The 115,343-nt window shown below is 60.6% G+C and carries 83 protein-coding genes, 2 pseudogenes and 2 riboswitches (1 of these 87 running past the window's edge); of the genes and pseudogenes, 44 read left to right on the top strand and 41 right to left on the bottom strand.

The window, feature by feature from the left end; all coding sequences use genetic code 11:
• The 3 genes from E1573_RS08555 to E1573_RS08545 form a co-directional block, all read right to left on the bottom strand.
• Nucleotides 1–864, bottom strand: partial view of an arylsulfatase gene (locus E1573_RS08555; protein ID WP_133212572.1) — the 5' portion only. It extends 720 nt beyond the left edge of the window; the window shows 864 of its 1,584 coding nt (coding positions 1–864); its start codon is at nt 862–864; the stop codon falls past the left edge of the window.
• A gap of 150 nt (nt 865–1,014) precedes the next feature.
• Nucleotides 1,015–2,100, bottom strand: a complete 1,086-nt coding sequence (locus tag E1573_RS08550) for a Zn-dependent alcohol dehydrogenase (protein ID WP_133212570.1) — start codon at nt 2,098–2,100, stop codon at nt 1,015–1,017.
• A gap of 36 nt (nt 2,101–2,136) precedes the next feature.
• Nucleotides 2,137–3,549, bottom strand: a complete 1,413-nt coding sequence (locus E1573_RS08545) for a coniferyl aldehyde dehydrogenase (protein WP_133212568.1) — start codon at nt 3,547–3,549, stop codon at nt 2,137–2,139.
• Nucleotides 3,550–4,136: 587 nt separating this feature from the next.
• Between E1573_RS08545 and E1573_RS08540 the strand changes: the two genes are divergently transcribed.
• From E1573_RS08540 to E1573_RS08520, 5 genes are all read left to right on the top strand, one after another.
• On the top strand, nt 4,137–5,744 hold the full coding sequence (locus tag E1573_RS08540; RefSeq protein ID WP_133212566.1) for an ABC transporter transmembrane domain-containing protein: 1,608 nt from the start codon (nt 4,137–4,139) through the stop codon (nt 5,742–5,744).
• Entirely contained in the window at nt 5,737–7,938 is a 2,202-nt protein-coding gene (locus E1573_RS08535; RefSeq protein ID WP_133212564.1) for an ATP-binding cassette domain-containing protein, read from the top strand. The genes E1573_RS08540 and E1573_RS08535 overlap by 8 nt, the downstream gene beginning before the upstream one ends.
• Nucleotides 7,935–9,281: an HlyD family type I secretion periplasmic adaptor subunit gene (locus E1573_RS08530; protein ID WP_133212562.1), complete on the top strand. Its 1,347-nt coding sequence runs from the start codon at nt 7,935–7,937 to the stop codon at nt 9,279–9,281. Before E1573_RS08535 ends, E1573_RS08530 begins: the two co-directional genes overlap by 4 nt.
• 64 nt (nt 9,282–9,345) lie before the next feature.
• Entirely contained in the window at nt 9,346–18,858 is a 9,513-nt protein-coding gene (locus E1573_RS08525) for a VCBS domain-containing protein (RefSeq protein ID WP_133212560.1), read from the top strand.
• A gap of 58 nt (nt 18,859–18,916) precedes the next feature.
• Nucleotides 18,917–19,201 (top strand): hypothetical protein, encoded by a 285-nt coding sequence (locus E1573_RS08520; protein WP_133212558.1) that lies wholly within the window; start codon nt 18,917–18,919, stop codon nt 19,199–19,201.
• On the opposite strand, the gene E1573_RS08515 is transcribed toward E1573_RS08520, so the two are convergent.
• Complete coding sequence (locus E1573_RS08515) at nt 19,195–20,904, bottom strand: response regulator (RefSeq protein ID WP_165957308.1); 1,710 nt, start codon at nt 20,902–20,904, stop codon at nt 19,195–19,197. The two genes, E1573_RS08520 and E1573_RS08515, sit on opposite strands and share 7 nt — an antisense overlap.
• 217 nt (nt 20,905–21,121) lie before the next feature.
• Here E1573_RS08515 and E1573_RS08510 point away from each other — a divergent pair, with 217 nt between their 5' ends.
• The gene (locus E1573_RS08510; protein ID WP_133212554.1) at nt 21,122–21,367 is read left to right on the top strand and encodes a hypothetical protein; all 246 of its coding nucleotides are present in this window, start codon (nt 21,122–21,124) and stop codon (nt 21,365–21,367) included.
• A 40-nt stretch (nt 21,368–21,407) separates the two neighbouring features.
• Here the strand turns inward: E1573_RS08510 and E1573_RS08505 are convergent, their stop codons facing one another.
• Complete coding sequence (locus E1573_RS08505; protein WP_218568369.1) at nt 21,408–23,174, bottom strand: hypothetical protein; 1,767 nt, start codon at nt 23,172–23,174, stop codon at nt 21,408–21,410.
• 213 nt (nt 23,175–23,387) lie between these two features.
• Between E1573_RS08505 and E1573_RS08500 the strand changes: the two genes are divergently transcribed.
• From E1573_RS08500 to E1573_RS08490, 3 genes are all read left to right on the top strand, one after another.
• Nucleotides 23,388–24,293: a LysR family transcriptional regulator gene (locus E1573_RS08500; protein ID WP_133212552.1), complete on the top strand. Its 906-nt coding sequence runs from the start codon at nt 23,388–23,390 to the stop codon at nt 24,291–24,293.
• Nucleotides 24,294–24,506: 213 nt separating this feature from the next.
• Nucleotides 24,507–25,694, top strand: a complete 1,188-nt coding sequence (locus E1573_RS08495) for a lipid-transfer protein (protein WP_133212550.1) — start codon at nt 24,507–24,509, stop codon at nt 25,692–25,694.
• A gap of 273 nt (nt 25,695–25,967) precedes the next feature.
• Entirely contained in the window at nt 25,968–27,107 is a 1,140-nt protein-coding gene (locus E1573_RS08490) for an acyl-CoA dehydrogenase family protein (RefSeq protein WP_133212548.1), read from the top strand.
• 84 nt (nt 27,108–27,191) lie between these two features.
• Here the strand turns inward: E1573_RS08490 and E1573_RS08485 are convergent, their stop codons facing one another.
• Nucleotides 27,192–28,613, bottom strand: coding sequence for an aldehyde dehydrogenase family protein (locus E1573_RS08485; protein WP_133212546.1), 1,422 nt, complete (start codon nt 28,611–28,613; stop codon nt 27,192–27,194).
• A 120-nt stretch (nt 28,614–28,733) separates the two neighbouring features.
• On the bottom strand, nt 28,734–30,449 hold the full coding sequence (locus E1573_RS08480; protein WP_133212544.1) for a GMC family oxidoreductase: 1,716 nt from the start codon (nt 30,447–30,449) through the stop codon (nt 28,734–28,736).
• A 463-nt stretch (nt 30,450–30,912) separates the two neighbouring features.
• Between E1573_RS08480 and E1573_RS08475 the strand changes: the two genes are divergently transcribed.
• The 6 genes from E1573_RS08475 to E1573_RS26970 all read left to right on the top strand — a co-directional run bounded on the left by E1573_RS08475 (nt 30,913) and on the right by E1573_RS26970 (nt 38,877).
• The gene (locus E1573_RS08475) at nt 30,913–32,748 is read left to right on the top strand and encodes a DUF1302 domain-containing protein (protein WP_133212542.1); all 1,836 of its coding nucleotides are present in this window, start codon (nt 30,913–30,915) and stop codon (nt 32,746–32,748) included.
• A 14-nt stretch (nt 32,749–32,762) separates the two neighbouring features.
• A complete protein-coding gene (locus tag E1573_RS08470) occupies nt 32,763–34,094 on the top strand; it encodes a DUF1329 domain-containing protein (protein WP_256659501.1) in 1,332 nt (443 codons plus the stop codon).
• A gap of 169 nt (nt 34,095–34,263) precedes the next feature.
• The gene (locus E1573_RS08465; RefSeq protein WP_133212538.1) at nt 34,264–35,832 is read left to right on the top strand and encodes a long-chain-fatty-acid--CoA ligase; all 1,569 of its coding nucleotides are present in this window, start codon (nt 34,264–34,266) and stop codon (nt 35,830–35,832) included.
• Between the two features lie 93 nt (nt 35,833–35,925).
• Nucleotides 35,926–37,110, top strand: a complete 1,185-nt coding sequence (locus tag E1573_RS08460; RefSeq protein WP_133212536.1) for a lipid-transfer protein — start codon at nt 35,926–35,928, stop codon at nt 37,108–37,110.
• 265 nt (nt 37,111–37,375) lie between these two features.
• The gene (locus E1573_RS26975) at nt 37,376–38,041 is read left to right on the top strand and encodes a sulfatase-like hydrolase/transferase (RefSeq protein ID WP_256659500.1); all 666 of its coding nucleotides are present in this window, start codon (nt 37,376–37,378) and stop codon (nt 38,039–38,041) included.
• Nucleotides 37,942–38,877 carry a sulfatase-like hydrolase/transferase gene (locus E1573_RS26970; protein ID WP_256659499.1) on the top strand — a complete coding sequence of 312 codons (936 nt, stop codon included), beginning with the start codon at nt 37,942–37,944 and terminating at the stop codon, nt 38,875–38,877. The genes E1573_RS26975 and E1573_RS26970 overlap by 100 nt, the downstream gene beginning before the upstream one ends.
• A 176-nt stretch (nt 38,878–39,053) precedes the next feature.
• Here the strand turns inward: E1573_RS26970 and E1573_RS08450 are convergent, their stop codons facing one another.
• Entirely contained in the window at nt 39,054–41,807 is a 2,754-nt protein-coding gene (locus tag E1573_RS08450; protein ID WP_218568368.1) for a LuxR C-terminal-related transcriptional regulator, read from the bottom strand.
• A gap of 434 nt (nt 41,808–42,241) precedes the next feature.
• Between E1573_RS08450 and E1573_RS08445 the strand changes: the two genes are divergently transcribed.
• Nucleotides 42,242–43,090 carry an enoyl-CoA hydratase/isomerase family protein gene (locus tag E1573_RS08445; protein WP_218568367.1) on the top strand — a complete coding sequence of 283 codons (849 nt, stop codon included), beginning with the start codon at nt 42,242–42,244 and terminating at the stop codon, nt 43,088–43,090.
• 101 nt (nt 43,091–43,191) lie between these two features.
• On the opposite strand, the gene E1573_RS08440 is transcribed toward E1573_RS08445, so the two are convergent.
• From E1573_RS08440 to E1573_RS08400, 9 genes are all read right to left on the bottom strand, one after another.
• Nucleotides 43,192–43,683 (bottom strand): MaoC family dehydratase N-terminal domain-containing protein, encoded by a 492-nt coding sequence (locus E1573_RS08440; protein ID WP_133212534.1) that lies wholly within the window; start codon nt 43,681–43,683, stop codon nt 43,192–43,194.
• Between the two features lie 10 nt (nt 43,684–43,693).
• A complete protein-coding gene (locus E1573_RS08435) occupies nt 43,694–44,878 on the bottom strand; it encodes an acyl-CoA dehydrogenase family protein (protein ID WP_133212532.1) in 1,185 nt (394 codons plus the stop codon).
• Between the two features lie 53 nt (nt 44,879–44,931).
• Entirely contained in the window at nt 44,932–46,632 is a 1,701-nt protein-coding gene (locus E1573_RS08430) for an AMP-binding protein (protein ID WP_133212530.1), read from the bottom strand.
• A gap of 133 nt (nt 46,633–46,765) precedes the next feature.
• Nucleotides 46,766–47,599, bottom strand: coding sequence for an SDR family NAD(P)-dependent oxidoreductase (locus E1573_RS08425; RefSeq protein ID WP_133212528.1), 834 nt, complete (start codon nt 47,597–47,599; stop codon nt 46,766–46,768).
• A gap of 109 nt (nt 47,600–47,708) precedes the next feature.
• Nucleotides 47,709–48,539, bottom strand: a complete 831-nt coding sequence (locus E1573_RS08420; RefSeq protein ID WP_133212526.1) for an SDR family NAD(P)-dependent oxidoreductase — start codon at nt 48,537–48,539, stop codon at nt 47,709–47,711.
• 32 nt (nt 48,540–48,571) lie between these two features.
• Nucleotides 48,572–48,991 (bottom strand): MaoC family dehydratase, encoded by a 420-nt coding sequence (locus E1573_RS08415; protein WP_133212524.1) that lies wholly within the window; start codon nt 48,989–48,991, stop codon nt 48,572–48,574.
• A gap of 10 nt (nt 48,992–49,001) precedes the next feature.
• Complete coding sequence (locus E1573_RS08410; protein WP_133212522.1) at nt 49,002–49,439, bottom strand: MaoC family dehydratase N-terminal domain-containing protein; 438 nt, start codon at nt 49,437–49,439, stop codon at nt 49,002–49,004.
• A 299-nt stretch (nt 49,440–49,738) separates the two neighbouring features.
• Nucleotides 49,739–51,247, bottom strand: a complete 1,509-nt coding sequence (locus E1573_RS08405) for a methyl-accepting chemotaxis protein (RefSeq protein ID WP_371925142.1) — start codon at nt 51,245–51,247, stop codon at nt 49,739–49,741.
• A gap of 417 nt (nt 51,248–51,664) precedes the next feature.
• Complete coding sequence (locus E1573_RS08400) at nt 51,665–52,447, bottom strand: AraC family transcriptional regulator (RefSeq protein WP_133212518.1); 783 nt, start codon at nt 52,445–52,447, stop codon at nt 51,665–51,667.
• Between the two features lie 222 nt (nt 52,448–52,669).
• On the opposite strand from E1573_RS08400, the gene E1573_RS08395 reads away from it, so the two are divergent.
• Nucleotides 52,670–53,956 (top strand): flavohemoglobin expression-modulating QEGLA motif protein, encoded by a 1,287-nt coding sequence (locus tag E1573_RS08395; RefSeq protein ID WP_133212516.1) that lies wholly within the window; start codon nt 52,670–52,672, stop codon nt 53,954–53,956.
• On the opposite strand, the gene E1573_RS08390 is transcribed toward E1573_RS08395, so the two are convergent.
• Nucleotides 53,901–54,557, bottom strand: coding sequence for a dTMP kinase (locus E1573_RS08390; RefSeq protein WP_133212514.1), 657 nt, complete (start codon nt 54,555–54,557; stop codon nt 53,901–53,903). The two genes, E1573_RS08395 and E1573_RS08390, sit on opposite strands and share 56 nt — an antisense overlap.
• A 122-nt stretch (nt 54,558–54,679) precedes the next feature.
• Complete coding sequence (gene gltS / locus E1573_RS08385; RefSeq protein ID WP_133212512.1) at nt 54,680–55,891, bottom strand: sodium/glutamate symporter; 1,212 nt, start codon at nt 55,889–55,891, stop codon at nt 54,680–54,682.
• A 391-nt stretch (nt 55,892–56,282) separates the two neighbouring features.
• Between gltS and E1573_RS08380 the strand changes: the two genes are divergently transcribed.
• Nucleotides 56,283–57,314, top strand: coding sequence for a hypothetical protein (locus E1573_RS08380; RefSeq protein ID WP_133212510.1), 1,032 nt, complete (start codon nt 56,283–56,285; stop codon nt 57,312–57,314).
• A gap of 21 nt (nt 57,315–57,335) precedes the next feature.
• On the opposite strand, the gene E1573_RS08375 is transcribed toward E1573_RS08380, so the two are convergent.
• From E1573_RS08375 to E1573_RS08330, 10 genes are all read right to left on the bottom strand, one after another.
• Nucleotides 57,336–57,758: a hypothetical protein gene (locus tag E1573_RS08375; protein WP_133212508.1), complete on the bottom strand. Its 423-nt coding sequence runs from the start codon at nt 57,756–57,758 to the stop codon at nt 57,336–57,338.
• Nucleotides 57,759–57,833: 75 nt separating this feature from the next.
• Nucleotides 57,834–59,417, bottom strand: coding sequence for a methyl-accepting chemotaxis protein (locus tag E1573_RS08370; protein ID WP_133212506.1), 1,584 nt, complete (start codon nt 59,415–59,417; stop codon nt 57,834–57,836).
• Nucleotides 59,418–59,855: 438 nt separating this feature from the next.
• A complete protein-coding gene (locus E1573_RS08365) occupies nt 59,856–62,504 on the bottom strand; it encodes a LuxR C-terminal-related transcriptional regulator (RefSeq protein ID WP_133212504.1) in 2,649 nt (882 codons plus the stop codon).
• 12 nt (nt 62,505–62,516) lie between these two features.
• The gene (locus E1573_RS08360) at nt 62,517–64,085 is read right to left on the bottom strand and encodes a long-chain-fatty-acid--CoA ligase (RefSeq protein ID WP_133212502.1); all 1,569 of its coding nucleotides are present in this window, start codon (nt 64,083–64,085) and stop codon (nt 62,517–62,519) included.
• 123 nt (nt 64,086–64,208) lie between these two features.
• Nucleotides 64,209–65,360, bottom strand: coding sequence for an acyl-CoA dehydrogenase family protein (locus E1573_RS08355; RefSeq protein ID WP_133212500.1), 1,152 nt, complete (start codon nt 65,358–65,360; stop codon nt 64,209–64,211).
• 18 nt (nt 65,361–65,378) lie between these two features.
• On the bottom strand, nt 65,379–66,209 hold the full coding sequence (locus tag E1573_RS08350) for an SDR family NAD(P)-dependent oxidoreductase (RefSeq protein WP_133212498.1): 831 nt from the start codon (nt 66,207–66,209) through the stop codon (nt 65,379–65,381).
• A 44-nt stretch (nt 66,210–66,253) separates the two neighbouring features.
• Nucleotides 66,254–66,688 carry a MaoC/PaaZ C-terminal domain-containing protein gene (locus E1573_RS08345; protein ID WP_218568366.1) on the bottom strand — a complete coding sequence of 145 codons (435 nt, stop codon included), beginning with the start codon at nt 66,686–66,688 and terminating at the stop codon, nt 66,254–66,256.
• 9 nt (nt 66,689–66,697) lie between these two features.
• Nucleotides 66,698–67,138 carry a MaoC family dehydratase N-terminal domain-containing protein gene (locus E1573_RS08340; protein WP_133212496.1) on the bottom strand — a complete coding sequence of 147 codons (441 nt, stop codon included), beginning with the start codon at nt 67,136–67,138 and terminating at the stop codon, nt 66,698–66,700.
• A 31-nt stretch (nt 67,139–67,169) separates the two neighbouring features.
• Entirely contained in the window at nt 67,170–68,357 is a 1,188-nt protein-coding gene (locus tag E1573_RS08335; RefSeq protein ID WP_133212494.1) for a lipid-transfer protein, read from the bottom strand.
• A gap of 146 nt (nt 68,358–68,503) precedes the next feature.
• Nucleotides 68,504–69,631, bottom strand: coding sequence for a CaiB/BaiF CoA-transferase family protein (locus tag E1573_RS08330; RefSeq protein ID WP_133212492.1), 1,128 nt, complete (start codon nt 69,629–69,631; stop codon nt 68,504–68,506).
• Between the two features lie 191 nt (nt 69,632–69,822).
• On the opposite strand from E1573_RS08330, the gene E1573_RS08325 reads away from it, so the two are divergent.
• Nucleotides 69,823–72,537 (top strand): LuxR C-terminal-related transcriptional regulator, encoded by a 2,715-nt coding sequence (locus tag E1573_RS08325; RefSeq protein ID WP_133212490.1) that lies wholly within the window; start codon nt 69,823–69,825, stop codon nt 72,535–72,537.
• Here E1573_RS08325 and E1573_RS08320 read toward each other — a convergent pair whose 3' ends face one another.
• Nucleotides 72,538–75,003, bottom strand: a complete 2,466-nt coding sequence (locus tag E1573_RS08320) for a LuxR C-terminal-related transcriptional regulator (RefSeq protein WP_133212488.1) — start codon at nt 75,001–75,003, stop codon at nt 72,538–72,540.
• 618 nt (nt 75,004–75,621) lie between these two features.
• On the opposite strand from E1573_RS08320, the gene E1573_RS08315 reads away from it, so the two are divergent.
• On the top strand, nt 75,622–77,454 hold the full coding sequence (locus E1573_RS08315; RefSeq protein ID WP_133212486.1) for a DUF1302 domain-containing protein: 1,833 nt from the start codon (nt 75,622–75,624) through the stop codon (nt 77,452–77,454).
• Nucleotides 77,455–77,475: 21 nt separating this feature from the next.
• Nucleotides 77,476–78,846, top strand: a complete 1,371-nt coding sequence (locus tag E1573_RS08310) for a DUF1329 domain-containing protein (protein WP_133212484.1) — start codon at nt 77,476–77,478, stop codon at nt 78,844–78,846.
• 253 nt (nt 78,847–79,099) lie between these two features.
• On the opposite strand, the gene E1573_RS08305 is transcribed toward E1573_RS08310, so the two are convergent.
• Both E1573_RS08305 and E1573_RS08300 read right to left on the bottom strand, forming a co-directional pair.
• Nucleotides 79,100–79,519, bottom strand: coding sequence for a DUF1294 domain-containing protein (locus E1573_RS08305; protein WP_133212482.1), 420 nt, complete (start codon nt 79,517–79,519; stop codon nt 79,100–79,102).
• A 4-nt stretch (nt 79,520–79,523) separates the two neighbouring features.
• Entirely contained in the window at nt 79,524–80,354 is an 831-nt protein-coding gene (locus E1573_RS08300; RefSeq protein ID WP_133212480.1) for an undecaprenyl-diphosphate phosphatase, read from the bottom strand.
• A gap of 260 nt (nt 80,355–80,614) precedes the next feature.
• On the opposite strand from E1573_RS08300, the pseudogene E1573_RS27230 reads away from it, so the two are divergent.
• The 3 genes and pseudogenes from E1573_RS27230 to E1573_RS08290 form a co-directional block, all read left to right on the top strand.
• Nucleotides 80,615–81,430 (top strand): annotated as a pseudogene (locus tag E1573_RS27230) (cache domain-containing protein); the annotation flags it as partial.
• A gap of 123 nt (nt 81,431–81,553) precedes the next feature.
• Nucleotides 81,554–82,288 (top strand): methyl-accepting chemotaxis protein, encoded by a 735-nt coding sequence (locus tag E1573_RS27225; RefSeq protein WP_371925150.1) that lies wholly within the window; start codon nt 81,554–81,556, stop codon nt 82,286–82,288.
• Between the two features lie 82 nt (nt 82,289–82,370).
• Nucleotides 82,371–83,705, top strand: a complete 1,335-nt coding sequence (locus E1573_RS08290; RefSeq protein WP_133212476.1) for a DUF2599 domain-containing protein — start codon at nt 82,371–82,373, stop codon at nt 83,703–83,705.
• Between the two features lie 51 nt (nt 83,706–83,756).
• Here E1573_RS08290 and E1573_RS08285 read toward each other — a convergent pair whose 3' ends face one another.
• Nucleotides 83,757–84,992 carry a DUF2599 domain-containing protein gene (locus tag E1573_RS08285; RefSeq protein ID WP_133213310.1) on the bottom strand — a complete coding sequence of 412 codons (1,236 nt, stop codon included), beginning with the start codon at nt 84,990–84,992 and terminating at the stop codon, nt 83,757–83,759.
• A 160-nt stretch (nt 84,993–85,152) separates the two neighbouring features.
• On the opposite strand from E1573_RS08285, the gene pnuC reads away from it, so the two are divergent.
• From pnuC to E1573_RS08245, 8 genes are all read left to right on the top strand, one after another.
• Complete coding sequence (gene pnuC, locus E1573_RS08280) at nt 85,153–85,719, top strand: nicotinamide riboside transporter PnuC (protein WP_133212474.1); 567 nt, start codon at nt 85,153–85,155, stop codon at nt 85,717–85,719.
• Nucleotides 85,716–86,261, top strand: coding sequence for an AAA family ATPase (locus tag E1573_RS08275; RefSeq protein ID WP_133212472.1), 546 nt, complete (start codon nt 85,716–85,718; stop codon nt 86,259–86,261). Before pnuC ends, E1573_RS08275 begins: the two co-directional genes overlap by 4 nt.
• 296 nt (nt 86,262–86,557) lie before the next feature.
• Complete coding sequence (locus E1573_RS08270) at nt 86,558–86,995, top strand: hypothetical protein (RefSeq protein WP_133212470.1); 438 nt, start codon at nt 86,558–86,560, stop codon at nt 86,993–86,995.
• A 1-nt stretch (nt 86,996) separates the two neighbouring features.
• A complete protein-coding gene (locus tag E1573_RS08265) occupies nt 86,997–87,587 on the top strand; it encodes an adhesin (RefSeq protein ID WP_133212468.1) in 591 nt (196 codons plus the stop codon).
• 51 nt (nt 87,588–87,638) lie between these two features.
• Nucleotides 87,639–88,940 carry a heme utilization protein gene (locus tag E1573_RS08260; RefSeq protein WP_133212466.1) on the top strand — a complete coding sequence of 434 codons (1,302 nt, stop codon included), beginning with the start codon at nt 87,639–87,641 and terminating at the stop codon, nt 88,938–88,940.
• Nucleotides 88,941–89,005: 65 nt separating this feature from the next.
• A complete protein-coding gene (locus tag E1573_RS08255; RefSeq protein ID WP_133212464.1) occupies nt 89,006–89,686 on the top strand; it encodes a C39 family peptidase in 681 nt (226 codons plus the stop codon).
• Nucleotides 89,687–89,718: 32 nt separating this feature from the next.
• A complete protein-coding gene (locus tag E1573_RS08250; RefSeq protein ID WP_133212462.1) occupies nt 89,719–90,465 on the top strand; it encodes a hypothetical protein in 747 nt (248 codons plus the stop codon).
• A gap of 46 nt (nt 90,466–90,511) precedes the next feature.
• Nucleotides 90,512–91,792 carry a hypothetical protein gene (locus tag E1573_RS08245; RefSeq protein WP_133212460.1) on the top strand — a complete coding sequence of 427 codons (1,281 nt, stop codon included), beginning with the start codon at nt 90,512–90,514 and terminating at the stop codon, nt 91,790–91,792.
• 66 nt (nt 91,793–91,858) lie between these two features.
• Here the strand turns inward: E1573_RS08245 and E1573_RS08240 are convergent, their stop codons facing one another.
• On the bottom strand, nt 91,859–93,184 hold the full coding sequence (locus E1573_RS08240) for a sigma-54 dependent transcriptional regulator (RefSeq protein ID WP_133212458.1): 1,326 nt from the start codon (nt 93,182–93,184) through the stop codon (nt 91,859–91,861).
• A gap of 314 nt (nt 93,185–93,498) precedes the next feature.
• Here E1573_RS08240 and E1573_RS08235 point away from each other — a divergent pair, with 314 nt between their 5' ends.
• Complete coding sequence (locus tag E1573_RS08235) at nt 93,499–93,765, top strand: hypothetical protein (protein WP_133212456.1); 267 nt, start codon at nt 93,499–93,501, stop codon at nt 93,763–93,765.
• A gap of 132 nt (nt 93,766–93,897) precedes the next feature.
• On the opposite strand, the gene E1573_RS08230 is transcribed toward E1573_RS08235, so the two are convergent.
• The 4 genes from E1573_RS08230 to cobW are packed head-to-tail and all read right to left on the bottom strand — an operon-like array spanning nt 93,898 to nt 100,398.
• Nucleotides 93,898–94,500 carry a VWA domain-containing protein gene (locus E1573_RS08230; protein WP_256659510.1) on the bottom strand — a complete coding sequence of 201 codons (603 nt, stop codon included), beginning with the start codon at nt 94,498–94,500 and terminating at the stop codon, nt 93,898–93,900.
• A gap of 59 nt (nt 94,501–94,559) precedes the next feature.
• On the bottom strand, nt 94,560–95,564 hold the full coding sequence (locus E1573_RS08225) for an ATP-binding protein (protein WP_133212454.1): 1,005 nt from the start codon (nt 95,562–95,564) through the stop codon (nt 94,560–94,562).
• Nucleotide 95,565: 1 nt separating this feature from the next.
• On the bottom strand, nt 95,566–99,327 hold the full coding sequence (cobN, locus tag E1573_RS08220; RefSeq protein WP_133212452.1) for a cobaltochelatase subunit CobN: 3,762 nt from the start codon (nt 99,325–99,327) through the stop codon (nt 95,566–95,568).
• 3 nt (nt 99,328–99,330) lie between these two features.
• Nucleotides 99,331–100,398: a cobalamin biosynthesis protein CobW gene (cobW, locus tag E1573_RS08215; RefSeq protein WP_133212450.1), complete on the bottom strand. Its 1,068-nt coding sequence runs from the start codon at nt 100,396–100,398 to the stop codon at nt 99,331–99,333.
• 94 nt (nt 100,399–100,492) lie between these two features.
• Nucleotides 100,493–100,690, bottom strand: a riboswitch (cobalamin riboswitch).
• A gap of 476 nt (nt 100,691–101,166) precedes the next feature.
• On the opposite strand from cobW, the gene E1573_RS08210 reads away from it, so the two are divergent.
• The 11 genes from E1573_RS08210 (at nt 101,167) to E1573_RS08160 (ending at nt 110,167) form a co-directional block, all read left to right on the top strand.
• Complete coding sequence (locus E1573_RS08210; RefSeq protein WP_165957307.1) at nt 101,167–101,877, top strand: 2OG-Fe dioxygenase family protein; 711 nt, start codon at nt 101,167–101,169, stop codon at nt 101,875–101,877.
• Nucleotides 101,874–103,157 (top strand): hypothetical protein, encoded by a 1,284-nt coding sequence (locus tag E1573_RS08205; RefSeq protein WP_133212446.1) that lies wholly within the window; start codon nt 101,874–101,876, stop codon nt 103,155–103,157. Before E1573_RS08210 ends, E1573_RS08205 begins: the two co-directional genes overlap by 4 nt.
• Complete coding sequence (locus E1573_RS08200) at nt 103,154–105,574, top strand: ATP-grasp domain-containing protein (RefSeq protein ID WP_133212444.1); 2,421 nt, start codon at nt 103,154–103,156, stop codon at nt 105,572–105,574. The genes E1573_RS08205 and E1573_RS08200 overlap by 4 nt, the downstream gene beginning before the upstream one ends.
• On the top strand, nt 105,571–106,476 hold the full coding sequence (locus E1573_RS08195) for a sugar phosphate isomerase/epimerase family protein (protein ID WP_133212442.1): 906 nt from the start codon (nt 105,571–105,573) through the stop codon (nt 106,474–106,476). Before E1573_RS08200 ends, E1573_RS08195 begins: the two co-directional genes overlap by 4 nt.
• The gene (locus tag E1573_RS08190) at nt 106,466–107,164 is read left to right on the top strand and encodes an AzlC family ABC transporter permease (protein ID WP_165957306.1); all 699 of its coding nucleotides are present in this window, start codon (nt 106,466–106,468) and stop codon (nt 107,162–107,164) included. The genes E1573_RS08195 and E1573_RS08190 overlap by 11 nt, the downstream gene beginning before the upstream one ends.
• Nucleotides 107,151–107,477 (top strand): AzlD domain-containing protein, encoded by a 327-nt coding sequence (locus E1573_RS08185; RefSeq protein ID WP_133212438.1) that lies wholly within the window; start codon nt 107,151–107,153, stop codon nt 107,475–107,477. The genes E1573_RS08190 and E1573_RS08185 overlap by 14 nt, the downstream gene beginning before the upstream one ends.
• Nucleotides 107,478–107,499: 22 nt before the next feature.
• A riboswitch (cobalamin riboswitch) is annotated at nt 107,500–107,720 on the top strand.
• A 117-nt stretch (nt 107,721–107,837) separates the two neighbouring features.
• Nucleotides 107,838–108,035 (top strand): CbtB domain-containing protein, encoded by a 198-nt coding sequence (locus E1573_RS08180; RefSeq protein ID WP_133212436.1) that lies wholly within the window; start codon nt 107,838–107,840, stop codon nt 108,033–108,035.
• Between the two features lie 10 nt (nt 108,036–108,045).
• Nucleotides 108,046–108,738: a CbtA family protein gene (locus E1573_RS08175; protein ID WP_133212434.1), complete on the top strand. Its 693-nt coding sequence runs from the start codon at nt 108,046–108,048 to the stop codon at nt 108,736–108,738.
• Nucleotides 108,739–108,743: 5 nt separating this feature from the next.
• Nucleotides 108,744–109,145 (top strand): cobalamin biosynthesis protein, encoded by a 402-nt coding sequence (locus E1573_RS08170; RefSeq protein ID WP_133212432.1) that lies wholly within the window; start codon nt 108,744–108,746, stop codon nt 109,143–109,145.
• Nucleotides 109,146–109,172: 27 nt separating this feature from the next.
• The gene (gene cobM / locus E1573_RS08165) at nt 109,173–109,919 is read left to right on the top strand and encodes a precorrin-4 C(11)-methyltransferase (RefSeq protein WP_133212430.1); all 747 of its coding nucleotides are present in this window, start codon (nt 109,173–109,175) and stop codon (nt 109,917–109,919) included.
• 14 nt (nt 109,920–109,933) lie between these two features.
• Nucleotides 109,934–110,167, top strand: a complete 234-nt coding sequence (locus E1573_RS08160) for a DUF1272 domain-containing protein (RefSeq protein ID WP_133212428.1) — start codon at nt 109,934–109,936, stop codon at nt 110,165–110,167.
• A 71-nt stretch (nt 110,168–110,238) separates the two neighbouring features.
• On the opposite strand, the pseudogene E1573_RS08155 reads toward E1573_RS08160, so the two are convergent.
• The 3 genes and pseudogenes from E1573_RS08155 to E1573_RS08145 form a co-directional block, all read right to left on the bottom strand.
• A pseudogene (locus E1573_RS08155) lies at nt 110,239–110,690 on the bottom strand (hypothetical protein); the annotation flags it as partial.
• A 193-nt stretch (nt 110,691–110,883) separates the two neighbouring features.
• Complete coding sequence (locus tag E1573_RS08150) at nt 110,884–111,486, bottom strand: SMI1/KNR4 family protein (protein WP_133212426.1); 603 nt, start codon at nt 111,484–111,486, stop codon at nt 110,884–110,886.
• Nucleotides 111,470–115,343: RHS repeat-associated core domain-containing protein (locus E1573_RS08145; RefSeq protein WP_133212424.1), on the bottom strand; the 3,874-nt coding region annotated here is incomplete at its 5' end. The genes E1573_RS08150 and E1573_RS08145, both read right to left, overlap by 17 nt.

Here is a 115,343-nt window from a genome sequence, read left to right as displayed (position 1 = left end):
CGTGTTGTCGGCGATCCCCAGATCATCGAGCTTTTTCAATAACTGGCCCACCTGGCCGTCATGCTCAACCATACCGTCGGGGTACAGGCCGATGCCGGTCTTGCCCTCGGATTCCTTCTTCAGGTGAGTCCAGATGTGCATGCGGGTCGCGTTGAACCAGACAAAAAAGGGTTTGTCAGCCTTGTGCGCCTTGTCGATGAAATTCTCGGTGGCCTGCACCAGTTCATCATCGATAGTCTCCATGCGCTTGCGCGTCAGGGGGCCTGTGTCTTCGATCCTGCCGTCGGCGTATGAGTGAATCACACCGCGCGGACCGTACTTTTTGCGGAACTCCGGGTCTTTGGGGTAGTAGTACGTCTCCGGTTCCTCTTCGGCGTTCATGTGATACAGATTGCCGAAAAACTCATCGAAGCCATGGTTGGTTGGCAGGTGTTTGTCGCGGTCGCCCAGGTGATTCTTGCCAAACTGGCCGGTGGTATAGCCTTGCTGCTTCATGACGTCGCCGATGGTCGGCGCCCAATCCGGTATGCCGTGTTCGGAGCCCGGCATGCCAACGGTCAACAGACCGGTACGGAACGGGTGCTGGCCCAGGGCAAACGCCGAGCGACCTGCGGTGCACGACTGTTCTCCATAGGCGTGGGTAAACAGCACGCCTTCTTTGGCAATGCGGTCAATGCTTGGCGTTTCATAGCCCATCATGCCCTGGTTGTAAGCACTGATATTGAACATGCCAATGTCATCACCAAAGATGACCAGCACGTTGGGTTTGTCTGCGGCAGAACTGCCTAGTGATACGACCAGCAGCACGCTTGCGAGGGTGAAATTGCGTAGTCGCTTGAAAGGTACTCCCCATGATGAGGTCATGACGTTCTCTCCCTTATTCTTATTTGAAGCGCTGCGGCGCACCTGGCCGTCCTGAACGATGTCGCTGCAGGCCTGCACCCGCCGCGCAAGCGGCGAGCCGGGTCAATGAGGTGCTGCAACACCTGGAATTTGCCGATAACCTGACCGCGCTTATTGGTCGAAGATAATGACCGAGCGTGCCAGCTCGCCCCGGCGCAGTTCGTCGAAGGCATCGTTGATTTGTTCCAGCTTGATGCGCTGCGAGATCATTTCGTCGAGCTTGAGTCGGCCCTGCAGGTAGAAGTCGGTCAGGCGCGGCAGGTCTACCGGGAAGCGGTTGGAGCCCATGAACGAACCCTGTATGCGTCGTTCGTGAAGCATCGCCAGTGGGTCGAGCTCAAGCTTTACACCGGGCTTGATCATGCCGATCACGGTGGCGGTACCGCCGCGTGCAAGCATGCCGAAGGCCTGTTCAGCGGTTTGCTTGAGGCCGATGCATTCGAACGCGTGATGCACGCCTCCACGGGTCAACTCCAGCACTTGCGCCACGGCACTGCCATCTTTGGCATTGACCACATCGGTCGCGCCGAACTGTTTGGCAAGCTCCAGTTTCGAATCGAGCATGTCGATGGCGATGATTCGCCCGGCACCGGCCAGTGCCGCGCCGTTGATGGTGGCCAGGCCAATACCACCGCAGCCGATCACCGCCACGGTTTCACCCGGACGCACCTTGGCCGTGTTGAACACCGCACCGGTGCCGGTGGTGACTGCACAACCGAGCAGAGCCGCCCGGTCGAGCGGCATGTCGCGACGAATCGAGACCAGGGCGTTCTCGTGCACCAGCATCTGTTCGGCATAGGCCGACAAATTGATGAACTGCGTCATCGGCTTTTGTACGTAGGTCAGGCGTGACTCTTCATCGACACGGCGCTTGGTGTCGGGGGACACGCACAACGACAGGTGCCCGGTAACGCAATGCTCGCAGTGGCCGCAATAAGCTGACAGGCAGGTCACCACATGATCGCCCGGCTTGACCGTGCGTACGTCGGCACCTACCTGCTCGACGATGCCGGACGCTTCGTGCCCGAGCACCACTGGCAACGGGTGCGGGTAGGCGCCATCGACAAAGTGCAGATCAGAGTGGCAAACGCCCACCGCAACGGTGCGCACCAGCACTTCTCTTGGCCCAGGCTTGCTGATGCCGACTTCTTCGATGGTCAGCGGCGATCCAGGGGCGTGCAAAACGGCAGCTTTCATAGTGTTACTCTCTTCATAAGGAATACGTTGCGGGTCTCAGCGTTTGATCATCGATCCGACAAACTGGCGCGCCTGTTCGCTGTACGGAGGGCGCATCGCGTCTGGCCCATCGGCAGCGCGCAGTACCGATTTGCCGTGGCTGAAGGTGCGGAAACCGTCAATGCCGTGGTAGCAGCCCATACCACTGTTGCCGACGCCACCGAATGGCAGGGTCTCGACTCCACCGTGGCGCAACACGTCATTGAGCGTCACGCCGCCAGAGGTGGTGCGATTGAGTACGAAGGACTCTTCATCGGCATCGCTGCCGAAGTAGTACAGGCCCAGCGGACGCGGGCGCGAATTGATGTAGCTGACCACTTCGGCAAAGGATTTGTAGGTTTTGAACGGCAACAGCGGGCCGAAGATTTCATCCTGCATGACCTGCAACTCATCACCGGGATTGCGCAACAAGGTCGGCACCATTTTGTGGTGCGGCTGGCCATCGAAATTCTCGCCAGCTGGGTTCAACTCGATCAACTCGATGCCTGCATCGCGGGCCTCATTCAGGTACCCGTGCAAGCGCTCAAAGTGGCGGCTGTTGATTACCGAGGTGTAATCCGGGTTGTCGAGCAAGGTCGGGAACAGCGTGGCAACCACCTCCCGGGCCGCCGCGACGAACGCTTCTTGCTGCTCTTCGGGCACGAGCACATAGTCCGGTGCCAGGCAAATCTGCCCGGCATTGTGCAGCTTGCCGGTCATGATTTTGCTGACGGCAGCCTTCATGTCCGCCGTGCGCGAAATGATGGTTGGCGACTTGCCCCCAAGCTCCAGGGTAACCGGCACCAGGTTCTCGGCCGCAGCCCGCATGACCTGTTTGCCGATGCTGCTGGAACCGGTAAACAACAGATGGTCGAACGGTTGCTGGCAGAATGCGTGGCCGATATCCGCACCGCCGGTGATGATCGCGACTTCGTCCTCGGCATACACTTCGCGGAACATCCGCGCCAGCAACGCGGAGGTTTTCGGGTTGTATTCCGAGACTTTGATCATCACCCGGTTGCCCGCGGCCAAGGCACCCGCCAGGCCGTTAAAGACCATGTTGCCCGGAAAGTTCCAGGCTGTGAGAATGCCTACTACGCCCAGCGGCTGATACTGCACCCAAGCCTCTCCACGCTCGCTGGCCCTCAGCTCCGGCTGCATCCATTCGGCGATTTTGGCCTTGGTGTACTTCAAGGATGCCAATGGCCCCAGCACATCCAGCATGCGCGTGAAGTCTTGGCTGCGATGCCCGAAGTCTGCCGACAGGGCTTCGATGATTTCATCCTGGTAATCGACCAGCAGACCGATGGCCCGGTCAATCAATTCACAGCGTTGCTCGGCCGTCCAGGGCTCACCGCTCAGGCAGGCGGCACGTTGCTTGTCCAGGATCACACGAATATTGGCGACATTGAGGTTTTCGTTGGCACTCATGGTGTTTGGCCTTCCATGCAGGGGTGGGCGGTCGGAGCGCTGCCAATCCGCTGTCGGCCCTAAGCACTGAAAGTGCTCGAAGCATGAGTCGGATGGCGCTCATGACAGGCGATACTAGGAAGCGCCGCACCAGCGCGACGACCGCCAAAGGTAGGATGCATGGAGGGTTTTGAAGGTAGTTCCAACGAACCAGCCCAGGGAGCAGTTGTCCAGGATGTATCGTCAAGGGTGCATGAGGGCCATAAAACCGCGCAGTAAACTAAAAACCCTTCTTGGGCGCCGGTAGCCAGTTCTGCTTTTGCTGCTGTGTGCGTGGGTACGAGGCCCAGCACCGCGATCAAGCCTGCGCGGGCGCGGCGCAGCCAATCGGTGTCCCGGTAGCCGATGTCGGTGGCCAGCGACCAGCCGTTCATTGGCACACCCATACCCTTAGCCATCCACCGCCTTACTTCATGTTTTCCTACAAGCAACTCACCTCCGACCTACAGCCTGAATTTGCCGGGTAGCGCTACCTTTGCTCCATACCGAAGTACCTCCACGAACGTCGAGCCAAGGCTTTGCGGTCGTGATTCAGGAGAGGACTCATTGTGAGTAGCCAAACCGCCCCCAGCATTAGCATTCGGCGCTGGGACATCATTACCGTGTCGCTGGTCATTCATCTGCTGGCACTGGCCCTGCCGCTGGCCCTGCTGCAAATTTACGACCGTATTCTGCCGAGCCAGTCGAGTGGCACCGCGCTGTGGCTGTTGCTCGGCGTTGGTGTTGCCATCGCCCTGGAGGCACTCCTGCGCTATGGCCGTACGGCACTCTTTGCCTACATTGGCGCTCGCTACGAACATGAGGCCAGCTCGCGCATCTTCGAGCGCCTGCTGCAAGCTGACATCGTTGAAATCGAACACCGCGGTGTTGCCCGCGTGGTTGAGGGGCTGCGCGCCGTAAGCCAACTGCGCGATCTGCGGTCGGGCAACGCCGCAGTCGCGCTCTACGAGATTCCCTTCGTTTTCGTCTACCTGGCGCTGATCGCCTACATCGGTGGCTGGCTGGCAGTGATTCCCTGCGTGCTGTTCGCCGTCGCACTGGGGCTGGCGCTGCTGGTCAAGCGTTCGACCGAAACCAACCTGACACGGGTGGAGGCCGCAGACCACGCACGCCGTGAATTGCTCTGGGCGTCCTTCGCCGGGCTGGCCGAGGTTAAGTCACGCGCCGCAGAACCAGGCCTTGGGCGGCTTTACGCGAGCCTCAACGGGCGCTACATGGCCGCCAGCGCACAGCTCGAACACTGCAACGCCTGGGTTCGCGAGAACGCGGCCCTGCTGGGGCAACTGTCCACGGTACTGGTGGTGATCTTCGGTGCCCTGCAGGTGCTCGATGGCCACCTCAGTACCGGCGCGCTGTCCGCCTGCACCCTCCTTGCAGGCCGCTCGATTGCTCCGGTCATGGCGGGCTTGGGTTACTTGTCACAGTTGGCCCAAGCGCAGGAGGCACAACGCAAGGTGCGTGACCTGCTGAGCCTGCCCGCGCTGGGCGCGCCGCAGCCACAGTTTCCCGTTACCCAAAGCATTAAACATCCGCGCATCGAGGTGAACTTCGTTGGCGCCAGTGAAGAGAGAATTGTCATTGAACCCGGCGAGTTGGTCTGGCTGGACTGTGCCGACGCCACCAACGCGTCCGACCTGTTGGCGCAGATCGCTGGCAACAGCCAGAGCGCTGGTTTGCGGGTACAAATTGATGGGCAACCGATCGGCCAATACCCGCACACCGAAGTACGCGCAGCCATCAGCCTTGTGCCACGCCACCCGGCAGTGGTGCCGGGCTCGATTCTTAACAACCTGACCTTCTTCGACCCCCGTTTCAGCGCACCGGCCCGCGAGCTTAGCGAGGCGTTGGGCCTGATGCCGCACCTGGGCCGCTTGCGTAATGGGGTACTCAGCGAAATTGGCAGCCTCGGCGCCGAGCCGCTGGATGAAGGGATCTATCAACGCATCGCGCTGATCCGGGCGCTGGTTCGTAAACCCAAGGTGTTGTTGCTTGATTATGCCGACAGCGGCCTGGATCTGGATGGCCAAAAGCGCCTGGCCGCGGTGCTGCAAAGCTTGCGCGGGCACACCACCGTACTGGTCGCCAGTGCCAAGCGCCCGCTGATCGAAGCCTGCGACCGGCACATCGCCATTGACCGGAGTGTGTCCCATGAATAGCCCATTCGATCCACGCTCGGCCTTGTCACCGGTACAACGCTACTGGTCAGAAGACGCCAGGATGCAGCGCATTGCCGACAGCCTGGGCAACGCCAGGCTGCAGGCCTCTCCCCTTGCGCGCAGCCTACCGACGCTGCTGGTCGCGCTGGACTGGTTTGGCGCGCCGCGCCTGCTGGCACCCAGCCTGCCGCCGGAAGGTGAAGCGTTTACTGAAAACGACCTGCGCGCCTTACTTGATGACATCGGTTTTCATCTGGTACGCATTTCTTCCAAGGAACGCGAGCGTGCCCTGGATCAACTGCCCAGCGGCAGCCTGGCACTGAATGGCGAACGCTGCTCGGTTTACCTCGGCCGCCACGATGGCCTGGACTGGTGGCACGACGGCGTGCAGCCGCGCAGCGACTGGCAACCGCCTGCAACCGATGATTTGTTGCGTGTACAGCGCGACCTCGACCACAGCCATATCGATGCGCCACAACCAGACTGGCTCCCCCGCCTGTTTGGTAAAGCACACCGCGAACTGGCCGGGGTGCTGCTGATCAGCCTGATCGTCAACCTGCTGGCCTTGGCCGTCTCCCTGTTCACCATGGTGGTCTACAACACGGTGATCCCCAGCGGTGCCACCGACACCCTGTGGGCGCTGGCGTGCGCTGCGGGTATTGCGGTTGTCGCCGGTTGGCTGCTACGGGTGGGCCGCAGCGTCGCGCTAGCCCGGCTCGGCGCCTGGGCCGGTGCCAACATTGGCCCTGCGGTGCTGCGCAAGACCCTGGGGCTGCCGGTCGAGGTGTCGGGGCGTCTGGGCGTCAACAACAACCTCAACCGCATGCGTTCACTGGAAAGCCTGCGCCAGTATGTCGGTGGTGCCGGCACGGCCGCGCTGATCGACTACCCGTTCGTGGTGATCTTTCTTGCCACTATCGCCCTACTCGGTGGCTGGATCGTTCTGGTGCCAATTGCCGGGCTACTGCTGTATCTACTCGCAGCCAAACTGCTGCGGCCCATCGCCCAACGTCAAACCAGCGCGTCGGCGCGCGCCGCCAATCAGCTGACAGAGGCATTTGCCAGTGGTGTGCGCCGCCTGCGCGCCCTGCAGGGCGTCAATGGCAGTCATCACTGGTTGCAACGGCTGCGCGACTTGTCGGTACAAGCGGCCAAGACCAATCGCGACCTGGTACTGACCCAGGCACTGACACACAGCGTCGGCCACGCATTGGGCATGCTCACGGTGCTGGCCACCATGGCCGGAGGTATCGCCTTGGTGATCGGCGGCGGCATGAGCACCGGCGGGTTGATCGCCGCGATGATGCTGATCTGGCGGGTAACCGGTCCGGCCCAGCAGTTTTTCGCTTTCAGCCTGCGTTTGCAGCAACTGCAAGACGCCCGGTTGCAACTGGACCGTTTGATGTTGTCGACCGGTGAGTTGCAAGACCCTCAGGTCACCTTGCCAGTCGAACCCCTGCCTCCCCGCATCGGTGCCGAGCGCCTGTTCTATCGGCATGCCAGCGACCGGGAACCTGCACTGAACAACATCAGCTTCCAGGCCGAACCCGGCCAGCTCATCGCTGTGGTCGGCCCGAACGGGGCAGGCAAAAGTACCCTGCTGCAGTGCCTGGCCGGTATACGCTGCGCCCAGAGTGGTCGGGTATCGCTCGACGGTCGTGACATCCGTCAGTTCAATCCCTGCGATTACCGGACCTGGGTTGGCTTTCAGATGCAGTCCGAAGACAACCTGCCGCTGAGCATCCGCCAGTCATTGCTTCTGAGCCATCCCTTCGCCAGTCAGAGCCAGATCTACCAGACCCTGACACGGGTGGCAGGTGAAAACTGGTGGCGCTTGCTCGGCTGCGAAAGTGTCGCCCAGGCGCTGGACCTGCGGCTTGACCCCTGGCGCGATGATCCGCGCTCACTGCGGATACGCCACATTGTCGGCCTCACTGATGCATTGCTCGGCACCCCTGCGCTGGTACTGCTCGACGATCCTCTGCGCGATGGCGACCCGCTGCTGGACGGCTCGCTCAAGCAGGTAATTGGCGAACTGCATGGCAAATCCACCGTGCTGATCGCCACCCATCGCCCATCGCTGATCCGGATGGCAGACGCCATTCTCGTCCTCGACCAAGGCAACCTGGTGCATTTCGGCCCGGTGGTACGGCCCGAAGAGTGCCCGGCAGCCATTCAGGAGCCACAGTCATGAACACGAGCAAACCGCTCGACATCGTCTCCATCACCGGCGCAGCCGACAGCCGTGGCAGCGCCAACATCGCCAGCCTGTTGCAGGAGGGACACACCTCGCACTACCTGCGCCGGTTGTTGCTGGGCATTGTGGCGCTGGTGCTACTGCTCTTGCTCTGGTCGTTGATCGCGCAAGTCGACGAATTGGCCAAGGCACGGGGTGATCTGCAGCCGGTGGGCCGGGTACAGTCGGTGCAATCCGAGGAAGGCGGTACGCTGAGCGAGCTTTATGTCCGCACCTACCAGCATGTCAACGTCGGGCAGCCAATCGCCCGCTTTACCGCGCCTGACCTTACCAAGCAGCGCGCTCAGGCCCAGGTCAAGCGCGCCGCACTGCAAATCGACCTGGAACGCTGGGGGGCGATTGTCGACAGCCGCGAACCTGACTTCTCGGCCTATTCCCAATACCCGGAATTGATCGAGGCGGCAAAAAAACTGCATCAACAGCAGTCGACGCTGTTCCAGGCCAAAGTCAATACCAAGCAGACCGCACTGGAGCAGCAAAAAGCCGCACTGGCGGGGGCGCGCAGCGAATTGTCCGGTGCCCGCCAACAGGCCAACTTAGCGCAGGACGTGTTGAAACGTTACCGCGAAGGCCTGGCACGCCACGTGATTTCTGCGGTTAGAGTGGCCGAAGTCGAGGAGCATGCAACCGAAGTCAGTCGTAACCTGACCCAACTACAGACCCGCATCCAGGCCCTGGAAAAGGCCGTTGACCAAGCTTCGGCTGAACTGGTCGCAGCGCGCAGCGAACCGCTTGAGACGGCACGCGCACAGCGCAGTGAAATCCTGTTGAAAGTGCACGAACTGGATGCCGAACTGCAGGCCCTGCAAACCCGCCATGGCCAGAGCGAGCTGCGTGCGCCAATCGCCGGCTTCATTCACAGCCTGCCCGATACGCGAGTGGGCGCGGTTATCCCACCCGGCGGTACGGTTGCCGAAATCGTGCCCAGCGCCGGTGGGGTGTTGATGGAAGCCAGGGTTTCACCACGCGACATCGGCTACGTCCATTCAGGCCAGCTGGCCCGGGTGAAAATCGATGCCTACGACTACAGCCGCTTCGGCTCGGTCGAGGCGAAAGTCACCCACGTCTCGCCTTCCGCCTTCCGTGAAGAGCGCAGTGGTGAGGCCTACTACAAAGTCGACCTGCAACTCGCCCAGGCTCATGTCGGCGATAACGAAAAACGCTTGTTGATCCCTGGCATGACCGGCGAAGTGGACATTGTCACCGGGCAGAAATCTGTCTTCCAGTACCTGGCCAAACCGGTCTTTACCAGCACCGAATCCGCTTTCCACGAACGCTGACAGCGCGCCACCACAGCCCTCCTACTTCCCCTGTGACAGAAAGCGCGTTCAAAAGGTGAGCAAAATGACTGACCACACACTTCCTCCTCGCGGCGCCCCCAAAGACGCCGCGCAGTCGGCCCAAGGCGCAGAAGCGGCCGCCGAGAACCTGCGCGCCCGCGAACATAACTTTGGCCACGATCCGCTGCCCGACGAACAATCTCCGTTGGGTTGGACTTCGCCACTGGAAGGTTCAAGGTTGGCCCCCATTGATCAGGGTGAGGCACACGGCCATGGCCCAGCCCACCAGAGCGGCCCACTGGCCGCCGGCCAGGGTGCATCCGCTGCGCTGCCTGTGAATACGGACACCGGCCCTGTGCCGGTCGAGGCTGCCGCCCCTGGCGCACCAGGCTTTTTTCGGGACGAAGCCAGCGGTCACTGGGTGCCGCCGGACTCACTGCGTGACATGCTGCTGGTTGACGCCGCGCGCTTGCATTTCACGCCGTCCGCCACGGCCATCACCGGTAGCGCCCGCGCCCATGGCGCAGGTAACGCCATCGGTATCAGCACCAGCGCAGCCAAGCCTGAGTATGTAGTGCCCACCCTGCAAGTGGTTGGCGATGAACTTGGAATCACCCTTGAAGACCGCGCGCTGGAGGCCAGTGGCCAGTTACTTGCCAGCGGCGGCCTGCCCGGTGCGGCGTTGATCTGGGAGGTGCAATCGCCGGACTCCCCGCTCGGGATGATGCGCGTGGACGGCCAGGGGCACTGGCACTACCAGCTCGACAACGCCAGCAGCGCCGTTCAATCACTGGCCGCGGGTCAGCAGGTGGTCGAGCAGTTCCTCGTGCGCATCAGCGACGGCGTCAATGTCCCGACCCATGCAGTGATTCGTGTCGTGGTGGTCGGCACCAACGACCAACCGCAAATCTGCGCCACCTCCGTGCTTGACGGTACGGTCAGTGAAGACCTGATCAATACCGTGTCTGGCACGCTGCAGGCCAGCGACGTCGACCAAGGGGCGCAATTGAGCTGGGCTGGCGACGCTCTGCAAGGGCTCTATGGTCACCTGGAGCTGGATAGCGCAAGCGGCAGTTGGCGCTATCACCTGAACAATGCCCTGCCCGCCGTTCAAGCTCTGGGCGTCGGCCAGTCACTGCAGGAAACCTTCAACGTACGCGTTACCGACGAACATGGCGCCAGTGCCATTAGCCAAATCACGATTACCCTCCAAGGCACCAATGACGTGCCGGTGATTAGCCAGGCCAGTGCGTTGCACGCCAGCGAAGATGGCGCCGTGGTCCACGGCCAGCTCAACGCCAGCGACGTCGATCAGGGCGACCGCCTGACGTTCGCCACCCAAGCCACCCTGCCCGGTTTCATCCTCAATGCCGATGGCAGTTACAGGTTTGACCCGAGCCAAGCTGACTTCCAGCACCTGGCCGAGGGGGCAACGCAGCAATGGAGCGTGCCAATTACCGTCAGCGACAACCACGGCGGCAGCGCGACCCTCGATTTGACCATTATCCTCACCGGCACCAACGATCTGCCGGTGATGAGCGTACTCACCCCGCGTGAAGTCCACGAGGGCGATGCGCCAATCAGTGCCATCGCCATGGCCAGCGATATAGACGACGGCGACGTGCTGACCTTCAGCAGCGCAAGCGTTGTCGAGGGTTTTAGCATCGACCCGGACGGCACCTACCACTTCGACCCGACAAACCCGGCTTATCAGCATTTGGCCGAGGGGGCCAGGCAGACGCTGACCATCACCCTGATCGTGACCGACAATCACGGTGCCAGCGCAACCCAAAACCTGATCATCACCCTGATTGGCACTAACCAAGGAGCAATCATCACCGGCGTTGACAGCGGCAGCGTCACTGAAGACCACATCAGCGCCGCTACCCGCTTGTTGGAAACCGCTGGCCGCTTGAGCATCAGCGATGTGGACGACAACCAATCCAGTTTCGTCGCCCATGACGCCGGCAATCCCCTGCAGGGCCGTTACGGCGCACTGACCCTCGATGCCGACGGAAACTGGCAGTACCACGCCGACAACGACCAGCTGGCTATCCAGCAACTGGCCCAGGGCAGCAGTGTCACCGACAGCTTCACCGTGACCAGTCTGGATGGCACCAGTCATCAGATAGTCATCACCCTGCACGGTATCAATGATGCCCCGCTGATCAGTGCAGTGTCGGTTATCGCGGGCGGCGTGATCGAAGATGCGCCGCTGCAGTTCACCAGCGGCCAACTGCTGGCCAGCGACATCGACCTCGGTGCCAGCCTGAGCTGGAGCCTGGGATCGACGCTTGGCCTCTACGGTACGCTTGCCATAGACGCGGCCAGCGGTGCCTGGATCTATCGCCTGGACAACGCCCTTGCCACCACTCAGTCGCTTGCGGCTGGGCAACAGGTAACGGAGCAGTTCGTTGCCACCGTCTCCGACGGTCTGGGCGGTACCGCTCAGCAATGGATCACCATCACCATCACCGGCAGCAACGACCTGCCGGTGATCAGTGGCAGCAACAGCGGCGCGGTCGTCGAAGACACGTTGCTGACGGCCAGCGGCACGCTGACAGCAAGCGATGTGGACACCGGCGACACCCTGGGCTGGTCGGTGGTCAACGGCAGTGGTGCTTACGGCACGCTGGTTATCGATGCCAGCAGCGGCCTGTGGACCTACAGCCTGGACAATGCCCGGGCGGCCACCCAGGCCCTGGCCGCCGGGCAACAAGCCGAGGAACGCTTTGTCGTACAAGCCATCGACTCATCCGGGCAGCCGGTCACGCACACCGTGACCATCAGCGTCAGCGGCACCAATGACCTGCCAATGATCAGCGGTACCCGCACTGGCACGGTCAGTGAGGATGCGCCAGTCAACAGCGTGAGTGGCACCCTGATCGCCAGCGATGTCGACCATGCCGACTTCAGCCGCTGGACCATCGACGGCAACGTCGCCGGCACCTACGGCGTTATCAGCCTCGACCCCAACAGTGGTCGCTGGGTCTATACCCTGGACAACAGCCTGCAGAGCACCAACAGCCTGCGCGCCGGGCAAACCGTCACCGAGACGTTTACGGTCCGCGCCACCGATCTGGCGGGAGGCTTCAGCACGCAAACACTCACGCTCACCATCATCGGCAGCAATGACCTGCCGGTGATCAGTGGCAGCAACAGCGGCGCGGTCGTCGAAGACACGCTGCTGACGGCCAGCGGCACGCTGACAGCAAGCGATGTGGACACCGGCGACACCCTGGGCTGGTCGGTGGTCAACGGCAGTGGTGCTTACGGCGCGCTGGTCATCGATGCCAGCAGCGGCCTGTGGACCTACAGCCTGGACAATGCTCGGGCGGCCACCCAGGCCCTGGCCGCCGGGCAACAAGCCGAGGAGCGCTTTGTCGTACAAGCCACCGATTCGTCCGGGCAGCCGGTAACGCACACCGTGACCATCAGCGTCAGCGGCACCAACGACCTGCCGGTGATCAGCGGCACCCGCACTGGCACGGTCAGTGAGGATGCGCCAGTCAACAGCGTGAGTGGCACCCTGGTCGCCAGCGATGTCGACCATGCCGACTTCGCCACGTGGGCAATCACTGGTAATGCCATTGGCAATTATGGTGCGATCAGCCTCGACCCCAGCAGTGGTCGCTGGGTCTACACCCTGGACAATAACCTGCAGAGCACTGACGGTTTGCTCGCCGGGCAAACTGTTACCGAGACGTTTACGGTCCGCGCCATCGACCGAGCGGGAGGCAGCAGCACCAGCTCGATTACCATTACTCTCGTCGGCAGCAACGATCTGCCGGTTATCAGCGGCACTACAACCGGCGCGGTGACTGAGGATGCGCCTCTTAACACAGCGCAGGGCGATCTGCTGGCGCACGATGTCGACCAGGGCGACAGCCTCGTCTGGTCGGTGGGTACATCCCTTGGCACTTACGGCTCGCTCAGCATCAACCCAGCGTCCGGGCATTGGGTCTACACCCTGGACAATACCCGCACGGCCACCAACGCGCTGCCCTCCGGCGCCAAGGTCTTTGACAGTTTTATCGTCCGCGCTACCGACAGCTCTGGCCAACCCGTCTCGCAGGTGGTCACCCTTCAGATCACTGGCAGTAACGACCTACCGGTCATCAGCGGCACCAAAACCGGCACGCTGACCGAAGACGCCAGTACCACCCAGATCAGCGCCACCCTGACAGCCACAGACCCAGACACCGGCGACACCTTGAAATGGGCTGAATCAGGCGACAACACCAGCGTGTACGGCAACTTTGCGTTCAACACCACGACCGGTAGGTGGACCTACACGCTGGACAGCACGCGCGAGGCCACTAACGCCTTGGCCAAAGGCGAAAAAGTCACCGAAGTGTTCCGGGTCTCGGCCACCGACTCTTCCGGTACGCCGGTGTCCTATACCATCACTATTACCATCAATGGCGCCAACGACCTGCCCGTGATCAGCGGCAGCCACACCGGTGAAGTGATCGAGGATGCGCTGGCCAACACCATTGGTGGCAGCCTCAGCCACAGTGACGTCGACCGTGGCGACAGTTTCAACTGGTCGCTGGACAGCGGCGCTGGCACCTACGGCACGCTGAGCTTCAACACCAGCACCGGCATCTGGCTCTACAGCCTGGACAACAGCCGCGCCAGCACCCAGGCGTTGGCCGAAGGCAAGCGACACGTTGAGCAGTTTACTGTTCGGGCCAAAGACAGCTCCGGCATTGCTGTGCTGCAGACCATCAGCATCGACGTGCTTGGCAGCAATGACAACCCGCGCATCAGCGGCACCGTTCAGGGCAGTGTGGTTGAAGATCGCAACTTGTATGCCAGTGGTTCACTGACGTTCAACGACATCGACAAGGGCGATACCTTGGGCAGTTGGAGCGTGTTGGCCCCACAAGGTGTGTACGGCACCCTCAGCATCAACCAGAACGGCGTGTGGAGCTATAACCTCGACCCGTTGCTGTCACAGTCAATCCGGGCCGGTGACACGCAGCTCGATACCTTCATTGTGCGCGTCAGCGACAACCATGGCGGTTATGCCGAACAACTGATCACCCTGCGCGTCGTTGGTAGTAACGACGGCCCGGCGATAGACCCCGGCTCCCCTGCCCTGAGCGGAAACGTGATCGAGGACAACGCCGGCTTCACCCAGTGTGAAGGCCACATCGCCAGTGGCGACCCAGACATCGGCGACGTACTGAGCTGGCGCATCTACAATGCGCTCGGCAGTGAGTATGACGGCCTCTACGGTAGCCTCAGCCTCGATCAGGACGGGCACTGGGTCTACACCCTGGACCACAGCAAAGCCGACGCGCTGGCCGAAGGTGCGCTCGCCACGGATGAGTTTCTCATCAGCGTCACTGACGCTGCCGGCGCACGCAGCAATGCCACAATCGTCGTGCGCATCACCGGCACCAACGACGGCCCGCACATTGGCGGTACCAGCACCGGTACCGTCACCGAAGACAGCGCCACTCGCACGGGCGGCCAGTTAAACCCTGGCGATGTCGACGTAGGCGACACCGCCACCTGGGAATACGTCGGCAATGAGGCGGGCCAATACGGCACCTTCACCCTCAACGCCAACGGCAGTTGGAGTTACCAGCTGGACGTCGGCACGGCGAAAGTCGATGCATTGGGCATCGGTGATACTGCGATCGAAACGTTCCGGGTCAAGGTGACTGACGGCCAGGGGGTGACCGACTTCAAAGACATCAGCGTCATCATCAAGGGGCAGAACGACGCACCACTGATCAAGGGCAACATCATCGGCACGGTGCAAGAAGACCAACTGACCAGCGTCACCGGCAAGCTGGTGGCCTACGACGCTGACACAGGTGACCACCCCACCTTTCAAAGCCACCATTACATCGGTGCCTACGGTGACCTGGTACTGGATGAAAACGGTAACTGGACCTACAGCCTGGACAATACCAGTGCCCGAGTACAGGCCCTTACACCGGACGACAAAATCACCGAGACGTTCGTTGTAGCTGCCGTCGATCAGCATGGCGCCAGGGTGTACCAAGAGGTCACCATCACCGTTTTCGGTACCAACGATGCGCCGGTAATCAGTGGCGTCACTGCCGACACCGTCATCCATCACGTGGCCGAAACAGCCAGTGGTCGTTTGGTAGGGGCCGACCTCGACCGCCTCGATTCTACATTCTGGAGCTTGCCCGAAGGCCAAGGTCGCTATGGCGAGCTGACCCTGGACGACTACGGCAACTGGACATACACACTCAACACCAGCGACCCGGACACCCAAGCGCTGAGAATCGGCGACCAGGCTATCGACAGTTTTCTGGTACAACTGACCGACAAGTACGGCGCCACCGTGTCCAGTTACATCAATATCACGGTAATCGGCACCCAGGACCGCCCACTACCGGGCCCCGGCGATGGCGATACCGTGCTCGACCCACTGGCCATTGCCGTGATCGAGGACAACCAGCCCAGCCTCAGCGGACAACTCGACAACCTGCCAGGCGGCGTTGCGTTCACCTGGACCATCACCCCCGGTGCAGATCCGTTCGGCACATTGGCCCTCGGAGCCGACGGCAGTTGGACCTACACCCTGCTCAACGATGCAGCCCATGTACAGGGGCTCAACCAAGGCCAGACGGTCGACGAGTACTTCGACGTGGTGGGTATTGGCGCCAACGGCCAACACGTGTACACCCGTGTCACCGTCAATATCACCGGTACCAATGATGAACCGACGATAGAGGGCGTGTTCAGCGACACCGTGGTCGAAGACCAGGACAGTCAAGCCAATGGTCACCTGTCTGTGAGGGATGCGGATATCAACGATACCCACCTCTGGACACTGCAGAACCCGGCAGGCGAACTGGGAACATTGTTCCTGGACGCCAATGGCGACTGGACCTACACCCTGGACAACAGCAAGGCCCAGTACCTCAACGTCGACGAGCACAAGGACGAGGTATTCACTGTCGTCGTTACCGATAGCCACGGTGCCACCGCGACGCATACCATCACCATTACCATTCACGGCACTGCAGACGGCCCGCGCATTGACCCGGTGGCCGTTGGCACCGCCATTCCCGGCGCCCAGGAGACCCTGGGTGGAAATGTTCCGGTGCAGGACGCGGACGCGGATGACACGGCCGCCTTTTCGCTGCTGTCCGATTCCCATGGGCGCTACGGCACGTTGAGCATCGATGCCGACGGCAACTGGAGCTACCTGCTCGACCCGAGCAGCACCAATGCCGCGCTCAAAGCACTTGCCCAGGGTATGCAAGCACAGGACATCTTCATCATCCAGGTACGCGACAGCACTGGCGCCCTGTGCGAGCAACAGATCACGGTCACGGTGCAAGGCATCAACGACACCCCTGTGCTCGCGGGCATTACCAGTGGCAGCGTCACCGACCGTAGCATGATCGTTGTTGCCGGGCGTGCGCTGGCCTCCGACCCTGACCAGAGCGACCTCGTCAATATCGCGCCCTATAACGAAACCGGGCGTTACGGGCAGTTCTCCATCGACGCCAATGGCAACTGGCGCTATATGCTCGACCGTTCACTGGAACATTACGACGAAGTGATGTCACTGAACCCCAACGAAAGCCTGAAGGAAACCTTCCGGATCGTCGCGACCGACAGCAACGGTGCCCAGGTGATGCGCGATGTCGTGGTCACCGTGAACGGTGCCAACTATTTGCCGGAGGTCGATGGCGATGTACTGGGCGTCATCAAGGAAGACGGCCCCAACACCATCCAGGGACAGTTGACCAGCACTGACATCGACCACAACGACACAACAGTCTGGTCCCCCATGTACGTTGCGGGTACTTATGGCCAATTCCAGATGAGCGCCGACGGAACCTGGCGTTATCAGCTCAAGGGCGATGCCCCTCAGGTTCAGGCGCTGCGTGAAGGCCAGGTGATGAGCGGCAACTTTATCGCCTATGGTGTCGACCACAACGGAGGTGAGGTGGTTCGTTCGATCACCATTCAGGTGGTCGGTACAGACGATCCGGCCATCATCACCGGTCAAGTGAGCGGCGAAGCCACAGAAGACAGTGACGTACTGGCCGGGCAGCTGCAAGTCACCGGAAAACTGCACATCAGCGATGTGGACACCGGTGAAGGTATCGTTGTCGCGCAGACTGTCGTCGGCCTCTACGGCACATTGAACCTGTTCAGCGACGGCAACTGGCGCTATCTTGCCGACAACACTCAGGCGGCCATCCAACAGCTCAGCGAAGGCGACAGCCTGTACGACGTGTTCAGCCTGAGCACCGTGGGCGGCACGGCCTATCAGATCAGCATTACCCTCAATGGCAGCAACGACCTTCCGCAGTTGGCCGCTATCACCGCACAGAACGCCAAAGAAGGCGACGGCCTGTTGGTCGGCCAATTGATCGGCAGCGACATCGACGCCAGTGACACACTGACCTTCAGCAGTAACACCGTTGCCGGCTTCACCCTCAGCAACGACGGCAGCTACAGTTTCGATCCCAACAATACTGCCTACCAGTACCTGGCAGCCGGGCAAACCCTGAAGCTGACCATTCCGATCACCGCCAATGACGGTCATGGCGGCACTGCCAGCCAGAATCTGGTGATCACCCTCACCGGCACCAACGACGTACCGCTGTTCAGCGCTATCGCCGAACGCTTCGCCACCGAAGGCGCGGCGCCGCTGACCGGGCAGTTGATTGCCAGCGACATCGACACCAGCGACAGCCTGACCTTCAGCACTGCCAGCAACATCGCGGGGTTCAACCTCAACGGCAATGGTAGTTACAGCTTCGACCCGAGCAACGCGGCCTATCAGTACCTGGCTCAGGACGAAACCTTGGTGCTGACCATTCCTGTCATCGTGAATGACGGCCATGGAGGCACAGCCTCGCAGAACCTGGTAATCACCCTCACCGGCACCAACGACCTGCCATTGTTCAGCGCCATCACCGAACAGGTCGTCAGCGAGGGCGGTGCCCCACTGATTGGCCAATTGAATGCCAGCGATGTCGATAGCAGTGACAGCCTGACCTTCAGTACCACTGCCAGCATCGCAGGCTTCTTCCTCGACAGTGACGGCCGTTATAGCTTCGACCCAGGCGACGACGCCTATCAGCACCTGGCCGAGGGTGAGAGCACGACCTTGACCATCCCCATCACCGTGTCCGACAACCAGGGTGGCAGTACTACTCAGGATCTGCTGATCACCCTGATGGGCAGCGAAACGGCAGGACGTATGGCTCTGTCGGAAGATCCACACACCCTGGAGTCGATGGCCATCGGCGAATCGTCGAGTGACTCAGCGTTATCACCCTACCTGGCGTTCACCACGTTTGAGGGAAGTGCTGGCAGTGAGCCCGCCGAGCACAACCCGGTACCGGCACACGACTACTTGCTCAGTGCCGGCCTGGACCCTGCGCAGCTGGACTTCGGTGCGCTGGCGTCGGCGCCGATCGAGCCGCCGGATATCGCCACGCCGTCATCCTTGGAACCTGACCCGGTGCATAACCCGGACCAGGCGCTTGCTGCCGCCATCGACGCCGGCATTGAGTTCGCCCAGATCGTCCCGGAACAGCACCACCCGCTCGCCAGTTGAGCGGCAACCTGACTTGCCGGGCGGATCGGCGCCCGGCCCCTAGTGGGAGCACTTACACATGACAAGCTATGGACCCATGCACCTGATGCGCCTGATACGCAGCTCTTCATTCAACGACGAACTGGCGGCCGAGCTACTGCGAGAGCTGAGCTACTTGGCTCCTACTGCCGAGTTGACCCTGCGTATACTCGATATTGCCGAGCACATGGACGACGACTCCAGATCGCTGGAGCAACTTTATCAGGCGCTGGCCAGCGGGCAGTTGATTGTCCGCCATGCCTCTGATGCGTTCGATGCCCATTGCGCCCCCCATGAACGCAGCGCAACCGGTGAACGTCATTGATCCGCTACGGCCAGTAGCACGACGATCTGCAACTGGGCCAGCGTCGGCCCAATCCCGGTGATGACTTCCAGCGAGCCATTCATCAGCAAGGCCAGTTGCTCGCAGCGGGACAGGTGCAGCGTCCTGGCTGAAGTGCTGCGCCACGCCGCCTCGGCCTGCGCTGTGTCCAACTCGGGTTCCAGGCACCACTGCAGTTCGTCTGCTGCAGTTTCCAGGGCCGTCACCCGCAGGGTCAGTGCCCCATAGTGATCGAAATGAATCAACAGGTCGTCGAGCATCTGCTGATAGCGCAGCGGGTCGACCCACACCTGACAGCGCTCAGGAACAGCGCCGACATCCAGGGTGTAGCGTGTGGTGCTGCGTTCATTGAAGGCATTCACCACGAACGCCGTCAATTGCAGCAGATCCACGCGCTCGACGGCCAGTTGCACATTCCGGTTCTCAAGTTGCAATACATCGAGCAGCAACTCCACGCGCTCAGTCATGTCATTCGTGGCGCGAATCGCTGCCTGACGGGCCCTGGGGGCGACCTTTTCCTCCAGCGCTGAACGCACCTGCGTCAACGCCTGCAGAAACAGCTGGCCAGCGTCTTGCAGGTAGCGCACACGGGTTCGACGAAGCGACTCACTCTTGCGCAGCCGATCATGAAGGGTGTTGAGTGCCTGATCCGCAGGCTGCACTTCTCGACTGGAGCCGATCATCGCGACCATGCGTTGCTGGCTGTCGCGGTAGGGCACGCCCCAGTAGCGCACTCGACGCTCATGACCGTGGAGGTGAATAACGATTTCACCCGTGAAAGGCTCCTCTCTGGTGTACGCCTCGCGGTACAGCGCGTCCACACGCTTACGTTCCTGAGCGCTGAGCACCTCACTGTCGAGCAAGCGTTTGCCGATAACCTGTTCACGGTCCACGCCATAAAGGTCGAGAAAGCACTGATTGGCTGCCAACAGTTGCCCCTGCGCATTGCGTAACGTAATAGGCTCGGGGGCACTGGAAAACGTTTGCATAAACGCGGCCCACGGCTCTTGCGCACCGAGGGGTGAATCACTCGGCTCTTTGGGCTCGGTCGATATAACCTGCAACAGGCCGTTGCGCCAGGCGATTTCCATCAACCCGGCCAACGAATCGGTTTTCAGTTTTTCCAGCAGCCGCGTCTTGTAAGTGCTGACCGTACGATTACTGATCGCCAGTTCGTCAGCAATCGACTTGTTGCTGCGACCGTTCACCAGATAGCGCAGCACCGTCACCTCACGCGGTGACAAGCGTTTAAGCAACTCGCGCTCTTCACCCTGACCGCTACCTGAAATGACGCCCGGCAGGCTCTCTGCCGGGAAGTAGCTGCGACCGTCAAGGACACTGGCCAGTGCGAGGGAAAGCGCGGCAAGGTCCTGCTCTTTACCAATAAACCCGGTGGCCCCCGCCTGCAGGCAGAGCGAGGCAAAATGCTCGTTGCTCTGGCTGGTCAATACCAGGACAGCCACACTGCTGCCGCGTTGACGCAGGCGCTGAATGACTTCCAGGCCTCCCAGTCGCGGCAGATCCAGGCCGAGCACGAGCAAATGTGGACGCAACGCCAGCGTTTCGTGCAAGGCACTGGCGCCATCGGCAAGTGCCGCCACAATCTGGTGGCCCTGCGACGCTAGAAACTGGCTCAGCGCATAGCGAATCAACGGATGGGGATCAGCGATGATGATGCGGCTCATGGCAGGCATCCAATGTGCGATGCATTGATCTTAGTCGCTGCACAAGACCCGTCGGTTCACCGCACGATGCGCCTGTACGGCACGGAGAGCTTCGCCGCTGAAGCGCATACCGGCAGGCAACGCACATCAGTTCTTCTCCCCCACCTCTCATGGGTGGGGAGCCCGGCAAGGGCCGCCCGGTATGGTTGAGACGAAAACAACTGTATAGAGCAGCAAGATGCCAATGCCATTCACCGCAGAGCCCCGCCGGCCACGCTCGTTCACGCCATCGAGCTACGGCCCCTTGTTACCGCTGCCCCAGGGGCTGGCCCTTGTTGCGGTGTTCTTTTTGCTGGCTACGGGCGCCATCGATCAATTGACCACACCGGCTGCGCAGCAGGTGGCCCCTGCTCGCCTGTTGCCGTTGGCGCCTGCCCACATCACCGGGCAGCAACTGAGGTGCCAGGTGGGACTGGCGGGCTGACTTGTCAGCAGGCCCCGCCAGTGCCTCATTACTGGATCGATTAGCGGTTGGCAGCAGTGTTCAGCGCCGCGTCAGGCGCCTCTACCTTTTCCATTTTGTCGGTGTCCAGCCGGGCCAGGCCAAAGGCATTGCCGTGCATGATGCGCCCTTTGGTATCTACCTTTACCACCGCATAGAACCCGTTGTAGCTCGGATCGCTGCCTTTACGGATGGTCAGCACCGACTTACCGGTGTCCAGGTCCATACCGATGGTATAACGGTCGTTCCATTTATTGGCGAAGTAACCATCGATGATCGCCATGTGGCTGGGGCCGCTGATCAGTGGCACCACAGAGACCGACGAGACATCATCACGCGACCATTTCTGCTGCCAGGAATGGCTGTCTTGCTGCCACTGGAATGCAGCCGCCCCGCGCGGGCCGGGACGCGTAGCACCGTTGGTGAGGTTAGCGAAGGCCAATGAGTGGTCCAGTGGCGTGACCTGCTTGTTCGGGATGTTGTTCACCACGAAGGCGTAGTTGCCCGACGTGGCCACCCCCTGCTCTGACTGCACCGTCTCGATGCCCTCGCCCATGTCGACTACATGCTGGTCGGCGATGCGCGGCGACAGGGTACCCGGGCGCTGCTTCCAGCCCTGGGGAATCTGGTCACGCCAGAAAGCCACAAGGCGCATCTTTTTCGCGCCATCGGTGATGACGACCAATTTGTCATCATTCGCGCCGAAGCCCATCAGCGCGGGTGTGGAGCCAGTGCCATCGGCGATCTTCGGCGCCCCCATCATCACCCCGCGGTCATACGGTGCCTTCCAGGCGCCACTGGCCTCGTCGCTGTGAATCTTGCCGTCCTTGTCCACCACCAAGCGGTACATGTTGCTGTTGGAGGCTACGTAGACAGCACCGTTATTGGCTTCTGGGCCAGTGGCGAAGCTGTTCAGGAACAGTTCCTGGTCACCGGCAACGGAGAAGGTGTCAATGATCTCCAGAGTGTCGCGGTTCAGCGTGATCACCTTGCCGCCCAGGGTATTGGCGACCACATAGCCGTTGTACGACATGCCCATGCCAAAGATCATGTCGCCTTTGAAACGGGTTCCCCGCGCCACCTTCTCATTGTCGAACAACGACTCCGGGAAGATGACCGTGTGCATCTGGGTCATCGTCGATTTTGGGTCTTGCGGGTCCTTCTGGGCGATGCGGAAGAAGCGTCGGCCACTGCCGCTGTAGAAGGTGTCGTCTCGTCCCAGCAAGGTATACAGCGCGCCAGCGGCGACCTGGTCTTCGGCCATGGAGATCAGCCGGTTCGGCTGGGCTTTGAGGTAGGTGAGCAACCCTTTCTCATCACCGGCATCGAGGAATTTCTGCACCGCCAATGCCTGTTCGCGCCGCTGCTGTGGAGTGACTGTCTGGTAGTTCGGCAGTGTGACCGGTGCCTGGGTATGAGCGACTTCGACCAACTTGCCCTGCTCATCAACCAGCTTGCGCAAGCCGAAGCCGGACCACCACCAATAGACGTCTTTGCCACCGACCTTGTCCATTACCAGTGGGCCGCTGAACGACTCATTAGGGATGACCTCGGCGCTTTGCGGGGTCAATGCATAGTGGCCCCGTTGCACCGCGAAATCGACGCTGTTGGTGGCGCCATCATTGAGGTGGCTCTGGTTATTGTATGACTGGGCCAGGTAAGGGTTCAGCGCCGGGCTGTCAGCGCTTGCCCCCTGTGCGGCAAGCGCCAGTGCCAACGCCAGCAAGGTACGACGGTCAGTGACGCTACGGCTCAGATGCACAGCGTTTTTCGGACGGAGCGTATTCATTGTTGTTATCGGTTTCATTTCCGGCTTTCCAATTTCCGAACGGTGATTGAACGATGCAAACGCTCAGCAACAAGTACCCAGCGATGCATGCAGACGGCACTTCGCCCCTGGGCGTAGCCACACGGCGGATAGCATCCGTGGAAAAAATCTTCGACTTGTCCGGTAAATGAGTCCAATGCATTATGAAGTCAAAACCAATAACAAAGTGTAATCATGGACCTGCGAAAACTACGGCACATGTTGGTGCTATCCGAAGAACTTAACTTCGTCCGGGCAGCAGCCCGATTGCACCTGACACAACCGGCCCTGAGCCGCAGCATTGTTGCGCTGGAACACGAGCTGAACTGCCAGCTTTTCGACCGTACGCCACAGGGCGTGCGGGTTACACCGGTAGGCCAGCAAGTGGTCGTCAGAGCTCGCCAACTGCTGCTCGACGCCCGCAGCCTGCAGCAGGAAGTGGACATGCTGCTGCGACGCGAAGTGGGCAACGTCAAACTCGGTGCAGGCCCCCTGCCACTGGCCACCCTGCTACCACCGTTGTTGGCCGAGATGATGCGCGAGCAGCCGCGCGTGCGCGTTGAGGTCGAGAGCCAAAGCGCACCGATCCTGCTAGAGATGCTGCTGGACGGCAGCATCGAGTTCTTTGTCGCCGACGTCAGCGCGCTGCCCGTCGATCGACGCATCAGCATCCAGCGCCTTACCCGCCAAAGTGCACGCGCCTATTGCCGAGCAGGCCATCCGCTGCTTGGCACAATGCCCCTTAGCCCCTCTGAGCTGATCCATTACCAATTGATTTCCGGTCGGCGCTCGCCCAGTGCCGAAGCGGCGCTGGCGCGATTCTTCGAACTGCCCGACGACCAGCCCTTCGCTACCCACCTGGTTAGCGATTCGGTCTCGGTGCTGATCCGTGTGGCGCTCGACAGTGACGCCATTTTGCTCGCCACCCCCGCAGCCGTGCACGGCGAACTGCAGCGCGGCACCTTGCAGGAGCTGGCGATTTCGCCAGCACTCGATCGCCAGGCCGACATCGCCATTGTCCACCTCGCTGGCTGGACGCTCTCACCCGCCGCTCAATGGATGATCGAACGCCTGTTGAGCAACGCCACGCCAACGCACTGATCTGGCGGGCATTTGCCCCGGCCATGCCGTCCGCTAGCGGTCATCCCTGACGCCCATGGCCCTCCCCACTGTTGGTAGGTCTGCGCCTCCCACAATTTGCAAGCATTGAATTGAAGCCATGCGGACGATGCTGCGATGGCGTACTGCGGTATTCGATCTGCGCTGGTATCGGCAGTTGAACCCGACTGAATCATCTGCAAACGAGGAGTACACATGAGCATAAAGGTAGTGGTTGCCGGCGTCGGCATGATCCAGTTCACCAAACCAGGCGCCAGCCCGAGCTACGTCGAAATGGGTGCTGAGGCGGTGCGTCTGGCTCTCAAGGACGCCGATATCGAATACGACAAAGTGCAAATGGCGTTCGCTGGCTACGCAATCGGCGACACCACCTGCGGCCAGGCCGCACTCTATCGGGTGGGGCGCACCGCGATCCCAGTGTTCAACGTCAACAACGCCTGTGCCAGTGGCTCCAGTGCCCTGTACCTGGCGCGCGCCGCAGTGGAAAGCGGGCAGGTCGAGTGTGCCCTGGCCGTCGGATTCGAGCAGATGTATGCCGGCCCTACTCGTTCAGCCTTCCCGGATCGCCCGTTCCCCCGCGCTGATGTCCAGCCGATCCAGGACGCGCTATGCGCCGACGCCGGTGATATTCCGCGCAACCTGATCACCTTTGGCGGCGCCGGCCGTGAACACATGCAAAAGTACGGCACCAGGATGGAAACCTTTGCCGCCATCCGCGCCAAAGCCAGCCGCCACGCTGCAAACAACCCACTGGCGCTGTTCAAGAAAGTTGTCAGTACTGAAGACGTCATGAACGACACGCTGATGTGGCCGGGTGTGATGACCCGCCTGATGGCCTGCCCGCCGACCTGCGGCGCGGCGGCGGCGATCATCTGCACCGAAGCCTTCGCCAAACGCCACGGGCTGCGCAGCGATGTGGCGATCCTCGCCCAGGCAATGACCACCGACCCGGTGGAATCGTTCGAGCCCAAGTCCATGATCAGCCTGGTCGGCTTCCACATGGCCAAGGCGGCTGCCGAACGTGTCTACGAGAAAGCCGGTATCGGCCCGGATGATATCCGCGTGGTGGAACTGCACGACTGCTTCGCCCACAACGAACTGCTGACCTATGAGTCGCTCGGGCTGTGCCCGGTCGGCGCTGGTGAGCGCTTTGTGCTCGACGGCGACAACACCTACGGCGGCCGTGTAGTCACCAACCCATCCGGCGGATTGCTGTGCAAAGGGCACCCACTGGGCGCTACAGGCCTTGCCCAGTGCTACGAGCTGACCCAGCAGTTGCGTGGCCTTGCCGACAAACGCCAGGTCGAAGGCGTACAGGTTGCCCTGCAGCACAACCTCGGCCTGGGCGGCGCCTGCGTCGTCACCCTGTACGGCAGAAACTGAGCGGCCCCGCTGGCCCCTTGCGCCTTTACTTTTACGTGCATACCGGTTCAGACGCCGCAGCCTGCGGCGAGCTTATCTCGGTAGGAGCGGGCTTGCCCCGCGAAGCGGTGTGACTGACAGATCGCTATCGCGGGGCAAGCCCGCTCCCACAGCAAGCCCCCCCACCCTGGGTAGGACTTCCGTGCGCCTCGCGTTGCACGATGCCTCAGTCCACTGGCACACACCACCATTGCGTGGCACGCGCCCTCTCTGCCACACGTATTGGAGCTTCCTATGCAAGTCAAACGAACGATCTTTCGCGAAGATCACGAAATACTACGTGTTACTGCCCGCCGCTTCTTCGAGCGCGAATGCTTGCCACGTCAGGCTGAATGGGACAAGGCCGGTAAGGTTGACCGTGAGACCTGGCTGAAGGCCGGCCGCGAAGGCCTGTTGTGCACCATGATTGCAGAAGAGTATGGCGGTGGCGGTGGCGACTTCGGCCATGCTGCGGTGCTCACCGAAGAGGTGCACCGCGCCGGTGTCTCCGGCGTTGGTTTCGGCCTGCATTCCGACATCATCGCCATGTACATCAACCGCTTGGGCACCGAAGAGCAGAAGCACCTCTGGCTGCCGAGCATTTGCAAGGGTGAAACCATCCTTGCCATTGCCATGAGCGAACCCGGTGGTGGCTCCGACCTCAAGTCTCTGCGTACCACGGCGGTGCGTGACGGCAATGAATACGTCATCAACGGCAGTAAGACCTTTATCAGCAATGCCATGAACTGCGACATGGTCGTGCTGGCGTGCAAGACCGACCCGTCTGCGGGTGCCAAGGGCGTTAGCCTGATCGTGGTTGAAGCAGATCGTCTCGGCTTCAGTCGTGGCCGCAAGCTGGAGAAAGTCGGCCAACCCGCCTCTGATACCGGCGAGCTGTTCTTCGACAACGTCCGCGTGCCGGTGAGCAACCTGCTCGGCGAAGAAGGCAAGGGCTTCATCTACATGATGGAAGAACTGCCGACCGAGCGCCTCTACATCGCCTTGTACGCCGCTGTACAACTTGAGCGCCTGCTTGAACTGACCCTTGCATACGTCAAGGACCGCAAGGCCTTCGGTCAGACGATCTGGGACTTCCAGAACACCAAGTTCAAGCTCGCCGATGCCAAGGCCGCCTCGGTCGCCGTGCGTACCATGGTCGATTACTACATCAGCGAACGGATGCAGCGCAGGCTGACGGTCGAAGAAGCCGCCATTGCCAAACTCTACGCCACCGAAACCCTGTGGAAACACCTGGATGACATGGTCCAGCTGCACGGCGGCTACGGCTATATGCTCGAATACCCGGTTGCCCGTGCCTTCGTTGACCTGCGGGTGTCCCGCGTGGTCGGTGGCGCGAACGAAGTTCAGCGCGACCTGATCGCCCGCAAGTTGTAATCCAGCCGCCTTGATGTAACACACGCCGCTCCCTGCTCTAGGGAAGCGGCGTGCTTCTTCTTTATCCGCGTATTTCGCCCGACGTCAGAGAGCGATGGACTTGTACTCCAGGTACTCGTGCAGGCCATAGACGCCCAGTTCACGGCCATTGCCCGACTGTTTGTAGCCGCCGAACGGAGCACGTGGATCGCTCATGGCACCGTTGATGCGCACCACGCCTGCGCGCAGGCGCCCAGCCACACGGCGTGCGCGCTCCGGGTTGCCTGACCAGACATACGCCGCCAGGCCGTACGGCGAGTCATTCGCCATGGCGATGGCCTCTTCCTCGGTGTCATAGGGAATCATGGTCAGCACCGGCCCGAAGATCTCCTCACGGGCGACGACGGCGTCGTTGGTGACGTTGGCGAACACCGTCGGGCGCACGAAATAGCCCTGTTCGACACCTTCCGGCAGACCACTGCCACCGACGACCACCTCCGCGCCGTGCTCGATGCCGATACCAATCATCTTCTGCACTTTCTCAAATTGTGGGCGATTAGCCATCGGACCGACTTTGTACCGGGCATCGCTCGGATCGCCCGCAGGCATTGCTGCGACTACGGTTGCGGCAATCGCTTTGGCCTGGTCTTGCAGCGCGCGCGGTACCAGCATGCGGCTCGGCGCCACGCAGGTCTGCCCGGAGTTGACCATGACGTTGATCACGCCGTCCTTGACCGCTGCAGCCAGGTCAGCGTCATCCAGAATCAGCATCGGCGACTTACCGCCCAGTTCCAGCAGTACGCGCTTGACCGTTTTCGCCGCAGCGCTCGACACTTCGACGCCAGCGCGGGTCGAACCGGTCAACGAGATCACATCGACGTCGGGGTGGCTTGCCAACGCAGCCCCCACCACCGGCCCGGCCCCGAACACCATGTTGAACACGCCTTGCGGAACGCCGGCTTCATGCATGATTTCGGCGAAAACCTTCGCGTCCAGCGGTGCGAACTCAGACGGTTTGAGTACCACGGTGCAACCGGAGGCCAGCGCGAAGGCGACCTTGGCAGCCAGGGTGAAGATCGGCCAGTTCCAGGGCGTAATCAGCGCTGCCACGCCCATGGGTTCGCTGACCACCTCGGTGTTGCCAAGGCGCTTGCTGAATTCAATGTCCTGCAGCGCGGTCATCGCACTTTGCAGGGCGAGCAGCCCCAATGGCGCCTGGCGCTCGGTGGCCAGCCACTGGGGAGCGCCGATCTCTTCATGAATGGCCTGGGCTATGTCGCCCAGGCGCGTCTGGTAAACCTCTATTACCCGGCCAAGCAGCGCCAGGCGCTCTTCGCGGTGGGTTGCCGACCAGGCCGGAAACGCTGCGCGTGCAGCCGCCACGGCGCGCTCCACGTCGGCCTCAGTGCCCATTGCCAATGTACCGATCACCGCTTCGGTCGCGGGGTTGACGATATCGATGGCCTCGGCGCCGGATGCCGGAACAACCCATTGGCCGTCAATGTAGAACTGGTTCAGTTGATGCACTTGAATGTCTCCAGGGGCAGATAGATCGCGGAGCGTGTAGCGTCCTCAACATTGCGCTATCAGTTCCCACCCCATAACGGGTAGTGGGTCGGGCGCACGCCAACAGGTCCGGTGCGCGTATCAGGATGGGGTGTGCTCGCTCGGCGTTCGCACCACTGCTTGCGTAGCGTTGGGCACGCCAGCAGCAGTATCCGAGAGGATCAAGTCTGCAGCCTTCTCGGCAATCATGATGGTCGGGGCATTGGTATTGCCGCCTACCAGCCTGGGCATGATCGAGGCGTCCACGATTCGCAGCCCCTCGACACCACGCACACGCAGTTGTGGATCGACTACCGAGTCTTCGTCACAACCCATGCGGCAGGTACCGACTGGGTGGAAAACCGCGTCGGTGTAGCTGCGGATCACCTTACGGATACCTTCGTCATCGGCCTCGCTGTCATCAAATTTCAGGTGATCGAAATGCAGGAACGAGCCACCAAACCGCGCCAGCGCTTGTTGGTCAAGAATCTTTTTGACCAGTTTCACGCCCTTGAGCATGACTTCCATGTCACGCGGATCGGCAAGCAGGCGCAGATCGATGAGCGGTGCGTCACGCATGTCGGCCGAGGCCAGACGGACTTCGCCGCGACTGTGCGGCCGCAGCACGCAGACATGGATGGCATAGCCGTGTTTCAAACGACGTGTACGGCGATCTTCCTCAGTGGCGGAAGCCATCAGAAAATGCAATTGCACGTCCGGGTCGGCCAGATTCGGGTCGGTCTTGAGGAACGCACCGGCTTCGGTGAACGCACGGGTAAACATGCCACTGCGCTCACGTTTGTAGCGGCGTGCCTCCCACAGGTAGCGCAGCACGCCGCGCAGTGAAAGGCCGACCAGATCCGTACTGAATGGCCGCCTGTGCAGCATGATATCGGCGTGCTCCTGCAGGTTACGCCCGACCTGCGGCGCGTCGTGGATCAGGGCGATACCTTTCTCGGCCAGGTGAGCAGCCGGACCGATACCGGAGACCATCAACAGTTGCGGTGAGGCAAATGCACCGGCACTGAGGATGACCTCGCGGCGCGCACGCACGATACATTCCCGCCCCTCTTTGACCACCAGAACGCCAACCGCCCGTTTACCTTCGAAGAGAATGCGCAGCACCTGGGTATCGGTCAGCACACTGAGGTTGCGGCGGCCACCGCCAAGCCCCTGCTCCTGGGCCTGGCCACGATGCAGGTAAGCGCGTGCCGCCCCCCAACGCTCGCCATTGCGCTGGGTGACCTGGTAGTACCCGGCGCCTTCTTGCCGGGCCCCATTGAAATCCGGGTTGTAAGGGTGGCCCGCGGCCGAAGCAGCCTCGACGAAGTAGCGGGCAAAGGAACATGGCGAACGTGGGTCGGTCACGTGCAGCGGGCCACTGCCGCCATGCAACGGGTCATCATCACGCCCGGCCACCCGTTCGTTGTTCTCTGCGCGACGAAAGTACGGCAGCACGTCTTCCCAGCTCCAGCCGCTGCAACCCTGCGCGGCCCAACCGTTGTAGTCCGAAGGGGTACCACGGATATACACCATGCCGTTGATCGAAGAGCTGCCGCCCAGACCACGCCCGCGCGGAATGGAATTGGTGCGCCCGGCAAGCGCCACTTGCGGCTGCCCTTCGAAGGCGTAGTTGTACTTACCGGAGCCAGTCACTAACAGAGCACAGCCGATCGGTACGTTCACCAGTGACGTCAGGTTGCTTCCACCACTCTCAAGCAGCGCAACACTGTGCGGGCCACCGTCAGCCAGGCGACCGGCCAGGGCACAGCCGGCCGAGCCGCCACCGATGACAATGAAGTCGTAGTTGTTTTGCATTCGATCCTCCGATTTTTCCTTGTTAGTACGTCGCAGGCATCACCCGCCGAGCGCACGCCTGTCGCGAACACCCCAACGGCCCCGCCCCGGCGCACGTTCGAGCCCCGAAGCAGAGGTGGCGCATGCAGCCATGCCTGACTGAACAAACGCCCATGTGCAGGAGGCTAGCGGTGCTCAGTGCAGCAAACCCTACTCATCATGGGGAGGTGAATGACGCTCGTCGGTGCGTTCATCACGCCCCCCTATTGTTGGGGGTCAGCCCCCCTTCCTGAGCGCGCATAACTTCGCTGCACGGTCAATGCGACCGACGCGAGGCGAGACGCCGACGACATTTGCTGAACCAACGGGAAGGAAAACCTGCACCAGGGAGTTGATCGACCGAGGTGACCGCGAGCAGGTCATTCCGGCGCTCGCAGATATCGTCGATGTTCACCAGAACAAGAACAAAAGGTGACTTGAAAGCATGAAAGATTCCGCCGTTCTGAACACCACGACCCCACACTTCCTGCGCCCCAGCATGTTGGCCGTGGGCATAACCCTGGCCGCCAATGGCATACCGGCCCAGGCCGCTTCATTCCAGTTCGACGAAGACTGGAACCTGAACGTCAACACGACCTTGAGCCTGGGCACCAGCTGGTCACTGGAGGGTGCCGACAAGAAGCTAATGACCAAGTCCGACGCGGCCCGTATCGGTAAGGACGGGCGCGGCAGCAACCTCAATGGCGATGACGGCAAGCTCAACTTTGACAAGGGCGACACCATCTCCACCGTGTTCAAGGGCATTACCGACCTCGACCTGAACGATGGCAGCCAGGGAGCTTTCGTTCGATTCAAGTATTGGTACGACGACTATCTGGAGAACAACGAGGGTGATTGGGGCAAGGTCGGATTGTCTGGTCAGTTCAACGACGACGGCTGGCAAGACCTGGCCAAGTTCAAAGGCTTCGAAGCCCTCGACGCCTATGTGTGGAAAGACTTTGACATCGGTGGCCACCGCCTCAACGCCAAACTTGGCAAACAGGTGATCAGCTGGGGTGAAGCACTGTTCCTGCAGAACGGTGTGAATGCCATCAACCCGTTGGACGTGTCCGCCTTCAACCGCCCCGGTGTTGAGCTCAAGGAAGGCCAGTTGCCAGTGGAAATGCTCAGTATGAACTTCGACGTTACCGACGCCATGAGCATCGAAGGTTTCTGGCAATACAACTTCCGCCCTTCAGTATTCGACGGTTGCGGCACCTTCTTCAGCGCCGCCGACAGCCTCCAGGAAGGCTGTCAGTTCGACAAGATCCTCAGTGGCGGCAGCACCGAGTCGGCCTTGAACGCCGGAACCTTCATTCCGCGTGCTTCTACCGATTGGGCCAGGGATACCGGCCAGTACGGCCTGGCCCTGCACTATGTGTTCGAAGAGCTGAATAACACCGACCTGGGCATTTACTACGCCAATTATCACAGCCGTAGCCCCGTTGGAAACGGCATTGCCACCACCGGCTCGGGCACCGCAGCCAGCCTGCTCAACAACGCGAGCTACTTCACCTCATACCCGGAAGACATCCGCATGTTCGGCGCCAGCCTGAGCACCGTGCTGGGGTCTACTGCGGTTTTCGGTGAACTGAGCTACCGGCCGAACCAGCCGGTGGGGCTGAACTCCAACGACCTGGTGGCCTATTTCGCGACCCGCGCTACCAACACGCCCATCGCCTCGGTCGCACCGGCACCGGGTAGCCGCGTCAATGGCTACGAGCGCCTGCCGGTCTGGCAGTTCAGCCTCGGCGCAACCGACACCGTGTCCAACGTCCTCGGTGCCCAGCGTTTCGCGTGGGCCACGGAGGCCGGCGCTAACTGGGTGGACGATATCGATGGTCAGCGTTTCGGTCGCGCTGGCGGCTTCGGCCGCACCGCCCCCACCAACGCAAGCACCTGCACGGCGGTGCCTGCGCCCGGCGCAACCGGCAGTGGTGGCCTGAGCCGCGACGAAATCATCGCCTTCAATGCCGACAACTGTAATACCAAGGGGCTGGTCAACCACTTCTCCTGGGGTTATCGCGCCCGCTTTTCTCTGGCCTACGAAGGCTTGCTGCCAGCCACCACCCTCACTCCGGCAATCACCTGGCGGCATGACGTCGAAGGTAATGGGCCGAACTTTCAGGAAGGCCAGCAAGCCGTCGGCCTCAGCCTGACCGTTGATTACCGCAACAACTATTCGTTGGAGCTGGCTTACAACGAATTCTTCGGCACCAACGAGTTCTCCACCATCGACGACCGCGATTTTGCCTCTGTCACCGTCAAAGCGAGCTTCTGATCATGACTGGAATAATGAAAAAACTGCCCCTCACCATCGCCCTCCTCGCAGCCTGCTCCCTGGTGCAGGCCAAGGACACCGACATCAGCAAACTGGGCACCACGCTTAACCCCATGGGCGGCGAGATGGCCGCGAACGCCGACGGCACTATCCCGGCCTGGACCGGTGGCATGAAACCGGGCGCCGCGCCTATCGAAGCGAACGGCAACTACGTTAACCCGTTTGCCAACGAGAAGCCGTTGTACACCATCACCAAGGACAACCTGGAACAGCACAAAGCATTTCTCAGCGCGGGGCAGCAAGCGATGTTCTCACGCTTCCCTGATTACAAGATGAATGTCTACCCAACTCACCGTACGGCGCGAATTCCGCAAAAGTACCTGGATCAGAGCCGCGAGAACGTCGCCAAGACCGAGCTTGCCGACGGCGGTAACGGGCTGCAGCACTTCACCTTTGGTATTCCCTTCCCGATGCCGACCGAGGCACTGGAAGTGGTGTGGAACCATATTGCCCGCTACCGTGGTGGCTCAGTGAAACGGCAGCTGTCGTCTGCCACCGTCCAGGAAAACGGCACCTACACCATCGTCGATTACGACAGTCTGGTGGCGTTCCGCGAGAACATTACCGATCTGGAGCCAAGCTCCAACGTGCTGTTCATGACCTACACACGCACCCTTAATCCCTCACGCTATTCCGGCGAGGTCACGCTGGTGCACGAACCGATCAACCAAGTCGCCCAGACGCGCGATGCCTGGCAGTACATTCCAGGCCAACGCCGCGTGCGCCGGGCACCGACGGTTTCCTATGACAGCAGCGCCCGCTATACCTTCGGACAGGTGGTGCAGGACAGCGTCGACGGTTTCAACGGTGCTCCAGACCGCTACAACTGGAAGTTGATTGGCAAGAAAGAAATGCTGGTGCCCTATAACGCCTACAAAATCATGGACAAGAACCTGGGCTATGACGATTTGCTCAAAGTGGGTCACTTAAACACTGACCTGCCCCGCTACGAGAAGCACCGTGTGTGGGTAATCGAGGCTGACCTCAAGCCCGGTATGCGTAACGTCTATGCCAAGCGCCGGTTCTATATCGATGAGGACTCCTGGTCGATTCTTGCCACTGACCTCTACGATAGCCGCGGCCTGCTGTGGCGTACCCAGGAGAATCACCTGGCCCAGTACCACGACATCGAGTTGCCCTTCTACGCGACCGACGTGACCTACGACCTGATTTCCGGTCGCTATGCCTCGGGCATGATCACCATCAAAGACCCGAAGTGGGACTGGGGAAAACCCATGTCCAAGGCTGAGTTCACGCCAGCGCAACTCAAACGTCTCGGCAAGTAAAGCCGCCCCTCCACTGGACTGAGCGCATGCAGCGAAGCGCTTTGGGTTCCGACCTGAAGCTGTTTCGCTGCGTCAGCGTCATCACCCTCTATGCCGCAGTTGATTCCAGGCACCCTCATCACGGGCATGCCTTGCCGACCAACGAACAACAAGAAGACAGGAGGCTTTCATGTACATCACCCAAGGATTGCACCGCCATCTGCAACGCCGTTCCAATGCCACTGCAATCAGGAGTGCGCAGCGGAACTTAACCTTTGCCCAGCTGGGGTCGCGAGTTGCCCGCCTGGCCGCAGGCCTGCGCAAACTTGGCGTGCAGAGCGGCGATCGCGTTGCCATGCTGTCGCTCAACTCGCAGCAGTACATTGAGTACTACCTTGCCGTTCCCTGGGCCGACGCCGTGCTCAACCCAGTCAATGTCCGCTGGAGCGCGGCGGAGATCATCTATTCACTGGACGACTCGCAAACCACGGTATTAATTGTCAGCGATACCTTCAAGGAACTGGGGGCCAGAATCGCCGCCGAGTCCAAGACCCTGCGCACATTGATCTATGTCGGCGACGACCAAGCACCGGCGGGCATGTATCACTACGAGACGCTGATCGAAGGCAGCGAACCGATAGAGGACGCCCGCCGTAGCGGCGACGCCCTGCTCGGGATCTTCTATACCGGCGGTACCACCGGTTTCCCGAAGGGGGTCATGCTGAGTCACAACAACCTCGCCTTTTGTGCATTGAGTATGTTGAGCACTGGCGTACTCGGCAACGACGCGACCTATTTGCATGTCATGCCGATGTTCCACCTGGCTGACTTCGCCACCATGGCCAGCCTGTTCTTCAGCGGTGGCTGCCATGCTGTGCTGCCCTCCTTCGCCCCGGCCCAGACGCTACGGTGCATCGCCAATGAGCAGGTCACCGATATCAACCTGGCGCCGACCATGATCCAGATGCTGCTCGATGCCCGCGACAGCGACCCGGAACTCGCCCGGCTCGACCTCGGCTCGATACGCAACGTCATCTACGGCGCCTCACCGATCACCCCGACGCAGCTCGACCGCGCCTACCAGGCCTTCCCTTGCGCCAGCTTCACCCAGGCCTACGGCATGACCGAGCTGGCGCCCTTGGCCAGCACACTCACGAGCGATTACCACTGCGCCGAGCACCAGGCCAGCGGCAAGATGTATTCGGCCGGGTTGCCACAGATCTGCGTCGAGGTGCGCATCGTCGATGGCAACGACATCGAAGTGCCACGCGGCACTACTGGCGAGATCGTGGTCAAGGGACCGAACGTCATGCTCGGCTACTGGAACAAACCGCAAGCCACCGCCGAAGCCCTGCGCAACGGCTGGATGCACACCGGCGACGGCGGCTACATGGATGAAGACGGCTTCATCTACGTCTGCGACCGCATCAAGGACATGATCGTCAGCGGTGGCGAGAACGTGTACTCGGCCGAGGTCGAGGGCGCCATCGCCAGCCATTTCGCCGTGGCTCAGTGCGCGGTGATCGGCATCCCCTGCGATAAGTGGGGTGAGCGCGTCCACGCCGTGATCATTCTCAAGCCCGACGCCTGCGCATCTGCCGAGGAGATCGTCGCTTACTGCCGCGAACGCATTGCCGGCTACAAGCTGCCGCGCAGTGTCGAGTTCCGTGATGCGCTGCCGCTGTCGAGCATGGGCAAAGTCGTCAAGACAGCCTTGCGTGAGCCGTTCTGGCGAGACCACAAGCGCGGCATAGCCTGAGCACAACTTTCCGTGCGGCACCCGTTGCGGTTTGCCGGGTGTTGCCTTTTACCTGCTCCGTGCGGAGCAGAATCACACGTCCTGGAGTAACAGATGACTCAAAAAACCTATGTTGCCGGTGTCGGCATGATCCAGTTCAGCAAACCGGGGGCGAGCCCAAGCTACATCGACATGGGCGCCGAAGCCACCCGTATGGCGCTCAAGGACGCCGACCTGGACTACAACCTGGTCCAGCAGGCCTATGTTGGCTATGTCTACGGCGACTCCACCTGCGGTCAATCGGCGCTGTACGAAGTCGGTCTGTCGGGTATCCCGGTGGTCAACGTCAACAACAACTGCTCTACCGGCTCCAGCGCCTTGTTCCTGGCGCGTCAGGCGGTTGAAAGCGGCATGGTCGAGTGCGCCCTGGCCCTGGGTTTTGAGCAGATGCAGGCGGGTGCGTTGAAGGCGCACTGGGATGACCGTCCGATGACTCAGCCCAAAGCCTGGTCGGTGGCAGACGCCCTGGTCGGCGATGTCGAGGTGCCGCCGGCACTGAAGAAGTTCGGAGGCGCTGGCCGCGAGCACATGCAAAAGTACGGCACGCGTATGGAAACCTTCGCCGCTATTCGTGCCAAGGCCAGCCGCCACGCCGCCAACAACCCGTTGGCCTTGTTCAAGAACATTGTCACCACCGAAGACGTGATGAACGACAAGGTCATGTGGCCAGGCGTTATGACCCGCCTGATGGCCTGCCCGCCGACCTGCGGCGCTGCTGCTGCAATCGTCTGCTCAGAAGCCTTCGCGCGTAAGCACGGCCTGCGCACAGACGTGGTGATCCTCGCTCAGTCGATGACCACCGACCGTCCGGTGGCGTTCGAGCCGCCATCGATGATCGAGCTGGTCGGTTTCGATATGTCCCGACGCGCTGCCCGCGAAGTCTACGAAAAGGCGGGGATCGACCCGCGCGAGATCCGCGTTGCCGAACTGCACGACTGCTTTGCCCATAACGAATTGCTGACCTATGAAGCGCTGGGCTTCTGTGGCATCGGCGAGGCGGAGCGCTTTGTACTTGATGGTGACAATACCTACGGCGGCCAAGTGGTCACCAATCCATCCGGTGGCCTGCTGTCTAAAGGCCACCCGCTGGGCGCTACCGGCCTGGCTCAGTGCTATGAGCTGACTCACCAGCTGCGCGGCACTGCCAATGCCCGCCAGGTCGACGGCCTGCACCATGCCCTGCAGCACAATATCGGGCTGGGCGGTGCCTGCGTCGTCACCCTGTACGGTCGCGGCTGATCGTTCAAGGGAGCTCGTGGGTTCCCACGGGCGCTTCGGCGTGGGAACCCTTGAGGATGCCCCTTTTGGGGCCTCCCCCCCTACTGTGGGTAGGGGATAGATCAACGTCTTTGGCCACCTTAAGGGGGGAACGACAGTCGAGCAAATGCCTTGCCAGCAAGCGTCTTGCGATTGTCTCAACGCCTGCCCAAGACCAATACAACAAGAGGGTTCACGTACAATGAGACGTACAGGGAAATGGCTATCAGCAGCGGCTGGTGCGGCCATGCTGCTCGCGGGCGGCACCGCCAGTGCCGCCGAAAAGCCAAACATCCTGGTGATCTTCGGTGACGATATTGGCTACTTCAATATCAGCGCCTACAACCAGGGCATGATGGGTTACGAAACCCCCAACATCGACCGTATCGCCAAAGAAGGCGCACTGTTCACCCACGCCTATGGCGAACAGTCCTGCACCGCCGGGCGCTCCGCCTTTGCCCTCGGCCAGCACCCGTTCCGTACCGGCCTGCTGACGGTCGGCCTGCCAGGCTCCGAGCATGGCATTCCCGATTGGGCGCCAACCATCGGTGACGTGATGAAGCAGCAGGGTTATGCCACCGGCCAGTTTGGCAAGAACCATCTGGGCGACCGCGACAAGCACCTGCCGACCAAGCACGGCTTCGACGAGTTTTTCGGCAACCTCTATCACATGAACGCCGAAGAAGAGCCTGAAACCTACCACTATCCGAAGGATCCGGAATTCAGGAAAAAGTATGGACCGCGTGGGGTCATCCACTCCTACGCCGACGGCCGCATCGAAGACACCGGCCGGAAACCATCGATGACGAACTGGTGCAGGCCACCGAGAACTTCATCGACAAGGCGCACAAGGCCGATAAGCCCTTCTTTGTCTGGTTCAACAGCACACGCATGCACGTCTGGACCCACCTGAAGAAGGAAACCGAAGGCAGGACCGGCATTGGCCTGTATGCCGACGGCATGGCCGAGCACGACGACCACATCGGTGCCTTGCTCAAGAAGCTCGATGACCTCGGTATCGCCGACAACACCATCATCGTCTACACCACCGATAATGGCGCGCAGAAATTCAGTTGGCCCGATGGCGGTACCTCGCCGTTCCACGGCCAGAAAGGCACCTCCAACGAGGGTGGGCACCGTGTGCCGCTGCTGGTCAAATGGCCAGGCGTGCTCAAGCCGGGCAGCCACTACAACAACCTGATCGCCCACAACGACTGGATGCCGACGCTGGCCGCCGCCACTGGCAATCCGGACCTGGTGGCGCAACTGGCCAAAGGGGGTGAATTGAACGGCAAGCAATGGCGCGTGCACCTGGATGGCTACAACTTCCTGCCATTCTTCAAGGGCGAGGTCAAAGACAGCCCGCGCGAGGAGTACTTGTACTTCAGTATGAGTGGCGACCTCGATGCGATCCGCTGGAAAGACTGGCGCCTGGCCTTCGCGACCATGGAAGGTGACTTCAGCAGCGCCGCACGCAAGGTCAGTAATGTGCCGGAAGTCACCAACCTGAAGTCCGACCCCTTCCAGACCGTGCGCCAGGAATCACCGGCGTCTCGCCGCTGGTCGACTGATCAGGCGTGGCTGGTGGTGCCGATTCAGGCCAAGATCAAGAGCTTTCTCGCTACGCTGGGGGAGTACCCGTTCCAGGAAGGCATCAGCCTGAACGTCGCCGGTATCAACTACCAGAGCCTGGGATTGAAAAAGGCCCTTATGGACCTGAAGCAGAGCAAGGAAACTGCTGCTCAATGAGTATGGCAACGGCCGTGATCAAGGCATCGCTGCTGACGCGGTGCACCTGACAGCCGGTGCAAACACAGCCATGCCCCGAGTGGATCGGGGCATGGCTGACAGCATCGGCGTCCAGGTTGCGATAAAGCTGTTTGGTGGCAATCGGGCTGATGGATTGGGCGACAGGTGCAAAGCGACTATGCGGGGCCTTCGATGTTCATCTCACGCCACCAGGAAATCGCTTCATCGCGGCTGGCGACCCCAAGCTTCCCGAACACGTTCTTCAGATGCCACTTCACGGTTTCCGGCGACACATTCAGCACGCGGGCAATCTTCTTGTTGGTCATGGCCTGCGCCATCAGGCGCAGCACGTCGATTTCCCGTTCGCTGAGCGTCTCGACCTGGTGCGTTTCGCTCTTGCGCGCCACTGCTTGCGGAAGCTTCACCGCCACCGCCGCCAACAGCCGCTGTGCATAGAAGGCAAGTATCTGATCCAGCGATGGGTCTTGCAGCAACGCCCGCAGCATGTCTGGGACCTGAGGCGAGATGTCGAGCAAGCTGCGTATCAATTCGAGCCTGTGCCCTAGGCGCAGAGCTTCGAGGAACTGCTCTTGCGCTTTACCTTGATGACCGCGACCGCGCTCGGCGATTGCCAATTGCACACGCAGGGTCGCCACCCGCTGCCAACGCCGCTCCTGCTCCGACTCGGCGATCAACGGCCGCAACAGGTCAGCAGCTTTGTCGAACTCGCTGCGGTGCAGGTGCAGTACGATACGCGCTGTGCGCGCCAGCACACAGACCTTGCGCGGCGCGCCCCGCCTAACACCAGGGTACTTGTTAGCCAGGCTTTCGATCTCTGCCAGCGCCTCTTCGGCCTGCGCCCCGCGGTTCTTTTCCAGGTGCCATTGCAAACGCGTGCGCAACGCCCACGCCAGCAAACGGTCCATGCCATAGCGGCGAGCGTGTTCCTCCAGACGGTCCAGATTGGCCTGCGCCTCCAGATGGCGCCCCGTCAGCCAGTAGGTATTGCACAGCGCCAGTAGCGCTCGCAGCACTGCGCCCGGCAAGGCAATACGTTCCAGCATGTCGACCCAGGGATCAAGTAACTGCGGGACTTCGTTGTAATCGTTGCGTTCGTACAACGCGCTGGAGAGCAGCGCAGCAGCAGAGGTCGCCGCGACAATGGCGGAATTGTCCTCATGCTGCTCGACCTCAGCCTGAACGAAGCGGAAAATATGCTCCGCCTCACTGAAGCGCCCCTCCATGGTCAGCGTATGGGCATAGATGCAACGACCGACCAAAGTGCGCCGTGGCGAGGTACCAAGGCGGTCGCTGGACTCGATGAGCTGGCGCGCGAGCTGGTGCTCGGAGAGTGACATGTACAGGATAGAGAGCACGTTGGCCCGGCCTGTGAGGGTGAAATCGTCGGCATCGTCGGGAATATCCTGCAACTCCGGCATCAGGCAGAACGCGGCCTCGGTGTCATCCAGTTGCAGCGCCAGCAGCCCCTTGAGCAGGGTCAGGTCATAGCGTTGCTGAGAGGTCAGTCGCTCGCGGTTGTGCTGCAGGGAGGCAACGATGTTACCCGTCTCGGCGAAATCATGGGCGTACAGATGCAGGTGCGCCATCACCAGTTGCAGGCCGAAACGCTCGCGGATCTTGTCCAGCGGCAACTTGCGCATCAGGCTTGGCAACTGGCTGATGGTGCCTCGTGACAGCAGATAATTGGCGCAGGTCTCGACGATATCCGCGGCGGCTTCAACATTGCCGGCCCTCACGGCATGGCGCACCGCTTCGTCGATGTGCCCATGGGCGAAGAACCAGTCCCTGGCCACGGCATCCAGGTTTTGCTGCTCTTCCTGCGGCTGGGCCGCCAGGCGCGTGCGCAGCACTTCGCGCAGCAGCGGATGCAAACGGTACCAGGTTTCCCGGTCGTGGCTTTTCACTTGGGTGATGAACAGGTTGTTGCTGTCCAACCGGGTCAGTTGATTGATGACACGCGGGAGAGCCTGCGGTTTGTTCAGTAGCTTGGCACACAACGAGGCACAGAAACGGTTGCAGATCGAGGCACGCATCAGCAACTGCAGGTCATCAGGCTCCAGGCTTACCAACACTTCCTGCTCAAAGTACTGGGCGAAGGCACCGGCATCGCGGATCTGCATACGGTTGAAGGCTTTGCCCTTCTTCGACTTCATATCTACCGCAAACAACTGCAAGGCAACCACCCAGCCGTTGGTCAGCTCGTGCAGGACTTCGGCGTCCCGCTTGTCGATCTGCCCAAGCTGTTCGCGCAGGAAGCGCTCGGATTCTTCTGCACTGAAACGCAAATCCCGCAGGTCGAACTCTGCAACCTGCCCCTGCGCCTGCAAGCGCGCAAGCGGCACGGCCGCTGGCAGGGCAACCCGGGAGCTGAGCACCAGATGAAAACGCGCCGGGGCGTACTCCAGGAGCCAACGCAGCACCTGGAAAATCTGCGGATCGTCCAGATACTGCAGGTCGTCGAGCATCATGACCAGATCGCGCTGGCGCAGGGAGATGCCCTGGATCAAGGCGATCAGCCAATGTTCGAGCGCCAGCTCGTCGCGCTCCCGGCCGAGCAATAAGGTCGCTTCACGAATAATGGCGCCATCGATTTCGGCAAAGCTGGCCAGCAGGCAGTTGAAAAAGCGCACCGGATCATTGTCCTCCGCGCTCAGCGACAGCCAGGCCACATCGAAATTGAGCATCGTCAGCTCGCGGCGCCACGCCAACAGTGTACTGGTCTTGCCGCTTCCCGCCGGCCCCTGGAATACCACGCATCGATGTCGGCGCGCCTCCAGCAACCTAGATATCAGCGCATCGCGGGGCATCAACTGCCTTGCGCCGCGGGGTGGAACGACCTTGGTATCAGGAATGAGCTGCAACTCGCGGTTGGCAGGCAACTGCAACACGCCGGAAGATGATTTGTGCATGGGGACGCTTCCTGGACCATCAATTCTTATCGTTATTGCCAGTTTACCCCTTTGTCCCGGGGTTCCCTTTGTGCTTTTTGTTTTAGTGGTTTTTTCTCAAAAGGTCATCTGTCCTGCGGTTTTCACGGTTCGCGAGTACGGCGCAGGCCTGACCTTCGCCGGTGGTAGTCGACATGCTGCAAGCCGGCAATGGCGCGCACCCTCCCCAGGTTGGGGAGGTGACGGTCTGGCGATGTGTCTGCGCCTGCCCTCTTGAGCGTGTGCAGACGCGCCTCCCCACCCTTGGGGGGGCTCATTCGGCCTCGCGCTCTGCAACCTTCTAGCCCATGCCGCGCCATGGCGCCAAAGCAGCGCAGGCACCTCCCTTTCAGCGCGCCAGCGGACCGACACACAGCAAAAGCCCAACACATTGGCTTTCAGCCAGGAGGTAAACCTTGAGTGGATCGACTATCCAGGACATTGCCCTGCGGGAGTCCCGTCTAACCATCGCCAACGGCATCGCCGAATTCAGCCACCAGCGCCCCAAGGCCCGCAATGCGATTTCCACCGACCTGATCGAAGACTACGGCGAGCTGATTGACCGCATCCATGCCGACCGCTCGATTCTCGGGCTGATCATTACCGGGTCTGGCGGCAGCTTCTGTGCAGGTGGCGATATCGGTAGCATGCGTGACCGGCAAGCCTGCACTGATCCTGACATTATCGGGGCCGATTTCGTTCGGCGCCGACTGGATCGCGCCCATCGCATGCTCAAACAACTGCGCGAACTGGATGTGCCGGTCATTGCAGCGGTCGATGGCCCGGCCTACGGTGCCGGCTTTGGCCTGGCGTTACAGGCCGATTTTATCCTCGCCTCGGAGCGTGCCTCGTTCTGCTTGTCATTCGCCCGTATAGGCGCAGTACCTGATTGGGGAACTGCTTATACACTGCCGCGTATTGTCGGCATGGCCAGGGCCAAGGAGTTAGTCCTGACAGCGCGCCGGGTCGACGCAAAAGAGGCGCTTGCGCTGGGCATCGCCCTCTCGGTTCACCCGACCGATGAACTGTCGGCGCAAGCACACGCCATGGCGCGACGTCTGGCTGCAGGTCCGCGCGAGGCCTTTGGCCTTGCCAAGCGCATGCTCAATAGCAGCTTCGAGACCGAGTACGCAACGCTGGCGGCGCTGGAGGGTACTGCTCAGGCAGTCTGCTTGAGTTCGGACTATCACCAGCGCGCCGTTGCCCGCTTCATGCAGGGTGAACCATCACTCTACGACTGGGATCACCCTGCTAACGCCGAGTGATCATTGCGCCCAGACGTGCCCCGCGATTGCGGTGTATCACATACATCGCATCGCGGGGCACGTCCCGCACGCACCGCGAGATGGCCTCAAGGCCAGCTTTTTTAACCTTGCAGCGCAGCCGTCTCACGCACGCTCATCAGCCGCAGTGGGCAGTAGGTCAGCACCGTCTGACCACGTTGGTTGACCACTTCGTTGCGGGTACGCACCAGGCCACGTGAGGGATTGGAGGTCAGGCGATGCTCGATCACCTCGCTCTTTACATACAGGGTATCGCCGACCACCGTTGGCCCCTGGATTTCCAGGGTGGTGCCAAGGAACGCCAGGCCAGCGACCTGGAACGACGGCGTGGTCAACCCTTCGGCGAAGGTGTAGACCAGCGCGCCCGGCACCACGCGCCCGGTGATCGACATGTTGGCGCGATCATCGGGATCGGCGTTGGCGAACAGCTCCTCGCCCAGCCAGGCCAGATTGACGAAGTTGACCAGGTCTGTTTCGGTCACCGTGCGCTTGCGCGAATGAAAGCGCGTGCCTATGGGCAGATCGTCCCAGTAGATATCCACTTCAAGGGACAGCAATTGCGGGTGCAGGCTCATTACAGATACCTCAATAGGACTTGGGCAGGCCGAGGACCTTCTCGGCGATGAAACACATGATCATTTCGCGGCTGACCGGCGCGATGCGTGCCATCATCGCTTCGCGCAGGTAGCGCTCGACGTGGTATTCCTTCGCGTAGCCATAGCCGCCATGGGTCAGCACGGCAGTCTCGCAGGCCTTGAAACAGGCTTCGGCAGCCAGGTACTTGGCCGCGCCAGCCTCGACACCGCACTCTTCGCCGCGGTCGAACTTGGCAGCCGCCTGGAAGGTCATCAGATTGGCCGCTTCCAGCTCCATCCAGGCTTTGGCCAACGGGTGCTGGATGCCCTGGTTTTTGCCGATCGGACGGTCGAAGACGATGCGCTCCTTGGCGTATTGTGTGGCGCGGGCCAGTGCCGCACGCCCCAGGCCGACCGATTCGGCGGCGGCGAGGATGCGCTCGGCATTCATACCGTGAAGGATGTACTTGAAGCCCTTGCCCTCTTCACCGATGCGATCCTCAACCGGGACGCGCAGGTTGTCGATGAACAGCTGATTGGTGTCCACCGCCTTGCGCCCCATCTTGTCGATTTCGTGCACTTCAATACAACTGCGATCGAAGTCGGTGTAGAACAGACTCAGGCCTTCAACCTTGCTCTTCACCTCCTCCAGCGGCGTGGTACGCGCCAGTATCAGCATCTTCTCGGCGACTTGGGCGGTCGAGATGAAGGTCTTCTGGCCATTGACGATGTAGTGATCGCCGTCACGCACCGCTCGGGTTTTCAACTGGGTGGTGTTAAGGCCGGTGTTTGGCTCGGTAACCACGAAACAGGTTCGGTCCTTGCCAGCAATCAGCGGCGCCAGCATGCGGTGCTTCTGTTCCTCGGTGCCAAATACCACCACCGGGTTGAGGCCAAAGATATTCATGTGTACTGCCGAACCACCGCTAAACCCAGCGCCGGACTCGACCACGGCTTGCATCATCACCGCCGCTTCGGTGATGCCCAAGCCGGAGCCGCCATACGCTTCGGGAATGCAGATACCCAGCCAGCCCTCTTGGGCCAGGGCAAGGTGGAAATCTGTCGGAAACCCACCTTCGCGGTCTTTTTCCAGCCAGTATTCAGCGTCGAACCGTTCGCAGATTTTCAGCACGGCATCGCGGATTTCGCGGTGTTCGGGCGACAGGTTGGAGGTGCTCGATTCTAGGTAGATCATACTGAAGTCTCGTCTCGCAAAAGACCGGGTATCACGCCCGGCAAATGGATGGTTCAGACCACTACACCGCGCAGCGCGCGATCGCGCTCGTCCTGCTGCTGTTGCAGATCACGCCAGAGGGTCTTGCCGGTGGCTGTTTTGGGCAGGCTGTCGACGAATTCGACGATGCGCGGCACCTTGTAGGCCGACAGACGCCCACGTGCCCACTCGCTTAGTTCGTCTTCCTTGAGCGTGCCGCGTGCTGTCGGACGCAAGATGACGAAGGCTTTCACGGTCTCGCCGCGCTTGGCGTCGTAAGCAGAGATCACGCAGGCTTCCTGTACCGCCGGGTGCGCATACAGGGCGTTCTCGACTTCAGCGGGCCATACCTTGTGGCCTGAAGCGTTGATCATTCGCTTGAGACGGTCAGAGATGTAGAAGTAACCGTCTTCGTCGTAGTAGCCAATGTCTCCGCTACGCAGGAATGGCTTGCCGTCAATCTCAATGAACGATTCACGGGTTGCCTCGGGTTTGTTCCAGTAACCGGCGAACACGATGGGTGAGTTCATGACGATCTCACCCGGTTGGTTCGCCCCAAGTTCTTCACCGCTGTGTGGGTCGATAACCCGCGCATCGGTGTTGATGTAAGGAACGCCACCGCACTGCAGCCGCGCCGAATGCGGCGGATTGACATGGGTCGCTCCGCAGGTCTCGGACATCCCGTAGCTTTCGATCGGCGTCAGCTTCAGTCGCTCCTTGATGCGCTGTGCCAGGGCCTCGGGCATGGCCGTCGCGCCGACGTACAGACGCTCGAGCGAAGCCAGGTTGCGCTGCTCGATATCTGGCCGGGCCATCAGTTCTGCCAGCATCGGCGTCACGGCGGCCCAGCTGTTCACGCCGCAGCGTTCAATGAGTTCCAGAGCAGTGTCGACATTCCAGCGCGACAGAATGGCCAGCGTCTGGCCGTTGCACATGGCCAGGTTCATGACGAACATTCCGCCCATATGGTTGACCGGCATCACCAGCATCGCGGTGAAATGTGACCCTTCTTTCAACCAAAGCGCGCGCTGGCGAATGTTGTAGTTGAAATTGCGATGCGTGAGCATCGCGCCCTTGGGCTTGCCGGTGGTGCCCGAGGTGTAGGCGATCACCGCCAGGTCTGAGGCACTGCCGTGCAGCGGCAAAGGAGCGATGCCGGCAGCGAGCGCTGCGCTGAACTCGTGCAGCTTGGCATGCGATTGCACCCGGCGCGGCTCACGCACGAAATCAGGAATGTCCAGGTACGGGGTGTTCTGTTGGCAGCCAGCGAACTCGGAAGTGGCCCCGATGATGCAACCGCGCAGAAAATCTTCGTTCAGCAGCGGTTGCACCCGCTCGAAGATCTCCTGAGTGGTGACCAGCACGCGCGCACCGGAGTCTTCGAAGTAATAGGAAATCTCTTCAGTCGTGCTCATCGCGTTGATCGCCACCACGATGGCACCACAGCGCAGGGCAGCGTAGTAGGCAATGACGAACTGCGGGCAGTTCTGCATCAGCAGCACGATGCGGTCGCCGTGTTGCACTTCGAAGTGCTGTTGCAGATAGCCGGCAAGCATCAGGCTGGCGTTGTACAACTGCTGGTAGCTGATCTCGCGGCCATAGTAGTAAAGCGCCGTCTTGGCAGGGGACGCTTTGGCACTGTCCTCGAGCAGGCTGAACAAGTGGCGATCCTGGACTTCCAGGGTGTGGGGAACGCCTTCCGGCCAATGGGCATAGTGCCGAGTCAGTCGTGGCATGACAACGCGTCTCCGAATCAGAGTCCGTCAGGCAATCGCCTTGCACTGGGCGGATCCGCCGGACGAAAAGAACTAAGGCTTATTGTTGTATTGAGGTACATGCCGGAAGCCCGGCATGTACGCAGCGCTGCCGTCAGAAACCGCCGCGACCACCGCCGCAGATGATGGTCTGACCAGTGACGTAGTTGGACTCGGGAATGCAGAACATGTACACCGAGCCGGCCGCCTCTTCGATAGTGCCCATGCGCCCCATCGGAATCTGCGCCGCCGCAGCCGCTGCCTTTTCCTCCGGAATGCCGACACGCAGTTCGCGCCCCTCGACGGTTACCGTCTTCACCTCGCCAGCCGGGACGAATTGGGTCAAACGGGTCTCAATGGCGGCGAACGCCACACAGTTGACGTTGACCAGCATGCGCCCCCACTCCTTGGACAAGGTCTTGGTCATGCCGATGACGCCCGCCTTGGCCGACGAGTAGTTGGCCTGGCCGACGTTGCCCTGGGTACCGGCAATGGAAGAGATATTGACCACCTTGCGGAACACTTCCTGACCGGCTTCGGCTTCTTGCTTGTGAGCTTCCTTGAAGTACGGGTAAGCGGCGCGCAACAGCAGGAAAGGCGCCTTCAGGTGGCAGTCGATGATGGCATCCCACTGCTCGTCGGACATCCGCTGGATCACGTTGTCCCAGGTGTAGCCGGCGTTGTTGACGATGATGTCGATGCGGCCGAACGCATCCAGCGCAGTCTTCACGCAGCGCTCGCCGAAGTCGGCTGCGGCAACGTTACCGCAGCAAGCGACGGCGTCGGTGCCCAGGGCGCGAATTTCAGCGATCACTTCTTCAGCCGGATCGACGTCCAGGTCGTTGACCACGACCTTCGCGCCCTGACTCGCCAGTTTGAGCGCCACGGCGCGACCGATGCCTCGGCCGGAACCGGTGACGATGGCAACTTTACCTTCGAGAGTACCCATTGATTTTCTCCCAGACATTTATACAGGCGGCCTACGCCGCACTCGGTAGGTCGGCTGGCGGGGCCTGCGAAAGCCGTTGACGGCTAAAGCGACAGCCACGCCGCTGCAATCAGAGGTGACCGAAGCCACCACCACAAACGATGGTTTGGCCGGAAACGTAGTTGGCTTCCGGCAGGCAGAGCATGACCACCGAACCGGCAGCTTCTTGCGGGGTGCCTGGGCGGCCCAGTGGGATCATCTGGCTTGCACCTGCGAGCCGGTCCTGCTGAATACCGACCTTGATCTCGCGGCCTTCAATGTTCACGGTTTTGCTGTCGTCGCCAGCCAGGGCCTGGGTCAGGCGGGTTTCGATCAGGCCGAAGGCAACGGCGTTGACGTTGACCTTCATCCGGCCCCATTCCTTGGAAAGGGTCTTGGTCATGCCGAGGATGCCGGCTTTAGCGGAGGAGTAGTTGGTCTGCCCGGCATTGCCGCCGGAGGCAGTGGAAGAAATGTTGACGATCTTGCGGAAGATTTCTTTGCCTTCAGCGGCTTCACGCTTGGCGGCGGCGCTGATGAAGGGCTGGGCAGCACGCAGGATGCGAAATGGTGCGGTCAGATGACAGTCGATGATCGCGTACCACTGCTCGTCGGTCATCTTCTGGATGACGTTGTCCCAGGTGAAACCAGCGTTATTGACGATGATGTCGATGCCACCGAAGTTCTGCACGGCGGTACCCACAAAGCGCTCGGCGAAATCAGGTGCGGTCACACTGCCTACGCAGGCAACAGCCTCGCCACCGAGACCACGGATCTCGGCAACCACTTCCTCAGCCGGCGAGGCGTCCAGATCATTGACGACAATTCTGGCGCCATAAGCGGCCAGTTGCAGCGCGACTTCGCGACCGATTCCGCGGCCAGAGCCCGTAACCAGGGCGACTTTACCTTCGAGCTTTCTCATTGTTCTGCTCCTATCCATCTAAATAACTGCTATCAGGCCAGTGCGACCACGGCTTCGCCGGCAAGCTTCTCTACGCCGAATTGATTACCGCAGCGGATCTGCAGGCGCACACGCTTCTCGCCGTTCTCTTCGAACTTTTCGACGATCCTGCCGGTGCAGGTCGGGATGTTGTACAGGTGAGTGATACCGGTGAAGCGCATCGAAAGGCTGCGCAACTGCGACTGTGGAACCCAGTTGGTCAGCAAACGGCCGAGGTAGGCAGCAGACAGCATGCCGTGGGCAAACACGTCGGGCTGGCGCGCCTTGCGGGCGAAGTCGACATCGATATGGATCGGGTTGTGGTCGGCGGAAGCGCCGGCATACAACGCCAGGGTGGTACGATTGATCGCGCCCACAGTCAGCATGGGGATTTCATCGCCGACCTGGACGTCGGAAAACAGTACGTTGCTCATCGTGTGCTCCTTAGCGCTGAACGAGAGAGGCACGGACGTCAGCGATATGCTCCCCGTCCTGGTTAGTCACGCGGTAGTTGAAGACCACGAACTGCAGGGCACCGCCCTTCTTTTCGTACACGTCTGCGATTTCCCCGTCGAACGTCAGGGTGTCACCGGCGTAGGCCATCTTGTGGTAAGCGAAACTCTGCTCGGCGTGGAGGATGCGGGCCAGGTCGAAATTGAGCATCTGCAGGCTGGCGCTCAGGTCACGCAGTTCGCTTTCAAGGCACTTGAGGAAGGTCGGAGCAACCGGTAGCGACTTGTGCCCTGCGGCTTTGGCTGCAGCTTCGTCGGTGTAGATCGGATCGGTTTCGCCGATGGCCTTTGCAAAGAAGCGCAAGCGACCTTTTTCAATCTCGATGCTCTTGGCACCAAGCTTGTGCCCTATCAGACTCTTGTCTGCCATTTCTCTACTGTCCTCTTCTGGAGACATGCGCGATCAGCGCGCGGGGTGTGGCGACCACATGCGTCGTCATTGAGCAGAAGCTTGCAATGCGCTAAACAGCAATTGCCCCCCAAGGGTGGGGAGGTGGCCGGCTACGGGGCGCTCTCGCGCCCAGCGTCACCACTGCAACCGAGTGAGAAGCGAGCCCGTGAAAAGAAGGTCATGAGCATGAACAGGTTGCTGGTTTCTCCGGGACCGATCCCGGAGAACTAGCGCAGTGAATGGCTGACGAAGGTCAAACATCACCTACCGCACTGGGGTCACGTACGAAAACGTGCCACCAGGCCGTCCAGGTCAACGGCAAGGCGAGAGAGTTCCTGGCTGGCAGCGCTGGTCTGATTCGCACCCGCTGACGTCTTATGGGACAGGTCCCTGATGTTGACCAGGTTGCGATCTACATCCCTTGCGACTTGGGCCTGTTCTTCGGTAGCACTGGCAATCACCAGGTTACGTTCGTTGATTTGCGCAATGGCCTGGGCAATTTCGTTCAGTGCCTCGCCAGCAGCCTGGGCAAGCACAAGCGTCGATTGCGCGCGGGTCTTGCTGCCCTGCATGGCGCTGACAGTCTGCTCAGTTCCGTTCTCGATCTTGCTGATCATCTGCTCGATCTGCTCTGTCGATTGCTGGGTGCGATGTGCCAACGCACGCACTTCATCGGCGACGACGGCAAAGCCTCTGCCTTGTTCACCCGCGCGAGCGGCCTCAATCGCAGCATTGAGCGCCAACAGGTTGGTTTGCTCGGCCACCGCGCGAATCACCCCCAGTACCTGGCCAATCTCACGGACATTGGTCGCCAGGTGCTCGACTTCGGCGGCTGTCGAGGCCACGTCCAGCGTCAGGTGAGTGATGGACTCGACGGTCTGACGTACCTGCCCTTGCCCATCCTGAGCGATGCTATCGGTCTGCTTGGACGCCTCAGAAGTGCTCACCGCATTACGCGCAACCTCTTCCACGGCGCTGGTCATTTCGGTGACGGCGGTGGCCGCAAGTTCAACCTCGTTGTATTGCTGCTCAAGGCCTCTGGTTGCATCCGCCGTCACCGAATGCAGCTCTTCTGAAGCAGAGGCAAGCTGGCGGGACGACTGTGCAATGTGGCGGATGGTCTCGCGCAAATGGTGCTGCATGTCTTTGAGTGAACGTAGCAAGCTGGCCGGTTCGTCCCGGCCCTGTACATCAATGGCCTGAGTCAAATCTCCTGAAGCCACTGTCCTTGCCACCTCGACGGCCTGCGTCAGTGGTCGGACGATACTGCGTGTCAACACAATCGCCAGCCCCACCGTCAGTGCAAGCGAGGCCAGCAACAATGCAAACACTATGCGCGTTGCCTGATCGAACACCTGATCACTGCGCTCCGAAGCTGCCGCGGCGCCACGTTTGTTGAGGGTAATCAGCCCCATCAATTGCGCGGTCATGCGGTCTGCGTGTTCGCTCAATGGCCCTTCGGTGATCTGTGCGGCTTCGTCTTTTTTGCCGTTCAAGGTAAGGTTTTCCACCGACAACTGCGCCTGCAGGTACAGCGCTTTACTGGCCAGAAACGCTTGGTAGGCCGCCCGCTCCGAGTCGGAGGTCAACAGTGACGTGTAGGTTTTTTCGGCGGCCTGAAGGTCACGCTTGGCACTGGCGATGCGCTGACGGGTATCTTCGCGTGCCGAGGCACTTTGCATGAGTTGCAGCCGCAGCGTCAGCGCCCTGACCCGGGAAACCGCAACAGCCATATCGTTGACCGCCACCAGCGAAGGTAACCAGTCGCGGTCAATTTCTTCGGACATCATATCCATCCGTTTCATCTGGGCGAGGCTGAGCCCCCCAAGGTGATGGTAAGTAACGCCAGCAAGGTAAATCCCATGGCCAGCCGCAACCCGATCCCCATGTTTCTTATCAGCATCGTTGTCTCCGAGATTTATTGTTATTTGCGAAGCACCGTCGCATCGGTCCACTCAAAGGCATCCCTGCTCTCCTGAACTTATTCAGGGCGATGCCGTAAGGGCACCCCCTGTGAGAGGTGGGTAATGTGAGTGAGGGGCCTTTTTGTGCTGGCACGGATGCTCAGCGCTTAGCGTTGAATCGCGAAGTACAGCAGGCATTGCAGGCGGGCTGCCAAGAGCGGTGGTTTGATTGCAGAGGCTCCCTGCCTCTGCAATCTGGCCTGCTACCACTGATGTGTGTAGGTAGCGGTCAGCAGCTATCTATGCGCCAGACATCGAGCGATAGCTCGCCGGTGAAGCACCCATCACTTTACGGAACGCATTGCTCAGGTGGGCCTGGTCGAAGAAACCCAGTTCGGCAGCGATGTGTGCCGGCGCATCGCCAAGGCGCAGACGCCGACGTGCTTCGATCAGGCGCAGCTGCTTGAGGTATTGCATAGGAGGAAGGCTTTTCAGGGCCTTGAAGCTTCGCACCAGATGGAACCTGGACAGGTTGGCTTCGCTACACAAGTCTTCAAGCGTGATCGTTTCGTACAGGTTGGCCTTCATGAAATGGATCAAGTGCGCCACCCGCAATGGCTCCTTTGCAGTGTGTGGCACGGTGCGAACACGCGACAGCTCGCTGAGCAACACCAGCAATGCCTCGTCACGGTCGCCAGAGCCTAGTTGCGCATACAGGTCGAGGATCGAGCGGAACAGTGCACTGTTCTGGATCACCCCCTCCTGAAATGTGGGCAGGCCATTGGCGCTCGTGGTCGGGTCGAGAATGCTGCGTACCTGCTGCCCATCCAGGTGCACGCTGATGAACTGTGCGCCCTTCTCGCAAAACGCCGACGCCTGCACGGTCATTGGGTTGTAAAGCGTGACTTCGCCCGCGTGCACCTCTTGCTGTTTGCCGTTGTACCAGATGCGCTCAACCCCGCTGAGGTTCGCGCTGATTACATACTCTTCATGGGTATGCTTGGGGTAGCGGGTCGCACGGGCATTGACCTTGGCGCATTCGATACGCTCGAAGCAGGTCAGGTTTTCCATTACCAACGTCATCGGGCTGCCTTCTTGCAGGAAAATAAGGTGCCTGTCACACCCTCATATGCCAACCGATGCATCACGGCATGACATCAAAGCGCTGAGTTTGTAGGCAGGAAGTATGCCAAGGATTGCTCAACCGTTGCGCGAGGTGATCCAAGCTCTGCCTCAGCGACTTCACGAGGGTGAGTAACGGACTACGCTGAGGTGAATGGCCTTTCGACTTTCAAGGTAACTGTCATGCGTGGCCTGTCGCTACCTGAACTTGATGCCGCGTTACCCGCCTTAACGCGCAAGATCCGTGTGCTCGACGCGCTGGCATGGCCCGACGGTGTCGAGGAGGTTTTCCTCGCCCAATGGCGCAGCGGCAAGGCGCAACTCCCCAAGGTCACATTCACCCCGCGCGAACACGGCGCCGACATCGCAGCGCTGGATAGCTTTGTCGAACAGTGCGACTTGGGCCATCCGGCAGGTCGTTTCCTCGCCAGGACTGCGCAGAGTTATGCCACAGCCGGGCGCATGTTGGGCGCTATGGGCACCCCCGCGTTCACCCGCTACTCGTCGGCGCTATACCGCCGCCCGGACTTTTATTACCCCAAGCAAAAGCTGAGCATGCTCGACGCTGCGCATTTCTTTCTGAAAACCACCGATGCCCTGCTGGGTGGCAACTGTATTGCGCCCAGCCCGGCTGAAATACCGGCCGATGTGTTCGCCGCCTGGCTGCAACCGGAGCTGGACCGTTTTTTTGGTGCAGGCAAGATCAGCATCAAGCTTGACCCTGACCTGGCCGCCAAGGCCATAGCCGGGACAAGCCGGATTCGCCTGCGTGCCAGCGCCTTGTTCAGCGAGCTGGACAAGCAGCAGTTGCTGCAGCATGAGGCGTTTGTGCATGTGGCCACCGCGCAGAACGGTACACAACAACCCAACCTCAAGTGCCTGGCTTTAGGGGCGCCGCGCACCACCCAGACGCAAGAAGGCATTGCCACCCTGGCCGAGCTGCTTACCGGCAGTATGGATATCAACCGCCTGCGGCGTCTTGCCTTGCGCGTGCTTGCTGTGCAGCAGGCGCTCGATGGTGCCGACTTCATTCAGGTGTTTGAGGGGTTTCTCAACGCGGGCCAGTCTGCGGAAGAATCCTTTCGCTCGACCCAACGCATTTTCCGCGGTGCCGACGTGCGTGGGGGTACAGCGTTCACCAAGGATGCCGCCTACCTGACCGGGTTGCTCGGTGTGCACACGTTGTTGCGTGTTGCGATCCGCGACAACCGCCCGCAACTGGTCGGGCATTTGTTTGCCGGGCGCCTGAGCCTGGGCGACACCCTGCATCTGGCGCCGCTGTTCGAGTCGGGTTGGCTGGTGGGGCCGACCTATATTCCGGCCTGGGCCAGCGACCTGCGGCGGCTCGCCGCCAACCTTGCGTTTTCTGCGTTTATCGCCAGGGTCAAACTGGATGTGCTCGATCTGCAGCAGTTCATGGCGTTTGAAGACGAGCACGAAATGGATAGCAGTTCCCTGGGCGCCGAATGACGTCTTGGATTTGGGCAACCACCTGCGCTGTTGCCGCTTCAATCGTGCCTTCATTACGACACAACGCCCAGCCGTGCGCTGTCACTGCCTGCTCGAACGCCTGGGTGCAGGCGACATGCTCGTCATGTTTGTGCATCACCGTACTGCCCAGCCCACGTGATCGTGCTGCCGCCCTCGCCCATGAAATATCAGGGTTGGTTACAACGCCAACGTGCAGGTCTGGTACGCGCACGTTTCGATCCATGTTCAGTTGAAGAATCTCAGTAAACGGCAGTATCCGGCGAAACGCGGCGTCAGACGGGTACCAGCGATCAATCAAGATGATGCTGTCTGCTGGTTGCGCAGTCAGCACATTTTCGCAAATCCAGGCGCGGCTATCGGCCAGACGCTGACACACCTCCAGTTCCAGCGCCCGGGAGGGGTTTCTGACGAGTTGGTTGACGAGGCCCATTGTTTCACCTCGAAACGGATCGCTTTTCTTCTCGCAAAGGCGGATCACCTTCTTGTTATCGGCCCGCAGTGCTTTGGTAACCGCCTCCAACAAAGTGGTTTTACCAGTGCCCTTGGGCCCATCCAGAGAAACGAACAGCGGACGATTCATGCTTCAACATCTCGGGTTACAGCCGCCTATACACCGCGGTCATTGCCCCTATGTTAATCAAACACGGCGTTCAGTGCTTGCGGGTCTACAAGCACTGAACCAACCCTACCCGCCCGTGGCCGTTAAACCGCTCCAGTCAGCAACGGCAACGCCAGATACAGCTTGATAACAATCGCATTGGCAATGTCGATAAAGAACGCGCCCACCATTGGCACCACCAGAAAGGCGATATGCGAAGGTCCGAAGCGCTGGGTGACCGCCTGCATATTGGCAATCGCTGTTGGTGTGGCACCTAAGCCAAAGCCGCAATGCCCGGTCGCCAGCACCACCGCGTCATAGTTGCGCCCCATTACGCGGAAGGTGATGAACATGGCAAACATCGCCATCAGCACTGCCTGGGCGGTCAGCAGAATGAAGATCGGCAGCGCCAACGCCGCCAGATCCCACAGTTTCAACGACATCAACGCAATGGCCAGGAACAGTGACAAGCTGACATTGCCCAACACCGACACTTCATGCTCGAACACCTTGTGCGCGCCAAGCGCTGCCAGGCCGTTGCGCAGCACCACACCTACAAACAGCACGCAGACAAAGGTTGGCAGTTCAAAGGCTGTGCCCTTGAGCCATTCACTCAGGGAGTTACCCGCCAACAGGCTGATGGCGATCAGTGCCAGGGTCTCGATGAAAGTGCCCGGTGTGATCATCCGTCGACGGTTAGGCTGTTCAAAACCCTTTGGGGTGCTGGGCAGTTCACCGCTCACGCCTGGGGTGTCGACGCGTTTGAGCAAGTATTTCGCCACCGGCCCGCCGAGCACTCCGCCCAACACCAGGCCGAAGGTGGCCGAGGCCATCGCCAGTTCAGATGCAGAAGCAACGCCGTATTGCTCAGTGAACACGGAACTCCAGGCAGCGCCGGTGCCGTGACCACCCGACAAGGTGATAGAGCCTGCCAACAAGCCCATCAAGGGGTCGAGGCCCAGCATCATCGCAAGGGATACCCCTAGCGCGTTTTGTACGACCAGTAGCCCGAGCACCACCAGCAGGAAAATGCTCAGCATCCGTCCACCTTTTTTCAGGCTGGCAACGTCAGCGTTCAAGCCAATGGTGGCGAAAAAGGCCAGCATCAGCGGTGTTTGCAAGGAGGTGTCAAAACTCAGGTTGAAGTCGGCAAACACACGCAGCGCAAGCAGTGACACGGCGACCACCAGGCCTCCTGCAACGGGCTCGGGAATATTGTAAGTCCGCAGAAAGCCGACCCGGCGACTCAGTCCACGACCCAGCAAAAGCACCAGGGACGCGGCGACCAAGGTGCCGTAGAAGTCGAGTTGAACCATTGAAATAAGCCTCTGTAGTTATTGTTGCCTGACAATGTTGCGGGCAAGGTCGATCCACCCCGACAAGAGGACACTTGAGGGTTGGGCAACGGTGTTCAGGTTGGCGACCCACTCAACGGCTGGTCAAAGAAACGGCAGATCGTTTGCCCGCGTGAAGGCATGAGCCTTGTCTGGCGCCAGTGCTGCCCGCCAAACCCGGCCATTATTGCTGCACTGCCTGGCCGTCGATGTAGGAACTATTCCCACTCAACAATGGATAACTCTGAAAGCCTTGTGAACGGATAAACAACGGCGCATCAACACGCGCACGCCCCACCCGAGGTTGTCATTCCGATGGCCTTGCACTTCGGCTAGGATGACGCTCCTTCAGACAACTGGACGTCCGATCTTCATGCTCAAACCCTTGGTGGCCTTGACACTCACTTGCGCGGCTGGCTACGCCTGCGCCACAACCACCGAGCTGGCCGGTGTCTGGAAAGGTACCGTCGCAAAGGCCGCGATCACTGCCTGTTTCAATGCCAGCCCCGACAGCAACGGCAGCTACTACTACCAGCGTTTCCTCACCCCTATCCAACTGACCCAGGATAAGGCAAGCGAACCTTGGGTCGAGGACGGCAACACCGGGCTCTGGCAACTGGACGCCCCTCAGGGCAATACGCTGACCGGCACCTGGCGCAAGGCTACAGGCGCCACGCCATTGCCATTGGCGCTGACACGTTCGAGTGCCGAAGGCTGTGGCGGCGACGATTACAACGCGCCAATGGAGGCGGCTCCGCTGCCTGTCAAAGTAGCCAAACACCACTTCGGCGAGCACGCCTATCAGGTCAGAACCCAAGGCGCCCAAGTCACATTGAAGCTGGAGGGCGACAGCCCGGCGATTCGCAAGATCAATCAACAGTTGGCACGCCTGGCTGTCAGCCCCGAGGGCCAGGCAACGTTCTTCACTGAGCGACGCGAATACCTGGGGCGCGACGGCTCCGGCTACACCAGCGAGATCAGCGTTGAGCCCAGCTACTGGTCGTCGGAGTGGATCACCGTGCGGTTTTACCGCTGGGCTGCAGGTTTCGGTCGCAATGGCATCAGTTGGGGGTTTCACACCTGGAACCTGAAAACCGGGGAAAGCGTCGACCCCTGGCGCTGGATCGGTACCCGGTTTGAGTGGTACAGCCCCTACTCCGGGCATGTCAGCCTGCCGAAACATTTCGCCAGCTGGCTGCAGATGCAGGCCCCGGAGGACAGTGAATGCCCCGGCGTGGCGAGCTACGACCTCTACGACCTGACGTTCGACACCCAGGGCATGAAACTGGCCAACCAGGCCACTGGCGATGGTTGTGACGTAGACCTGACCTTCAGTTGGAAGCAACTGGAGCCAGTGCTTTCGGCACAGGGACGGGCAGCCTTGCCAAGCTTGAGGGTGCCGTGATTCGCTCGCTGGGCCGGTGCTTCACATCAAGCAATAGTAGTCACTGACTTCGGCGACAATTTCGCGCTTGGCGTTGTACAGCCGCGCTTCAGGGGTGAGGGCCATCGAGCGGCCCTCCAGCACATAGCGTTGTCCTGCGGTGAAATGTGCGTAGTTGAGCGTCAGGTAGCAGGTACGCACCGTGGTGCCGCCCATGATGCTGATGCCCCCACCGCCTGTTACTTCGTAGTCGAATCTCACCAGCAGCTCATGACTGCCGGGGGTCACCTGGAAAAAACGCCCGTCGCTCAGGCGCTGTTTATCCAGGCGCTCGGCCATCAGTAAGCGGTCGTTGGGAAACGGCGTATAGAGATCAACCCAGGCCATCTGGGGATTTGCGGCGGGTATCGGTGTCTGACAACCCGCCACAACACTGGCGGCAAGCAACAGCGTTATGCAGCGCATGATAAGTATCCCAGGGGGACCATGCCATCAGCATAACGCCGCCGTGGGCCGTTGACCAACGGTGCGGTTAACGGCTCACAGCTTGAATTTGCCTACCAGCGATTGCAGGTGTACGCCCAGACGGGCCAGCTCGACACTCGACGCCGCCGTTTCCTCGCTGGCCGCTGCGGTTTGCTCGGACACGTCACGCACGTTGAGCACGCTGCGGTTGATGTCTTCGGCCACCGCGCTTTGCTGCTCCGACGCGGTTGCGATCTGCAGGTTCATCGACTCGATGGTGGCCACCGAGCGGGTGATGTTCAGCAACGATGTACCCGCGCGACGCGTCAACTCAACGCTGTTGCTGGTCAGGGCGCGGCTGCGTTCAAGAATGTCGCCAACCTGCTGGGTGCCACGGTGCAAACCACCAATCAGCTCTTCGATTTCTTCGGTGGAGGTCTGGGTGCGTTGCGCCAGGCTGCGCACTTCATCGGCGACCACGGCAAAACCGCGCCCTGCTTCACCGGCGCGTGCCGCTTCGATAGCGGCGTTCAACGCCAGCAGGTTGGTTTGCTGAGCAACCGACTTGATCACGTCCAGCACGGTGCCGATCTTGTCGCTTTCACGCTTGAGCTCGGCCATGGCGTTGGTCGAATGCCCTACTTCGCTGTCCAGGTGGGTAATCTGCTCAATGGCCTGATTGACCACGGTGTCACTTTCGCGGGCTTCAAGGCCGGCATTGACGGCAGCATTGGAGGCCTGCTCAGCACTGCGCGCCACTTCCTGGACAGTAGCGGCCATTTCGTTCATCGCGGTCGCGACCTGGTCGGTTTCGACCTTCTGACTGTTGACTCCCGCGCTGGTTTGCTCGGTTACCGCCGACAGTTGTTCGGCAGCGGTGGCGAGCTGCACCACGCCGTCGCGCAAACTGCCGATCAGGTCACGCAGGTTCAAGGTCATGCGCTGCATGCTGGCTTGTAGCGCGCCCAACTCATCACGCCGCGACACCTGGATATCCAGACTCAGGTCGCCATTGGCCACCCGCTCGGCACTTTGCAGCGCAGTCTGCAGCGGCTGGACGATCAGGCGGGTGATCAGCCAGGCCGCCAGGAAGCCAAGCACCAGGGCCAACACCGCAGTGAAGATCAAACGCTGCAGCGACGATTGAACTTCATGATCACGTTTTTTCGTCTGGTTGTTCGACAGCTGTCCGGAGGCGTCCAGCAGGCTTTTGATCTGGGTATCGAGATGCTCCAGGGCCTGATCAGCCTGGGTGTCGTTGCCTGCCCCGATGGCACGGGCATAGTCCTGGAAATAACTACGGTAGCGTTCCACCGCGCTGTCGGCCTGTTCGACGAAGCGCAGATCCTCCGGGTCGGTGAATTGCGTGGCCAGCGCCTCGACCTGAACGCTGAGGTCATCCGTGACGCTGGCCATCTGGGTGGCCTGCTCTGCAGCGGGCGACACGGTGTAATTCAGACGCGCGATGCGCATGTCACGAACCGCTTCATTGATCTGGGCGATATGGCTGAGCTTGGCACTGCGCTCGCCCAGGCTGCTCAACCCTCCCCAGCCGATCCCCGCGACCACAACCGTCAGCAGTAAAACCAGCGCAAAGCCCAGGGTCAGTTTCGATCTCACGCTGATATCAGCCAAGACCTTTGCCATTGCATCGAACATCCGTATTGCCCTTCTATTGCCCTTGCTTGAGAGTGATGGCATTGAGCCATCCGCGGCGCGGGACTATACAACCGGGCAATTGCTACGACAACAAAAGCAGCACGAATTTGAGTACAGTTTCAGCTAACGATTGTAAACAAGCGCATTTACTGTGAGAGCGGTCTTGCCCCGCAATGCAATGTGACTGACGAACCGCAGTCGCGGGGCAAGCCCGCTCCTGGCGGTTGGGTTTGGCTCAGCCAACTGAAATGATTCGCCGCGAGCGGGACGCTGGCAGGCGCCTGCGCCCGAGCCAACCAGGATGTAGTCAACAAAACCAGCGCGACCAGCAGCAGAACGACTTGATAAGACATAATGCCCCCCTTGGATGTGGGTTTATCCTAAGCGCACTGCCGCTGGAGTAACCCCCCTCAAGCGGGGGGCAGTCCAACTACCCGCTTAATCGCGCTGCCTGCGCATGGCCACAATCGCGTCGTAACGGCTAGACACGCCTAACTTGGCGAAGATGTTCTTCAGGTTCCACTTCACCGTCTGCAGGCTCAGGTTCAGGGCCAAGGCGATGTGTTTATTGGACATCGACTGTTCCAGCAGGTCGAGAATCTGCTGTTCGCGGCGGGTCATCAGTGGGCTGGGGCCGCGGGTAACCGCAGGCACGGCCTCTGCAGGCGGTGCAACGTTGAGCAGGCTCTGGCGAAAATCGGCCAGCACCGAGCCTTGCTCCAGGGTGAGGTCGGTCAGCATCGACTGGAACGTCGCCCCCTCGTCCAGCAAGGTGCGCACTAACCCCAGGCGATAGGCGCAGGCCATGGCCGCCTTGAGGTTGTCTTGCGCTTCGCTGTCGCGGTTCAGGGCGTGCAGAGCAAAGGCCCGCAACAGATCAACCTGCACGCGCCAGCGGCCGCGGTTGAGTTCGTCGGCATAACGGTGGGCGATGTCCAACGCCTGCAGCGCGGCTTCGTATTGGTGCCGGGCCAGAGACAAGCGCGCTCTCGACAATGCCGCCAGGCTCATGACCTCGGCATCGCAGGGTGTCGCCCCACGGTGATTGCGCGCCAGATCATCCAGCCGGCCTTGCAGCACCTCGGCGTGGCTGCAATCGCCACACACCAGCGCCAGGCGCAGTTGTTCGGCCAACATGCAGCCCAGCCCGCGGTCCAGCCCCAGGCTGGCAAAGTGATCCTCCTTTTCCGCCAGGTAGTCCAGCGCCGCACGTGGCGATGTCTGCTGGGTGATCAACCGGGCATTGCAGTGCGCGGCACTGACCATGAACAGCGGCGCCGAAAAGCGCAGGATGTCCAGACGGTTGGCCAGGGCTTCATGGGCGCGATCGAGCTGATCAAGTTCGTACCACACCTCGGCCATCACCACGGCGGCACTGCAAGCACTTACGGAACGCCGACCATGCAGTTTTTCGGCCTGTTCCAGCACCGGTGCGCACACGCGTTCGGCCTCCAGCACCTTGCCTTCGAGCAGGCTTGCCACGGCCATGGTCACCTGCCCCATCAAGGCCATTTCATCATCCGAGCGCAGGCACCGCGCCGCCGGCTGCCTGAGCAGGTTACGGGCCTGGCCGTGGTCGCCGCGCAAGGTCAGGCAACTGATGGTCAGGGCCAGGCGTACCTGCTCGGCGAACAGCCCGGGTAGCGCCTTGCCCTCCAACGATTCAAGCAATGCCATGCAGCGGGTGTCGTCGTCCATGTGCATTGCCAGGGACGCTTTCACCAGCGTCAGTTGCATCGCCTGTTCCTCGTCGAGCGGCACCTGTTCCAGCAGGCTTATCCACGCTTGCGCCTGACGTGTGAGCACGGTCAGCACGGCCCCCCAAATCCCTAGCAACAAGAGATTGGGGTGGCTGCTCAGCACACCCGAAGGCACCTGTTCCAGCCAACGCATGAACTGGCTCAAGTGGCTCACCCGGCGGGTAGAAGGCTGCACGCGCTCCAGCAATCCAACAACCAGGCTGATGTCCTCGCACAGCAAACCGTGGCGGAACGCTTCCTGAACTTGCCCGGCACGCTCGAACCACTGCGCGGCACGCCGATGCAGGCGCCGGACATCGACGTCGGCGCCGTGCAGGTGCTGAGCGAGAAACTCGACAAACAGCGGGTGCATGCGAAACCACTGCTGATCGGCATGAATCAGCGGCTGGATGAACAGATTGCGCTCTTCGAGCGAGGCAATCAGCCGTGCGGCGTCCGGTTGTTCCAGCACATACGCGGCCACTTCAGCGTTGAAGCGGCCCAGAATCGAGAGTTTTTGCAGAAACAGGAACAGCTCGTCCGGCAGGTCGGCCATGACATCCTGCGTCAGGTAGTCGGCCAATGCCGCATTGTTATGGGTAAAGGCCGTGCTTTGCAGCGGTACCCGTGGATTGCTTTTACGTGCAATGGCCAACAGTTGCAGACCAATCGGCCAACCGTCGGTCAGCGCGTGGGCAGCATGCGCAGCCTCAAGGGGTAGCTGCTCATCCACATGCCCCCTGAGAAATGCCAGTGATTCACGAAACTCAAAGGCCAACTGCGCACTTTGCACGTCGCACACTTGCCCCAGCGCGCGCAGACGGCCCAGGCGCAACGGCGATGCGATGCGTGAAGCCAGTACCAGATGCACATCTTGCGGCAGGTGCTCACACAGCCGTTGCATCAGATCGATCGCATAGGGGTCTGTCACGTACTGGACGTCATCGACCATCAAGTAAAACTGGCCGCCCAAGCGCGCCAGGCCATTGATCAGCTCTGCTGACACCGCCTGCACCGCAGCATCACCGGACTCCAGGCGTTGCAGCAGATCCTCGTCAAACGCTATGCCCGTCTGCCGTAACGCACCAAACAGCCCGGCGCAGAACGACGCAAACCTGCCCTCATCCGCCGACAGCGACAACCACGCCACCTGCGCGCCGGTCATGATCAACGCCTGTCGCCATTGGGCAAGCAGGGTTGTCTTGCCAAACCCGGCACTTGCCGTCACCAGCAAGAGTCGGCAATGACGCTCCTGCTGGAGCAGTGCCAGCAACGGCTCCCTGGGCACGGTTTGCGTGCTCAGACGAGGTGGCGCGAACTGGGTAGTCATCAACTGAATGCAAGACATAGCATTTTCCGGTCAGCCAACATTACGGGTACGGTTTTCCCAAAAGGTCTTACGCAGCTCGTTCTTGAGGATCTTGCCAACGCCCGAAAGCGGCATGGCCGTGCGGAACTCAATGCTGCGCGGGCATTTGTAACCGGCAATCCGTTCACGGCAATGGGCGATGAGCGTGTCGGTATCCACCTGGTTTTCAGGCTTGAGCACAATGACCGCATGCACGGCTTCGCCCCACTTGTCGGACGGAATTCCGATCACCGCGCACTGAGCGACTGCCGGATGGCTGCTGAGTGCGTTCTCCACCTCCGCCGAATAGACGTTCTCGCCTCCGCTGACGATCATGTCTTTGAGGCGATCGACGATGAAGACGAAACCTTCTGCATCCATGTACCCGCCGTCACCGGTATGCATCCAGCCGTTTTTGAGTACCTGGTCGGTGTCTTGCGGGCGGTTCCAGTAACCAAGCATGACGTTCGGGCCACTGACGATGATCTCGCCGACCGTGCCGCGTGGCACTTCAACGCCCTCGCTGTCGATGATCTTCACTTCCACACAGTTCACCGCACGCCCGGCTGAATACATCTTGCCGCTGGCCTGGTGCTCTGCGCAGTGGTACTCGGCGTCGAGCATGGTGCCGCCAGTGGTCAGCTCGGTCATGCCGTAGCCTTGAAAAAAGCCGGCTGCCGGGAAGGCTTCGCAGGCGCGATCAAGCAAGGCTGGAGTGATTGGTGAGGCGCCGTAGACGATGTGGCGAATAGAACCCATAGCCAGGGCGCTGGTGGCAGCGTTGGCCTGACGCGCATCGAGCATCATCTGGATCATGGTCGGCGCCAGCATCAGGTCGGTGACCTGTTCGCTGATGATGGTCGAAAGCGCGGCCTCACCACTGAATGCCGGCAGTACCACATGGGTGCCACCACTGACGGTCAGGCAGTACAGCGCCGAGAAGTCAGCCAGGTGAAACATCGGCATGGCATGCAGAAACACCGCTTGCGGGCCGAAAAAGCCGCGGGTCATCGCCGCCAGCCCGGCGAATGCCAGGTTGGTGTGGCTGATCATCACGCCTTTGGGAAAGCCGGTAGTGCCGCCGGTATAGAAAATTCCCAGCAGAGCATCGCCGCCCCGGCGTGCATCCTCCACCGGGCAGGCTTGAGTCAGCAGGGTTTCGTAATTGAGCATGCCCTCCGGTGTTTCACCATCACCGGCATAAATCACGTGGCGAATGCACGGCGACTGCGAGGCAATGGTCGCACCGACATCCTTGAAGGTGTCGTCGACGATCAACACCCTGGAATCTGAGTCAATCAGCGAGAAGACGATCTCCGCCACACTCCAACGGGTATTGACCGGGTTGAGCACGCAATCGGCCCATGGCACGCCCAAGGCGTATTCGATGTAGCGTTGTGAGTTGCGCGAGAGCATGGCAATGCAGTCGTCGCTGGCCATGCCCAGTGCTTTCAGTGCACCGGCCAGCCGTGCAACACGCTCGCCCAGGCGGGCAAAGGTCAGGCTGCGGCCCATTTCACGAATGGCCACGGCATCTGGGCGCTGCTGCAGATGGCGGTGCAGCCCTTGGGTAATGTACATCGGAGCCTCCTGACTTATTATTTTTGGAAGAAATCTGAGGGAACGTTAGCGATTGAATCTGTGCCTGTCATTGCAGGCGGGCCGGGCGGCACTCTCGTGGATGACCGCCGCCCGGCCCTTTCCTTACAGGGAACGCCCTACCAGCTCGCGCTGGATTTCGTTGGCACCGCCATAGATACGGGCAACCCGGGCATCGGCGAACATCCGCGCGATCGGGTACTCGTTCATGTAGCCGAAGCCGCCGAAGAACTGCAGGCAATCATCGATCACTTCGCCCTGGCGGTCAGTCAGCCAGAACTTGCCCATCGAGGCCAGCGTAGTGTCCAGGGTGCCGTCTACCCAGCGCTGCACGATCAGGTCGGCGAACAGGCGCGAAGCCAATACAGTGGCTTTAACTTCAGCCAGCGTGAAGCGGGTGTTCTGGAAGTCGAGGATCGACTTGCCGAACGCCTTGCGTTCACGGGTGTATTCAACGGTCAGGGCCAATGCACGCTCCAGCGAGGCGGCCGCCTGGATGGCGATCTCGGCGCGCTCGAAGGGCAATTGCTGCATCAACTGAATGAAGCCCTGCCCTTCGACGCCGCCGATCAGGCAATCGGCAGGCACTTCGCAGCCCTCGAAAAACATTTCCGAGGTGTCCTGGCCCGGCAGGCCGATCTTGTCCAGGCATTTGCCGCGCTGGAAGCCCGGTGTACGGGTATCGACGATGAACAACGAGATGCCGCGCGAACCCTTGGCTTCGAGGTCGGTCTTGGCGATCACCACCACCATATCGGCGTTCTGGCCATTACTGATGAAGGTTTTCGAGCCGCTGATCACATACTTGTCACCCTGTTTGATCGCCCGGGTGCGTACGCCCTGCAAGTCGGAGCCTGTGCCAGGCTCGGTCATGGCGATGGCGCAGATGCACTCGCCGGAGGCGATCTTCGGCAGCCACTGCTGCTTTTGCGCCTCGGTGCCGCTGGCCAGGATGTAGTGGCCGACAATGTGGTTGATGCTCAACGCAACGCTCATCGCACCGGCGTAGGTCAGCTCTTCCATGGCCACGGCATAGTGTGCCGGCGTGCCATCAGCACCACCGTATTCGGAAGGCATGTCCGGCAGGATCATGCCCATCTCGCCGCAGGCTAGCCAGGCGGCGCGGTCAGAACGCTTCTGCTCACGCCACTTGTCTTCGTGCGGCAGCAGTTGCTCACGCACAAAACGCCGGATGCTGTCACGGAAGGCAACCAGGTCGCTGTCTTCCCACGGGGACACATAGTTCTCTACACGCATGATAGGTTCCTCAGGCCGTTAGACGTTGCCGAAGCCGCCGCCGCAGACCAGCACCTGGCCCGAGACGAAGTTGGATTCAGGGATGCAGAACAGGTAAACCGAGCCCGCCGCTTCTTCCGGGGTGCCAGGGCGGCCCAGCGGGCACATCTGGTTGCTGGCGGCGATGGCGGCAGGCTGGATGCCAACCTTGATTTCGCGACCTTCGATGTTGACGGTCTTGCTCGCTTCACCGGCCAGTGCCTGGGTCATGCGGGTATCGATATGACCGAAGGCTACGGCGTTAACGTTGACGTTGTAGCGCCCCCACTCTTTCGACAGGGTCTTGGTCATGCCCAGGATGCCCGCCTTGCCGGCCGAGTAGTTGGCCTGGCCAGCGTTGCCACCGGCAGCAATGGAGGAAATGTTGACGACTTTACGGTTGACCACACGGCCTTCGGCCGCTTCTTGCTTGGCCAGGGCGCTGATGACCGGCTGCGCGGCACGCAGAATGCGGAACGGCGCGGTCAGGTGGCAGTCGATGATGGCGTACCACTGCTCGTCGCTCATCTTCTGGATCACGCTGTCCCAGGTGTACCCGGCGTTGTTGACGATGATGTCGATGCCACCGTAGTTGTCGACCGCGGTCTTGATGAAGCGGTCAGCGAAGTCGACGGCAGTGACGCTGCCTACACAGGCAACGGCTTGGCCACCGGCGGCGCGGATTTCCGCGACCACTTCTTCGGCAGGGCCGGCGTCCAGATCGTTGACCACCACGCGGGCACCATCGCCAGCCAGTTTGAGGGCGACACTGCGACCGATACCGCGACCGGAACCGGTGACCAGGGCGACTTTGCCTTCGAGTTTTTTCATTGCGGTTACCTTCTTTAACTGTTTTCTAATTGTTGTGGGGTGCATCAGGCCAGCGCGATAACGGCCTCACCGACGACCTTGGCTTCGCCGTACTGGTTGGCACACTGGATCTGCAGGCGCACACGCTTCTCGCCGTCGGCCTCGAACTTTTCCGTGATGTGCCCGGTCAGGTGCGGGATGTGGCCGATCTGGGTGATGCCGACAAACCGCATGGAAAAACTGCGGATCTGTGATTGCGGCACCCAAATGGTCAACAACCGGCCCAGGTAGGCAGCCGACAGCATGCCGTGGGCAAACACGTCCGGAACGCGGGCTTTGCGGGCAAAATCGATGTCGATGTGGATCTGGTTGTGGTCACCGGACGCACCGGCGTACAACGCCAGCATGGTGCGGTTGACCGGACGCAACCTGAGCAACGGCAACACGGTGCCGACCTGCACATCGCTGTACTGTGGAGCACGAATTGGGGTATGGGTCATGGCAATACCTCAGCGCTGCACGAGCGAGGAGCGAAGGTCGGCGATGTGCACGCCGTCCTGGTTGGTGATACGGGTTTGCTGGACTACGAACTGCAAGGCCCCGCCCTTCTTCTCGTAAACATCGACAATGCGGGTGTCGAAGGTCAGCACATCACCGGCAAAGGCCATGTGGTGGTAGCTGAACTCCTGTTCGGCATGCAGGATGCGACCCAGGTCAAAGCCCATGATGTCTTCGACAATCGCTTGCGGGTTGCGGCCCTCACTTTCCAGGCACAGCAGGAAAGTGGGCGGTACCGGCAGCGCGGGATAGCCCTCGGCCTTGGCCGCTTGTTCATCGGTGTAGACCGGGTCGGTTTCACCAATGGCCTTGGCGAAGAAGCACAGACGGCCCTTTTCCACTGCACTGGTGGTGACGCCGAGGGCCCGGCCAATCAGACTTTTATCTGCCATCTGGATGGATTCCTGGTAGTTGACGGAGGCTTTAGCCGCGACCGTAGAGGGTCACGACACCGGCGCCACCCAGGCCCAGGTTGTGCTGCAGGGCATGCTGCAAGCCTTCCACCTGACGCGCTTCGGCGCTGCCGCGCAGCTGATGAGTCAGCTCGTAGCATTGCGCAAGGCCGGTCGCTCCCAGCGGGTGGCCTTTGGACAGCAGGCCGCCCGACGGGTTGACCACCACCTGGCCGCCGTAGGTGTTTTCGCCATCGAGGACGAACTTCTCACCGCCGCCGACCGGGCAGAAGCCCAGGCCTTCGTAGGTCAGCAACTCGTTGTGGGCGAAGCAGTCGTGCAGTTCGCACACGCGGATGTCTTCAGGCCCTACACCGGCTTTGTCGTATACCTGCCAGGCGGCCGATCGGGTCATGCCACTGCCGACGATCTCGATCATCGACGGAGGCTCGAAAGCATCCGGGGTGTCGGTAGTCATGGCCTGAGCCAGAATCGACACATCGGTACGCAGGCCATGACGCTTGGCAAAGCGCTCGGAAACGATGATCGCGGCAGCACCACCACAGGTTGGCGGGCAAGCCATCAGGCGGGTCATGACCCCTTCCCAGACCACCTGATCAGCCATCACCTCTTCGGTGGTCACAACTTTCTTGAACACCGCCAGTGGGTTGTTGGCGGCGTGACGGCTGGCCTTGGCGCGAATCGCTGCGAAGGTTTCCATCTTGGTGCCGTATTTTTCCATATGCTCGCGACCGGCACCGCCGAAGAACATCAGCGCGCCGGGCATGCCAACACCTTCCGGGAAGGCTACGGCGGCGCTGTCAAAGCCTTTGCCCATGGTGAGCGGACGGTCAGTCCAGAAGTTTTTCAGGGCACCCGGTTGCATCTGCTCGAAACCGAACGCCAGGGCGCAATCCACCGCACCGCTTTCGACCGCCTGGCGCGCCATGAACAGCGCTGTGGAGCCGCTGGCGCAGTTGTTGTTGACGTTGATGACCGGGATCCCGGTCATGCCCACTTCATAGAGTGCCGACTGACCGCAGGTGGAGTCGCCATACACGTAGCCGGCATACGCCTGCTGCACCAGCGCATAATCGATACCGGCATCTTGCAGGGCCTGACGCACAGCCTGGGCACCCATCTCGACGTAGCTGCCACTGGCACCGGGTTTGGCGAACTGGATCATGCCGACACCGGCAACGTAGGTTTTCTGGGACATCTTATTCTCCACGCTCAGTTGACTGGACTGGCTCACCGGTCAATCCGGGGCCCTGGCACCATGGTTGCGCAACGCTTTTCTGCTGTACCCCGCTCCCCGGGAGTAGAAAGGAGTGGGTATGGAGTGGGGTACCCCACTCCACGCGCTCAAGCGATTGCGCCGCTGTCGCGCAACGCGGCGATGGCTGCCTCGTCCAGCCCCAGTTCACGGAGGATTGCCAGGCTGTGCTGGCCATTGTTTGCTTTCGCACCCACCTGCGCCGGGGTGCGGCTCAGGCGCGGCGCCGGTGCCGGGTGGATGACCCCGTCACTGCTGATGAAGGTACCGCGCGCCTGGTGGTGGGCATGCTTTGGTGCCTCGCTGAAATCCAGCACCGGGGCGAAACACACATCGGTACCTTCCAGCAGTGCACACCACTGGTCGCGGGTACGCGTGGCAAACAGGGCTTCAAGCTTTTCACGCTGTGCGGGCCACAGGCTGCGGTCCCACTGCGCTTTCAGCAGCGGGTCATCGATTTCGCACAGTGTCATCAATTGCTGGTAGAACTGCGGCTCGATCGAACCGATAGAAATGAACTGGCCATCGGCGCAGGTGTAGCAGCCATAAAACGGCGCACCACCATCGAAAATGTTTTCGCCCCGCCCAGCCCACTGCCCGTTTTGTTTGAACTCGTAGAACATGGTGCTGAGCAGCGCTGAACCGTCGGAGATGGCGGCATCGACCACTTGGCCCTGGCCTGATCGGCGGGCCTCGAACAAGGCGCAGACCACACCGAAGGCCAAGAACATAGCGCCGCCCCCCATGTCGCCGGCCAGGTGCAGCGGTGGCGTTGGCTCACGGTCGGCGTGGCCCATGGCATGCAGGGCGCCGGTGATGGCCAGGTAGTTGAGGTCATGGCCGGCGCTGTGCGCCAACGGGCCGGTCTGGCCCCAGCCGGTCATGCGTCCGTAGACCAGCTTGGGGTTGCGCACGGTGCACACCTCAGGCCCTAGCCCCAGACGCTCCATAACCCCGGGGCGGAAGCCTTCGATCAGCACGTCAGCTTCGTCAATCAAGCGCAACAGCACATCGGTCGCACCCGGTTTGCGCGGGTCAATGGTCAGGCTACGGCGGCCCCGGCCGATCACGCTGTCATCGCCATTGAGAAAGCCCGACTGCTGACGATCGATGCGAATCACCTCGGCACCCATGTCCGCCAACAGCATGGTGGCGAACGGCGCCGGGCCGATCGCATTCATTTCGACAACCTTAACCCCGGCCAATGGTCCTGCCATGCGCGTTCTCTCTTGTAGTTAGTGGCATTGAAGTCGGCGTACCGACCTGCAACAGGCTAGCCAGAGCGCTTGGGCTAACCCATCGCTCAAAAGAGTGAAGTTGACGCAGGGTTTGATGGTCGTGGCATTATCCGCACTGAAGAACAATCAGAGCCGCCCGCCACAGGCGGCCCCTTTGGCCAGAGAGATCCATGCCCAATCGCCCGGACCAGAGCAGCCGACTGAGCCTTGTGCCCAGCCGAATCCTGCCGTCGCCGCAACAGCCGCAAGCGCCTGCCCACGTCATCCAGGTGGAAAAGCTTGCGGTGCCCGGCAGCGCCCGTGTCGCCTTGCTTGCGCGCGACAACCTGATACAGCGCCTGGACGCAGCGGGAGAGACGCGCCTGATGCTTGTCTGTGCCGCCGCCGGTTACGGCAAGACCACCCTGCTACGCCAGCTACGCCAGCATTGTCTGAGCCAAGGGCGTCGCGTGCTCTGGCTGACCCTCGATCCCGCCGATAACGACCCCGAGCGCCTCGCCGCGCACCTGTACGCCGGGCTACAGCTCCTCGATGGCCAGGCGCTGGGAGAAGCTATCGACAGCCCGCAGCTTTTGCTGCAACGGCTGCCGACATTGGAGCCGGGTTTCACCCTTATGCTCGATGATTTCGAAGCCCTTGAATCGCCCCAGAGCCTGGCCTTCATCCAGCAACTGCTGCTGGCACTGGCCCCCGGTGTACGCCTGGCCATCGCTTCGCGCATCAGCCCTGAGCTGGCCCTGGGGCGCTTACGCTCTCAAGGCCAGGTCGTGGATATCGGCAGCGATGCGTTGCGCCTTAGCGCAGAGCAAACCGCGCATTTTCTGCGCATCTGCTGCCAAACGACCCTCAGTGACGAGCACCTCGCCCGCTTGCAGGAATTGACGGAGGGCTGGATCACCGGCCTGTTCCTCGCCAGCCTGTCGCTCAACGGCCGTACTGACCTTGGCGAAGGCGTCGGCGCGTTCAGCGGCAACAACCAGCAATTGGCCGAGTACCTGACCGAGGACATTCTCGCCAGGCAGCCCGATGAGGTGCGCCAGTTTCTGTTGCAGACCAGCGTATTGGAGCGCTTTTGTGCGCCGCTGTGCGACACCCTCACCCGGCGCAGCAATAGCGCCGAGCTGATTGAGCAGCTACAACGCGCCAACCTGTTCATCCAGGCGGCCGACCCGCAGCGCCAGTGGTTCCGCTATCACCGCCTGTTTCACGGTTTTTTGCGCAATGCCATGGCGCGTCAATCGGTGCACCAGGTTCGTGACCTGCACCGGGTTGCTGCGCAGTGGTACCTGGAACAGGGCTACCCTGCCGCCGCCATCGACCATCTGATGCAGGCAGGTGAAATCGATCAGGTTGCGGCGGCGCTGGAACGCCACCTCGATGAACTCGTCGACGCCGGACGTTTGCGCATGCTGCTGCGCTGGCTCGACCAACTGCCCGCCAGTATCTTGCAAGATCGCCCACGGCTGGTGCTCGCCCATGCCTGGTTGCTGATCCTCGACCGCCGCTACCGCGATGCCATGCAAGTGGTCGAGCGCAATCCAGCGACGCTGGAGACCGAAACCATCCGCTGCTTGTTGTTGGCCTTCACCGACCAGCTTGAGGCCGCCATGACTGCCTCCCGCGCCCAACTGGCGCGGTTATCGCCCAGCGACATGCTGCAATACGGCATGGTCGCTACACCGCTGGCCTTCTGCCTGGTTGCCACCGGTCATTATGATGAAGCGCGTACGCTGCTGATTCACATGGCCCGCCAGGCACCACAAGAGCGTTCTGTGCTGATCGACAGCATTGTCGTGTTTATCGAAAGTTCGCTGGAGCTGACCCTGGGCCAGCGACGCGCCGCCCTCGCCCGCCTGCAAGCGGCCACCACCGACCTTATCGGTAACGCGCGAACCAAGCGCGGTGCGCCCGGCACCACACTGGAGATTCTGCATGCCCTGGTGCTGTACGAAGGCGACGCTCTGGATCAGGCCAAGGCGATGCTCGACCTGATCCCGGCACATGCGCTCGACCTCGGGGGCCCCGATGTACTCATCGCCCACCGCATGGTGCTGGCACGCATCGCCTTGCAGCACGACGACCGCCCCACGTGGATGCGCCACCTGGCCGACCTGGAGCAACTGGGCCGACGCAGCGGCTCTGAACGCATCCTCTGCGCAGCCTGGCTGGAACGGGCACGGGTCGCCACCCTGGAGGGGCGTCTGGACAGCGCAGCACAGGCGTTGGCGACGGCCGAACTGGCCGGCCAGTGGGATGTGCCCGAGGTCCTGACAATTGGCTGCGACACCGATACACCGTTCATTGCCCGCCAACGTCTATTGATTGCCCGTGGCGAGCATGCGCTGGCCGCCAGCGCGCTGAGTGCCGCGCTCGACACGGCCGAACAACGCCAGCATCGACGCCGCGCGCTCAAGCTACGCGTGCTGCTGGCCATGGCACAGGCAGGTAAAGGCAGGCAAAAACAGGCCCTGGAAACCCTCACCCCGGCCTTGCGCCTGGCCAGTCAGGAAGGCTTTGTGCGTACCTTTGTGGAGGAAGGCCCGGCGCTGCTCAAACTGCTGGAACGCTGGGCGGTCGCCTGCCAGGCCTTGTCCAGCAGCCTGGACATCGCCCCCGAATTCCTCGCCAACCTGCTCAAGCGCAGTGGTACCAAGGGCGAGGCCAACGAAGGTGTCGAGACCGCAGACGACTTGCAACTCACCTCACGCGAGTTGCAAGTCATTCGCCTGCTGGCGGCGGGCAACCGCAACCGTGCCATTGCCGATCAGATGCATCTGTCTGAACACACAGTGAAGACCCACCTGCGCAACATCAGCGCCAAACTCGGTGCCCAGGGGCGTACCGAAGCCGTGGCCATCGCCCGGGCCCGTGGCCTGCTGGACTGATCAGGCTAGCATCCCCAGGGATTTGGCACGCATCACCGCCTGGGTGCGGCGCTTGACCCCCAGTTTGTGGTTGATCTTCACCGTGTGGGCTTTGACTGTATTCAACGAGATGAACAACTGCTCGCTGATTTCCTGGTTGGACAACCCGTGGGCCACCAGTTGCAGCACCGAGAACTCCCGTGACGTCAGGCCGTCCTGAGCACCGGGAGTCGCTGACAGTGATGCGCCCGCCAGGCCGGTCAAGCCTGCCAGCAAGCTGGTACGCACCAGGGCAGGCGCCTGCCCCGGGTGCCGGACACCGCGCTGTTGATCGACATGCACCAGGGCAACCTGTGCTTCCGGCAACAGGCTGAAAAAGCCCATCTGCTCACAGGTCTCCAGCAATGCCTGCAAACGTGTGGCCGCGTGATCGCGCTTACCAAGACCGCATTCAGCCAGGGCCAGAATCAATTGCAAGCGCTGTGGCAGGGATGGCGCATGCAACGGTGGCAGTCGCCCAACACCCTCGGCGATCGCCTTGCGGGCCAGCAGCACGATGGCCTGCCAGTCTTGCTGGCGAACCATCAGGCGCATGTGCTGGTAGTCAATCAACCCCTTGTAGCACCCTTCACTGACCCGGCAGCGCTGCATATGCCGTTCGGCACTGCGCAAATGCAGGTGCGCCTGCTCCAGCTCACCTTTGCATGCCGCCGCTTCCGATAAGCCAACCAGGGCATGCAGGACATAGGGGTCGCTGCTGTCGATGCCGCGTTGCAGCCCGGCGCGCAACAGGTTCTCGCATTCAGGCAAGTTGCCACGCAACAAGTGCAACTCGCCGCGCAGCAACATCAGGCGACTGAGTAACAGATCGTGGTGACCGCCGTCGTCGGCAACCAGCTCAAAGCATTCCTGCAGCACCGACTCGGCCAGCTCCCATTCGTTGCACAGGATAAGCATACGAATACGGTCGGCGTTGATCAGCACCTCGCTGGCAATACATCCGTGGCGTCGCGCCAGTTGCAGCGACGAATCCAGCAGTGCTTTCGCCTCTTCAGGTTCACCGGCCGCCATCGCTACCCGCGCCAGGGTCGAGTAACACAGAAACGATGAAGGCCAGTCACGCAGCTCCAGGTGTTGCAAGGCTTGCTGGCAATGCTCACGGGCGCCCTGCGCATCCCCGCTGAGCCCCAGCAGCGTACCTTGCAAAGCCTGCCAGTTCGCCAGCAAGCGGTTGTTATTGCGCGCCTTGGGCTGTGGGGTCGCCCAGGCGAGCCTGGCGAGGTAGGTCTGCGCATCGTCCAGGCGCCAGACACTGAGCAGCGCCCGAACATTCAAGTAAATCAGGTTCGGCGAGCTGTCCAGCGCGCGCAGTGGCAGCCGCGTCAGCCAGTCGAGCCAGGTGTGCAGGTGACGTTCACTGAACATCCAGTCCAGGGTCAGACGCTCCATCAGGCTGGCCGCCATCTCTGGCTGCTGGGTGCATAGCGCCAGTTCGATGGCTTCATCGATGAAGCCGTCTTCACACAACAGCCGGCAGGTATCCAGGCGCAGTCGGTTAAGCGACGCGGTGCACAGTTCTCCTTGCAGGGCCAGTGCTACGGCGGGCAGCAGTCGATACCACTGGCCATCGCTGCCCACCGGCATGAAGAACGACTCCGATTGCACCAGGCCACGCAGCAGTGCCCCCGCATTACCGTGCGGCCACAGGCGCTGGCAGAAATCCACGGACAGCCGCGGCAGGTAAGCGGCCGCCAGCAACAAGTCACGCTCTTCCCCGGACAAAGGCGCGAGCAACTCTCCACCCAGGTACTCGCGCAACCAACTCGCCCCTGCCCGTTCATTACGGACCTGAGCGCTCAGCTGCAGCTTGACCCCGGCGCACCAACCTTGGGTTTGCTGCCACAGACGCGCGGTGGTTGCCGCAGAGGCCAAGGGATCCAGGCGCCCGACCAGTGTTTCAAGCTCGTCTCGGGTAAAGGCAAGCTCGTTGGCGCCAAGCTCCAGCAATTGGCCTTCGAGCAGCAGGCGCGCGAGCTTCCAGGTTGGCCGCTGACGGCAACTGACCCACAGCTGGACCGGGGCCTGCGAACGCAACAAGTGGTCGATCCAGGCATTGAGTTCGACGCTGGCATCGGTCGGAAAATCGTCAAAGGCCAACCACCAGTGATCTTTGCTGCACTGCAGATGAGCAAGCAACGCATCCGCATCGTCCGCCACCTGGGCAGGTAAGCCCAGGCCATCGGCCAGGCGCCGGCAGAACTGCGCAAGCGTCGGCGCGTGGCCACCAAGATCGAGCCACAGACAACGTACATCGGCATCGCTGCGGCGCATGCAATCGTTAAGCAATACCGTTTTGCCATAGCCCGCCGGGGCGCAGAACAAGCGCAGTCGATAGGTTGGGCCGAGCAGTGCGTCGTGCAGCCGTTCGCGCAGAAGATGTGCTGACGGTGCCCTGGGCAGCGCCGTCGGGGTAAGGGGCTGAGACATGGCACCTCCTGAAGCGGTTCAAGTCATGCGCCATGTTCGCGCGCGAGGGGTAAATACCCCATCCGCCAATCGAGGTATTTTCACGCAGCAGACACCCCTCCCGGTGGGAGCTGGCTTGCCCTGCGATCTGGCGCGAAGCGGCAGCAATTCAGTCGCCTCGGTATATCAGTTGCCTTGCTAACAGCTGTGTTTACGGCCGCTGCGCAGCCGATCGCGGGGCAAGCCCGCTCCCACCAGAGGTACCCTGCTGCTAGCGAAGCACATTCAAGCCAGCTGCTTTTGAGCATCGCATTCAAGCGCACAATCAGTACCCGCATGCAGGCAATCAACGCCACCTTGGCGCATTTTCCTTGCGCTCGCAGCCCACGAGTGAGAGTGCTTTGGCTTGGCCCACGCTTGTGATTCGAGATTCTATGCCTTCCTGTGGGAGCGGGCTTGCCCCGCGAAGCGGTGTGACTGACAGATCGCTATCGCGGGGCAAGCCCACAGCAAGCCCGCCCCCACCGGCAGCGACTAATGCTTTCGGGTAATACGCAGAATCATCCAATCAGGCAATTCATCACCCCGGTTCGGCCACCTAGGATGGCAGCGCTACTTCATCCGAACCTGGAGAACCGCATGACAACAACAAAAAAGCGCGGAGTATTTCAGCCAAGTCTGCTGGCTGCTGCCGTGGCTATCGGTGCAAGCCAATCGGCTTCTGCTGTTGACTTCACCATCGGCGAGATCGAGGGGCAGTTCGACTCATCGCTGTCCATCGGTGCCAGTTGGGCCGTGCGCAGTGCCGACCCGTCTCTGATTTCCAACTTCAACTCCATGGGCAAGCGCGGCACCTCCTCCTCGCGGACTGTCGACGACGGTCGCCTGAACTTCAAGAAAGGCGAAACCTTCTCGAAGATTTTCAAAGGCGTGCATGACCTGGAGCTCAAGTACGGCGACAGCGGCGTGTTCGTCAGGGGCAAGTACTGGTACGACTTCGAACTCAAGGACGAGCACCGGCTGTTCTACGACATCGACGACAGCGGCCGTGACGACATGGCCAAGTCGTCGGGTGCTGAGTTCCTCGACGCCTTCATCTACCACAACTACACCGTGGCCGACCTGGCCGGCAACGTGCGCCTGGGTAAGCAAGTGGTCAGTTGGGGTGAAAGTACCTTCATTGGTAACTCCATCAACAGCATCAACCCCATCGACGTCGCCGCCTTGCGCCGCCCGGGTGCCGAGATCAAGGAAGGCTTGATTCCGGTGAACATGCTCTACGTGTCGCAAGGGCTGACCGACAACATTACCGCCGAGGCGTTCTACCAGTTGGAGTGGGACAACTCGGTCGTCGATAACTGCGGCACCTTCTTCGGTAACGACGGCGTGCCTCGCGGCTGTAACGACCGCCTGGTGGTTGCCGGCCTGGACTTGCCGCCGGGAGTGTCCGACAACGTTGGCCCACCGAACGCCAACACCAACGTCTACATCCCGCGCCTGGAGGACAACGAGCCCGGCGACAGTGGCCAGTACGGGATCGCCTTGCGCTGGTACGTGCCTGAGCTGAACGACACCGAGTTCGGTGCCTATGCGATGAACTACCACAGCCGTTCACCGTACCTCAGCACCGTGCGCACCACCGGGGCCGGCAATCCGCCCAGCGCATTGAACGTGCCACGCAACGGCCGTTACTTCATCGACTACCCGGAAGACATCCGCCTGTACGGTTTGAGCTTCCAGACCACCCTGAGCGGTGTGTCGCTGGGTGGCGAAGTCAGCTACCGCCCCAACATGCCGCTGCAACTCAACACTGCCGACCTGCTCAACGGCACCCTCAACAACCCGACCTCGCCACTGATCACCAGCGGCTTCATTGCACCGCCATCGGCCGCCGTGGCCGGCACCGATATCAATGGCTACAAGCGTATGCCGGTGCTTCAGGCGCAGATGACGGCCACGCAGTTCTTCGAACAGGTGATGGGTGCGAGCCGCCTGACCCTGATCGGCGAAGTGGGTTACAACCGTATCAACGGCCTGGGTGACAGCGACGGCAGCGACCTGCGTTTTGGCCGCAGCCCCGCCTACGGCTCCGGCATTCTGCCAGGCAACACCGGCCTTGCCGCCTGTCAGGGCACCGGCGTGGGCACGCCGGGCGCCAGCAACCCGGCGCAGCAATGCAACGACAAGGGCTTTTACACCACCAACTCCTGGGGTTACCGCCTGCGCGCCAAGCTCGACTACCCCAACGTGATCGCCGGGATCAACCTGTCGCCTAACCTGGCCTGGTCCCACGACGTCGACGGCTACGGGCCGAACTTCGAAGAAGGCAGCAAGGCCATCAGCATCGGCCTGGATGCCGACTACCTCAACACCTACACCACCAGCCTCAGTTACACCGACTACTTCGGTGGCGACTTCAACACCAACGTCGACCGCGACTACGTCGCGCTTAGCTTCGGTGTGAACTTCTGACAACAGAGCGGAGATAACAACATGAATACTCGCATCATGATGCGCACCGGCGCTTTGGCATTGTCGTTGTTGACCACCAGCGTGATCGCCGCCGTCTCACCCCAGGAGGCCCAGCAACTGGGCACCACCCTCACGCCTTTGGGCGCACAAAAGGAAGGCAATGCCGACGGCAGTATTCCGGCCTGGACCGGCGGCCTCAAACCGGGCGCTGCCGCCGTGGACGCCAAAGGTTTTCTCGGCAACCCGTTTGCCGACGAAAAACCGCTGTTCGTCATTACCGCTGCCAATGCCGAGCAATACAAAGACAAGCTGACCCCAGGCCAGCTGGCGTTGTTCAAGCGCTACCCGGACAGCTACAAAATCCCGGTGTACAAAACCCAACGCACCGCCGCCGTACCGGAAAACATCTACGTTCTGGCGAAGAAAAGCGCGCTGGCGACCGAGCTGACCGACGATGGCAACGGTTTGCGTAACTTTGCCGAGACCCGCTACTACCCCTTCCCCATCCCCAAAAATGGCGTAGAGGTCTACTGGAACCACAACAACCGCTACCGTGGCGGCAACATGTTCCGCCAGGCTGCGCAGGCGGCGCCGCAAGTCAATGGTTCCTACTCGATTGTCGAATACAGTGATGAGCTGAGCTATCCGCAGTACATGGACGGGATCGACAGCAAGCAGGCGGAAAACATCTTCTACTTCTATAAACAAAGCATCACCGCACCGTCGCGCCTGGCCGGCAACGTGGTGCTGATCCATGAAACCATCGACCAGGTCAAGGAACCGCGCCTGGCCTGGGTCTACAACGCTGGCCAGCGCCGGGTACGACGTGCACCGCAGATCGCCTACGACGGCCCGGGCTCGGGTGCCGATGGCCTGCGTACCGCTGACAACACCGACTTGATGAACGGCGCGCCAGATCGCTACGACTGGAAACTGGTCGGCAAGAAGGAACTGTACATCCCGTACAACAACTACAAACTGTGGTCGCCAAGCCTTAAATATGACGACATCATCAAGCCTGGGCACATCAACCAGGACCTGACCCGCTACGAGTTGCACCGGGTCTGGCATGTGCAGGCCACACTCAAGCCTGGCCAGCGCCATGTTTACGCCAAGCGTGACATGTACTTCGATGAAGACACCTGGCAACTGGCCGAAGTCGATCACTACGACGGCCGTGGCCAACTCTGGCGCGTCGCTGAAGGCTATGCCGTCAACGACTTCGAGCGCAGCGCGCCCGGTTATGCCATGCAGGGTATCTACGACCTGATCGCTGGCCGCTACAACGTGCTGGCCATGACCAATGAGTCCAAGCATGCGACGCTGTATGGAAAACAAGCACGCATGAACGACTACACCCCGGCCGCCCTGCGCAACGCAGGCGTTCGCTGAAACCGAGCGCGGCGGTCAATTGACCGCCGCGCTTTATTCGCTAAGCACTATACCCCCAGGGCAAATCGGTCGCCGCACCGCCGCCCCCACTGTTAGGCTCTGTGTGAAAAGTTTTGAGACGAAGGTCAGGCAAGGCGAAAACAGCCGAGGAACGGTCGGAGTCGCGCTCGACTTTACGGGTTGTAAATGAGCATTCCGAGGCTGTTTTCAACGCAGCATCACCGAGTATCAAGGCTTTTCATACAGAGCCTAGTCAAAACCAGTGCCCGCCAAACCATAGGTAATCGAGCCAGAACACCTGATGCAGGCCGACAATGACCCAGAAGCTCAGTTGGAACGACAGCTTGCGCGTTTTGTGCCGGAACATCTGCTGGGCCAGCAACGCCCCCGGCCAGCCGCCACACAGTTCGATGCCATGCAGGACCTTCTCCGGGGTACGCCAGCCTTGGCTGCGCGCCTGCTGCTTGTCACGCCAATACAGCGCAATACTCACCAGGCTGGCCAGCGGATAGGCCACAGCAGGCAGCCAGGACTGCCCGCTGAGCAGCATGTGCAGCGCCCCGCCCAGTGGCATCAAACACAGGCCAATGAACAGCAACAGCTTGCTGCGCAGATGCTGGACCGTGCCAGCAGCACCCGTGGTGCGGCGCGTGGAAGTCTGTGGACGGCTCATGGGCTTAACCGTGTGCCGTGGCCCAGTCGACAATGCCGAACTGCCAGGTCGCCAGGATGATCAGGCCAAACACAATGCGATACCAGGCGAACATGGCATAGCTATGGTTGGCGATAAAACGCAGCAAGCCACGTACTGCAATCATCGCGAAGATGAACGACACCACAAAGCCGATGGCGAACACCGGAAAATCGCCAGGCTGGAACAGCTCGCGGTACTTGTAGCCCGAATACACCGCCGCACCGACCATCGTCGGCATGGCCAGGAAGAACGAGAATTCGGTCGCGGCCTTGCGCGACAAGCCAAACAGCAAGCCGCCAATGATGGTCGAGCCTGAACGCGACGTCCCCGGCACCATGGCCAGGCACTGGGCGAAGCCGATTTTCAGGGCATCGGTCCAGCGCATGTCATCGACCTGTTCAACGGTGATGGCATGCTCGCGGCGTTCGGCCCACAGCATGATCAGGCCACCGACCACCAGGGCCACGGCCACGGTCACCGGGTTAAACAGGTACTCATGGATCAGGTCGGCAAACAACACCCCCAATACCACCGCCGGCATAAAAGCGATCAGCAGGTTAATGGTGAAACGTTGTGCCTGACGCTGCTTGGGCAGGCCCAGCACCACGTCGAAGATCTTTCGGCGAAATTCCCAGACCACCGCCAGAATCGCACCCAGCTGAATGATGATGTTGAAGGCCATCGCCCGCTCACCACCAAAGTTGATCAGATCCGCGACAACGATCTGGTGACCGGTGCTGGAAATCGGCAAGAACTCGGTCAAGCCTTCGACAATACCCAAAATGACGGCCTGCAGGCCGGTCCAAAGATCCATTATTCCCCCACGGAGCGATGCCAGCGCATGCTCCCGTTATAGTTTTCATCAGCCAGAGCAGATACGAATGTCCGGTCGTCAACCGCGACAGTTGGTCGTAATGCCAACAGAAAAGTTCAGTCACCCTTCAGGTTTGTCCCGACCGGGCCGAAATCCTAACAGACCTCTCGATTAAACGCTGCTGCTTGGCACTGCACACCTGGGGCGTGTGAAGCACTTAGGCCTTGGTCGAGTAGGTGGAGGGGAAAAACCATGTTGGGATGCGTAAGACAATAAAAAGAATGCGGGGTGACCGTTCCATGAAGACTCTACGCAATATGTCGATCAGCCGCCGCTTGTGGCTGATTCTGGTGGTGGCCGTGATGATGTTGTTGGCCTTGGGGGTGTTGATGCTCAGGCAGATCCACGGGGACCTGTACCTGGCCAAGGCTGAAAAGACCCGCCACGTGGTGGAAGCAGCCGCTGGCGTGCTCGCTTACTACCAGGGCCTGGAAGCCACCGGCAACCTCAGTCGCGAAGCGGCTCAACAGCAAGCCTTGAGCGTGATACGCGGCTTGCGCTACGACCAGGACGACTACTTCTGGATCAACGACCTGGGGCCGAAGATGATCATGCATCCGGCCAACCCCAAGCTCGACGGCCAAGACCTCTCGGCGATACGCGACCCAGACGGCTTTGCCCTGTTCAATGAAATGGTGGTGCTGGCCAAGGCGCAAGGCGCGGGCAGCATTGACTACCGCTGGCCCAAACCCGGTGCCAGCGAGCCGGTGGAAAAGACCTCCTACATCCAATTGTTCAAACCCTGGGGCTGGGTCATCGGCTCCGGCATTTATATCGATGACATGCAGCAGGAGTTTATGCGTCAAGTCCGTGACGCCTCACTGCTGGGGCTAGGCATCGCCCTGGTCATGACCTTGCTGGTGGTGCTGATCGCCCGCAGTATCGCCCGCCCCTTGCAGGAAGCGGTGGACGCCATGGCCATGATCGCCAGCGGCGAAAGCGACCTGACCCGTCGCCTTGACACCCATGGCCGCGATGAGGTGACGCAACTGGGCGAACACTTCAACCGCTTTACCGGAAAATTGCAGGGCGTGATCGGGCAATTGCAGGGTGCAGCTCACGCCTTGGGCCAGTCAGCTGTGGATGTCGGCAGTAACGCCAACCAGGCCCAGCAGCACAGCGAGCAACAATCGGCGCAAATGGAACAAGTGGCCACGGCTATCAATGAAGTGAGCTACGCAGTGCAGGATGTCGCAAAAAATGCCGAGCAGGCCTCCAGCGAAATGCGCGATGCACAGCAGCGCGCCGAACAGGGGCAACAGAGCATCCACGGCAGTCTGCAGCAGATCGATCAACTGTCGGCCACCATCGACGAAGCGGTCAGCGTGATCCAGACCCTGGCCAGCCAAAGCACGCGCATCGGCAGCGTACTGGAGGTGATCCGTTCGATTGCCGAACAAACCAACCTGCTGGCCCTGAACGCCGCCATCGAAGCTGCCCGTGCCGGTGAGCAAGGCCGCGGCTTTGCCGTGGTCGCCGATGAAGTGCGGCTGTTGGCCCAGCGCACCCAGCAATCGACTGCCGAAATCCAGAGCATGATCGAGCATTTGCAGGGGCAATCCGAGGCGGCGGTCAAAGCGATCGATGCCAGCAGCACCGCTTCGCGTCAAACCATCGAACAGGCCAACCAAGCCGGCGTCAGCCTCGACGCCATCAGCCAGGCCCTGCACAACCTCACCGCACTCAACGCCTCAATCGCCAGTGCCACCCTGCAACAGTCTCATGTGGTTGAAGAAATCAACCGCAGTGTCACCGAAACGGCAGACTTGTCGCAGCACACGGCGTTGGCCGCCCAGCACTCGAGCAAGGCAGGCAAAGCGCTCAATCAGCTGAGCACGCAATTGGAGCAATTGCTGCGGCAGTTCCGGGTGTAGGCCAGTACCTGATATTTCTGCCAGTAGCCCTGCACCAGTGTTGGTAACAAGGTAAAGCCTCCCCATCAACGGAGGCTTTACCATGCAAGGACGTACCCTACTTAGCGCAGTGTTACTGTGCGCATCATCAGCCCATGCAGCTCAACAGATCACCAGTGCCCTTGACCCGCAACAAACACTGGAGCGGATCAATCGCAACTACAACACCCTGATCACCGCGAACCATCCGTGCACCGAACCGGATACCGGAGCGGTGCGCGGCCACCATTACTGCAGTGGCGTGACCTTGCGGATGGTCGACGACGGCCCTTTCAATTTCTGGGACTACAGCGAGTTTGCAAAAAAACTGGGCGCCTCGTCATTCAGCTGGATACGCAGCGATTTAAGCATCAGTAAGCTGGTGCGCCCCGCAGGGTTCATCCTGCGAACGCCGGCAGACGCCCGGCGTCTGAACCTGCCGGTGATGGAAACCGGTTACCTGTGCATCTTCAGCTTTGATGGCTTCACCGGTACTGAACGCCAATGGTACGGCTGCGGCCTGTACAACCAACCCTTGCCGACAGGCGCCGCGCCCACGCCCAGCGCGACCCCGGCCAACCGTAACCGCGACCTCGCCTTCGGCAGTTGCGATATCAGCGACGTCGATACTGGCGCACAGTGGCGGGCGAAATACCGCAGCGGCATTCAAAAGGGCCAGTGCTCATGGAATGCCGAGCAACCCGCTGACTGGGACGCCATGATCGATGTACACCAGAACCCCGGCAAGCAGGGGGAATCCTGGATTGGCAAAGAATGGCTTAACGAGTTTCTGATTCGCACCGCTACCGATACCGGCGATGGCAGCGCGCGCAAGCAGCACATCGACGCGCTGGTCTATGACCCCAATACCACTTTCGTCGGCCGCACCCGTGGCGACACTAAAGCGCCGGTGCCTGCCAACGGTTTGGCCGTTGCACGCAGCCTGCAACGCAAACTGTTTGCGCAGGGTTATGCGGTGCCTGTGCTGCGAATGGATTTCCAGCAACCAGCACAACGCCGTTTCGCCTATTTGGCCGAGGATCAAGCGGTGAGCCTGGGAGTAACTGGTGAAATCGCGCAGACGTATATCCAGTCGGCGAACTGGACGCTACGGCAAGACCCTGGCAGTCGCCGTCAGGAGTGGACCTTGGTCGTAGTCCCGAGTGCCTGGGGCAAAGGCCGACAGGCCACTGACCAGCAGGCAATCTATGAGGAATTGTATGCGCTACGCGGTGCTGACTCACAATGGCGGATCACTGAATCCAGTAACGCAAGCATGCGCCAACAGTTGGGCTGCCTGATCAAAAACTACCCGGCCAAGACACAATGGAACATTGAGCCGTTCCGGCCGGTGGTCAGCGACAGTCAAGCGGCAAAGGCCGGTTGCAACCCTTACTGACGGCCTGACAGGCGCCCCATTGCTATCGTGGCATTGGGGCGCCCTGCGAGGTCAATAAGGATTGCACTTCATGTCAATCGACGTTTTGAAGTCGACATAAGGACGAGCAGGTTCCAGGTTCCATTCGGGTTTGTCTCTAACCGGTTTGCCATCGAATACCGCCGCGAGATGACATACCAGCTGCCGCCGTAGGGAGCCGCCATTGATGCTGTAATCGCGCCATTGCTTGTCGTCTTTGTGCTTGTTGTACAATTCGGCGAACATCCGGTCGGTTTCGTCGTCTTGGATCGCGCGGCCACACGCGGTGGGCACGACTTCAAGCGTCCAGGTACCTTTCCCCAGTTTCGGGTCGTCGCGCTGTACCCAGGTGCTGGAGGCTATGTACTTGTCACAGAACTGCTTGCCGGGCGTGGTGGAGGGTGGGCTGGAGCAGGAAAAGGTCGCCTTGCCATTCGGGGTTTTCGGGAAGTTGATCTTGACGATATTGCGGTGGTTACCCGTTTTATTTAGATAGTCTTGCTGGTTAAGCTGCGCGTCTTTCAAGCCACGAGAATCGCTGTAGAAGAAAGCCAGAATGGGCAGTTTGTCTTTTTCAGGGTTGCCCAGGCGCAACTCTGTCTGGGTTTGAAACTCTCGCGTGTTGATTGCCCTGCGAGCTTCGATGAAGTGACGGAACGCATCAACTCGCCCCTGATCGCCGACCGAGCGCCGCATGTTGAAGCCACACTGGCGCTGATCTTGTGCTCTGTCGTTATTGTATTGAGTGAATTTCGCCACCCATTTTTGTGCATTATCGATGGGCGGTTTCATACTTTGACAGACCGGCTCATTCGTCGAAGTGGTGTTTTTATTGTCACCGCAGCCATTGTCATCCCGGTAATCCGTCCAAGCGTCGTTTGGAAAGGCACAGTACACATGGACGGGGGCTTCCGGCTTTTTGACCAGATCGAACGGCGCGATGATGTAGCCGTTTTGCGTGTTCATGCCAGGGTCTTCGTAGCTGATGCCATCAGCACGCATCCAGGAGGCGGCGATGGTTCCCAATTTCTCTGCTGTCGGGCTCGGGTTCCAGACATCGTATTCGCCGTTCTTGGCACGGTGCGTACCCCGTATTAACAAGCCTGAGCAGTTCGATGCCGGGCCACTTTTACACTCATTGACCTGGTTATTGTATAAACGCTCAACTTTTTCCAGTGTTTGTTCACAGGTTTCAGCCGCTGCAACCGTTGTTTGCATTAGCAGGAACATAAAGGCTACTGACAATTGTTTATGAGGGCGCAGTTCCATAGCGGGCATCTCCAGGCTATTACGCGTCCTAATTTGCCAGTAACCCTGCTGGTCAGAAACTGACAAAAATAACAGTTGGATCAGCTTGTTATCCGTGCTGGCAGAAACCACTCCAACAGGTACAATCGCCGCCCGCCCCTGAATGCGCCAAGGAACGCCGATGTCCGGCCTCGAACTCATCGCCGCCCTGCTCGGCGTTACTGCCGTGTGGCTTACCGTCAAACAGAATGCCTGGTGCTGGCCAATCGGCCTGGTGATGGTGCTGATCTACGCCTGGCTGTTCTACACCGTGAAGCTGTACTCGGGCATGCTCCTGCAGTTCGCCTACGCCGTGTTGCAGCTGTACGGCTGGTGGCAGTGGAAGCGCCCGGACCGTGTCGAGGATGCGCGTCAGGTTTCACGCCTAAGTACACCAACGGTGCTCATCGGGCTGGCGGCAGGTTTAGGGCTGAGCATCACCCTCGGTGCCCCCATGGCTTACTGGACGGATGCCGCCCTGCCCTGGCTGGACGCCACGTTGACCGGCTTCAGCCTGATTGCGCAACTGTGGATGGCGCAGAAGCGCTTGCAATGCTGGCTGCTGTGGATGGTGGTCGATGTGGTTTACGTCGGCCAATACCTGCATCAGCAGTTGTACTTCACCGCTGCCTTCTTCGCCGTGCTGACGCTGATCGCTGTGCGGGGCTGGTTCGAGTGGCGCCGCGACCCGGCGTTGGCCAGCGTATGAAAGTCCTGGTGTTGACCGGCCCGGAGTCCAGCGGCAAGAGCTGGCTCGGCAGCCAGATCCAGGCGCACTTCGGTGGCGAGCTGGTGGGCGAATATGTGCGTCACTTTATCGATGAGCAAGGCCGGGATACCTGTTACGCCGATATTCCGGCCATTGCCCGCGGCCAACTGGCTTGGGAGGACGCCGCGCGAGCCCGCCAGCCCGCGCTGTTGATCCTTGATACTCACCTGTTGAGCAACCTGCTCTGGAGCCGTGTGCTGTTCGGCGATTGCCCGGCCTGGATCGAACAGGCACTGCTGCAACGCCACTATCACCTGCACCTGTTGCTCGACCCCAACGGGGTCGACTGGGTTGGCGATGGTCAGCGATGCCAGCCCGCACTGCAGCAGCGTCAGGCTTTTTTCACTGACAGCCTTGATTGGTTACAACGCCATCAGCAACCGGTTAAAGTCATCAGTGGTGACTGGGCAGAGCGCAGTGTGGCGGCCTTGAGTGCGGTACAGCATCTGATCGACGACCAACGCTCGCCCACCGATTGTTAATTCGCTGAAACACCTCACCCCGTTAAAGCCCCCTGATTTGGGCCTCCATCCCCAAAGTCGGGGGCGCTGTTAAGACCGTGATACACCCTGCGCAAATGCCTTTCGAGCAAGGCTAGCGGCACACGGCGCGCGAAATGGGCAAAAAACTGTCTCAACGCTGATACAACAAAACCACTCGACGCTGAACTTTATTCGCCAAGCCTTTGATCTATTGGCAATAACCAAAAGCGGCACAGCTTCTGCTCTTCTCCTCGCAACGCTGACAAGGCCAGCGAACCGAAGAAGGAAGCGCCACCGTGAGGAAATTTGATAAAGGCATTTATCGCCTCCTGCTGGTCGGATGTGCTTTAGGAACGAGCGCCATCTTGCCTGTTCAGGCCGAGAACGGGATCGTCGTGATCACCCGCGACGTGCAACCGCGCAACGCCATGCGCCCGCCGCTCATGCCAGACCCCAATCCGGTCACCGTCAATACCAACCCGTCCGCGCAAATCCTCAAACAGACCAACGAATTGAGCGATGGCGACTTCGCCGGTATCAGCAGCGGCTCCGGTATCAGTTCCATGGTCACCCAACAGACCAACAACCTCGGCGCCAACATCAGTAACCAGACCCAATTGCCCAACCTTGCCGGTGGACGCGGCAGCGGCGGCGACAACGGCATCTCCAACATGGTCAACTCCAGTGTGCAGAAAGGCCTGGCGCCGCTGCAGATCCTGACCGGAGGCAAGTGAGATGAGGCACACACTGCTGATTCTGGCGATGTTTTGCAGTGCACCGAGCTTCGCCCAGCCCCCCGTGACCAGTTCCGTTCCCGTCATCAATAACGCCAACATCGACAGTTCCGGTAGGCAGTACCAAGGCAATATGGCGGTCAATCAGGCCGCCGGCGACCTGCAGCAACAGGTCAACGCCCGCGCCATCGCCGTTGGGCATAACGCCAGCGCAACGACGCACATTCGCCAACGCCTGCACACCGTCGTCGATCCCAATATGGCAGCCAAGTCCGGCATCCAGGGCGACGCCTTCAGCAACGGCAGTGGTGCATTGGGCGTAAACCAGAGTGCAGGCGCCGCCAACCAGCAAGCCAATGCACTGCGCATCACCCTCAGTGCGCAACCACAAAGTATCGACGACAGCGTCCTCATGCAGCAGAACGTGGCGCTGCTCAACAGCTCCGATCCAACTGACTCTACTCCCGGCTATCGCCAGGTCACTACCAGTGACCGGGCCTTCACCGGTAGCCGTGGGGTGATCCAGTTGAATCAGAGCGCCGGGGTGGGAAACCGAACGGCCAACACCCTGAGCGTACGGGTCGCGGATTGACCCAAAAAACAGAAACAACACTTAACCTAAAATAAAGTACGGAGAATCACCATGAAACCCTCGATGGCACTCAAGCCTCTGGTTTTCGCAATTGCTGCGATCATGGCTGTTGCTGTACAAGCTGAAAACAACGACCGGCGTGGTAATGGCCATCACCATGGCAACCACACTCCTCCACCTAAAGCGTTCTATGTCGACGCCACTGCTAAGGCTCACGACAAGCAAAGCAGCACCAACAACAAAATCGTCAACAACGGCACAATAAACGAAGCCGAAATGAACGAATCTGCCACCGGCACCAGCGGTAACGTGGGTGTCAACGTGGCGGCAGGTGCTGGCAACCAACAAGACAACGCGGCGGCCATTGCCAACGCGGGCTCTGACTCCAGCGCGATCGACAACAGCTTCGTCTTCGGCACTTCCGAAGCCACCGCTAAAGTCACGCAATACAGTAACAACAACAAAGTCTACAACAACGGCAGCACCAACTCTGCGATCATGAACGGATCGGGCAGTGAAGGCAGCGGCAACATGGGCATCAACATTGCTGGTGGCGACCTGAACCAGCAGAAAAACACCATGGCCATTGCCAACACCAATGCACCACTGGGCAACGCCACCGCCACCGCCAGCGCCGACCAGGACGGCCCAGGCCTGACGGTGATCAACGATGCTGACCGGACCTATCGTGTAGATACTCTGACCGTGACCAAAACTGCCACCGGCAGTACCCGGTACCAGAAAGACACCGAAGCCAGCGGCAGCCAGAGCAAGTCCTCGCAATTTGAGATCAATGGCAACAGCAGCTGGACGGCAAACGGCAATAGCCACTTTGATGCCAACGGCAGCAAAAACCATGAATCCGGCGGCTCCAAAGGCGCCACTCTGTTTGCCACGCTGGAAGCTCATGTGGATGGTGACAAGAGCGCTGAGTGGGACTATGGTCGTCGCCACGAAGGCTCTAGCAGCAGTGAGTTCGAGGCCAACCTGAACGCAACGCTGAACGTCGAAGTCGAAAAAACCTGGAACAAAGAGTCGCACTCTTCGTGGGATAAAGAGTTCAACTCCAACTTCGAGAAATCCTTCGAAACCACGTTCCATAAAGACGGCAACAAATCGTCTGAGTCTGAGTACGAAAACGAGAAACACTTCCTCGAAACCAGCTCCTATGATTTGAGTAACTCCTACTCTTATCAAGTGCTGACCCCAACCGGCTGGGCCAACCCTGTGACCAACACCGCAACCCTCAATGGTTCGGTCAACGGCAACAGTGGCAACCTGGGCGTGAACGTGGCTGCTGGTGTAGGCAACCAGCAAAGCAACTCGCTGGCCATTTCCAACCAATCGTTCTGATTGTTGTTGCCTGGAGGCCCCCTTCGGGGGGCCTTTTCTCAACCAAACCAGTAGGCGTTCCGACTATGCGCATTATCGCCTTGGCGTTTCTCCTTTGCGTAGCCAGTGTGAGCGAGGCGGCCCAGATGCCGCTTTCCGTCTTGCCGGGGGGTGCGGTGATTTTCAAACCCATCCAGAGCGTACGCGAGCGCAAGTTTGTCGACCTGGTGCAACAGAAAACCGATTTCAGTTGCGGCGCCGCAGCGCTGGCAACCATCTTGCGCCAGGCCTATTGGCTGGACGTGGATGAAGCACAGATCATCGAAGGCATGCTCGCCCACTCCGACCAGGACCTGGTCCGTGTCCAGGGCTTCTCGATGCTCGACATGAAACGCTATGTAGAAAGCCTGGGCATGCGCGCCCGCGGTTACCGGGTACAACCCGACACCTTGAAGAGCATCCAGATTCCAGTGGTAGTGCTCATGGATATCCGTGGCTACAAGCATTTTGTTGTCTTGCAGAAAGTGCACAACGGCTGGGTGTACATCGGCGACCCGGTGCTGGGCCATAAACGCTACACCGTCGACGATTTCGTCAAAGGCTGGAACGGCATCATCTTCGCCGTGATCGGCAAGGGGTACGACAAGACCAACGCCTTGCTCGACCCACCGATGCCACTGACGGCCAAAGACCGCATCAACAACTTCACCCCGGTGCAGGACGCACAGCTGATGGATTTCGGTTTCATTCAAAGCGACTTCTTCTAATGACAAGGAGCACGACGCTCCGGGAGCATCCCATGAAGACTCCAACCTGGCTGGTCATCGCTTGCCTGACCGTCAGCCTGCCGACCCAGGCAGAAATATTCAAACCCATCGAATTGAAAGACCATGAAATGGCGAATTTGCGCGGGCGCTTCGTCATGCCGGGACGCATCATCAGTTTTGGCGTGGTAATGACCAGCACCTGGCAGAACGCCAACGGTGATGTGATCGGCGCGAGGTCGTCGATGCAGATCCAGCAATCGACCATCAAACCGCAATTCTATGTGTCGATGATCAACGAGAAAGGCAACGGCTCGTCGCGGCCACAAGGCCCCGGCACCGGTACCGTCACCGGCGGCAGTGGTCTCAACAGCACCGAAGGTGTCACGCAGATCGTGCGGGCGGCCGGTGATAACAACACCGCTTACAACAAGGTCGATATCAGCGTTACCAAGGCCAACCAGGCGCCGGCCACGCAACAGCAGGGTAAACCGTTAACCGCAGGCACAGCGATGACAGGCACCAATGGTGCAGGCGCGCTGAGTGTGTCTTCGACCGGCAATGGCGTGCAGCTCAACATCATCGCCAACAACAACCAGGGTGCAACCATGCAGCGCCTGGCTCAAGGTGGCTTGATGCAGAACACCACATTGCTCGGCGGTGGCAACCAGGTCAGAAACTTCACGTCGCTTAACGTCGTCCTGCGTGACAACGTAGCGAGCGCCGGAGCTGTGAGCGGAAACCTTGACCAGCTCAAAGGTCTTCGCACTCTCGGATTCTGATCTACGCTCAGTCTCATCAAATGCAGTTAGAAGGGACGGCTAACCCATGCACGGTTTGTTATCGCTCAGAGCTATTGTCTGTTTGACTAGCCTGGCCCCGGCGACAATGCTCTACGCAGCACCGGACCCCCAGGTCGAGGCACTAAAACAAGAACTGATGGAGTTGAAACAGCGTTACCAGGCACAACAGCAAGCGCTGATGGTGCTTGAGCAACGTGTACGCCAAGTCGAGGAATCACCCGCTGCACCGCCTCCCAAACGCCTGACCCGATCCCCTGCAGACCAGACCAGGGGGGCTCAGACCGTGGCTGCCGGTGCACCTGGCACTTCAGGCAGCTCCTATGGCCAGTCGCTCAAGGAAGATTCAGAGCCAGCGCAAAGCGTGTCCAACCTGTATGACGAGGCCAGTGGGTTCTTTGGCGGCGGCAAGTTCAGCGTCGAGACTGGCCTGACCTACACCCACTATGACACCCGCGCCCTGGTCCTCAACGGTTTCCTGGCGCTGGACTCGATTTTCCTCGGCAACATCAACCTTGACCGGATCAAGGCTGACAACTGGACCCTGGACCTGACTGCCCGCTATAACCTCGACCAGCGTTGGCAGTTCGACATCAACGTTCCAGTGGTGTACCGCGAGTCGACCTACTCGTCTGGCGGCGCTGGCGGTGCCGGCCCGGTGACCTCTGACGCCACCGTCACCCGCGACCCGACCATCGGCGACGTCAACGTCGGCGTGGCGTACAAATTCCTCGATGAATCGGAAAACTGGCCAGATGCGGTGTTCACACTGCGGGTCAAAGCGCCTACCGGCGATGATCCGTATGGCATCAAACTGGTCAACGACCCCACCAACGACAACCTCTCGGTGCCTGAAGACCTCCCGACCGGCAACGGCGTCTGGGCCATCACACCGGGTGTTTCGCTGGTCAAGACTTATGACCCTGCCGTGTTGTTCGGCAGCCTGTCGTACACCTACAACATGGAAGATTCGTTCAGCGACATCAGCCCGACCATCAACACCAAGGTGCCGGGTGACGTGAAACTCGGTGACTCCTGGCAGATCGGCGTAGGTATCGCCTTCGCCCTGAATGAGAAGATGAGTATGTCGTTCTCGTTCTCCGACCAGTTTGCCAGCAAGAGCAAGATCAAGCCGGACGGTGGCGACTGGCAAGATGTGCCCAGCAGCGACTACAACGCGGCCAACTTCAACATTGGCATGACCCTGGCGGCCACCGACAACCTGACCATCGTGCCGAACCTGGCGATTGGCCTGACCGACGACGCGCCCGACTTCTCCTTTAGCCTGAAATTCCCGTACTACTTCTGACCGTACGATCGCGGGGCAAGCCCGCTCCCACAGTGGATTACTGTGGGAGCGGGCTTGCCCCGCGAACTAACGAATCTGATGCTTATGTAACAGCCGATAGAACGTAGGCCGGGAGATCCCCAACACCTTGGCGGCAATACTCAGGTTGTCACTGTGCCGGGTGAGGACATCACACAACGCCTGACGCTCCGCGAGGTGTTTGTAGTCTTCAAGGGTGCCCATGCTCGCCGCAAAGGCATGCTGGGGCAGCAAGCCCAGATCCTGCGCCTCGATCTGGCGCCCTTCAGCCAACACCAGGCCGCGCCTCACCCGGTTGGCCAGTTCACGCACATTACCGGGCCAGTCGTGCTTGCCCATCGCTACCAGCGCATCTTCACTGAAACTGCGCGGACGCCGCCCGGTTTCCAGGCTGTAGAAGTGCGCAAAATGGTTAGCCAGCATCGACAGATCGCCATGCCGGTCACGCAACGGCGCAGTCACCACTTGCAAAACGTTGAGCCGGTAATACAAGTCTTCACGAAAACGCCCGTCGCCAATAGCCTTTTCCAGGTCGACATGGGTCGCCGCCAGCACCCGCACATCAACGTCGATCGGCTGGCTGCCACCGACCCGCTCGATGTGCTTCTCCTGAAGAAAACGCAGCAGGTTGGCTTGCAACTCCAGGGGCAGGTCGCCAATTTCGTCAAGAAACAGTGTTCCGCCATTGGCCGCTTCGATACGGCCGATCTTGCGCTGATGAGCCCCGGTGAACGCGCCCTTTTCATGGCCGAACAACTCGGACTGAATCAAGTGTTCAGGAATCGCCCCGCAGTTGATCGCCACAAAAGGCTTGTCGTGGCGCTGTGACTGGCGATGCAGGGTGCGCGCGACCAGCTCTTTACCGGTGCCGCTTTCGCCGCGGATCAGCACCGGCGATTCAGTGGGTGCCAGTTTGCTGAGCAATTTGCGCAACTCGCGAATGGGCCGGCTGTCGCCCAGTAGCTCGTGCTCGAGTTCTTCGACGTGAACATTGCCTTTACCCCGCAGGCGCGCCATGCCAAAGGCCCGGCCAATGGTGACCTGCACCCGTGAGACGTCGAACGGCAAGGTGTGGAAGTCAAAAAACCATTCACAGACAAAATCACCGACATTCTGCATGCGCAATTCATCGGCACTGAGTACCGCAATCCACTCGGTTTTGCTGCGGGTGATCAGGTCTTTGACGGCATCCGGTCGCTTGAGGTGCGACGCCTGCAGGCGTAGCAAGCCGACATCACAGGGATGCTCAAGGGCCGAGGACAATGTACAGCTGTGGACATCCCAGCCGACATTGCGCAAGCCCGGCAATAAACGGTGGCAATCATCGCAAGGGTCGACGATCAGCAGACGGCGATTGGAAGCAGGCTCTAGCATGACCTTTCCTTGGCGCCAATTGTCGGAATATTAAATAGAAACAGCACGTTGGCAGGCCCGTTTGTAACAGTAGCAACGATGTGTCAGCCGCCCACTACCGTTTGTCCGTAAAGCGTCAAAAGGCAGGCGACCCCGGGAATCTTTCTGAACTTTCAACGTCTGCCGCTGCACACTCAGATCATGTTTTTTGCAAATAATTAAAAAAATTCAAAATCGGTTGTGACTCCACCCACTACTGCGTGCATCAGTACAAGTAACTCACCGCCAACGCGGTTGTTAATTATCTTGTTTGGGCCCACAGAGAGACCGAACCCATGAACGCCCCGCTCCGTGTCAACGAAGCACTGCTGATTGCCGACCACGCCTTCGAACCCTTCCAGTGTGTTGCTTGGGATTCGCCTAACGGTACAGGTGAACTGAGCCTGGCAGTGATCGACCGGACCAGCACCCGCATTGGCAGCAAACAGGTTCCGAGCAGCACCTACTCGGACCCGACGCAACTGGCCAGCCTGATTGAAGAAATGCGTGCTGAATTGAAAAAACAAGGTTGCCATCTGCAACCCTGGTCGATGCCGGAATAATCAGCACCGATATCCGCGTTATATTGGCTGCGCATCTACGCGATGCGCGGTCAATATGTTAGTTGTTACAAAAGTTACACTGCGACAGTTCGTCGCAAGTGCGCCTGCATACGGTTCGGTATGTGCCTTTATTTATTCCAGAATTTTGAAACTTTCCAGCGACCGATAGTCGGCGTGTAACTGCTGCGCCAATATTTTCGCGCGCCCAAGGCGTACCGGCGAGCGCTCCATGTCCACCACTACGCTGTGGCACGGCAACGGTTGCAACGGCGCCCAGGCCTTGAGCCGACCGTCGGTCAACACCAAACAGCGCTGCTGTTCGTGAGGGTGCTGGCGTTGACGGGCCAGCAGCCAGCACCGCGCTTCTTCGATCGCAGCCAATAACGGCGTGCCGCCACCGGCACCGAGGCCATCGAGCCAAGGCTGCAGCGCGGCCGAGGCTTTCAAACCGTGGCGCTGCCAGCGTGGGGTGGCACCACTGGCGGTCAGCAGGGCCAGACGTGCGCGCTGGCGGTAGGCCTGATCGAAGAGCCCGGCAAGCAGGCCCTTGGCATGGCTCAACGCCTGGTAACGTCGGGTCGAGGCCGACGCATCGACAATCACCAACCACAGCTCATGGGCGCTGGCCGTACGCTGCTGCCAGCACAGGTCACGGCGCTGTCGCGGACGCCCTTTGAGCAAGGTTGCTGGCCACGCCACCTGCCCCTGTGCCGCGTCGCGCGTGCGCCCGCGCAGTCCTTGTTTGATGACCCCGGGTCTGGGCCTGGCATCCGCCGCGTGGTGTCGACAGATGCTCAGGGCTTTTTTGCCCAGTTCGGCACCTCTCGCCGGGCCCCGGTCACCACGGCTTGCGGGGGCATTTCGCCCCAGGCGCACTGCCCTTGCCGAGGATTTTCGGCCTCAGCACCTTGAGGTTCGGAGGCCGGGCTTTGTGGCGCGGGGGTCGGTGCTTGCCGACGCCGATGGCGCAGGGCGAACTCGGCCACTGCGTCTATATCCTGTGTCTCGATCTGCCCGCCGCCGCGCCAGGCTGCGTGGGCACGGGCAGCGCGTAGCCAGACCAAATCAGCACGCACGCCATCGACACCGGCAGCGAAACAACGCTCGGTGATTTGCGCCAGCGCCTGATCGTCCAGGGCAATGCTCGACAATTGCTCGCGGGCAGCCTGGCAACGCTCACGCAATTGCGCCTGGGCCGTGGCCCACTGCGCGCAGAACGCCTCGGGGTCACTGTCGAAGTCCAGGCGGCGGCGAATGATCTGGCCACGGGCAGCCGGCTCCGGCTGACCGTCCAGCGCCACGTTCAGGCCGAAGCGATCTAACAACTGCGGGCGCAGCTCACCTTCTTCCGGGTTCATCGTGCCAATCAGCACAAACCGCGCACTGTGGCGGTGTGAGATGCCGTCCCGCTCAATCCGGTTAGTACCGCTGGCGGCAACGTCGAGCAGCACGTCGACCAGATGGTCGGCCAGCAGGTTGACTTCATCGACATACAGCACACCGCCGTCGGCTTTGGCCAGGACGCCGGGAGAAAACTGCGCTTTGCCCTGCCCCAACGCCGCATCCAGATCCAGGGTGCCGACCAGGCGCTCTTCACTGGCCCCCAGCGGCAACGTGACGAACGGCCCTTCATCGAGCAGATCGGCCAGGCCGCGCGCCAAGGTGCTTTTTGCCATGCCACGCGGGCCTTCGATCAACACCCCGCCGATCTTCGGGTCAATGGCAGTCAGGCACAGGGCAAGCTTCAGTTGCTCAGCGCCAACCACGGCAGACAGGGGGAAATGTGCAGGTTCGGTCATCTCAGGTCTCTTCTTCGCTGTCCAGCAGTTGCTCCTCGAGGGCTTCACGATAGTCCCCCGGTGCTTCCCACAGGCCGCGTTGCTGGGCTTCGAGCAGGCGTTCGGTAATGTCGCGCAGGGCTTGCGGGTTGTGCTGTTGCATGAATGCGCGGGTTTCACTGTCGAGCACGTAGGCCTCGGCCAGCGCCTGGTAATGGTGATCGTCGATCAACTCAGTGGTGGCATCGAAGGCGAACAGGTTATCGACCGTCGCGGCCAGCTCAAAGGCACCTTTGTAGCCATGGCGTTTGACGCCGTCGATCCACTTCGGGTTAAGCGCACGGGCGCGGATGACCCGGTTCAGTTCCTCTTTGAGGGTACGAATGCGCGGGCGATCTGGCTGGCTGTGGTCGCCGTGGTAACTGGCGACGCGCTGGCCGCCAAGGCTTTCGACGGCGGCCAGCATGCCGCCCTGGAACTGGTAGTAGTCGTTGGAGTCGAGCAGGTCGTGCTCGTGATTGTCCTGGTTCTGTACCACCGCCTGGACATGGCGCAGACGCCGGGCAAAGTCAGCCCGTGCCGGTGTGCCGTCATCTGCTGCGCCGTAGGCGTAGCCGCCATGGTTGAGGTAGACCTCTGCGAGGTCTTTGCGTTGGTTCCACAGTTGCCCGTCGATGGCGTTCTGTACGCCTGCGCCATACGCCCCAGGTTTGGCACCGAAAATCCGCCAACCGGCTTGTCGCGCCGCTTGCTCGGCGCTCACGCCCTGGCCCTCCAGCTCGGCACGTTCGCGGCGTACCCTGGCTGCGAGCGGGTTGAGCTCTTGCGCTTCGTCGAGCGCAGCCACCGCCTGTACGGCCGCATCGAACAGTTTGATCAGGTTGCCGAACGCATCGCGGAAGAACCCTGACACACGCAGCGTCACGTCCACCCGTGGCCGGTCGAGCACGCTCAAAGGCAGGATTTCAAAGTCGTCGACGCGCTGGCTGCCACTCGCCCACACCGGGCGCACACCCAGCAGGGCCATGGCCTGGGCAATGTCATCGCCACCGGTACGCATGGTGGCCGTACCCCACACCGACAAGCCGAGCTGGCGTAAGTGATCGCCATGCTCTTGCAAGTGGCGTTCAAGAATCAGGTTGGCCGAGGCAAAGCCGATGCGCCATGCGGTGGTGGTGGGCAGGTTGCGCACGTCCACGGTATAGAAGTTACGCCCGGTGGGCAGTACGTCCAAGCGTCCCCGGCTGGGCGCACCACTGGGGCCTGCGGGCACAAAGCGCCCTTGCAAGGCGGCCAACAAGCCCTGCAGTTCTGCAGGGCCGCAGGCGTCGAGTTGCGGTGCAATGGTGTGCTGCAAAGCCGCCAGTACGGCATGTACATCGACCCAGGCCGGGTCGTCCGGTAAGGCGACAGTGCCCGCCAATGCCTGCTCGATGCACCGGCTCGCCAACCCTTCCAGACGTTCGCGGGTATCACCAGTGGTGCGCCAGAGCGCCTCATCCTGGGCCTGCAACAATGCCGGGCGCGGGCCGCTCCAGGGTTGGCCGAGGTCACAGTCCAGCGGATCAAAGCCCAGGCCCATCGCCTTGGCCAAGGCCCGCAACAGGCTGGCATTGGCGCCACGGCCATCACCGCGCTCGACCCGTAACAACGCCAACAAGGTATCAACACGCAGGCGCCCGCCAGGCGATTCGCCAAATACGTGCAGGCCATCACGGATCTGCGACTCTTTGAGGTCACACAGGTAAGTGTCCAGGCGCGGCAACCACACCGCCGCGTCATCCAGCTCACCTTCCAGCTGTAGCTCGCGGTCGATGTGGTTGTCGCGCACCAGGTCGAGAATGTCCCGTTGCAGCTCGCGGGCGCGGCGTGGATCGAGCAACTGCGCCTCGTAGTATTCGTCGGCCAGGGCTTCGAGGTGGCGCAACGGGCCGTAGGTTTCGGCGCGGGTCAACGGTGGCATCAGGTGATCGATAATCACCGCTTGGGTTCGGCGCTTGGCTTGCGCGCCCTCACCCGGGTCATTGACGATGAACGGGTAGATGTTCGGTAATGGACCGATCAACGCATCCGGCCAACAACCCGCCGACAGGCCGACGCCCTTGCCCGGAAGCCACTCCAGGTTACCGTGCTTGCCGACATGAATCAGGGCGTCGGCGGCAAAGCCATGGCGCAGCCAGAAATAGAACGCCAGGTAACCATGGGGCGGCACCAGATCAGGGTCGTGGTACACCGCGCTTTGGTCCAGTTGGTAGCCCCGCGCCGGCTGGATGCCAACGAAGGTCAGGCCAAAACGCAGGCCGGCCACCATCATGCGCCCGTTGCGGAACATCGGGTCTTGCTCGGGTTCGCCCCAGCGTTCGCGGACGGCGTCCTGGTTAGCCTGCGGCAACGCGGCGAATGCCGCGCGGTAGTCCGCCATGGCCATGCTTTGCAGGCAAGGCCGCTGATCCAGACTGTCCAGGTCGTTACTGACACCGCCGAGCAAGGCCTGAATCAACGCCGTGCCGCTGTCGGGCAAGGTACTCAGCGGATAACCCTGCGCTTGCAGGGCACGAAGAATGTTCAAGGCGGCTGCCGGGGTGTCCAGGCCAACGCCGTTGCCAATCCGGCCATCGCGGGTCGGGTAGTTGGCAAGGATCAAGGCCACACGCTTATCCTGGTTGGGCAGTTGCGCCAGTACGCACCAACGCCGCGCCAGTTCGGCGACAAAGTCCATGCGTTCAGCGTGCGGGCGGTAGCAGACCACATCCGACTGGCTGCGCTCACTGCGCCAGGCCAGGTCTTTGAAGCTGATGGGGCGGCTAATGATGCGCCCGTCCAGCTCCGGCAGCACGATATGCATGGCCAGGTCGCGGGCGCCAAGGCCCTGCTCGCTCGCCTCCCATCCCGGCTGGTTATCCTGGGCGCAAATCGCCTGCAACACCGGAATATCGCGACGAAACGGCCGCAAGTGTGGCTGTTCCGGACTGGACTGCGCAAAACCGGTGGTGTTGATGATCAGCGCCGCCTCGACTTCGTCCAGCCAGTCCTCGACCTGGCTCAGGCAGCCTGCCTCCTTGAGGCTCGCCACCGCAATCGGCAACGGGTTGAGCCCGCTAGCCTGCAGGCGTTCGCAGAAGGTGTCGATAAACGCCGTGTTCGCCGCCTGCAAGTGCGAGCGGTAGAACAGGATCGGCACCACCGGTTGATCCACCTGCCATTCGCTGAACCAGTCAGCCAGCTCGGCGCTGGCGTGGCGCGGGTGATACACCGTGGTGCGTGGCAGTTGTTGCGGCTGGCTCCAGGGGTAATCGCGCTGCAAATACTCATTGGCCAGGCAGTTGAACAGGTTCAGGGCATTGGCTTTGCCGCCCTGGCGCAAAAAGTGCCAGAGCCGCTCGGCCTGCGCTGCCGGCACCGTGCTGAGGCTGCTGAGTTCCGGGTCCGGGCGATCGTCACCTGGCACCAGAATCAGCTGTACACCGCGCGCAGCCAGCGCCAGCAACTGCTCGACACCATAGCGCCAATAGCCGACGCCGCCGTGCAGCGACACCAGAATGACCTTGGCATGGCGCAGCACCTCATCGACATACAGGTCGACCGATGCATGGTTTTGCACCTGCATCGGGTTGGCCAGACGCAGGCTGGGGTAGTCTTCTGGCAACTGTTGGGCGGTTTCGGCCAACAGCGCCAGGTGCGAGTCACCGCTGCAGAGAATGACCAGCTCGGCGGGGGTCTGGCCGAGGTCGGCAATACTGTCGTCCGGTACAAAGCCACCGGGCTGGGTCCGCAGCAAGTGCATGGGTCAGGCGCTCAGGGCGGCGCGCAGGCTCGCTTCCAGCTGGGCGGAATCCAGTTCCTGGCCGATCAGCACCAAGCGCGTGACTCGCGGTTCTTCACTGCGCCAGGCGCGGTCGAAGTGTTTATCAAAGCGCGTGCCGACACCCTGAATCAGCAAGCGCATCGGTTTACCCGGGATCGCCGCAAAACCTTTAACGCGCAAAATGCCGTGCTGCACGACCAGTTGCGTCAAGGCGTCGAGCAGCAGGCTGTCGTCGGCTTCAGGCAGCTCGATGGAGATCGAATCGAAGGCATCGTGGTCGTGATCGTCATGGTCATCGCCCTCATGGTGCGAATCGTGGTGAGTGCGGCGGCCATCGATGTGCGCTTCCGACTCGGCGCCCAGGCCCAGTAGAACCTCCAGCGGCAAACGACCGCTGCTGGCCTCGATGACCTTGACCGCAGGCGGCAGTTCTTCCAGCACTTCAGCACGCACCTTGGCCAGGTCATCGGCGGCAATCAGGTCAGCCTTGTTCAATACCACCAGGTCGGCACTGGCCAACTGGTCGGCGAACAGCTCGTGCAGTGGCGATTCGTGGTCCAGGTTGGGGTCGAGTTTACGCTGCGCATCGACCTGCTCCGGGTAGGCGGCAAAGGTACCGGCGGCCACTGCCGGGCTGTCGACCACAGTGATCACCGCGTCAACGGTGCAGGCATTACGGATTTCTGGCCACTGGAAGGCCTGTACCAACGGTTTGGGCAGGGCCAGGCCGCTGGTCTCGATGAGGATGTGGTCAAGGTCACCACGGCGGGCCACCAGCTCACGCATGACCGGGAAGAACTCTTCTTGCACGGTGCAACACAGGCAGCCATTGGCCAGTTCATAAACACGGCCGCTGGCCTCCTCCTCGGTGCAGCCAATGCTGCACTGTTTGAGAATTTCGCCATCGATACCCAGTTCACCGAACTCGTTGACGATCACCGCGATGCGGCGACCCTGAGCGTTGTCGAGCATGTGCCGCAGCAGTGTGGTTTTGCCCGAGCCGAGGAAGCCGGTGACGATGGTAACGGGGAGTTTGGCCAGTGTTTTCATGCAGATGCCCTTGGCAGGATGGCGGGCATGCGCGACGAGAGCCACAGGCCTTAATGCCTGGGCGCGTTCGCCACCGGATCACCCCGCCCGGTTTATGTCGGAAACTGTTCGAGGCAGGTCTCCTGGCTTGCACAGTACCGGCCGCTGGCCGGTGGAACGACGCCTTCCCGCAGTGATGCAGTGGCTGTGTCGAACCGTTCAATGCTTACAGTTGCGGGGGCAGCCGCGGCTTGTACCGCGTTCCCGTCTTAGCTTCGACCAACGCCGAAGAACCTCGAAAGCGCAAGGCTACGCAGGGTCAAGAGGCGGGTCAATGCCTGGCGTGCTGTTCACTTGAGTGACGATGCCTGTAGGAGCGGGCTTGCCCCGCGATTGCGTTTTATCTATCACATCGCATCGCGGGGCAAGCCCGCTCCCACTAAGGCCAATACAAGTTCCCGGCGTTTCCGAGGGCAAATTAACAAATATTCAACCAAACAATTAATACACAAGAAGCCTCCTACAAATAAAAACCGATTTAAACATTTCGTGAATTAAACAAATAGAAAGCCCACAAATCAGCGCCGTCACATGAATTTACAAAAACAAAATTGATAAATAAAAACAACAAAGCAAGCATAACTACCAACCCGAAAAGTTAGCCAGACAAGAAAGGATCTCTTGTATGCCTGATCATCAGCATTCGTTGCGACCCTTACGCTCAAACAAAACAAACAGGGCCGCAAAATGAATACCATTAGTGCAATACGTCAGTCGCAAGCCCCTACGTTGTTTGATCTTTCCGAAGCCCTGAAAAGAGATCATTACGTCACCAGTGCACGGTACCCCGCGCAGCAGGTTGCGCAGCTGGGTGATGAAGTACGCCAGGCGTTCAATGCCACTTGGGACGACTTGCCGTCGGACAGTTACCTGACGGCAGAGTACGGTGCCCGCGAGCGCCGGATCTGCAAATTCGACTACCACCAACATGATCGTCGCTGGCGCCCCCTGCAGGACTGCCACTTCTTCCAGACCCAGGCCGACAACCCGCTGCTGGGCGGCGTTGAGCGCCTGTACACCCGCAGCTGCGCGGCATTCATTGACTCTCCGGTGCTGCACACGCTACTGGCAGCCGACCTGGCATTGATGGACCTGACCGTCGGCGCCCACGACTGGCGTGTCACGTGCCACCAGTTCAGAACCCTGTGCGATCAACAGCATCAAGGTCAGGCCACACCCGAGGGCCGGCATCGCGATGGGCACGACTTCGTGTTTCAACACCTGATTAAACGCGAAGCGGTGATCGGCGGAGAAAGCCGGATATTTCGCGACGATGGCGCGACCGTTTTCAGTGCAACGTTAACGGGGGATATGGAAACCATCGCGTTGAATGACCGTAGGCTTTTACACGAAGTTTCTCCATTGAAAATGTTTAACGGTGCTCTTCAGGGTATCCGCGACATGTTGATCATAGACTTTGACAGGGTGCACCCTTCATGAATCGCTCAACGTATTCAGTGCCCGTCGCCACTACCCACAACACCTACTCTTATATCTGTGGCCAGTTCAAACAAGCACTGGCTCGGCGGGTGTCCACACTTTCGCTCACCGCCAACGAAAACATACTCTCCGAGACCGCGCGAACATTAGGGCAAAACCGTCACTACGACCGTTATTTATTCAATAGCCAGACCACCACCGGGCACCACTATGCGGCCGAATTCAATGGCATGCAGATCGAACATTTCCCGGAAGTCGAAACCCTCAAGACGCTGGCCACCCAGGCCGCTCAGTCCATGTTCAACGCCGAGTTCGTTGAATTCCGGGTGCTGTCCGGTGTGCATTGCACACTCAGCGTGCTGGCCGCAGTGACCGTACCCGGTGAAACCGTTTTCTCTCTGGCACCAGGGTGTGGCGGGCACTTCGCCACTGGCCCAATGGTGCAGACCATGGGCCGGCGCAGTCAGTTTTTACGCCTGTGCGAAGACGGGCAGATCGACCTGGCCGGCTTCGACCAGCAGCTTCAGGCCTTGGGCTATCGGCCCTCGGTCGTGCTGCTCGACCACGGCCTGACAACCCGGGCCATTGCCATCAAACCGTTGCGTGACCTGCTCAACCGCCACGGCTGCCACCGTACGTTGATCATCTACGACGCCTCCCACACTCTCGGCCTGATCGCCGGGCAGGCCTTTGACAATCCGCTGGATGAAGGTGCCGACATTCTTCAGGGCAACACCCATAAGTCGCTGCCCGGCCCCCACCGGGCGCTGATCGTCTGCCGGCGCGCTGACCTGGCACGGCAGATCGAGCAGAACCTCAGTGGCGGGCTGATCTCCTCTCCCAACCTGCCAGGCCTGCTGCAGCTGTTCGTGACCCTTGTGGAAATGGAGCGTTACGGCCGGGCCTATGCCCAGCGCATGTGCAGCAACGCCCGCCACCTACAGACTGCTCTGTCTGACCTTCCCGGCTGGCGCGTGCATCCCACCGACACGCACCTGCTGCTGCTCGAAGGCACCCACAGCCGCAATACCGCCAAACAGCTCAATGAGTTGGGAATCCGGGTCAACAACAAGCAGCTCGACGGCCGTGAGTGCCTGCGCCTGGGCGTTCAGGAAATTACCCGGTTGGGCATCACCGGCGAGGACCTGGACACGCTGGCCGCCGTGCTGCGCAGCGTGTTAAGCGGTAAGACCAGCCCTGCCGACCGCCTGCGCCTGACGCAAATCTGCCAGCACTTGAATCAGGTTCACTACAGCTTCGATCAGGAGCCGCACCCATGAAAACACCCAGCTGCCTGATCATTGGCAACATTCGCGACGGGGAATACGAGGGGCTGCTGGCCGAAGGCATCACGCCTTTGCTGATTGCCGACAGCCGCGCAACCAGCAAGGTAGCCGACCAGGCGAAGCTTCCGGCAGTGGCCCATTACGACTTTTCCAAAGGCCTGACGGCAGCGCTGGTGGCGCTGACCCAACGCCTGCTGGAGACCTACGGCTTCACCAGCGTATTGAACTTCCGTGAGGGCTATGTGGCCATTACCGCCAGGCTGTGCGCCGCGCTGCCGGCCCTGGCCCACCTGCATCAAAACGTCGAAAACACCTTGGACAAGGCGCTGCAACGCCACTGTTTCGAGCAATCCACTAACCCAGACCTGCAGGTGTTCTCGCGTCTGGTGCAAATGGACGACCTGCTCGCCCGCCAGCGCGATCTGCCCTACCCGTTCATCCTCAAGCCGGCCAACCTCTACAGCAGCCTGTTTGTGCGTTGCATCCGCACGCATCACGAACTGATCACCTACAGCCGCAACGAATGGCCGGCGCTAGAGCGCTATGTAGCCGGCAAACACCGGGAACCCGCGCAGTTGCTGCTGGAGGAGTACCTGCAAGGTTCCAACCATTCCATCGATTGCGCGATCAGCCCGGACGGGGCGGTCAACAGCTTCCCGATTGTCGATGTCATCACCGGGATGGAAATCGGTCGCAGCGACTTTCATCACTTTGCCCGCTACACCCCCTCGTTGCTGGAGCCACATGCGCTGCTGAAGGAGCGCTGCCACCGCCTGGCCCGTGACGCGGTCGCCGCGCTGGGGCTCAAAGGCACGTTTGCCCATGTTGAATTCATCCTCACCGAGCAACGCCCGAAGATCCTCGAAGTCGGGGCACGGCCGGGCGGCAACCGGATTCACGTGATCCGCCAGGCGTGGCACCTGCCATTGGACGTGTGCTATCACCGGGCCCTGTCCGCGCAGGCACTGCCCGAGGCCAGCAAGGCCCTATGCTCGTTCGGCATCGCCACACCCTTTGCCCGCACCGAGCGCACCTACGATGGCCCCCATAACCTTGACCACCTGCGCACACTTGCAGGCTTTCAGCGCTGGTATGCCTATGTCAGCCCAGGCCAGCGCATCGGCCCGGTCAGTAGCGGTTTTCAGAATTACCTGTATGCCGAATTCCACCAGCCCGATACCGCCCGCCTGCGTGAATCACTGGCGGCCGTTGCCGACCTTGATCTGTATGGCGAGTCTGCGGAAGCGGTGCAGGCCAAGCAGGTGCTGTTGATCGGAGGACGAGACTCGAGCCTGGATTGGGACACAGCACAGCGCTTTCACTTTACCCTGGTCCAGCAGCCTGAGCAGTTGACCGACTACCAGCGTGAACACGCCACGCTGGTCATGACCGACGACATTACACAGGTGTGCGGTTACCGCGACGCAATTGAGCAACTGCACCGGCAACGGCCGTTTGCTGCCGTCGTCTCGTTTTCCGAGCGCGGCTTGCTGCCGGCCTCGCAACTGGGTGAGTGGCTGGACATCCCGCACAACTGCTTGCGCAGTGTTGAGCTCAGTCACGACAAATGGCTATTTCGCCAGCTGTTGAAAGACAGCCCCTACGCGCTGCCGGCCAGCGCCATCGACAACGCCGAAGCAGCCCGCGCGTTTGTACGCCGCCACGGCCCGGCCATCGTCAAGCCGATCAGCGGGTCGGGCAGTGAAGGCGTGTTTGCCATCCACCAACCCGAGGACGTCGACAACCTGGCGCTGGAGGGGCGCAACCTGATCGAAGCGTTCGCCAATGGCGATGAGTTCAGCGTTGAGTCCCTGAGCCTGGACGGCCAGCACCAGATTCTCGGTATCACCCGCAAGTACACCCGTGGCGCGCCGGGGTACGTTGAAACCGGGCACGATTTTCCCGCCGTACTGGACGACGCTCGCCGCGAACAGATCGAACAAGCCGTGCGCTGGTTACTCGAATGCCTTGGTAACCGCTGGGGCCCGGCCCACACCGAGATCAAGGTCGACGGCCAGCACCTGCACTTCATCGAAACCCAGACCCGTTTCGGCGGCGACCAGATCTGGGAGATGGTCTGGAAAACCACCGGTATCCATCTGGCAGCCAGCACCATTACCGCCATGACCGGCACCCCCTGGCCTGCGTCTGCACCTGAGTACGTGCAAATGGCGATCCGCTACATCGAGGCCAGCGCCGCAACCGACCCGGCCCAGCTTCGCGCACACCTGCTGCAACACCCGTTTGCCCTGCGCACGACACTCCATCACGGCAGGTTTGGCCACCCTATCCAGTGCTCAGCCGACCGACACGGCTACGTGTTGCTGGCCTGTACCAGCGAAGGTGAACGAAAGGACTTCGACGCCGCGCTGTCTCACTCACGCTTCAACCACCAAGGAATGGCGCAATGACTACCACGACGTCGCTGTATCACATCCAAGGCCCCTTGAGCCCGCACTTCCCGCTGATCTCGTTTTCCACCAATGTCTACGACAACCCTGCCGACATACTTGGCTCGATCACTGACCTGGCCAGGCATTTCGAGGCCGTCGAGTTCGAGATTGGTGAAGCCGCCGAGGCGGTGTTCTGGTCGTTGACCGACGAACAACGCGGGGCGTTGGCCCGGCAGATCCGCCAGTTCACCGAACACAACGGCGTCACCCTGACAGTGCACGCCGGCTGGTGGGGCCGGCAGTACAACCTGTGTGCCAGCGATCCGAACGAGCGCGCACAGGCCGTGGACTGCCTGAGCGCAGCGGTGGAATTTTCGCGCGAAGCCGGCGCCGCCAGTGTCACCTTCCATCCCGGCTACAAAGACCGGCTGGACAACGACGTGCTACTGAGCAACCTTATCACCGCCGTCAACCAGGTCACCGCTCGCTGCGACACAGGGAATATGGCCCTGTGCCTGGAAAACATGGGCGCCCAACGTCCGAGTTTTCCGGTATTCAGCGTCGAAGAGCACGCACGCTTCCATGCACAGACCGGCTGCTACCTGACCATCGACGTGACGCACCTGTGTTCATTGCTACCCTACGGCGAGGCACTGTTCGAGGCCATCGAGGTACTGGCACCGTTCACCCGCCACCTGCACATTGCCGACCTCAACGACACTCATCATCAGCACCTACCGATCGGCGAAGGCAATTTGCCCTTAAGCGATGTATTGAACCGCTTCGCGCTCAATGGCTACCGCGGCGTCGCAGTGGTGGAGGAGTTCATTCCGTGCTTCTCTACCGAGTACTACCTGGAAAAGGCCCTGGCCTATAAAGACGGGGTGCAAGACCTGTTCACCGCCACCCATGTCGGCTGACAGCGACCGGGCCACGCCTGCGCCACGCCATGAAATAACCTCAGCCCTGGGTGATGCACTGCCGTTCGTGATTTCACTGCTGCTGACGTTCAGCCTGATCGGCATGCTCGGGCGGCGCTATGGCCTGGATCTGTCGGCGATGTCTGTGTTCAGCGGCCTGGTGATGGCCTCGCCGCTGCAACTGACCTTGCTGGAAACCCCTGCCCAGTTGTTGAACACCTTTGGCGTACTGGTTTCGGCATTGAGCATCAACCTGCGCTTTCTGGTGTTCACCTTGAGCCTTAAGTCGAGCCTTGAAGGCCCGATCAAAGCCTACATCCCGGCACTGGCGGTAATGGCCAATGGCGCCTTTACCCTGATGGCGATCCGCAAACAACAGCAGTCGATCAGTCGCCCCTACGCCAACACTGTGTGTTTTGCACTGTATGCCGCAGCCCTGCTGGGAACGATAACCGGCTACTCCTTCGCCGGCCTCGCCGCCAGCGCAGTGACGGAACATGCCAGTGTGGTGATTGCACTGTTTCTCAGCGCCTCATTGGGCAAGCTGGCGCGCGAGCGTCACAGCTTTCATGCGCAATGGATCGCCGCCCTGGCCACTGCAGCAAGCCTACTGTGGCTGGGACAGATCAGCCTGATGCTGGTACTCGGTGTGACGGTACTGGCGAGTTACACCTATGACCGACACTAGTACGTTCTGGCGGTATGTATTGATCTGTGCACTGGTGTCCGCGGTCTGCCGGTTGTTGCCACTGCTGGTGAAGGTCGAGCGGCTTTCTGCAGGTACGCACGCCTTTATCGAGCGCCTCGGCAAGTACACCTCAGTGGCCATGCTGGTCAGCTTGTTGGCCGGATCACTCCATCCGCTGGCCAACGCGCATTCGTCGTCACTGCCGTGGGCTGGCGCAGTAGCCTTGGCCTGGTTGTTGGGCCTTAGCCGACTGCCGTCCTACTACACGTTTTTCATTGCGCTGGGGGTCTATGCGCTGCTAATCGTCAATTGACTCGGCGCCGCGCCCATGCTCTCCTACACACCTTGTTACGGGTGCCCTTCACAGGGTGAAACGGGAAACCGGTGCCCATGTGCTTTGCGTGCAAAGCCATGTCAGTCCGGTGCTGCCCCCGCAACGGTAAGCGAGCGAAGCGTCAGATCCACTGTGCAGTACTGCATGGGAAGGTGATGCTTGCAGGTCGGCCATGCCAACCCCTCGCGAGCCCGGAGACCGGCCCGCAACAGTGTGCGCGAATGCACCACAGAACATAACAAACCCGCGGTGGGCGGGCGCTGTTCGAACCGCTGCGTGCCCGGCCCGCAGGGGCTTCATGCGCTCGATTCACCCGCTGACACCTCAGAGGGAAGCGCCATGTCGATCATCAGCAGCACCGGCAGCAACACAGACAACATCTCCGTCAGCACCACCCTGGGCCAACGCCTGACGGTGGCCATATGCGCTTCAGTCCTGGGCCTGTGCCTGGTCTACTTCGCCGGTTTCTCGCACATCGAAGCGGTGCACAACGCCGCCCACGATACCCGCCACAGCGCCGCCTTCCCTTGCCATTGAGTAGCCTGCAATGATCAAACGTATTGCACGTACTGCGGGCTTTACCGGGCTGCTGACCGCTCTGCTGCTGACTCTGCTGCAAAGCCTTTGGGTCACACCGCTGATTCTCCAGGCAGAAACCTATGAGAGCGCCGCACCAGCGGTTGAAGCGCATGAACATGCGCCGGGTGTGGCCGCCGATCACCACCACGACAGCGAAGCCTGGGCGCCGGAAGACGGCTGGCAGCGCGTGCTGTCGACCACAGGCGGCAACCTGGTGGTTGCGGTTGGTTTTGCCCTGATCCTGGCCGCGCTGTACACCTTGCGTGCGCCGAAAAGCGTCATCAGCGGCGCACTCTGGGGCCTGGGCGGTTTTGCTGTATTCTGCCTGGCACCGACCCTGGGGCTGCCTGCGGAGCTGCCGGGTACCGCCGCCGCTGATCTGGCCCAGCGCCAGGCATGGTGGGTCGGCACCGCCGCCGCGACGGCGCTAGGCCTGGCCTTGATCGTGTTTGCTCACAACTGGCTGTTCAAAGCACTGGGCGTTGTCTTGTTGGTGGTGCCCCACGTGATTGGCGCACCGCAACCTGAAGTGCATGAAATGCTGGCGCCAGAAGCCCTGGAAGCGGAGTTCAAAGTCGCTTCGCTGTTGACCAATGCGGCGTTCTGGCTGGCCCTCGGCCTGATCAGTGCCTGGCTGTTCCGCCGCCCTGGCCAGGCCTGAAGCCCATGCAACTGTTCGTCGGCCTGGGTTGCCGACGGGGTTGCTCGGTCGAGGCACTGAGTAACCTGCTGGAACACACCCTCAAGGCTCACGACTTGCCATTGGCTGATGTCGTGGGCCTTGCCAGTATCGATCTCAAGCACAACGAACCGGGGCTGCAGCAACTGGCGCGGCGCCTCAAGGTGCCCCTGCTGTTTTTCAGCGCCACAGAACTTGCCCCTTTCGAGCCGCGCCTGAGCCACCGTTCAGCGGTTACCTACCAGCACAGCGGCTGCTATGGCGTCGCCGAAAGCGCCGCCCTGGCTTTGGCCGAGCGTCTCGCCGGCCCAGCGCAGTTGCGGGTGACCCGCACCCTGCACAACGATGCCAGCCTGGCATTGGCCAGTGCTTCACGCTTTGGCGGATAATCCGCACTTTATTACCAAGGACTGTGCATGACCGTCTATTTCATCGGCGCCGGCCCGGGCGATCCCGACCTGATCACCGTCAAGGCGCAGCGCTTGATCCATCGCTGCCCGGTGATTATCTACGCAGGTTCGCTGGTGCCCGCTGCCGTACTGGAAGGGCATCAGGCGCACACGGTGATCAACAGCGCCGAACTGCATTTGGCGCAGATCATCGAAGCAATCCGCCAGGCGCACGAGCAGGGCCAGGACGTTGCACGGGTACACAGTGGAGACCCGAGCCTGTACGGCGCCATCGGCGAACAGATCCGTTACTTGCGCGAGCTGGGTATTCCTTACGAGATCGTGCCAGGGGTTACCGCCGTGGCTGCCAGCGCCGCCCTGCTCGGCTGTGAACTGACCCTACCCGACATCGCCCAGACCGTGATCCTCACCCGCTATGCGGACAAATCGCCGATGCCACCGGGCGAGCAACTGGCCGACCTGGCCCGCCATCGCAGCACCCTGGCGATTCATCTGGGAGTCAAACACCTGGAGAACATCGTTGCCCAGTTGCGCCCGCACTACGGTGGCGACTGCCCGATTGCCGTGGTACACCGTGCGACCTGGCCAGACCAGGACTGGGTACTCGCTACCCTTGATGATATTGTTCAGCAGGTACAGGCCAAAGGCTTTCGGCGTACTGCACTGATTCTGGTCGGCCACGTACTGGCCAGCGACAGCTTTTCCGAATCTGCTTTGTACCGCGCCAGCCATGCTCACCTGTACCGCCCCTGACAGAGAACCTGACCATGCTTGAACTGCGCCCTTGCTGTGAATGCTGTGGCCGTGATCTACCCGGCGACAGCCAAGATGCCCTGATCTGTTCGTTCGAATGCACCTTTTGCAACGACTGCAACGAACAACAGCTCAAAGGCCAGTGCCCCAACTGTGGTGGCGAGCTGGTCAAACGCCCGGCGCGGGCACCGGAGAAACTGGCCAAATACCCAGCCTCGACCACGCGTATCGTCAGAGAGCGGAACTAGGGTCTGTACGAAATATCGCCGAGCGGCGTTCAGGCAAGGCGAAAACAGGCGAGGAGCGGATAGGTGAGTGCGCTGTCCGGGGTGACTTCTTGAGTCCGGCGGCCCAGCAGGTCGTAGGCAAAGCGGTAGGTGGCGTTGTTCTCGTTGACCAGCGCGGTCAGGCGCAGGGCCTTGTCGTATTCGTAACCTGATAGCGCTCGACATGCGCCAGGGTGTTCCACCACAGGTATTTGGACGTGTAGGTCGCGTCGATGATGGTGTGCGGCAGGCCATCGCCGCCGTTGAGGTATTCGGTCAGGTTCCCCAGCGCATCGGTTTTGGCGAGCAGGTTGCCCTTGTCGTCGTAGCGCGCCCGCCAGGTGCTGCCGTCCGGGTAGGTGACGTGGGTCACCAGTCAGGTCAGGTGGTGGTATTCGTAGGTGGTCTTGCGCCCGAGCGGGTCGGTCTCTTCAAGCAGGCGGGCGGACTCGTCGTACTGGAACCCGAGGCGGTTGCCGTCCGGCAGGGCCAGGCCGGCCATGTTGCACTCGAAACATAACAACTTGCCTTTCGCATGCTGGCGGCTACTCTGAAAGCAGCACCAAGTGCTGCATGCCATATATTAATTCCTGCACAATGACATCACACAAAATAAATTTGCATTATTCGACGCAGCAACTAAAACGGCTAAACTTCGGCTCAGAAAACCAACAAACAGCCACAATCAGCCAGCACAGTCATAAAACCCCACCCACCCGAAACTCAATTATATGTGAAAATTTCACCAAAGCTTCCTTGTACCGTTGCTCGTAAACGGATTTTAAAACAACTTTACCCTGCTCCGCCAGAACTGCCTTCAACTCAACTACTGACAAGTTCAAGCCTAGGGATTTCTTTACGCCAATAATTTCTTCAAGGCTTGGCTTACACCCCAGCGCGACAATATTACCGACCCGAGATTCAATATCATCATCTTCCTGCCCAATAAAATCCAGCACCCCCTCTAGCGTTTCAAATTTATCAGCTTCATCTAACGAGACGCTACCAGCGTCAACCAAAAAAAAACCTTCACTCCCATTTTTATTTATCAATATTACCCTACCACCGGAATCATCTCCAACAGCAACCATTCCTTTAAAGTTTAAACCCACCTCAAATGTGTCATTACGCTCTTGAATTTCACTTGTCGAATAAATAAGAACTTGGTTATTTAAAAACGCACCATCACTCCCCCGCCAAAAACCTACAACCCATGAATCGCTGGAAACCCCAAGCTCCTCACGCACACCTTCAATAGCTACGTTACTTGCTGCACCGTGCCGCTCAGTATAAACAATCATTAATTGACCCCCCTAACGCCTCGTAATACTTATATGACTTATTTGCTGCGCGCCGAGCGGCGCCCGGATCAACACCAGCATCAATCATTTCCCTATATGCAATATTAAACTCATCGCGCAACGTCCCACCAAACCCAGACACTCTCCGCCTTGCCCGCTGCATAGCAGAAATCATAGCATGAGACTCGCCCGCACTGCTTTTCAGCAAAACAGCTGGCGCACTATTTCTCTTATACCCCGTCACATTGAGCTTAGCCCATTCATGCTGAATAAAATGATGAGATTGCACAAAATCATCAGCGCCAATATTTTTATTGCCAACTGCTCGGTTTACTTGAGGAGATAAATTCCCATGAGCATCAACATCTCCGGCTTTATAACCACCCGGCTTATTACAAATCCACCCCCATGGATCCACCCATCCAAACGGATTTGGCACATAATGGTACAGATTAAAGCCACCATCTAAGCCTATTGGATCCTGCATTACAAACCGCCCCACCTCCGGATCGTAATACCTGAACGTGTTGTAATGCAGTCCGGTCTCGTCGTCAAAGTACTGCCCCTGAAACCGCAGGTTCTGCTCAACCGCATTGACAGCCAGCTGCTCGATCTCACCCCACGACCGATACGTCGCCTGCCAGACAATTTCTCCGTCGCTGTCCGTCAGCTCCAGCGGCGTACCAATCTGATCAGTATGGAAGTAATAGAGTTTCTGCTCCTCGCCCTCCGCTTGATCGACGCGCGCCAACGGCGCATAGCTACCCGGCTCATACAGGTACAAAATGCTCTGCCCAGGCGTTTCCTCCCGCAGCATCCGCAGCCCTTGCCAGAGGAAGCGCTTCTGTTCGACCTCGCCGTTGATTTCCGCCTGCTTGGCCACCCGGCGCCCGAGGCTGTCGTAGCGATACTCGCCCGTGCTCTCCAGCTTGCCGTTGACCAGCGTCTCAGCACGGAGCAACCGGTTCTCACAGTCGTAGGCAAAATGCTGCAGCTTGCTGTGCCCCGAGCGCTTCTCGATCAGGTTGCCCCACGCATCGTAACGGTACTCCTGATCCCGCCAGTGTTTGATGCGGTTGTCCTTGACCTTGGCGAGCTGTCGGGCATTGAAGTCCAGGCGGTTGGCGGCAGGGTCGTAGCGGAATTCTTCACTGCCAATCAATGAGCCGGTATCGCGGCTGCGTAACTGGCCGTTGGCTTCGTATTCGTACTTGATCTCGCCGCGCAGTTTGTCCAGGGTGCGGACCAGTTCGCCCGCAGGATCGTATTGATAGCGGCGATGAATCGGGTTGTAGGCGTGCTCCACCAGCAGTTCTGGGTGGATGCCAGGGTTCTGCACCTGTGAAAGCTTTTCTGCTGGCAAGGTCGAGGCGAACTGCCACGCCTTGCGCCCCATGGCGTCGTAACCAAAGCAGCTGGTCAGCTTGCCTTGGGTCCGGTACACCTCGCGGTGCAGGTCGTCGCGCTCCATGTCGCTGATCACCTGGCCGTCCAGGTTCAACTGGTGCAGGTGGCCGCTGCCGTAGTACAGGTGGTTGACCTTGCGGCCATCCGGCAGGGTCAGTGTGGTGAGGTTGCTGAGGGGATCGTACTCGTAATCCAGTGTCCCGTCGGGGGTGATTTCTTTGGTCAGGCGGCCCAGCCGGTCGTAGGTATATTCCAGCGTTTCTTCGCTAACGCCCAGCCGTTTGCCAAGCGTGGTCGGCTGCCGCTCGATGCTCAGCAAGCGGTCGCCGTCATCGTATTTGAAGGCTTGCTGCGCATCGCTGTTGGTCTTGGTGAGCAAACGGCCAATGGCGTCGCGCTCGAACTCGGTGTGGCGCTGCGGGCGTTCGGCGTTTTCGCCGTAGCCGATTTCGTCGAGCCGGGTCAGGTGGCCGCCGTCGTTGTAGCTGAAACGCCGGGGCAGGTTGTCGACCCGCACTTCTTCACTGAGCCGATCCGACAGGTCGTAGGCAAAGCGGTAGGTGGCGTTGTTCTCGTTGACCAGTGCGGTCAGGCGCTGGGCTTTGTCGTACTCGTAGCGCACCCGCTGGCCTTTGGCATCCTGACGGCTGCTCGGCAAACCACGTGCAGTGCGCAGCAGCCGCGTTCTCTGGCCCTTGCCGTCGGTGTGGCTGAGCACCTGGCCGTAGACGTTGTAGGTGAAGTGTTCGGCCGTGCCGTCTGGGTAGTCGATACGCAGCACTTCGCCGTCGGGTTTGCGTTCCAGTGTGGTGGTCTGCTTCAGCGCATCGGTGACGGCAACGAGGTGCTGGCGTTCGTCGTAGCGGTAGTAGGTGCTCTTGCCTGAGCAGTCCTGATAGCGCTCGACTTGCGCCAGGGTGTTCCACCACAGGTATTTGGACTTGTAGGTCGCGTCGATGATGGTGTGCGGCAGGCCGTCGTCGCCGTTGAGGTATTCGGTGAAGTTCCCCAGCGCATCGGTTTCAGCCAGCAGGTTGCCCTTGTCGTCGTAGCGCGCCCGCCAGGTGCTGCCGTCCGGGTAGGTGACGTGGGTCACCAGTCGGGTCAGGTGGTGGTATTCGTAGGTGGTCTTGCGCCCAAGCGGGTCGCACTCTTCAAGCAGACGGGAAAATTCGTCGTACGTGAAGCTGAGCTGGTTGCCGTCCGGCAAGCCCAGGCCGACCATGTTGCCGTGGTCATCGAGGTCGATGGCGTAGCGCTCGCCTCCATAGTCACGGCTGGCGACTACGCGGTGGTCGGCGTTGTACTGCACCTGCAGCTCGCGGCCGAGCACGTCGGTGGCCCAGCTGCTGCGGGCGTCGAGGTCGTAACGGAAGTGAAAGTGTTCGCCATCGCTGGTCCAGTGTTCCACTACGCGTGGCGTGCCGCCGTGAGTTTCCCAGCGGTAGTGGCAGCCCAGGCCCAGGGCGTTGCTGTGGGTCACCATCAGGCCGTCGGCGTAGCTGAAGCGCCGCACCGAATCGCCGTTGCGGTTGATCACTTCGCTGAGTTGGCCGTGTTCGTCGTAGCGGTATTGGGTCAGGGTTTCGACCGCCTGGTTGTTCACCACGCGCTTGATGTCGGTCAGGCGCCCCAGCGGGTGGTCGTAGTGCAGGTGCACGCGGGTGCCGCCAGTGGCGCTGATGTCGGTCAAGGTGCCGGCGGGCGTGCGGGTGAAGTGCAGGAAATGGCCAAGGGCGTTTTCGATGCGCTGCAACGGGACGTTGCGGTCGTCGTCCGGTACTTCGCCAAAGTAGAAGAACAGGTTGTCGAGGGTTTGCAGCAGGTAGTGGCCACCCTCGGTGCACACCAGGTACACCTGCTCGTGCGGGTTGTAGATGCGCTCGCCCGCTTGCAGGGTCACGAAGGGGACTTCGCGGCCCTGGTTGTCGGTGAGGTAGATGAAGCTGCCACTGCGGCGCAGGCTCTGTTCCCAGGGCAGCACCCAACCGCGGCCGAGCACGCTGTCGACGGTGAGGTCGCTGGCATAGAAGCGCGACCACTCAATCGGCATCAGGCCCGGCAGGCTGAAGTCGATTTCATCGGGAATCAATTTGCGCCCGGTGGTGAGGTCGACCGGGTTGCCGACCAGCCCGCCAATCGCCTTGCGCGCCACCGGCTCAACCACGTAGCGGCTGGCCACTTCACCGGCAACGAAGCCTGCGGTGAACTTCAAGGCGCAGGGCATAACAGCTTTCATGCCGGCCTGGGTACCGGCCTTGATCAACTGGGCGATACCGCCCGCAGCACCGGCGATGGCCATCAGCACATCCACGGTGGTGCGCAGCCATTGCGGGATCTCGTCGTCCACCGGCAGGTAGCGGTAGGTGCCGCCGCCGATGATGACGTTGCCCGAGCCACTGGAAATGGTCGCGCCGCAGGTCAGCTTGTCGCCCTTGCGTGCAGCGGCG

The organism is Pseudomonas sp. H9 (assembly GCF_004353925.1).
In the GTDB taxonomy this organism is placed as follows: Bacteria; Pseudomonadota; Gammaproteobacteria; order Pseudomonadales; family Pseudomonadaceae; genus Aquipseudomonas.
Note: the sequence above shows the minus strand (reverse complement) of the source record. Positions and strands in the feature narration are given on the sequence as shown.

What these genes read in the sequence shown, in the direction of transcription:
- E1573_RS08225 (WP_133212454.1), bottom strand. Translation starts at nt 95,564, where the DNA reads ATGACCGAACCTGCACATTTCCCCCTGTCTGCCGTGGTTGGCGCTGAG.
- E1573_RS08370 (WP_133212506.1), bottom strand. Translation starts at nt 59,417, where the DNA reads ATGTTCGATGCAATGGCAAAGGTCTTGGCTGATATCAGCGTGAGATCG.
- E1573_RS08465 (WP_133212538.1), top strand. Translation starts at nt 34,264, where the DNA reads ATGTACATCACCCAAGGATTGCACCGCCATCTGCAACGCCGTTCCAAT.
- E1573_RS27225 (WP_371925150.1), top strand. Translation starts at nt 81,554, where the DNA reads ATGGAACAAGTGGCCACGGCTATCAATGAAGTGAGCTACGCAGTGCAG.
- E1573_RS08430 (WP_133212530.1), bottom strand. Translation starts at nt 46,632, where the DNA reads ATGCCACGACTGACTCGGCACTATGCCCATTGGCCGGAAGGCGTTCCC.
- E1573_RS08205 (WP_133212446.1), top strand. Translation starts at nt 101,874, where the DNA reads ATGAATCGCTCAACGTATTCAGTGCCCGTCGCCACTACCCACAACACC.
- E1573_RS08500 (WP_133212552.1), top strand. Translation starts at nt 23,388, where the DNA reads ATGGACCTGCGAAAACTACGGCACATGTTGGTGCTATCCGAAGAACTT.
- E1573_RS08320 (WP_133212488.1), bottom strand. Translation starts at nt 75,003, where the DNA reads ATGTCTCAGCCCCTTACCCCGACGGCGCTGCCCAGGGCACCGTCAGCA.
- E1573_RS08325 (WP_133212490.1), top strand. Translation starts at nt 69,823, where the DNA reads ATGCCCAATCGCCCGGACCAGAGCAGCCGACTGAGCCTTGTGCCCAGC.
- E1573_RS08510 (WP_133212554.1), top strand. Translation starts at nt 21,122, where the DNA reads ATGCCAATGCCATTCACCGCAGAGCCCCGCCGGCCACGCTCGTTCACG.
- E1573_RS08400 (WP_133212518.1), bottom strand. Translation starts at nt 52,447, where the DNA reads ATGACGTTGGTAATGGAAAACCTGACCTGCTTCGAGCGTATCGAATGC.
- E1573_RS08355 (WP_133212500.1), bottom strand. Translation starts at nt 65,360, where the DNA reads ATGCGTGTAGAGAACTATGTGTCCCCGTGGGAAGACAGCGACCTGGTT.
- E1573_RS08365 (WP_133212504.1), bottom strand. Translation starts at nt 62,504, where the DNA reads ATGTCTTGCATTCAGTTGATGACTACCCAGTTCGCGCCACCTCGTCTG.
- E1573_RS08170 (WP_133212432.1), top strand. Translation starts at nt 108,744, where the DNA reads ATGCAACTGTTCGTCGGCCTGGGTTGCCGACGGGGTTGCTCGGTCGAG.
- E1573_RS08470 (WP_256659501.1), top strand. Translation starts at nt 32,763, where the DNA reads ATGAAAAAACTGCCCCTCACCATCGCCCTCCTCGCAGCCTGCTCCCTG.
- E1573_RS08290 (WP_133212476.1), top strand. Translation starts at nt 82,371, where the DNA reads ATGCAAGGACGTACCCTACTTAGCGCAGTGTTACTGTGCGCATCATCA.
- E1573_RS08285 (WP_133213310.1), bottom strand. Translation starts at nt 84,992, where the DNA reads ATGGAACTGCGCCCTCATAAACAATTGTCAGTAGCCTTTATGTTCCTG.
- E1573_RS08275 (WP_133212472.1), top strand. Translation starts at nt 85,716, where the DNA reads ATGAAAGTCCTGGTGTTGACCGGCCCGGAGTCCAGCGGCAAGAGCTGG.
- cobN (WP_133212452.1), bottom strand. Translation starts at nt 99,327, where the DNA reads ATGCACTTGCTGCGGACCCAGCCCGGTGGCTTTGTACCGGACGACAGT.
- E1573_RS08310 (WP_133212484.1), top strand. Translation starts at nt 77,476, where the DNA reads ATGAATACTCGCATCATGATGCGCACCGGCGCTTTGGCATTGTCGTTG.
- E1573_RS08440 (WP_133212534.1), bottom strand. Translation starts at nt 43,683, where the DNA reads ATGAGCCTGCACCCGCAATTGCTGTCCCTTGAAGTGGATATCTACTGG.
- E1573_RS08315 (WP_133212486.1), top strand. Translation starts at nt 75,622, where the DNA reads ATGACAACAACAAAAAAGCGCGGAGTATTTCAGCCAAGTCTGCTGGCT.
- E1573_RS08330 (WP_133212492.1), bottom strand. Translation starts at nt 69,631, where the DNA reads ATGGCAGGACCATTGGCCGGGGTTAAGGTTGTCGAAATGAATGCGATC.
- E1573_RS08435 (WP_133212532.1), bottom strand. Translation starts at nt 44,878, where the DNA reads ATGATCTACCTAGAATCGAGCACCTCCAACCTGTCGCCCGAACACCGC.
- E1573_RS08345 (WP_218568366.1), bottom strand. Translation starts at nt 66,688, where the DNA reads ATGACCCATACCCCAATTCGTGCTCCACAGTACAGCGATGTGCAGGTC.
- E1573_RS08525 (WP_133212560.1), top strand. Translation starts at nt 9,346, where the DNA reads ATGACTGACCACACACTTCCTCCTCGCGGCGCCCCCAAAGACGCCGCG.
- cobW (WP_133212450.1), bottom strand. Translation starts at nt 100,398, where the DNA reads ATGAAAACACTGGCCAAACTCCCCGTTACCATCGTCACCGGCTTCCTC.
- E1573_RS08405 (WP_371925142.1), bottom strand. Translation starts at nt 51,247, where the DNA reads ATGTCCGAAGAAATTGACCGCGACTGGTTACCTTCGCTGGTGGCGGTC.
- E1573_RS08520 (WP_133212558.1), top strand. Translation starts at nt 18,917, where the DNA reads ATGACAAGCTATGGACCCATGCACCTGATGCGCCTGATACGCAGCTCT.
- E1573_RS08375 (WP_133212508.1), bottom strand. Translation starts at nt 57,758, where the DNA reads ATGCGCTGCATAACGCTGTTGCTTGCCGCCAGTGTTGTGGCGGGTTGT.
- E1573_RS08380 (WP_133212510.1), top strand. Translation starts at nt 56,283, where the DNA reads ATGCTCAAACCCTTGGTGGCCTTGACACTCACTTGCGCGGCTGGCTAC.
- E1573_RS08480 (WP_133212544.1), bottom strand. Translation starts at nt 30,449, where the DNA reads ATGCAAAACAACTACGACTTCATTGTCATCGGTGGCGGCTCGGCCGGC.
- E1573_RS08410 (WP_133212522.1), bottom strand. Translation starts at nt 49,439, where the DNA reads ATGGCAGACAAGAGTCTGATAGGGCACAAGCTTGGTGCCAAGAGCATC.
- E1573_RS08530 (WP_133212562.1), top strand. Translation starts at nt 7,935, where the DNA reads ATGAACACGAGCAAACCGCTCGACATCGTCTCCATCACCGGCGCAGCC.
- cobM (WP_133212430.1), top strand. Translation starts at nt 109,173, where the DNA reads ATGACCGTCTATTTCATCGGCGCCGGCCCGGGCGATCCCGACCTGATC.
- E1573_RS08505 (WP_218568369.1), bottom strand. Translation starts at nt 23,174, where the DNA reads ATGAATACGCTCCGTCCGAAAAACGCTGTGCATCTGAGCCGTAGCGTC.
- E1573_RS26975 (WP_256659500.1), top strand. Translation starts at nt 37,376, where the DNA reads ATGCTGCTCGCGGGCGGCACCGCCAGTGCCGCCGAAAAGCCAAACATC.
- E1573_RS08425 (WP_133212528.1), bottom strand. Translation starts at nt 47,599, where the DNA reads ATGGGTACTCTCGAAGGTAAAGTTGCCATCGTCACCGGTTCCGGCCGA.
- E1573_RS08200 (WP_133212444.1), top strand. Translation starts at nt 103,154, where the DNA reads ATGAAAACACCCAGCTGCCTGATCATTGGCAACATTCGCGACGGGGAA.
- E1573_RS08515 (WP_165957308.1), bottom strand. Translation starts at nt 20,904, where the DNA reads ATGAGCCGCATCATCATCGCTGATCCCCATCCGTTGATTCGCTATGCG.
- E1573_RS08235 (WP_133212456.1), top strand. Translation starts at nt 93,499, where the DNA reads ATGAACGCCCCGCTCCGTGTCAACGAAGCACTGCTGATTGCCGACCAC.
- E1573_RS08420 (WP_133212526.1), bottom strand. Translation starts at nt 48,539, where the DNA reads ATGAGAAAGCTCGAAGGTAAAGTCGCCCTGGTTACGGGCTCTGGCCGC.
- E1573_RS08300 (WP_133212480.1), bottom strand. Translation starts at nt 80,354, where the DNA reads ATGGATCTTTGGACCGGCCTGCAGGCCGTCATTTTGGGTATTGTCGAA.
- E1573_RS08335 (WP_133212494.1), bottom strand. Translation starts at nt 68,357, where the DNA reads ATGTCCCAGAAAACCTACGTTGCCGGTGTCGGCATGATCCAGTTCGCC.
- E1573_RS08535 (WP_133212564.1), top strand. Translation starts at nt 5,737, where the DNA reads ATGAATAGCCCATTCGATCCACGCTCGGCCTTGTCACCGGTACAACGC.
- E1573_RS08390 (WP_133212514.1), bottom strand. Translation starts at nt 54,557, where the DNA reads ATGAATCGTCCGCTGTTCGTTTCTCTGGATGGGCCCAAGGGCACTGGT.
- E1573_RS08395 (WP_133212516.1), top strand. Translation starts at nt 52,670, where the DNA reads ATGCGTGGCCTGTCGCTACCTGAACTTGATGCCGCGTTACCCGCCTTA.
- E1573_RS08190 (WP_165957306.1), top strand. Translation starts at nt 106,466, where the DNA reads ATGTCGGCTGACAGCGACCGGGCCACGCCTGCGCCACGCCATGAAATA.
- E1573_RS08185 (WP_133212438.1), top strand. Translation starts at nt 107,151, where the DNA reads ATGACCGACACTAGTACGTTCTGGCGGTATGTATTGATCTGTGCACTG.
- E1573_RS08475 (WP_133212542.1), top strand. Translation starts at nt 30,913, where the DNA reads ATGAAAGATTCCGCCGTTCTGAACACCACGACCCCACACTTCCTGCGC.
- E1573_RS08255 (WP_133212464.1), top strand. Translation starts at nt 89,006, where the DNA reads ATGCGCATTATCGCCTTGGCGTTTCTCCTTTGCGTAGCCAGTGTGAGC.
- E1573_RS08250 (WP_133212462.1), top strand. Translation starts at nt 89,719, where the DNA reads ATGAAGACTCCAACCTGGCTGGTCATCGCTTGCCTGACCGTCAGCCTG.
- E1573_RS08195 (WP_133212442.1), top strand. Translation starts at nt 105,571, where the DNA reads ATGACTACCACGACGTCGCTGTATCACATCCAAGGCCCCTTGAGCCCG.
- pnuC (WP_133212474.1), top strand. Translation starts at nt 85,153, where the DNA reads ATGTCCGGCCTCGAACTCATCGCCGCCCTGCTCGGCGTTACTGCCGTG.
- E1573_RS08175 (WP_133212434.1), top strand. Translation starts at nt 108,046, where the DNA reads ATGATCAAACGTATTGCACGTACTGCGGGCTTTACCGGGCTGCTGACC.
- E1573_RS08240 (WP_133212458.1), bottom strand. Translation starts at nt 93,184, where the DNA reads ATGCTAGAGCCTGCTTCCAATCGCCGTCTGCTGATCGTCGACCCTTGC.
- E1573_RS08545 (WP_133212568.1), bottom strand. Translation starts at nt 3,549, where the DNA reads ATGAGTGCCAACGAAAACCTCAATGTCGCCAATATTCGTGTGATCCTG.
- E1573_RS08460 (WP_133212536.1), top strand. Translation starts at nt 35,926, where the DNA reads ATGACTCAAAAAACCTATGTTGCCGGTGTCGGCATGATCCAGTTCAGC.
- E1573_RS08550 (WP_133212570.1), bottom strand. Translation starts at nt 2,100, where the DNA reads ATGAAAGCTGCCGTTTTGCACGCCCCTGGATCGCCGCTGACCATCGAA.
- E1573_RS08305 (WP_133212482.1), bottom strand. Translation starts at nt 79,519, where the DNA reads ATGAGCCGTCCACAGACTTCCACGCGCCGCACCACGGGTGCTGCTGGC.
- E1573_RS08245 (WP_133212460.1), top strand. Translation starts at nt 90,512, where the DNA reads ATGCACGGTTTGTTATCGCTCAGAGCTATTGTCTGTTTGACTAGCCTG.
- E1573_RS08350 (WP_133212498.1), bottom strand. Translation starts at nt 66,209, where the DNA reads ATGAAAAAACTCGAAGGCAAAGTCGCCCTGGTCACCGGTTCCGGTCGC.
- gltS (WP_133212512.1), bottom strand. Translation starts at nt 55,891, where the DNA reads ATGGTTCAACTCGACTTCTACGGCACCTTGGTCGCCGCGTCCCTGGTG.
- E1573_RS08265 (WP_133212468.1), top strand. Translation starts at nt 86,997, where the DNA reads ATGAGGCACACACTGCTGATTCTGGCGATGTTTTGCAGTGCACCGAGC.
- E1573_RS08415 (WP_133212524.1), bottom strand. Translation starts at nt 48,991, where the DNA reads ATGAGCAACGTACTGTTTTCCGACGTCCAGGTCGGCGATGAAATCCCC.
- E1573_RS08160 (WP_133212428.1), top strand. Translation starts at nt 109,934, where the DNA reads ATGCTTGAACTGCGCCCTTGCTGTGAATGCTGTGGCCGTGATCTACCC.
- E1573_RS08360 (WP_133212502.1), bottom strand. Translation starts at nt 64,085, where the DNA reads ATGTACATTACCCAAGGGCTGCACCGCCATCTGCAGCAGCGCCCAGAT.
- E1573_RS08180 (WP_133212436.1), top strand. Translation starts at nt 107,838, where the DNA reads ATGTCGATCATCAGCAGCACCGGCAGCAACACAGACAACATCTCCGTC.
- E1573_RS08340 (WP_133212496.1), bottom strand. Translation starts at nt 67,138, where the DNA reads ATGGCAGATAAAAGTCTGATTGGCCGGGCCCTCGGCGTCACCACCAGT.
- E1573_RS08150 (WP_133212426.1), bottom strand. Translation starts at nt 111,486, where the DNA reads ATGATTGTTTATACTGAGCGGCACGGTGCAGCAAGTAACGTAGCTATT.
- E1573_RS08260 (WP_133212466.1), top strand. Translation starts at nt 87,639, where the DNA reads ATGAAACCCTCGATGGCACTCAAGCCTCTGGTTTTCGCAATTGCTGCG.
- E1573_RS08490 (WP_133212548.1), top strand. Translation starts at nt 25,968, where the DNA reads ATGCAAGTCAAACGAACGATCTTTCGCGAAGATCACGAAATACTACGT.
- E1573_RS08495 (WP_133212550.1), top strand. Translation starts at nt 24,507, where the DNA reads ATGAGCATAAAGGTAGTGGTTGCCGGCGTCGGCATGATCCAGTTCACC.
- E1573_RS08450 (WP_218568368.1), bottom strand. Translation starts at nt 41,807, where the DNA reads ATGCACAAATCATCTTCCGGCGTGTTGCAGTTGCCTGCCAACCGCGAG.